The sequence below is a fragment of the Maridesulfovibrio sp. genome (assembly GCF_963677005.1).
GTDB lineage: Bacteria > Desulfobacterota > Desulfovibrionia > Desulfovibrionales > Desulfovibrionaceae > Maridesulfovibrio.
Genome location: NZ_OY781616.1, coordinates 1892844 through 2008186, shown reverse-complemented (window position 1 = coordinate 2008186; position 115343 = coordinate 1892844). Strand labels below are relative to the sequence as shown.

The 115343-nt window shown below is 50.8% G+C and carries 98 protein-coding genes (1 of these 98 only partly in view); 56 read left to right on the top strand and 42 right to left on the bottom strand.

Annotated elements, in window-relative coordinates:
- A protein-coding gene (gene zupT / locus ACKU4E_RS09070; RefSeq protein ID WP_320170751.1) for a zinc transporter ZupT crosses the window boundary here: on the top strand, positions 1–58 show its 3' portion. Its footprint begins 809 nt before the window's first position; the window shows 58 of its 867 coding nt (coding positions 810–867); its start codon lies beyond the left edge, outside the window; it ends in the stop codon at positions 56–58.
- A gap of 58 nt (positions 59–116) precedes the next feature.
- Positions 117–677 (top strand): flavin reductase family protein, encoded by a 561-nt coding sequence (locus tag ACKU4E_RS09065; protein WP_320170750.1) that lies wholly within the window; start codon positions 117–119, stop codon positions 675–677.
- Positions 678–860: 183 nt separating this feature from the next.
- Here the strand turns inward: ACKU4E_RS09065 and ACKU4E_RS09060 are convergent, their stop codons facing one another.
- On the bottom strand, positions 861–2666 hold the full coding sequence (locus ACKU4E_RS09060; RefSeq protein ID WP_320170749.1) for a hypothetical protein: 1806 nt from the start codon (positions 2664–2666) through the stop codon (positions 861–863).
- Between the two features lie 280 nt (positions 2667–2946).
- Between ACKU4E_RS09060 and ACKU4E_RS09055 the strand changes: the two genes are divergently transcribed.
- The 9 genes from ACKU4E_RS09055 to ACKU4E_RS09015 all read left to right on the top strand — a co-directional run bounded on the left by ACKU4E_RS09055 (position 2947) and on the right by ACKU4E_RS09015 (position 15619).
- Positions 2947–6045, top strand: coding sequence for a UvrD-helicase domain-containing protein (locus tag ACKU4E_RS09055; RefSeq protein WP_320170748.1), 3099 nt, complete (start codon positions 2947–2949; stop codon positions 6043–6045).
- A gap of 332 nt (positions 6046–6377) precedes the next feature.
- The gene (gene cbiR / locus ACKU4E_RS09050) at positions 6378–7127 is read left to right on the top strand and encodes a cobamide remodeling phosphodiesterase CbiR (protein WP_320170747.1); all 750 of its coding nucleotides are present in this window, start codon (positions 6378–6380) and stop codon (positions 7125–7127) included.
- A gap of 109 nt (positions 7128–7236) precedes the next feature.
- Positions 7237–7743 carry a bifunctional adenosylcobinamide kinase/adenosylcobinamide-phosphate guanylyltransferase gene (locus tag ACKU4E_RS09045; protein WP_320170746.1) on the top strand — a complete coding sequence of 169 codons (507 nt, stop codon included), beginning with the start codon at positions 7237–7239 and terminating at the stop codon, positions 7741–7743.
- Positions 7744–7745: 2 nt separating this feature from the next.
- Entirely contained in the window at positions 7746–8741 is a 996-nt protein-coding gene (locus tag ACKU4E_RS09040; protein ID WP_320170745.1) for a DHH family phosphoesterase, read from the top strand.
- A 285-nt stretch (positions 8742–9026) separates the two neighbouring features.
- Positions 9027–11666, top strand: a complete 2640-nt coding sequence (polA, locus tag ACKU4E_RS09035) for a DNA polymerase I (protein WP_320170744.1) — start codon at positions 9027–9029, stop codon at positions 11664–11666.
- Positions 11667–11851: 185 nt separating this feature from the next.
- Positions 11852–12163 (top strand): DUF1844 domain-containing protein, encoded by a 312-nt coding sequence (locus ACKU4E_RS09030; RefSeq protein ID WP_320170743.1) that lies wholly within the window; start codon positions 11852–11854, stop codon positions 12161–12163.
- A 177-nt stretch (positions 12164–12340) separates the two neighbouring features.
- Positions 12341–13393, top strand: coding sequence for an N-acetyl-gamma-glutamyl-phosphate reductase (gene argC, locus ACKU4E_RS09025; RefSeq protein WP_320170742.1), 1053 nt, complete (start codon positions 12341–12343; stop codon positions 13391–13393).
- Between the two features lie 97 nt (positions 13394–13490).
- Positions 13491–14759: an HDOD domain-containing protein gene (locus tag ACKU4E_RS09020; protein WP_320170741.1), complete on the top strand. Its 1269-nt coding sequence runs from the start codon at positions 13491–13493 to the stop codon at positions 14757–14759.
- 29 nt (positions 14760–14788) lie between these two features.
- Complete coding sequence (locus ACKU4E_RS09015; protein ID WP_320170740.1) at positions 14789–15619, top strand: protein-glutamate O-methyltransferase CheR; 831 nt, start codon at positions 14789–14791, stop codon at positions 15617–15619.
- Between the two features lie 110 nt (positions 15620–15729).
- Here the strand turns inward: ACKU4E_RS09015 and ACKU4E_RS09010 are convergent, their stop codons facing one another.
- From ACKU4E_RS09010 to ACKU4E_RS09000, 3 genes are all read right to left on the bottom strand, one after another.
- A complete protein-coding gene (locus ACKU4E_RS09010; protein ID WP_320170739.1) occupies positions 15730–16107 on the bottom strand; it encodes a response regulator in 378 nt (125 codons plus the stop codon).
- A 234-nt stretch (positions 16108–16341) separates the two neighbouring features.
- Entirely contained in the window at positions 16342–18396 is a 2055-nt protein-coding gene (locus ACKU4E_RS09005; protein WP_320170738.1) for a ribonucleoside triphosphate reductase, read from the bottom strand.
- Entirely contained in the window at positions 18344–19024 is a 681-nt protein-coding gene (locus tag ACKU4E_RS09000) for an anaerobic ribonucleoside-triphosphate reductase activating protein (RefSeq protein ID WP_320170737.1), read from the bottom strand. The genes ACKU4E_RS09005 and ACKU4E_RS09000 overlap by 53 nt, the downstream gene beginning before the upstream one ends.
- Positions 19025–19532: 508 nt before the next feature.
- Here ACKU4E_RS09000 and ACKU4E_RS08995 point away from each other — a divergent pair.
- Positions 19533–20066, top strand: coding sequence for a hypothetical protein (locus ACKU4E_RS08995; protein WP_320170736.1), 534 nt, complete (start codon positions 19533–19535; stop codon positions 20064–20066).
- On the opposite strand, the gene ACKU4E_RS08990 is transcribed toward ACKU4E_RS08995, so the two are convergent.
- The gene (locus ACKU4E_RS08990; RefSeq protein ID WP_320170735.1) at positions 20023–20328 is read right to left on the bottom strand and encodes a zinc-ribbon domain-containing protein; all 306 of its coding nucleotides are present in this window, start codon (positions 20326–20328) and stop codon (positions 20023–20025) included. The genes ACKU4E_RS08995 and ACKU4E_RS08990 overlap by 44 nt on opposite strands.
- Positions 20329–20570: 242 nt before the next feature.
- Here ACKU4E_RS08990 and ACKU4E_RS08985 point away from each other — a divergent pair, with 242 nt between their 5' ends.
- Entirely contained in the window at positions 20571–22148 is a 1578-nt protein-coding gene (locus ACKU4E_RS08985; protein WP_320170734.1) for a hypothetical protein, read from the top strand.
- A 110-nt stretch (positions 22149–22258) separates the two neighbouring features.
- On the opposite strand, the gene purU is transcribed toward ACKU4E_RS08985, so the two are convergent.
- The 3 genes from purU to ACKU4E_RS08970 all read right to left on the bottom strand — a co-directional run bounded on the left by purU (position 22259) and on the right by ACKU4E_RS08970 (position 25741).
- Positions 22259–23128 carry a formyltetrahydrofolate deformylase gene (gene purU / locus ACKU4E_RS08980; protein WP_320170733.1) on the bottom strand — a complete coding sequence of 290 codons (870 nt, stop codon included), beginning with the start codon at positions 23126–23128 and terminating at the stop codon, positions 22259–22261.
- 376 nt (positions 23129–23504) lie between these two features.
- Positions 23505–24530, bottom strand: a complete 1026-nt coding sequence (tdh, locus tag ACKU4E_RS08975) for an L-threonine 3-dehydrogenase (RefSeq protein WP_407944126.1) — start codon at positions 24528–24530, stop codon at positions 23505–23507.
- A gap of 20 nt (positions 24531–24550) precedes the next feature.
- A complete protein-coding gene (locus ACKU4E_RS08970; RefSeq protein ID WP_320170731.1) occupies positions 24551–25741 on the bottom strand; it encodes a glycine C-acetyltransferase in 1191 nt (396 codons plus the stop codon).
- 173 nt (positions 25742–25914) lie between these two features.
- Here ACKU4E_RS08970 and ACKU4E_RS08965 point away from each other — a divergent pair, with 173 nt between their 5' ends.
- The gene (locus ACKU4E_RS08965; protein WP_320170730.1) at positions 25915–26433 is read left to right on the top strand and encodes an Lrp/AsnC family transcriptional regulator; all 519 of its coding nucleotides are present in this window, start codon (positions 25915–25917) and stop codon (positions 26431–26433) included.
- Positions 26434–26509: 76 nt separating this feature from the next.
- Here the strand turns inward: ACKU4E_RS08965 and ACKU4E_RS08960 are convergent, their stop codons facing one another.
- Complete coding sequence (locus ACKU4E_RS08960; RefSeq protein WP_320170729.1) at positions 26510–27586, bottom strand: hypothetical protein; 1077 nt, start codon at positions 27584–27586, stop codon at positions 26510–26512.
- A 225-nt stretch (positions 27587–27811) separates the two neighbouring features.
- Here ACKU4E_RS08960 and ACKU4E_RS08955 point away from each other — a divergent pair, with 225 nt between their 5' ends.
- Together ACKU4E_RS08955 and ACKU4E_RS08950 are read left to right on the top strand one after the other, a co-directional pair.
- Positions 27812–30088 carry an ATP-binding protein gene (locus ACKU4E_RS08955; protein ID WP_320170728.1) on the top strand — a complete coding sequence of 759 codons (2277 nt, stop codon included), beginning with the start codon at positions 27812–27814 and terminating at the stop codon, positions 30086–30088.
- A 559-nt stretch (positions 30089–30647) separates the two neighbouring features.
- Complete coding sequence (locus ACKU4E_RS08950) at positions 30648–31301, top strand: GntR family transcriptional regulator (RefSeq protein ID WP_320170727.1); 654 nt, start codon at positions 30648–30650, stop codon at positions 31299–31301.
- Between the two features lie 37 nt (positions 31302–31338).
- Here ACKU4E_RS08950 and ACKU4E_RS08945 read toward each other — a convergent pair whose 3' ends face one another.
- Positions 31339–32004 (bottom strand): BON domain-containing protein, encoded by a 666-nt coding sequence (locus ACKU4E_RS08945; RefSeq protein ID WP_320170726.1) that lies wholly within the window; start codon positions 32002–32004, stop codon positions 31339–31341.
- A 72-nt stretch (positions 32005–32076) separates the two neighbouring features.
- The gene (locus ACKU4E_RS08940; RefSeq protein ID WP_320170725.1) at positions 32077–33555 is read right to left on the bottom strand and encodes a glycosyltransferase; all 1479 of its coding nucleotides are present in this window, start codon (positions 33553–33555) and stop codon (positions 32077–32079) included.
- Positions 33556–33660: 105 nt separating this feature from the next.
- On the opposite strand from ACKU4E_RS08940, the gene ACKU4E_RS08935 reads away from it, so the two are divergent.
- The 6 genes from ACKU4E_RS08935 to ACKU4E_RS08910 all read left to right on the top strand — a co-directional run bounded on the left by ACKU4E_RS08935 (position 33661) and on the right by ACKU4E_RS08910 (position 38782).
- Complete coding sequence (locus ACKU4E_RS08935) at positions 33661–34260, top strand: RlmE family RNA methyltransferase (RefSeq protein ID WP_320170724.1); 600 nt, start codon at positions 33661–33663, stop codon at positions 34258–34260.
- Positions 34261–34368: 108 nt separating this feature from the next.
- Positions 34369–35115, top strand: a complete 747-nt coding sequence (locus tag ACKU4E_RS08930) for a YebC/PmpR family DNA-binding transcriptional regulator (protein ID WP_320170723.1) — start codon at positions 34369–34371, stop codon at positions 35113–35115.
- Positions 35116–35622, top strand: a complete 507-nt coding sequence (gene ruvC, locus ACKU4E_RS08925; RefSeq protein ID WP_320170722.1) for a crossover junction endodeoxyribonuclease RuvC — start codon at positions 35116–35118, stop codon at positions 35620–35622.
- Positions 35619–36233: a Holliday junction branch migration protein RuvA gene (gene ruvA, locus ACKU4E_RS08920; RefSeq protein ID WP_320170721.1), complete on the top strand. Its 615-nt coding sequence runs from the start codon at positions 35619–35621 to the stop codon at positions 36231–36233. Before ruvC ends, ruvA begins: the two co-directional genes overlap by 4 nt.
- Before the next feature lie 17 nt (positions 36234–36250).
- The gene (gene ruvB, locus ACKU4E_RS08915; RefSeq protein ID WP_320172627.1) at positions 36251–37231 is read left to right on the top strand and encodes a Holliday junction branch migration DNA helicase RuvB; all 981 of its coding nucleotides are present in this window, start codon (positions 36251–36253) and stop codon (positions 37229–37231) included.
- An 84-nt stretch (positions 37232–37315) separates the two neighbouring features.
- A complete protein-coding gene (locus ACKU4E_RS08910) occupies positions 37316–38782 on the top strand; it encodes a sensor domain-containing diguanylate cyclase (protein WP_320170720.1) in 1467 nt (488 codons plus the stop codon).
- A 27-nt stretch (positions 38783–38809) separates the two neighbouring features.
- Here ACKU4E_RS08910 and ACKU4E_RS08905 read toward each other — a convergent pair whose 3' ends face one another.
- From ACKU4E_RS08905 to fdhD, 4 genes are all read right to left on the bottom strand, one after another.
- Positions 38810–39661: a transposase gene (locus tag ACKU4E_RS08905; protein ID WP_320170719.1), complete on the bottom strand. Its 852-nt coding sequence runs from the start codon at positions 39659–39661 to the stop codon at positions 38810–38812.
- A gap of 44 nt (positions 39662–39705) precedes the next feature.
- Entirely contained in the window at positions 39706–40698 is a 993-nt protein-coding gene (gene moaA / locus ACKU4E_RS08900; protein WP_320170718.1) for a GTP 3',8-cyclase MoaA, read from the bottom strand.
- Between the two features lies 1 nt (position 40699).
- Complete coding sequence (locus ACKU4E_RS08895; RefSeq protein WP_320170717.1) at positions 40700–41647, bottom strand: formate dehydrogenase accessory protein FdhE; 948 nt, start codon at positions 41645–41647, stop codon at positions 40700–40702.
- Positions 41648–42127: 480 nt separating this feature from the next.
- Positions 42128–42916 (bottom strand): formate dehydrogenase accessory sulfurtransferase FdhD, encoded by a 789-nt coding sequence (gene fdhD / locus ACKU4E_RS08890; protein WP_320170716.1) that lies wholly within the window; start codon positions 42914–42916, stop codon positions 42128–42130.
- A gap of 252 nt (positions 42917–43168) precedes the next feature.
- Here fdhD and ACKU4E_RS08885 point away from each other — a divergent pair, with 252 nt between their 5' ends.
- The 4 genes from ACKU4E_RS08885 (at position 43169) to ACKU4E_RS08870 (ending at position 48204) form a co-directional block, all read left to right on the top strand.
- Positions 43169–43999: a substrate-binding domain-containing protein gene (locus ACKU4E_RS08885; RefSeq protein WP_320170715.1), complete on the top strand. Its 831-nt coding sequence runs from the start codon at positions 43169–43171 to the stop codon at positions 43997–43999.
- A gap of 104 nt (positions 44000–44103) precedes the next feature.
- Positions 44104–44799: an ABC transporter permease gene (locus ACKU4E_RS08880; RefSeq protein ID WP_320170714.1), complete on the top strand. Its 696-nt coding sequence runs from the start codon at positions 44104–44106 to the stop codon at positions 44797–44799.
- Positions 44799–45452, top strand: coding sequence for an ABC transporter ATP-binding protein (locus ACKU4E_RS08875; RefSeq protein WP_320170713.1), 654 nt, complete (start codon positions 44799–44801; stop codon positions 45450–45452). Before ACKU4E_RS08880 ends, ACKU4E_RS08875 begins: the two co-directional genes overlap by 1 nt.
- Positions 45453–45738: 286 nt before the next feature.
- Positions 45739–48204: a glycogen/starch/alpha-glucan phosphorylase gene (locus ACKU4E_RS08870; protein ID WP_320170712.1), complete on the top strand. Its 2466-nt coding sequence runs from the start codon at positions 45739–45741 to the stop codon at positions 48202–48204.
- A gap of 86 nt (positions 48205–48290) precedes the next feature.
- Here ACKU4E_RS08870 and ACKU4E_RS08865 read toward each other — a convergent pair whose 3' ends face one another.
- The 7 genes from ACKU4E_RS08865 to rpmH form a co-directional block, all read right to left on the bottom strand.
- Complete coding sequence (locus tag ACKU4E_RS08865) at positions 48291–48545, bottom strand: hypothetical protein (RefSeq protein ID WP_320170711.1); 255 nt, start codon at positions 48543–48545, stop codon at positions 48291–48293.
- 2 nt (positions 48546–48547) lie between these two features.
- Positions 48548–49933 carry a tRNA uridine-5-carboxymethylaminomethyl(34) synthesis GTPase MnmE gene (gene mnmE / locus ACKU4E_RS08860; protein WP_320170710.1) on the bottom strand — a complete coding sequence of 462 codons (1386 nt, stop codon included), beginning with the start codon at positions 49931–49933 and terminating at the stop codon, positions 48548–48550.
- Between the two features lie 87 nt (positions 49934–50020).
- On the bottom strand, positions 50021–51505 hold the full coding sequence (jag, locus tag ACKU4E_RS08855; protein WP_320170709.1) for an RNA-binding cell elongation regulator Jag/EloR: 1485 nt from the start codon (positions 51503–51505) through the stop codon (positions 50021–50023).
- Between the two features lie 51 nt (positions 51506–51556).
- The gene (yidC, locus tag ACKU4E_RS08850; protein WP_320170708.1) at positions 51557–53176 is read right to left on the bottom strand and encodes a membrane protein insertase YidC; all 1620 of its coding nucleotides are present in this window, start codon (positions 53174–53176) and stop codon (positions 51557–51559) included.
- 29 nt (positions 53177–53205) lie between these two features.
- Positions 53206–53457, bottom strand: a complete 252-nt coding sequence (gene yidD, locus ACKU4E_RS08845; protein ID WP_320170707.1) for a membrane protein insertion efficiency factor YidD — start codon at positions 53455–53457, stop codon at positions 53206–53208.
- An 11-nt stretch (positions 53458–53468) separates the two neighbouring features.
- Positions 53469–53849, bottom strand: a complete 381-nt coding sequence (gene rnpA, locus ACKU4E_RS08840) for a ribonuclease P protein component (RefSeq protein ID WP_320172626.1) — start codon at positions 53847–53849, stop codon at positions 53469–53471.
- Entirely contained in the window at positions 53837–53971 is a 135-nt protein-coding gene (rpmH, locus tag ACKU4E_RS08835; protein ID WP_320170706.1) for a 50S ribosomal protein L34, read from the bottom strand. Before rpmH ends, rnpA begins: the two co-directional genes overlap by 13 nt.
- Before the next feature lie 372 nt (positions 53972–54343).
- Here rpmH and ACKU4E_RS08830 point away from each other — a divergent pair, with 372 nt between their 5' ends.
- Complete coding sequence (locus tag ACKU4E_RS08830) at positions 54344–54994, top strand: lactate utilization protein (RefSeq protein WP_320170705.1); 651 nt, start codon at positions 54344–54346, stop codon at positions 54992–54994.
- A gap of 88 nt (positions 54995–55082) precedes the next feature.
- Positions 55083–55829 carry a UPF0280 family protein gene (locus ACKU4E_RS08825; RefSeq protein WP_320170704.1) on the top strand — a complete coding sequence of 249 codons (747 nt, stop codon included), beginning with the start codon at positions 55083–55085 and terminating at the stop codon, positions 55827–55829.
- Position 55830: 1 nt separating this feature from the next.
- Here the strand turns inward: ACKU4E_RS08825 and ACKU4E_RS08820 are convergent, their stop codons facing one another.
- From ACKU4E_RS08820 to ACKU4E_RS08800, 5 genes are all read right to left on the bottom strand, one after another.
- Entirely contained in the window at positions 55831–56310 is a 480-nt protein-coding gene (locus tag ACKU4E_RS08820; protein ID WP_320170703.1) for a hypothetical protein, read from the bottom strand.
- 4 nt (positions 56311–56314) lie between these two features.
- Positions 56315–56641, bottom strand: a complete 327-nt coding sequence (locus tag ACKU4E_RS08815) for an MTH1187 family thiamine-binding protein (RefSeq protein ID WP_320170702.1) — start codon at positions 56639–56641, stop codon at positions 56315–56317.
- Between the two features lie 298 nt (positions 56642–56939).
- Positions 56940–57635: a TIGR04282 family arsenosugar biosynthesis glycosyltransferase gene (locus ACKU4E_RS08810; RefSeq protein ID WP_320170701.1), complete on the bottom strand. Its 696-nt coding sequence runs from the start codon at positions 57633–57635 to the stop codon at positions 56940–56942.
- 12 nt (positions 57636–57647) lie between these two features.
- On the bottom strand, positions 57648–58334 hold the full coding sequence (locus ACKU4E_RS08805) for a TIGR04283 family arsenosugar biosynthesis glycosyltransferase (protein ID WP_320170700.1): 687 nt from the start codon (positions 58332–58334) through the stop codon (positions 57648–57650).
- 94 nt (positions 58335–58428) lie between these two features.
- Positions 58429–58779, bottom strand: coding sequence for a TraR/DksA family transcriptional regulator (locus ACKU4E_RS08800; RefSeq protein WP_320170699.1), 351 nt, complete (start codon positions 58777–58779; stop codon positions 58429–58431).
- 288 nt (positions 58780–59067) lie between these two features.
- Here ACKU4E_RS08800 and ACKU4E_RS08795 point away from each other — a divergent pair, with 288 nt between their 5' ends.
- Positions 59068–59712 (top strand): class I SAM-dependent methyltransferase, encoded by a 645-nt coding sequence (locus ACKU4E_RS08795; protein WP_320170698.1) that lies wholly within the window; start codon positions 59068–59070, stop codon positions 59710–59712.
- A 59-nt stretch (positions 59713–59771) separates the two neighbouring features.
- Here the strand turns inward: ACKU4E_RS08795 and ACKU4E_RS08790 are convergent, their stop codons facing one another.
- Both ACKU4E_RS08790 and ACKU4E_RS08785 read right to left on the bottom strand, forming a co-directional pair.
- Entirely contained in the window at positions 59772–60584 is an 813-nt protein-coding gene (locus tag ACKU4E_RS08790; RefSeq protein WP_320170697.1) for an iron chelate uptake ABC transporter family permease subunit, read from the bottom strand.
- Positions 60577–61401, bottom strand: a complete 825-nt coding sequence (locus ACKU4E_RS08785; protein ID WP_320170696.1) for an ABC transporter ATP-binding protein — start codon at positions 61399–61401, stop codon at positions 60577–60579. The genes ACKU4E_RS08790 and ACKU4E_RS08785 overlap by 8 nt, the downstream gene beginning before the upstream one ends.
- A 404-nt stretch (positions 61402–61805) precedes the next feature.
- Here ACKU4E_RS08785 and ACKU4E_RS08780 point away from each other — a divergent pair, with 404 nt between their 5' ends.
- Both ACKU4E_RS08780 and ACKU4E_RS08775 read left to right on the top strand, forming a co-directional pair.
- Positions 61806–62384: a GDSL-type esterase/lipase family protein gene (locus ACKU4E_RS08780; protein WP_320170695.1), complete on the top strand. Its 579-nt coding sequence runs from the start codon at positions 61806–61808 to the stop codon at positions 62382–62384.
- A gap of 162 nt (positions 62385–62546) precedes the next feature.
- Entirely contained in the window at positions 62547–63575 is a 1029-nt protein-coding gene (locus ACKU4E_RS08775; protein ID WP_320170694.1) for a beta-eliminating lyase-related protein, read from the top strand.
- A gap of 299 nt (positions 63576–63874) precedes the next feature.
- Here ACKU4E_RS08775 and ACKU4E_RS08770 read toward each other — a convergent pair whose 3' ends face one another.
- On the bottom strand, positions 63875–65728 hold the full coding sequence (locus ACKU4E_RS08770; RefSeq protein WP_320170693.1) for a GNAT family N-acyltransferase: 1854 nt from the start codon (positions 65726–65728) through the stop codon (positions 63875–63877).
- 307 nt (positions 65729–66035) lie between these two features.
- A complete protein-coding gene (locus ACKU4E_RS08765; RefSeq protein ID WP_320170692.1) occupies positions 66036–66389 on the bottom strand; it encodes a hypothetical protein in 354 nt (117 codons plus the stop codon).
- Positions 66390–66517: 128 nt separating this feature from the next.
- Between ACKU4E_RS08765 and ACKU4E_RS08760 the strand changes: the two genes are divergently transcribed.
- Together ACKU4E_RS08760 and malQ are read left to right on the top strand one after the other, a co-directional pair.
- Positions 66518–68338, top strand: coding sequence for an alpha-amylase family glycosyl hydrolase (locus ACKU4E_RS08760; RefSeq protein WP_320170691.1), 1821 nt, complete (start codon positions 66518–66520; stop codon positions 68336–68338).
- A 110-nt stretch (positions 68339–68448) separates the two neighbouring features.
- Positions 68449–69960: a 4-alpha-glucanotransferase gene (malQ, locus tag ACKU4E_RS08755; RefSeq protein ID WP_320170690.1), complete on the top strand. Its 1512-nt coding sequence runs from the start codon at positions 68449–68451 to the stop codon at positions 69958–69960.
- Between the two features lie 38 nt (positions 69961–69998).
- On the opposite strand, the gene amt is transcribed toward malQ, so the two are convergent.
- The 3 genes from amt to ACKU4E_RS08740 form a co-directional block, all read right to left on the bottom strand.
- On the bottom strand, positions 69999–73373 hold the full coding sequence (amt, locus tag ACKU4E_RS08750) for an ammonium transporter (RefSeq protein ID WP_320170689.1): 3375 nt from the start codon (positions 73371–73373) through the stop codon (positions 69999–70001).
- 457 nt (positions 73374–73830) lie between these two features.
- Positions 73831–75009 (bottom strand): anaerobic sulfatase maturase, encoded by a 1179-nt coding sequence (locus ACKU4E_RS08745; RefSeq protein WP_320170688.1) that lies wholly within the window; start codon positions 75007–75009, stop codon positions 73831–73833.
- On the bottom strand, positions 75009–76775 hold the full coding sequence (locus ACKU4E_RS08740) for a sulfatase-like hydrolase/transferase (protein WP_320170687.1): 1767 nt from the start codon (positions 76773–76775) through the stop codon (positions 75009–75011). The genes ACKU4E_RS08745 and ACKU4E_RS08740 overlap by 1 nt, the downstream gene beginning before the upstream one ends.
- A gap of 341 nt (positions 76776–77116) precedes the next feature.
- Between ACKU4E_RS08740 and ACKU4E_RS08735 the strand changes: the two genes are divergently transcribed.
- From ACKU4E_RS08735 to ACKU4E_RS08715, 5 genes are all read left to right on the top strand, one after another.
- Entirely contained in the window at positions 77117–79219 is a 2103-nt protein-coding gene (locus ACKU4E_RS08735; RefSeq protein ID WP_320170686.1) for a PEGA domain-containing protein, read from the top strand.
- Positions 79216–79800 carry a hypothetical protein gene (locus tag ACKU4E_RS08730; RefSeq protein WP_320170685.1) on the top strand — a complete coding sequence of 195 codons (585 nt, stop codon included), beginning with the start codon at positions 79216–79218 and terminating at the stop codon, positions 79798–79800. Before ACKU4E_RS08735 ends, ACKU4E_RS08730 begins: the two co-directional genes overlap by 4 nt.
- A gap of 223 nt (positions 79801–80023) precedes the next feature.
- Positions 80024–81388: a hypothetical protein gene (locus ACKU4E_RS08725; RefSeq protein ID WP_320170684.1), complete on the top strand. Its 1365-nt coding sequence runs from the start codon at positions 80024–80026 to the stop codon at positions 81386–81388.
- A gap of 10 nt (positions 81389–81398) precedes the next feature.
- The gene (locus ACKU4E_RS08720) at positions 81399–82169 is read left to right on the top strand and encodes a PP2C family serine/threonine-protein phosphatase (RefSeq protein WP_320170683.1); all 771 of its coding nucleotides are present in this window, start codon (positions 81399–81401) and stop codon (positions 82167–82169) included.
- A 41-nt stretch (positions 82170–82210) separates the two neighbouring features.
- Positions 82211–83020 carry a hypothetical protein gene (locus tag ACKU4E_RS08715; RefSeq protein WP_320170682.1) on the top strand — a complete coding sequence of 270 codons (810 nt, stop codon included), beginning with the start codon at positions 82211–82213 and terminating at the stop codon, positions 83018–83020.
- Positions 83021–83093: 73 nt separating this feature from the next.
- Here ACKU4E_RS08715 and ACKU4E_RS08710 read toward each other — a convergent pair whose 3' ends face one another.
- Positions 83094–84848, bottom strand: a complete 1755-nt coding sequence (locus ACKU4E_RS08710; RefSeq protein WP_320170681.1) for an ABC transporter ATP-binding protein/permease — start codon at positions 84846–84848, stop codon at positions 83094–83096.
- A gap of 236 nt (positions 84849–85084) precedes the next feature.
- Between ACKU4E_RS08710 and ACKU4E_RS08705 the strand changes: the two genes are divergently transcribed.
- The 9 genes from ACKU4E_RS08705 to hydF all read left to right on the top strand — a co-directional run bounded on the left by ACKU4E_RS08705 (position 85085) and on the right by hydF (position 93468).
- Entirely contained in the window at positions 85085–85435 is a 351-nt protein-coding gene (locus ACKU4E_RS08705) for a DHCW motif cupin fold protein (RefSeq protein WP_320170680.1), read from the top strand.
- Positions 85436–85805: 370 nt separating this feature from the next.
- Positions 85806–86573 carry a TylF/MycF/NovP-related O-methyltransferase gene (locus tag ACKU4E_RS08700; protein WP_320170679.1) on the top strand — a complete coding sequence of 256 codons (768 nt, stop codon included), beginning with the start codon at positions 85806–85808 and terminating at the stop codon, positions 86571–86573.
- Between the two features lie 436 nt (positions 86574–87009).
- Complete coding sequence (locus tag ACKU4E_RS08695) at positions 87010–88245, top strand: [FeFe] hydrogenase, group A (RefSeq protein ID WP_320172625.1); 1236 nt, start codon at positions 87010–87012, stop codon at positions 88243–88245.
- 12 nt (positions 88246–88257) lie between these two features.
- The gene (locus ACKU4E_RS08690) at positions 88258–88596 is read left to right on the top strand and encodes an iron hydrogenase small subunit (protein ID WP_320170678.1); all 339 of its coding nucleotides are present in this window, start codon (positions 88258–88260) and stop codon (positions 88594–88596) included.
- Positions 88597–88816: 220 nt separating this feature from the next.
- Positions 88817–89059: a TM1266 family iron-only hydrogenase system putative regulator gene (locus tag ACKU4E_RS08685; protein WP_320170677.1), complete on the top strand. Its 243-nt coding sequence runs from the start codon at positions 88817–88819 to the stop codon at positions 89057–89059.
- 188 nt (positions 89060–89247) lie between these two features.
- Positions 89248–90681, top strand: a complete 1434-nt coding sequence (locus ACKU4E_RS08680) for an aspartate ammonia-lyase (RefSeq protein WP_320170676.1) — start codon at positions 89248–89250, stop codon at positions 90679–90681.
- Position 90682: 1 nt separating this feature from the next.
- Entirely contained in the window at positions 90683–91288 is a 606-nt protein-coding gene (locus tag ACKU4E_RS08675) for a hypothetical protein (protein WP_320170675.1), read from the top strand.
- A complete protein-coding gene (gene hydE / locus ACKU4E_RS08670) occupies positions 91269–92276 on the top strand; it encodes a [FeFe] hydrogenase H-cluster radical SAM maturase HydE (protein WP_320170674.1) in 1008 nt (335 codons plus the stop codon). The genes ACKU4E_RS08675 and hydE overlap by 20 nt, the downstream gene beginning before the upstream one ends.
- Positions 92266–93468, top strand: a complete 1203-nt coding sequence (hydF, locus tag ACKU4E_RS08665) for a [FeFe] hydrogenase H-cluster maturation GTPase HydF (RefSeq protein WP_320170673.1) — start codon at positions 92266–92268, stop codon at positions 93466–93468. The genes hydE and hydF overlap by 11 nt, the downstream gene beginning before the upstream one ends.
- 678 nt (positions 93469–94146) lie before the next feature.
- Here hydF and ACKU4E_RS08660 read toward each other — a convergent pair.
- From ACKU4E_RS08660 to ACKU4E_RS08630, 7 genes are read right to left on the bottom strand one after another with little or no spacing between them, the layout of a single operon-like run.
- Entirely contained in the window at positions 94147–95160 is a 1014-nt protein-coding gene (locus ACKU4E_RS08660) for a hypothetical protein (protein ID WP_320170672.1), read from the bottom strand.
- The gene (locus ACKU4E_RS08655) at positions 95157–97070 is read right to left on the bottom strand and encodes a TolC family protein (RefSeq protein ID WP_320170671.1); all 1914 of its coding nucleotides are present in this window, start codon (positions 97068–97070) and stop codon (positions 95157–95159) included. The genes ACKU4E_RS08660 and ACKU4E_RS08655 overlap by 4 nt, the downstream gene beginning before the upstream one ends.
- Positions 97067–98827 carry a TolC family protein gene (locus ACKU4E_RS08650; RefSeq protein WP_320170670.1) on the bottom strand — a complete coding sequence of 587 codons (1761 nt, stop codon included), beginning with the start codon at positions 98825–98827 and terminating at the stop codon, positions 97067–97069. The genes ACKU4E_RS08655 and ACKU4E_RS08650 overlap by 4 nt, the downstream gene beginning before the upstream one ends.
- Positions 98824–100704, bottom strand: a complete 1881-nt coding sequence (locus tag ACKU4E_RS08645) for a TolC family protein (protein ID WP_320170669.1) — start codon at positions 100702–100704, stop codon at positions 98824–98826. The genes ACKU4E_RS08650 and ACKU4E_RS08645 overlap by 4 nt, the downstream gene beginning before the upstream one ends.
- 4 nt (positions 100705–100708) lie before the next feature.
- The gene (locus tag ACKU4E_RS08640) at positions 100709–102082 is read right to left on the bottom strand and encodes an FHA domain-containing protein (protein ID WP_320170668.1); all 1374 of its coding nucleotides are present in this window, start codon (positions 102080–102082) and stop codon (positions 100709–100711) included.
- Positions 102079–105411: a peptidase domain-containing ABC transporter gene (locus tag ACKU4E_RS08635; protein WP_320170667.1), complete on the bottom strand. Its 3333-nt coding sequence runs from the start codon at positions 105409–105411 to the stop codon at positions 102079–102081. Before ACKU4E_RS08635 ends, ACKU4E_RS08640 begins: the two co-directional genes overlap by 4 nt.
- A complete protein-coding gene (locus tag ACKU4E_RS08630) occupies positions 105404–106774 on the bottom strand; it encodes an HlyD family efflux transporter periplasmic adaptor subunit (RefSeq protein WP_320170666.1) in 1371 nt (456 codons plus the stop codon). The genes ACKU4E_RS08635 and ACKU4E_RS08630 overlap by 8 nt, the downstream gene beginning before the upstream one ends.
- A 310-nt stretch (positions 106775–107084) precedes the next feature.
- On the opposite strand from ACKU4E_RS08630, the gene ACKU4E_RS08625 reads away from it, so the two are divergent.
- The 9 genes from ACKU4E_RS08625 (at position 107085) to ACKU4E_RS08585 (ending at position 115329) form a co-directional block, all read left to right on the top strand.
- Positions 107085–107309 (top strand): hypothetical protein, encoded by a 225-nt coding sequence (locus tag ACKU4E_RS08625; protein ID WP_320170665.1) that lies wholly within the window; start codon positions 107085–107087, stop codon positions 107307–107309.
- A gap of 25 nt (positions 107310–107334) precedes the next feature.
- Complete coding sequence (locus ACKU4E_RS08620) at positions 107335–107562, top strand: hypothetical protein (RefSeq protein ID WP_320170664.1); 228 nt, start codon at positions 107335–107337, stop codon at positions 107560–107562.
- 26 nt (positions 107563–107588) lie between these two features.
- A complete protein-coding gene (locus ACKU4E_RS08615) occupies positions 107589–107816 on the top strand; it encodes a hypothetical protein (protein ID WP_320170663.1) in 228 nt (75 codons plus the stop codon).
- A gap of 125 nt (positions 107817–107941) precedes the next feature.
- Positions 107942–108946 (top strand): ATP-grasp domain-containing protein, encoded by a 1005-nt coding sequence (locus ACKU4E_RS08610; protein ID WP_320170662.1) that lies wholly within the window; start codon positions 107942–107944, stop codon positions 108944–108946.
- Entirely contained in the window at positions 108921–109697 is a 777-nt protein-coding gene (locus ACKU4E_RS08605) for a protein phosphatase 2C domain-containing protein (RefSeq protein WP_320170661.1), read from the top strand. Before ACKU4E_RS08610 ends, ACKU4E_RS08605 begins: the two co-directional genes overlap by 26 nt.
- Positions 109698–109851: 154 nt before the next feature.
- On the top strand, positions 109852–111939 hold the full coding sequence (locus ACKU4E_RS08600) for a serine/threonine-protein kinase (RefSeq protein WP_320170660.1): 2088 nt from the start codon (positions 109852–109854) through the stop codon (positions 111937–111939).
- 456 nt (positions 111940–112395) lie between these two features.
- Positions 112396–113019, top strand: coding sequence for a DJ-1/PfpI family protein (locus tag ACKU4E_RS08595; RefSeq protein ID WP_320172624.1), 624 nt, complete (start codon positions 112396–112398; stop codon positions 113017–113019).
- A 102-nt stretch (positions 113020–113121) separates the two neighbouring features.
- Positions 113122–114141: a DJ-1/PfpI family protein gene (locus ACKU4E_RS08590; RefSeq protein WP_320170659.1), complete on the top strand. Its 1020-nt coding sequence runs from the start codon at positions 113122–113124 to the stop codon at positions 114139–114141.
- Positions 114142–114315: 174 nt separating this feature from the next.
- Positions 114316–115329 carry a 1,4-dihydroxy-2-naphthoate polyprenyltransferase gene (locus tag ACKU4E_RS08585; RefSeq protein ID WP_320170658.1) on the top strand — a complete coding sequence of 338 codons (1014 nt, stop codon included), beginning with the start codon at positions 114316–114318 and terminating at the stop codon, positions 115327–115329.
- Positions 115330–115343 lie beyond the last annotated feature (14 nt).

The following is a 115343-nucleotide window of genomic DNA, read 5'->3' as shown; positions in this document are numbered from 1 at the left end:
CTATGGTCTGGTCTCCGGGATGGCCCTTATGGCCGTGTCCCTGCTTCTTTTTTTGTAGCCGGTTAAAGAATATATTGCATACCGCACGAATCTGATCGTGTTAAACAGGAGTTGAAATGACAAAGAAAAATATCGGGGTGCAGGGTTTCACCATGCCCATGCCCCAGACCATTCTCGGATGCAGGCACGAGGGGCGGGATAATTTCATGGCCCTGGCCTGGGTTTCCCGGGTTAACTACAACCCCGCGCTGATGATGGTTTCCGTTGGAAAAAGGCATTTTTCCAATCCCGCTATCAAGGCCAGCGGAGAGTTCAGCGTGAACATTCCTTCCGTTGACATGGTTGAGATTACAGATTTCGTAGGACTGGTTTCCGGCAGCACCCTTGATAAATCGGAGTTGTTCGAAGTGGAACGCGGTGAGTTGGAGAATGCCCCGGTGATCAAATCCTGCCCGATGTCGATTGAGTGCAAAGTTTACGATTCCATGGAACTGCCCAACGATACGCTTTTTGTGGGTGAGGTCGTGGCGACATGGTGCAACGAGTCCATCCTGACCGACGGAGTGCCGGACATAAAGAAAGTGAATCCTTTCACCCTGACCATGCCAGACAACCTCTACTGGAGTGTCGGGGAATGTGTGGGCAGGGCCTGGCATGACGGCAAGAAGTTGAAATAGCTAAAAACAGGCCAAGTGACAGGATGAGTCGGGGTAACGGCTCATCCTATCACTTGGCTACGCAGAATTTTAAATCCCTATGAACGTCATAAGTTGACAGATTTAAACAAATAGGGATTCCAAAGGGCCGCGGGTCCTTTGGCCGCCGGCGGCGAAATCAGATTATTAAAAGCGCGAAGCGCATCATCTAATATAATGCCTGTAACAGGCCACGGCATTCATGGCGAAAAGCGATGTGGTCACCTCACTGCCGACTATTATGCGTGTCGGGTGACGGACCATGGTCCATTCGTATGCCTTGTAGGGATGCTTGAAGCAGCCCTCTCCTAGATGCTTGTGCAGAATTTCCAACCCCCGCTCAATGAGGCCGTCACCTTTGCGGGGGTAGCGCAGCAGACAGAGGGTCGCCACGGCAAGTGACGCGTCAAAGGGGTTGAGCGTAGAGCCGAGCATGTCGTATCGGCAGTAATCCATGGCTGCGTGCCTGATTTCTTCCACCTTGCCGTCCGGGTCGACAAGTTGCCTTTCTTCATCGGAAAGCGTGAGCCATGTATCATAAAGCCTTCCGGCATAGCTGACGTATATTTCCGGCAGATAGAATCGTACCGCGCTGTCCTGCCGGAAGTTTCCGCTGCTGAATGCATTGTGGTGGAAGGTCAGAAACCGTTTGACCGTTTCCAGATTTTCACCTTCCAGAGCTTTCCACTGCTTGCGGTTGGCCAGTATGCACTCCAGAATATCCATATTGTGACCGGGACAGATCTCATTGCCGAGGGTTTCCCGGACCACCCGGCCGTCATTCTTGACGAAAGGCTTGTCAAACCAGAGGGGAACAGCCCCGAAGTAATCCAGCGGGCGGGTCATGGTTATGGTCGGCGGATTGGTGTTGTTACCGCTGCCGACCTGATATTCGGTAATTATTTCCACCCACGGGAAATTCAGGATTTCCTCGGCCTGCTGCAGCAGTTCCCGGTCGCAATCCAGATTTCTATCCGCGACAAGATCCAGCCATTTGCGGGACATGGCCAGAGCCAGAAAAGTGGTGTCCACGTCCGGCACATAGTCGTCGAATCCGAGTTCCTTTTTGGCTTTCCAGTCCCGCGGCTTGAGATTGCAGAGCGGTTCTCCGTTTTCGTCCTTCGGCAGACAGGTGATGGCCGGATGCCTGATTCCCGATCCGGGGGCGGTCAGCCATTCCATGCTGGTTACGATGAGGAACCGCAGTATGGATTCCATCATATCCTTGAGCCTGTCCTGTTCTTTTTGCTCCAGTTCGTCCAGCACGTACAGGTTGAAAATCTGTTCCCAGAAAATATCGTCGTAAAAGGCCGTGCGATGCGTAATCCATGAAACACGCATGGAGAGAGGTTCGGCAATGCCTTTCCATGGCCGCCGGAAAAGTTTCAGCGCAATGGGATTGGCGTGCAGGAAGCAGCGCATCAGCCCGAAAAGCAGGTTGATATTCTGAAATTCGTATGAACCCAGCCCGGTCATGATGTTCAGGAAATTTTCGCCGTCGCAGACGGAGTCTCCGGGCATCAGCACCTGTGCGGAAACCGGAAAATACGGATCGTCCGGGTTTTTGTCCCAGACCCGGAAGATGTCCCTGAGCACGGCGTTCAGCACTTCATCCACTTCTTTTTTCCCGATCTGTGCAGGCCGGGTGTCGGCCGGACGGCGTATCCGCCACTGCGGGTCCTGGACCCGGTCGAGCAATTCGGCCAGGGGGGCGAATGTCTTTTCTATCCACTCCCGGTTCTGCCAGTTTTCATAATCGGCCTGCATGGCGGCGGACATCATGTCGCGGTACGGTCCTACTTTTTCCATGGGGATGGCCGGGTGCGAGCACCAGCGCAGCACAAAGTGCTTCAGAAACGGATTGCCGAACAGTTTTTTATAGAGCTTGCGCAGGCTTTCACCCGGCATGCCGGGCTTTTCTGTATTCAGAATGGGATCATTGCATATGTCGTAAACCGTAGCGAATTTCACTTGAACCCCGTGTATTGTTTTTGGCTGTGTGTCTTATTGCCCGTATTGCTGTGCTGAGTCTCCCGCATCAGTCTGCGGCTCACTTCTGTTGAAAAGTGTCTATCAAAGCGGGGGCTGCCTTGCAATCCGTTGTGTCCGGATGTACTGTCCCGTATACACGTTGAAAAGGATGACGACGTTACAGTACTGCTGTTGTAAAGTACAATTATGACAAATGGTTGTGCTTTTGAAATAGATCAGTTCCGCAGAACATGATCCAGATGGGAACGAACGGGAGACCATGGAAAGATTTATCGCCGACCTGCATATCCATTCCAGATTTTCACGCGCAACCAGCAAGGCCCTGAGCCCCAGACTGCTCGCCGCATGGGCGAGGGTGAAGGGGATTGACGTAATCGGGACCGGGGACTTCACCCATCCTGAATGGGTGGCCGAGATAGAAGACCAGCTTGTGGATGACGGATCGGGACTTTTTTCCCTCAAGGACCCGCAGGGGCTGGAAAAAGAGATCGGCTGGGCGGACGGCCCCTTTGCCGGACAGACCCGGTTCATGCTGCAGACGGAAATAAGCTCCATATATAAAAAGCTGGGCAAGACCCGCAAGGTGCACAACCTTGTCTTCATGCCCGATCTGGATTCGGTCAAAAAATTCAATGCCCGGCTCGATGCCATCGGCAATCTCAAATCGGACGGACGGCCCATTCTCGGGCTGGACAGCAGGGACCTGCTGGAAATAGTCCTCGAAACCCACGACAAGGCCTTTCTGGTTCCCGCCCATATCTGGACTCCATGGTTTTCGCTGTTCGGGGCGAAATCCGGCTTCGATTCCGTAGAGGAATGTTTCGGCGATCTCGGATCGGAAATTTTTGCCATGGAGACCGGTCTTTCCTCGGACCCGGAAATGAACTGGCTCATTTCCGCTCTGGACAGATTCCGCATGATTTCAAACTCCGATGCCCATTCCGGTGAGAATCTGGGACGGGAGGCCAACGTTTTCAGCGGTGATCTTTCCTATGAAGGTATCTACCGGGCTCTGCGTGGGGAGGGACTTGGCCACAAGTTCATGGGAACCATCGAATTTTTCCCGGAAGAGGGCAAGTACCACATGGACGGGCACCGCAAATGCGGCGTGGTGCTTGATCCCCGTGAATCGAAAATGCGCGGCGGGATATGCCCGGTCTGCGGCAAGCCGCTTACCCGTGGAGTCTATTCCCGGATCATGGAGCTCGCGGACCGCGATGATCCGCAGCAGCCCAAGGGACAGCCCGGATTCGCCTCGCTCGTTCCGCTCAAGGAGCTTATTTCTGAAGTGGTCGGAACAGGGCCCAAGAGCAAAAAAGTACTCGGAATCTACGCCCCGCTCATCAGGGATTTCGGTTCGGAATTTACCGTGCTGCAACAGGTTCCGGTGGAGGATATAAGGCGGCATAACGTGCATCTGGCCGAAGGCATCAGGCGCATGCGCGAAGGGCAGGTTATCCGCAATTCCGGTTTTGACGGCCAGTACGGCACAATTTCAGTTTTCTCTCCGCAGGAACGCGACGAAATAGTCAACGGCGTCAAGCTCGTGGTTGTGCGCAAGGAAAAGAGTGATCTGGATATGCGCAAACCGGGCATTGAGATCCTCAAGGAATCCGCTGTGGAAGAGGATTCCGGGGTTGTCCGGTTCAATGAGGCCCAGAAGGCCGCTGTGGAGGCCGGACCAGCTCCTGTGCTGGTCATTGCCGGACCGGGTACGGGCAAGACCCAGACCCTGATGGGCCGGATCAAATATCTGCTTGAAAGGGGCACAAGGGCCAGACGCCTCCTTGCGCTGACATTCACCCGCAAGGCGGCCGAAGAGATGAACGAGCGCATGCGCAACATGCTCGGCGATGAAGAGGTGCTGCCAAGGGCGGATACCCTGCACGCGCTGGCCTTTGAATACTGGCAGACCTCGTTTGATCAGGCTCCGGTGCTTCTGAATGAGGAGGGGGCCAAAAAAGTTTTTGCCCGGGCCAATCCGCAACTGAGCGGTGCAAAGCTGAAGAATGCCTGGGAATCCCTCAGTCTGGCTCGTGAAACCATGCAGCCTCCCGGAGAAGCGGAAGCTGTGATTCTGGCCGCATACTCCGCCCAGAAGGATCAGTTCAATCTGGTCGATTATACCGACCTGCTCGAATTCTGGCTGGAGGAGCTGAAGTCCGATCGGTACGTGCGCAGTTTCACTCATGTGCTGGTAGACGAGGTTCAGGACCTTTCTCCCTTGCAGATCGCCATAGTACACAGGCTGGCCGGAGAGGACGGCGAGGGGCTTTTCGCCATCGGTGACCCGGATCAGTCCATTTACGGATTCCGGGGCGCAGCCGGTGATGTGGCCCAGCGGTTCAGGGAGTTCTGGAGCGATCTGATCGAAGTTTCTCTTGAGGACAACTACCGTTCCGCGCAGGAAGTGCTGGACGCAGCCGCTTCCGTGCTTGAAAATCCCACTCTGCTTACGGCCAGAAGGAATTACGAAGCCGATATTCATCTTTTTTCAGCACCGGACAGCACCCGCGAGGCATCATGGATCAGCGATCGCGTGAAGCATCTTATCGGGGCCACGAGTCACAGCCTCGGCGATTCTTTCGGGCACGGCACGATGAGTCCCGGAGATATTGCCGTGCTGGTGCGCTTCAAGGCGCTGATCGGTCCTATCGAGTCAATGCTCAAGCGGCAGGGCATACCCTGCAGTGTCCCGGAAAATGAAAGTTTCTGGCATGACCCGCGTGTTGAGGCCCTGCTGGCCGCAGCCCGGCGTATGTTGGGCTTTGCCGAGGATGCCGATGAAGAGGTTCCGGAAGTGCCGGAGCGGATTATCGCACAGGGGCCTTTGGGCCTTTCCGCCTATCTGGACAACATGCCGCCATTCGACCAGCTTTTCTGGGAGAGCAGGGCGTTCAGGGAGATGTCCAAGGGATATAAGGAATACGGCGGATGGTCCGGCCTGCTGAACTGGATTCACATGCAGGACGATCTTGATCAGGTCCGCAAAAAGGCCGAAAAGGTGCGGATCATGTCCATGCATGCCGCGAAGGGCCTGGAATTCGATGCTGTTTTTCTGGCCGGTCTGGATGACGGGATTATGCCTTTTGCCGGAATAGATGTGCTGACCGGCAACGTCACAGGAGCAGCCGCAATGGCTGACGAAGGAGAGGAGCGCAGGCTGCTCTACGTGGGCATGACCAGAGCCAGAAAGAAATTATACCTTTCACACGCGGATAAAAGGCAGCTTTACGGACGAACCTTGCGTCTTCCCGTGTCTCGGTTTCTGAACAATCTTCCGGACTGTGTGAAAAGGTCGGCCATGGTCGCCCGCAAGGTCCAGAAGGAAAAGCGGATCAGCCTGCTGGACATGTGATCGGGGCGGTCTTTTCCGGGTTTCTATACCCTGTGAAAGGTGAATTAAAGTAGAAATACTCGATAAAGGATTTTTTCGTATACCATGGACATTCTTTTGGCGGTAATTACACTCAAACCTACTCCCCGAAGCCTGCAGAAGATGTGCAACGGGTTCAGATAGTGTTGAAAAAAATTTCTGACCCTTTTCATTTTAACTCTCTCCGCTGAAATTGTAATCGTTACTTCTTGTATAAGCAATAAACATGCCTTCTTCTGAAAGTCCCATGATCACAGTTTAAGTGACAAGTCGTTTTTTTTAATTATCGAAAAATCTGCTCCGAGGCGGAAATAATGTTCAAATTTTTGAATACCAACAGGCCGAAAATCGTTCTGGCAGCTCCTTCCTGGGTAATTCCGGGCACCGTGGCGGAGAATTGTTTCCACCTCGCAGGAAAAGTGGATGAAATAGCCCTTCTTTTCTTCGAGACCGAGGCGTGTCTTAAATATACCCGGAACGATTTGCCTACTGATCTTGCCGAAACCGGACTGTCCTTTCACATACATCACCCGCTGGACCTGCCGTGGTCCGCCGGCGGCGATGCGGTCGCCGGTATTGTGCTTGAACTTGCCTCGCTGGCCGCACACCTCAGTCCGCGTGCGCATGTGATACATCCGCCCGAAGATGGTCCTGAAGCGGAAAAAGCTTTGATGGATTTCGCTGGTGCAATCAGGGGGGCGGGTTTTGATCCTGGAATGTTTCTGTTTGAGAACATAAAAGAGAACAGCCTAAGTGACTATGTAGGGACTATCCGGGAATGCGGATTCGGAATATGTCTTGATCTCGGGCACATACTGTCATACGGACAACATTCTCTACTGGACGGACAGATCAAGGGAATTGTTCGTATGCTGCATCTCAATGCTCCCGGTCCCGGTGGAAAACATGCGCCTCTGGACAGCCTTTCCGATAGTGATATTCCTGTTCTGGATGTCATGTTCAGTCTGCTTGATGGAAACGGAACGGTTACAGTCGAGGTTTTTGAAGAAGTCGGATTTTCTAATTCGCTGAAATTCCTTGAAAAATATTTTGCTGATAAATAATCACGTACTCACCTTGTGAAATTTTTCTTGTGGTTGCGGATAGTGCGCAAAATAGAGTAGGTAAGGGAAAGTTTTCCCGATATTGTATTTTTGTATTTGAGGAGAAATCTTGATTACATTCATACTTGGGGGCAATAAGTCGGGAAAATCGGACTATGCCCTTGATCTTTTTGCCGGGTACACCGGGAAGAAATGTTTTATCGCCACAGGTAAGGCCAAAGATATGGCCTTCCGCCGGCAGATAACGCAGCATCGTAAGGAACGGGACCCTTCCATCCCAGTGCTGGAGGCGGGGGCGGATCTGTGTTCCGTTCTGAAAAGGGCAAAAAAGGATTATGACCATCTGCTGGTGGATAGTCTGGATTTCTGGATGTTTTCCTGTCTGCAGGATGCACAGGGTGAATGTCTTATCGGGGATGTTGTCCGGCTTTTGTCTGATTGGGACGGGCCGGATATTATTCTGGTGTCGTGTGAAGTGGGCCTTGGCCCCATACCCATGACCCGTGAGCTCCGCGGTTTCATAAGAAACCTGGGGTCACTCAACCGAAAAATGGCCGCATTAGCCGATGAGGCGTATCTCGTGGCCGCAGGTCTGCCCCTGACCTTGAAAAAATAATTATGGCTTATTTCAAACAGCTTGAAGACCGGATTCAGGATTTGCTTGCCCTGTGCAACAAAGATGAACGCTGGCTTGTAGTGGTTAATGCCGACCCGGATTCCCTGGCCTCGGCCATGGCATTCAAACGCATTGTAGGCCGCAGGGTGGCCGGTGTGGGGATTGCTCACATCAACGAGGTCAAGCGGCTGGACAACCTGGCCATGATCCACTACCTGCGCATTCCGGCGCAAAGGATGATCCCGACGTTGGTGGCGCAGTACGACAGGTACGCGATAATCGATTCCCAGCCGCATCATCATCCGGATTTTGATGACGTGAAATTTTCAGTGGTCATAGACCACCATCCACTCCCTCCGGAGCCGTATCCTTTCGCAGAATTTACAGATATCAGGCCTGATTACGGTGCCACCAGCACCATGCTGACCGAGTATCTCTACAACCTCAAGATTCGGCCTGCAAAGCTTCTGGCCACGGCCCTGCTTTACGGGATCAAGACCGATACCCAGAGTTTTGAGCGGCCTTTCATCGATGATGATGTCAAGGCCTTCCGCTATCTGACCAAGTACGGGGACATGAACCTGATCAAGCGGATCACCAAAAGTGAGATTCATCCCGACTGGCTGCGCTATTTCTCCCGTGCTTTCTATAACCTGCGCCGTATCGGACCGGGGCTCTATTCCCATCTCGGCAAGGTGGAAAACCCGGATACTCTGGTTATTCTCGCGGATTTTTTCATGCGCGTACACGGTGTTTCCTGGGATGTTGTCTCGGGAATCTACGAAGATACGCTGGTGATTATTTTCCGGGGTGACGGCCTGCGCAAGAACATGGGCAGGATGGCGGCCAAGTTGTTCAGCGAGATCGGTTCCGCCGGGGGACACAAGGCTGCAGCCCGAGCGGAAATCAAGCTCAATGCCCTGGAAGGTGCGGACCCCGAGTCATTTGTGGTCAAACAGCTTACCAAAGGCAAGAAAAAGACCGTCAAGCGCATCTGATCTCTACCCGCCAGCCTTTTTTCCACACACTCTTCACCGCAACAAAAGCACCGGCGCCTTGTCGGCGGAATTAAGCGCACACCGTTCATTTGATGGTGTGTGCTTTCGGGTGCACTGATTCAGCGCAGTTACCTGGGATGAATTGAAGGTGTGTTTAGGAAAAATTAACTTGATGTTTTGCGTAAATAAATTTATGCCGTTGATACATTCTTTGTCTTATACTATGTTGCTCATTGATCCATGGGGTTATTTGATTTCACCTGTTACGTGCAGCGAGAGTTTGAAATGTCATTTAAGGATAATTTGAATATTCAGGACGATCCGTTGTATCTTATTGACGGCTCGGCTTTTTTTTACCGCGGATTTCACGCCTACCCGGACCTGAAGCGCTCGGACGGATTTCCTACGAACGCACTGTATATCGTCCTGCGTGTTCTGCTTAAGGTTTTCAAGGAAGAAAAGCCCAAGTACCTGGTTTTCATGCTGGACGGTAAAGGTAAAAATTTTCGCCACGAACTCTATGATCAGTACAAGGCCCAGCGCCCGCCGATGCCGGATGACCTGAGGGTTCAGATAGAACCGCTCAAGGAGGCCATGGCAGTCTTGGGTGTTCCGATGGTTGTTTCCGAGGGAGAGGAAGCTGACGACTGCATTGCTTCTCTGGCCGCACGCTATAAGTCCGAAAGGCCAGTGGTCATCCTCGGGGCGGATAAGGACCTCAAGCAATGTCTGGATGATAACGTCTATATGTGGGACCCTGCCGGCAAAAAGGAAAAAATTACAACTCTGGCTGATTTCCGGGAGGATACCGGACTGGAACCGCATCAGTGGGCTGATTTTCAGGCCCTTGTCGGCGACTCTGCGGATAATATTCCGGGAGTTCCGGGCGTGGGCAAGGTCACTGCGACAAAGCTTTTGGCCCAGTATCCATCTCTTGAAGACATCAGGGACAACTACGACAAGCTTCAGCCCGCCATCAGGAAAAAGATGAAGGACGAGCTTGAAAATATTTTTATTTACCGCGAATTGACCCGGCTCAAGCTGGACAGTTGCGCCAGTCTTGATCTTGATAAGCTGAAGGTCAAGGCTGCGGACCCCGCAAAGGTTTCAACATATCTGCAGACCTACGAATTTCGGTCTCTGGTGCGGGATGTACAAAGTGCTTTTCCGGCAACGAGTTCCGGGCGTACTCCGGCAGCCAAAAGCAGGAAGGCGGACACAGGTCAGCTTTCATTGTTCGGCCCTCAAACGATTTCTCCGACCGAGAGTGAAAACCGTCTTGCTGTAAAAAAAGTCTTGGTAACAGAGTTGCCTGATTTTTCCGGTGGCGAGGTCGGACTTGTACGGGAAGGCGGAACGTATTTCATCGGGTTTGCCGGTGAAGAATGGATGTGCAAGGCCGAGGCTGCGGAGATTGTAGAAAGGCTCCAGCAGGCAAAAGTTATCGCCGTTGCCGAGGTGAAAGAGTTTTTCAGGGCAGACCGGGCCTGGCGGGAGATTCCTCTTTCGCGTTGGTTCGACTTGAGCCTTGCCGCCTACCTGCTTAATCCCGAAGACCGTAATTACGGTTGGGACCGGTTGCGCTCCATGCTTTTTGCCGGCGAGGAACTGCCCGATGCTGTGGATGATGTTCACCCGGATGCGCAGGGCATGGCTGCTCTTGCCCTGATGCATGTTCTGGGGCCGCGTATCCGGACCGCCGGGCTGGACGAGCTGGTCCGCTCTCTTGAAATTCCCCTTATTCCGGTGCTTGCCGATATGGAAGATGCCGGAATCACCATCGACCTTGAGTCGTTCGCAGAGTTTCTCAAGGAAGTGAGCGAGAGGGTGGACGAACTCACTTCCATTATTCACGAGCGGGCCGGTGAGTCATTCAACATACGTTCCAGCCAGCAGATGAGCACTGTGCTTTTTGACAGACTCGGACTCAAGCCCAGCGGCAAGACTCCCGGAGGAGCATTGTCCACGGCCAACTCCGTGCTTGAGAAACTTGTCGATCAGCATGAGATCATTTCCGATATTCTCGAATACCGCAAAATGGAGAAGCTCCGCTCCACGTACCTTGAACCTCTGCCTAAACTTGTGGGCAGTGACGGCCGCATCCATACCCATTTCAATCAGTTGGCTACGGCAACCGGCAGGCTGTCCAGCTCCGGGCCGAACCTGCAGAACATTCCGATTCGTGGCGATCAGGGCAAGCGTATGCGGGCCTGTTTCACTGCCGGACCGGGCATGCGCCTTGCCGCAGCGGACTATTCTCAGGTGGAATTGCGCGTGCTGGCCCATTTTTCCGCCGATCCGACTCTTGTGTCCGCCTTTGAACACGATGAGGATATTCATGCGCGAACCGCCGCGCTGCTTTTTGATAAGGAACCTTCCGATGTCACCGGTGATGAGCGCCGAAATGCAAAGACAATCAACTTCGGGCTTATTTACGGCATGGGACCGCAGAAGCTTTCGCGGGAACTGGGTATAAAGATCAACGAGGCCAAGGATTTTATCGCGCGTTATTTCGAGAAGCTCGGTGTTCTGAAGGATTTTTATGATTCCGTGGTCGAGCAGGGTCGGGAAAAGGGCTACGTTACGACCCTTTCCGGGCGCAGACGGCTTCTGCCGGAACTTGTCTCCACAAACCAGCAGGTTGTTTCACAGGCCCGCAGGCAGGCCATCAACACCGTTATTCAGGGCAGTGCCGCCGATATAATCAAGATGGCCATGATCAATGTTGCCGCAAATTCGGAAATAAGAGATCTGGGCGGTCGCCTGATCCTGCAGATTCATGACGAACTCCTTGTTGAAGGCCCGGAAACAAATATTGAGGGGATAGGACGGCTGCTGCAGGAAGAAATGCAGAGCGTTACCTCCTTGGTTGTGCCGCTGAAGGTTGATCTGGGACTGGGCAGAAACTGGGCTCAGGCGCACTGATCCGACACTCTCGCCCTTGTGTTTTTTTTGCGGTGCAGTTCAGGGTATTCTGCTCTTTTCAGTCATTTGGTTTTGCCTGTGGCCGAAGCTAATGCATGGTTGAGAAAATCATTGTCTCAAAGTGCTTGAATATTGTGTCCGATCTTTTTAGAATCCGGCAGATTACATGTTCAAGGAGTTTTGTTATGTCTGACGATAAAAAATGCGGATGCGGATGCGGGAATGAATACACCAAGGATATGCCGCTTCCGGAAATCAATTTTTCCACGTTCATTATGTCACTCAGTTCTTCCGCCATGGTGCATCTGGGGGAGATAGCCGATCCTTCAACCGGCAAAGTCGAATATTCGCCGATGCTTGCCAAGCATTCCATTGATGTTCTCGCCTTGCTGCAGGACAAGATAAAAAATGGTATGAGCGCGGATGAAGAAAAACTTCTGTGCGAACTTCTCTGCAATCTTCGTATGAAATATGTGCAGAAGGTCAAGAACCGATAGTTTTTCCAGATTCGGTTTTTCTTCGGTTCCGCAAGCACGGACCGAGTTATTGCTTGCAGCATTGTGATGCGCTTTAGACTGTTCAGGCAATCTGATAAAGTGCAACTGTTCATTCTTTGCAATGATGAATTTTATCTATAGCGTGTCTGCGCTTCATATTTTCAAGGATTATATAAAATGAGTACAATACCTGTAGGACTTGTCGGTGTTACCGGATATACCGGGATGGAACTTGCCAGAATACTGAGCAATCATCCGAGCATGAAGCTGGTGCGGGTTACATCGCGCGCCGAGGCCGGTAAGACATTGGCAGATATTTATCCGTTTCTTTACGGCATGGAGCTTGGTGCGCTTGAAATCACCGCTCCGGATGTCGATGATCTGGAAAAGAACTGCAGGTTGGTTTTTCTTGCCGTGCCGCATAAGACCGCTATGAATATCGGCGGAGAGCTTTATGACCGTGGCGTCAAGGTCGTCGATCTCAGTGCCGATTTCAGGATAAGGGATCGCGAGACCTATGAAGAATGGTACAAGGTTGACCATACTCGTGAGGATCTGCTCACAAAGGCTGTATACGGTCTGCCTGAATTTTATCGCGACAAGGTCAGGGAAGCCTCGCTTGTTGCCAACCCCGGATGCTATCCGACTTCTGCCATTGTGGGACTTACCCCGGCTCTTGCCGAAGGGCTGATTGAAACCGATGATATTGTCATTGATTCCAAATCCGGTGCCAGCGGTGCGGGTAGGGGGGCCAAGGTAGGTTCCCTGTTCTGCGAGGTTGCCGATTCCTTTCGTGCTTATGGTCTCACGACTCACCGCCATACTCCTGAGATTGAACAGGAACTTTCTGTTGCTGCCGGTAAGGATCTCACTGTCTCTTTCAATACCCACCTGCTGCCCATTGATCGCGGTATCCTCTCAACCATCTACACCAAAATGAAAAATGGTGTCACCGCAGAGGATGTCCGCAGCACTTATGAAAAAGCATACGCCGCTGAGCAGATGATCCGGGTGCTGCCCGAGGGCGTCCTCCCTGAAACCCGCTGGGTGCGCGGAACAATGTTCTGCGATGTCGGACTGGTTCCTGATCCCAGGACCGGACGGCTGATAATTCTTGCTGCCATCGACAACCTCTGCCGCGGGGCTTCCGGGCAGGCGGTTGCAAATGCCAACCTTATGCTCGGACTTGATGAAACAGAAGGTTTGCGTATGGCTCCCATGATGCCATGATTATTAATTTCCGCTGTGTTTGTATTGTCCGTTGAAAGCTCTTTGCTGCTGAGTTAAAGTATATTTGACTTAACAGGAAATAATACAGGACACGAACATGGCGGATTTTATGGTCAATGATTCCGATCTCTTTCTCGATTCTTTTTTTGTGGCTCGCCAGCCGGTTTTTAAAACCGATCTGGAGGTCTGGGGTTACGAGCTTCTTTTTCGCAATTCCGCGGTCAGCAGTGCTGCTGTCATAGGTGATCAGGATGCAGCCACTTCACAGGTCATAGCCGACGGTTTCGGGCTGATTCAGGAAGACCTCGGCAAGGGGCAGAGGCTGCTGGTCAATTTCCCGCGCAATATGATTCTGGAGGATGCTGCCGATCTGTTGCCGCCCGATGTCTGCGTGGTTGAAATACTTGAAAATGTAGATCCCGATAAGAAAGTTCTCGGAGCCCTTGGTCGGCTTAAGGAAAACGGATATGTGCTCGCGCTTGACGACTATGTCGGACAGGAAGGGTTTGAGCCTTTTATAGAACTGGCGGACATCGTGAAGGTTGAATGTCTGGGCAGGTCCAGGGAGGAACTGTCTGAACTTGCTGCGCGGCTCTACAAGTACAAAGTGACCTTGCTTGCTGAGAAAGTTGAAGACAGTAAAATGTTCGAGTTCTGCAAGGAACTCGGTTTTGAACTCTTTCAGGGCTTTTTTTTCAGCCGTCCGGAAATTGTGCCCGGCAAGAAGATTTCCACAAGCAACCTCAACAGAATGAGAATGCTCAAGGCGGTCAGCGGAGAAGACTTTAATGTTGACGACCTGAGCCGCGTCATCAATTCGGAAGTCTCAATCAGCTACCGACTGCTTCGGTTCATGAATTCGCCTACCTTCGGGCTGGATCAGACAATCAAATCAATAAAGCAGGCCATTGTCCTTATCGGACACAAGAAACTTGCAGGGTGGCTCAGGATCATCCTGATGTCGGATATGTGTGCCGGACCTGCTGGAAGTGAACTCGCCTTTTTATCAATTAAACGCGCCAAGTTTCTGGAACTTCTTGCCCGCGAGAAGTGCTGCTCCTGTCTTTCGCCGGAATCCATGTTCCTGTTGGGACTTTTTTCATTGCTTGATGTCCTCATGGGGAGGCCGATGCAAGAGTTGCTGAAGGAGTTGCCCATAGGGGATGAACTGGTTCAGGGATTGACCCGGAAGAATCCGGATGCCGCGCTCTGGCTGGATTTGGTAGATGCCTTTGAAAAAGCGGACTGGAACAGACTGGGCAAGCTGATTGAGGAAAATAAAATTTCGGCACTGGCTGTTGCCCGTAATCATATGGCGGCCATGCAGTGGGCCAATGAAGTTGTTCTTTTGAACAGGATGGAGTGATGCTGGGAATGAGCTAGCCGGGAGGGCGGGTGAAAATCGGAAGACAAGAATTCGATCTCTTGCGCGGACAGATCTACAGTCTGTGCGGATTGATAATTCCTGACGGCAAGGAGTATCTGATTGAACACCGCCTCCAGTCTCTTTTTCAGAGCAGCGGATGCGGTTCATGGCAGGATTTTTATAAATTGATGTGCTGCGGCGACAAAGCTTTTCTGGATGAAGTCATATCTGCCGTAAGCACAAACGAAACCAGTTTTTTTCGCGATACCCACCCGTTTAACTCAATCAGAAATAAAATTCTGCCGCCGCTGGTCAGGGCCCGGCGAAGCGGACGCAAGATACGCATCTGGTGCGCAGCATCCTCTACCGGGCAGGAGCCGTATTCCCTCGCCATGCTCATCCATGAGTTCTGCCGCTCCACTAACGGGCTTAAGCCGGATGCCGGTGATTTTTCAATTCTTGCCACGGATATTTCCAGCAGGGTCCTTGAAAAAGCAACTGCCGGAAGATTTTCGGAAATGGAGTTATCCAGAGGGCTGCCGGACCGTTTCAGGAAATATTTTAAGCAGCATCATCGTAGCTGGGTTCTGGATGATGAAATACGTACTCTTGTTTCTTTCAGAAAGTTCAATTTACTGGATTCATTTAAGACACTGGGTAAATTCGACTTTGTGATGTGCCGCAATGTACTGATATATTTTGATGATAAGACCAAGATAGATGTGGTGCACCGTATTCATTCACTCCTGCCGGAGCAGGGATACCTTATGCTCGGGGGCACGGAAACTCTGGCCGGGTACACGGACAGGTTTGTTGCCGAGCGGTCCGGGCCGGTTATCGTGTACAGAAAAAACGAGTAAATGTAGGTTTGGCGATCTAAGCGGCATCCCTGAACGCGGAATGCTCGTCCTGACACGCCAGGCAACATTTCCTTTGCTGGAAATCTCTCTGCTGCCCTGCTGTGTTTCGCCTAGAACTCGTACTTATCTCCGAAGAGTGTCCTGATTTTCTGGAGGAACAGGTCCATGTCGGCTACAGGTTTAAGCAGTACGTTGTCCGACGAAATACCAAAGTCCCTTACATCCGGCGGGACAGCATAGTCTACCGACCCTGTATGGATAATGAAGTCCATGTCCGGGTGCAGCTTTTTCAGGTGGATGATCAGATCGTTCCCATGCATTACCGGCAGACGCATATCTACAATTGCTATGTCGGCATGCTCAGTCTGCATAAGCTGCAGAGCTTCCTCGGCACTTCCCACCGAAATTACGTCCAGTCCTTCGTCTTCAAGGTAGTCAACAAGGTTTTCCCTGACCATCTGTTCATCATCAACAACTAAAATGCGCATAAGTTCTCCGTAGTTAACCGGGTCAGTGGAATCCTGCCGCCATTTGTATTTCTGCTTATATGACGGCGAGTCAGGTTACCGCTATCTACATACACCATAATGTAATGTAATTTTGATGGCAATAAAAAATGATTTTGTATGCGCGTGGAACCGGAGAGAGAGGGCCCGCGTGAAGTTCCGAAAAAAAGACCCGGCCTGAGACCGGGTCTTTATAAATTGCTTAGCAGTGCTGAACTATGAACAGCAGAAGGTGTTGTAGACTTGCCGGTCTTTGTATTCAGCCTTCTTGCCGTCGTTCCACTGTTTGACCGGGCGGTAGTATCCGACAATTCTGGTGTAGACTTCGGATTCGGCACCGCATTCCGGACACTCGTGATGTTCACCCCGGATGTATCCGTGTTCCTTGCAGATGGAGAATGTGGGGGTGATGGACAGATACGGAATTTTGGTATTCCTGAATGCCTTGATGATGAAGCTTTTCAGCGCATCAAGATCTGCTGTGGACTCGCCGAGGAAGGTATGGAAAACCGTACCTCCTGTATAAAGCGGCTGCAGTTTGTTCTGGTGGCTGAGAGCAAGAATGACATCATCGGACACGCCCACGGGCAGTGTGGTGGAGTTGGTGTAATAAGGAGTTCCGTTACCGGAAGTCTTAATATCCGCATAGAGGGATTTGTCTATTTTTGCCAGACGGTAACTGGTCCCTTCGGCCGGGGTAGCTTCCAGATTGTACAGGTTGCCTGTTTCCTCCTGAAATCTGGAGGTGAGGTCCCGCAGGTGATTGAGGACGCGGGTCATCAATCTTATTCCCGAGGGGGTGTCTATCCCCTTACCGAGGAGGTTCAAGCATGCTTCGTGTCCGCCCAGCAGGCCGATGGTGGAGAAGTGTCCCTTGTATCCGTTTTTAAGATACCGTCTGGACCATGGGAACATTCCGTTATCGAGGTTCGTCTGAATGAGTTTGCGTTTGAACTCAAGAGAATTTTTGGCCTGTTCTGCGTACTCTTCTATGAGGTCCAGAAAATCCTCTTCCCCCTGAGCCAGATATGCGAGCTTGGGCAGGTTGAGGGTGACAACTCCGATGGAGCCGGTCAGGTCTCCGGCCCCGAACAGACCTCCGACCTTGTTGCGCAGTTCGCGCAGGTCCATCTGCAGGCGGCAGCACATGGAGCGGACGTCTTCGGGACTAAGGTCGGAACTGATGAAATTCTGGAAGTAGGGAACACCGTACTTGGCGGTAAGTTCCAGCAGGCTTCTTCCAATCTCGGAATCCCAGGGAAAATCTTCCGTGACATTGTAGGTCGGTATGGGAAAGGAGAAGATGCGGTTGTGGTAGTCTCCATTGAGCATTACATCGATGAAGGACTTGTTGATCATCTCCATTTCGGCGGCATATTCGCCGTATGTGGAATCCTGAAGCTCCCCGCCGATTATGACTGCTTCACCGGCGATGTGTTTGGGCGGAACAAGGTCAAAGGAGAGGTTGGTGAACGGGCTCTGTCCACCCCATCTTGACGTGGTGTTCAGGTTGAAGACAAACTTCTGCATGGCCTGTCTTACTTCTTCATAGCTCAGGCCGTCGTGCCTTATGAAGGGAGCCAGATAGGTATCCACATTGTTGAAAGCCTGTGCCCCGGCCCATTCGTTCTGCAGGGTGCCCAGGAAATTGACCATCTGTCCCATCACTGCATCAAAGTGTTTGGCCGGTCCGGCGCAGGAGCGTCCTTCAAGGTTGAAGCCTTCGAGCAGCAGGTCCCTGAGGGACCACCCGGCACAATAGCCGGCAAGACCGTATGAAAGGTCGTGGATGTGGAAATATCCGTGTTCGTGCGCCTGCCGGATTTCGCCGGGATACTTTTCAAGCGCATAGCGTGCCTGAATGGTGCCGGAAAGGTGCAGCATGAGTCCCTGAAATGAGTGGGTCATGTTGGCGTTTTCGGCCACACGCCAGTCACTTTTTTCAAGGTACTCGTCAATGGTTTCCCTGATGTCGAGATAGGCGTCTTTCTGATTTCTGAGTCTGCGGCGGCTGTCCCTGTAGAGAATGAATTTTTTTGCTACGCTGTGCAGCCTGGAATCCATAAGCACTTCTTCAACCATATTCTGGACATGTTCCTGTTCCGGAATATCGATGCCGTCAAGTTTCTGTTCAACCTTTCTGGCCATCCGTTTGGCCATGAGGGGGTCTTTGATTCCGCTGGCGCTGAGTGCTTTGAAAATGGCCTGAGCGATACGGTCAGTCGACCATGTCTCCAACCGGCCGTCTCGCTTCATTATCTGGGTGGGCATGCTCTCTCCTTGGAGGAATGTAGTTCTGGATGGTCAGTTCAAATCCATCCGGAAGGTAACTTCTGGCCGTTGCCACATCTTCGTCCGTAAGAATGGGAACTTCGGTGAGACGAAAATAGAATGCTTGGGGGTTGGCCTCGGCCAGCGCGAATATTTTTTCCATATTTTCTCGCGCAGCTTCGGCGGTGACGGCACGCCCGCTCAAGGCGGGGTACTTTTCATACGGTCCTTTCACATCAATGGCGAATACATCCGCCAATCCCTGCTGGAGTATGTCCTCCACCACTTCCGGCAGCATCCCGTTGCTGTCCAGTTTGACAGGCAGCCCGGAAAGCCGTCTGATTTCGTAGAGGATTTCTCCAAGGCCGGGCACTGTAGTAGGCTCGCCACCGGTAATAGTGACCCCGTCAAGCCAACGTGCTCTATCCCTCAGGAAATTTGTCATATCTCTTCTGGATATAATGGGCAGTCGTTCCATGTTCCATGCCATGTCGAAATTATGGCAGGTGGGGCAGTTCAGATTGCAGCCGCCCAGAAAAAAAACGCAGCTTGTTCTGCCCGGCCAGTCGCACAGACTGAGGGGTTCAAGGCCGCGAAGATGATTCCATCCGGAAGAATTGTTATTCATATTATAGTCTTGCTTTGTACAGGCGCAGTGAGCGCTGTTCTGATTTTGAATTTGGGCGCTTAATAATCGCGCCGTGTGTAACTACGAGAAGAAAGATATCTCAGCATATGAGTTTTGTACAGGGGGGGAATTAAAAATTTGTTGTTACATGCCGGATTTAAGCTGTTAAAGATGATTATCGTAGATTACATGAGATTATAAAAAGTTTTCCACAGGTTCGTAACCTTAAAACAGGTCGAAAAAACAGGACTTTTTCTAAACAAAGTTTAGAAAAAAAATCTGTTTTCAATTTTGTGAAACGGTTTTTGACAAGCGATCGGGAGAGGTTTCGGCGAAGGTGATTTGCTAAAAAAGATTAATTCCACTAACACATGCAGCACTGGTTTGAAAAGTTTTTTCTCATGGTTTCCGGGCCGGATGATCAACCCGGAAGCTTGCCTGGGAGTCCGGGCTGGAGTATCCTGAAAAGGCGTTATGGAATACGTCAATCATGTTTTTGCGGGGTTTTATGCGGAAAATATTTTTATTCGGTCTGCTGGCTTTGTTCTGTTTTCTTTCCACCTCCGTCTATGCCAGAAGTATGGAGGAGGACCGGGCCATGTGTCTGACACTGAACGCTCTCGCCAGGTCGCAGTGCAAGGAACCGGCGGACTACAGCTACGAAGGTATACGGCAGGGAAATATTTATGTTTATAACGGTTTCTACGGGGCCAAGTATACGGATTTCTTTTGCAAGATAGAGCAGGGTGAAATCCGGATCATGTCCCGCAACAAACATTTCCGGCGCAGTATTAAATTCTATATTGATGAAAACGAGTGCGGAATAATCGAATATTCTCCGGCTTCGTGTAACGACAGGCGTGTAATAAAATGCTGTTTTCCCAAGTCGGAAAAGGAACTGAAACAGGACCGTGAAGCAGAGTTCTGGCAGCGTTCTATCCCCGATCTGTTGAAAGAGGACCAGAAGAAAGCTCTTAAGGCATTGCAGAACAGAACGGTCAAATCTTCCGAAACCAAGCAAGAAGGGCAACCGAAGGAGTAAGGGCATAGAGGGGCCAGTAGACCCTGTGGTAGGTGAAGAAAATAACGGCGCCCATAAGAAATATGGCGTAGACCCAGGCTTCCGCATGCTTGGAGAACATGGTGTTTTTTTCCAGCGAGATATGAAACATGTCCGATTTTCCGTTTCCTGAACCGGAAGCACCGTTGAGCATGTTTCTGTTCGACTGGAGTTTATGCCCGCAGGCCTGGCATACGTGCGAGTTGTCGCTGTTTTTCTGACCGCATTTGTTGCAGGTTATCATTGTTCTGTATTCGCGTGGTTAGGGTGTGCCCGTATCGTGCGGGCGAATTTTTCAGTGACCGTCAAAAAAAATAATAATCTGATGCCGATCTTGCAAAAAAAATACCATGGAGCTGGCTGCTTTGTCTGCCTTTTCGGTCCGGTTTGAAATTATAAACTTGGAACAAGGTAAACTTCTTGACTAATATGGCGAAGTTGAGACATTTTTAGGCAAATAAAAACTTCATCAGGAACGGAGTCTCCATGAGCGAAGCGTTGCAGGGAAACGCACAGGTCCCCGACAAAGAGAAACGCATAGATTTCTATCTGGGTATACTGGGAAGATTGAAAGAGCGTAGCACTTTGAGAGAGGTGCTGGAGCGTGAGGTTTTTCTTGAATTCATCAAGTATAACAACAGCCGCATAAATGAATTTCCCCTGCTGGATAAACAGCAGAGCGGGATAATCACTCTTCTTTGTCATCGTTCGCTTGATCTGCCTGCCCATGAATTCATCAAGAAGACGCTGAGTGAATTCATCCTGATGCTCGGCCGCTACAGCAAGCTCAAGGGCGGAAAGGACAAGGACGTTCTGGAGGGTATTCGATCCCGGATAATAAACGCCGAAACTCTGCTTATCAAGACCGTACAGGGCGTTGTGTACGCCACCTGCCTTATTTCAGATAATTTTGAAGAAGTAACCCTGCGTCATTTCGGTGAGCCTGCCCTTAAAAAATATAATGCACTGCTGGAACAGTTTGAGTTGGATCGCGAATTCTGGAGTTCCCTTATTGAGCAATTCATAACCGAGGAAGTGGCTTCTTCTCTGCAGGAAATTATTACCGAGGAGAAGTACTCCATATCAAGGGATAAGAGTTATCTCATCCTCAGATTTCCGTTTGATGCGGTGACCGGACGTTTTACCTCGGAGATTCCGGCCATAGACAAGACCAGGATTCAGGCCGCGTTTGAAAAGGTCGGTGCGGACGAGGAGTCGTCGAAGACACTGTCCATGACCTACAAAACTCTTACCGACGGGGGCTCGTTCATCCGTAGTGAGGGGATGAGCAATGATAATATTGAACGCATTTCTCGATTGGTGTGCATTGACCCGGCCACAACGAAATTCAGGGAAGACTATGAAAACGCCATGTCACAATTGCGGGAGGCCTCCTTTGATGACGGGACAGGGGAGAAGGAGGCTGAACTGGCCAGACAACTGCAGTTTACTCAGGATCAGATCAGCGCCTGTGCAATAGGGGCCAGCCTTACCCTTGATATCGTTGTCCGCGATTTTCTTCTGGGACTAAAGAATTACAGCAATCGTGATGAAAAGGTCGTCTCAGTCTTTCTGCGTCAGTTCGGGGTGGATGCTCTGGACAAGCTTTTTTTCTATCTTACGGAATCTAAATTCAATGCCTTGATCAAAAGCAAGATGCGCGGGGAGGAAAGCAAACTGCTGCTCAGGGTTCTGAAACGCAGAAGAGCCTCAATCAAAGATATAAAGGGGCTCAGTGAACTGGGCATGACCAGGATCAGAAGAGCCCGGCTGTGGAGCAAGGATTCCGGCGGTGGGGAGTGGCTTATCTTCAAGCACAACACCGTTAAGGAACTTGTTGCTGAAATGCGTCTGCTTGCCTTGGAGAAAGAGCTCGCCGCTGCAATCCTCAAACTGTTCGAAAAGGGCGATTTCAAGATTGATTATCTTGTTTTCATCAGTCTTCAGGCTGTGGCCAAGGCGACCAAGGATATCCGCGGAAAACTGAATGAACTGCTCATGCGTTTCGGAATAGGCGAGCAGACCGATGAGCAGCTCGCCAGAAAGCTTAAATCCGGCGCCTAGCAGCAGGAACCGGATTTACATGATGACCTTCGCGGAAAGCATTCTTTGTAATGATTTCCCGCGAGGCCTTATCAAAAGTGTCCGATCTGTCCGACCGGGCTGAATGTCTTTTAGATGAATACTACCGTTTTATTGCCGTCCACCAGAATGCGTTCAGAGAGATGCCATTTTACGGCCCTGCTCAAGACCTGACGCTCAATATCTCTTCCCAGAACTTTGAGTTCATCCACATCATGCCGGTGTGAGACCCGAATGACGTCCTGTTCGATTATCGGGCCCTGATCCAGTTCTTCGGTAACATAATGGGCGGTTGCTCCGATAAGCTTTACTCCGCGTTCTGCGGCCCTGCGGTACGGGTCTGCTCCCACGAATGCCGGGAGGAAGGAGTGGTGGATGTTGATTATCCTGTTCGGGTATGCCTCGATGAGCTTCGGTGTAAGAATCTGCATGTAGCGGGCGAGGATGATCAGGTCTGCGTTTCCTTCCAGAAGGTCTAGGATTTTCTGTTCCGATTCCTCTTTTTTGCCCTTCTCCACCGGAACATACCGGAAGGGTACTCCAAAGGATTCAACGGCCTCGCGCAGATCCGGGTGGTTGCTGATGACCATGGTGATTTCGGTAAACAGTTCATCACGTTTAACCCTCCACAGCAGGTCCATGAGGGCGTGGTCGAACTTGGAAACCAGAATGGCTGTTTTTTTTCTGATCCAGGCCGGATTCAGGCTCCATTCCATGTCGAATCTGCTGGCAACTTCAGCTGTGAATTCTTTTTTGAATTCGTCAAGGCACTGTTCTATTCCGTTCAGATGAAATTTCATTCTGAGGAAGAAGCGTCCTCCCACCGGGTCACTGGAGTGCTGGTCGGAATGTATGATGTTGGCATTCTTGGAAAACAGAAATCCGGAGACCGCTGCAACGATTCCGGGTCTGTCCTTACAGGTTACGGTAAGGTAAGCTGTGGATTCTCGTGATGATGTCATGCTTTTGCTCTGCTTATATAAAATTCTGTTTTGAAAAACGAAATTTCTTAGCAGGTAGAGGGCCGACAGGCAAGGGTGGTACTGCCGTTGATTTTTCTAAAAAACAGGCAGGCAAGGGTGAATGTTTGTGTTTTAAAGAGGGTTGTGGAGTGTATTTTATGTAAAAACTGGTTTTGTCGTTATGATTTTGCTGTTTGCTTATGCAGTAAAAAATAATCCGACCGAATCAACTCGGCAGAAAGCCCCTGAAACAAGGTTTGAGAACCATTCCCTGTTTCAGGGGCTTCAGCGTTTTTTGCATTTGTTCCGGAATGCATATTAACATTCTGGAATAATTATGTATATATGTTCCAGTTCAAGGATATATGTCCCGGCATCAGGTCCAGTCCAGAATGACCTTGCCGGACTGTCCGGAACGCATCACATCGAACCCGGCCTGAAAATCGTCTATCTTGAAGTGATGGGTGATGGCCGGTTCTATGTTCAGATTGGACTGCAGCATGGATGCCATCTTGTACCAGGTCTCGAACATTTCCCTTCCGTATATTCCTTTGAGCTTAAGCCCCTTGAAGACAACCATGTTCCAGTCGATGGCTGTTCCTTCCGGGAGAATTCCGAGCAGGGCGATGTGCCCGCCATTGTTCATCTTCTGCAGCATGTCGCTGAATGCCTGCGGGCTGCCGGACATTTCAAGCCCGATGTCGAACCCTTCGGTCATGTTCAGGTCCCGCACCACGTCATCCAGATTTTCTCTGGAAACGTTGACGGCTCTTGTTGCGCCCAGTTCAGACGCGATTTTCAGGCGATAGTCATTGATATCGGTAATGACCACGTGGCGTGCCCCGGCATGTCTTGCAATGGCTACGGCCATCATTCCAATGGGACCTGCGCCGGTAATGAGCACGTCTTCACCCACCATATCAAAGGAAAGGGCAGTATGGGTGGCGTTACCCAGCGGGTCGAGAATGGAGCCTACATCGTCCGAGATGGCGTCTGTGAGCTTGAATACGTTGGATGCGGGCACGCAGATATATTCGGCAAAACATCCGGGGCGGTTCACTCCTACGCCGAGAGTGTTGCGGCACAGATGCCTTTTACCTGCGCGGCAGTTGCGGCAGTAGCCGCAGGTGATGTGCCCTTCGGCGGAAACTCTGTCTCCCAGAGCGAGTCCCTGAACTTCTCCGCCCATGTTTTCAATGGTTCCCGAGAATTCGTGTCCAACAACCATAGGCACAGGAATGGTCTGCTGGGCCCATTTGTCCCAATTATATATATGTATATCAGTTCCGCAGATGGCGGTTTTTCTGATTTTGATGAGTACATCGTTGTGGCCGCACTGCGGAACGGGAACTTCCTCCATCCAGATGCCTTCTTCCGCTTTGCTTTTGAGCAGGGCTTTCATTTTTTTCATATCTAACGCCTTTATTTGATGATTTTGAGTTCCCGACCGACCTTGATGAAGGCGTCCACGGCCTTTTCGACCTGTTCGGGAGTGTGTCCGGCGGACATCTGGGTTCTGATTCTGGCAGCCCCTTTGGGCACTACCGGGAAACTGAAACCGATGACGTAGATTCCTTCCTTGAGCAGTCCGGCAGCCATTTTCTGGGCCAGTACCGCATCTCCCAGCATGACCGGTATTATGGGGTGATTTCCGGGGACCAGATTGAATCCTGCCTCGGTCATGCGTGACCTGAACAGTCTGCTGTTTTCCTGCAGTCTGGTGCGGAGTTCCGGTTTGCGGTCAATCATGTCCAGTACGGCAATGGATGTGGATGCTATTACCGGGGCCAGGGTGTTGGAAAAGAGGTATGGCCGTGATCTCTGGCGGAGCCACTCGACAATTTCCCTGCGCCCCGATGTATAGCCGCCGGAAGCGCCGCCCAGCGCCTTGCCCAGAGTTCCGGTTATTATATCCACGCGTCCGGAAACTCCGCAGTATTCCGGTGTGCCGCGTCCGTTTTCCCCGATGAAGCCGACTGCATGGGAATCATCCACCATGACCAGTGCGTCATATTTGTCGGCCAGGTCGCAGATGGAGGCCAGGTCGGCAATGATGCCGTCCATGGAAAATACACCGTCGGTAACGATGAGGCGGTAGCGGCAGTCCTTGGCCGCCTGAAGTTGTTTTTCCAGATCGACCATGTCGTTGTTGCGGTAGCGGAATCTTGCGGCCTTGCACAGCCTTACTCCGTCAATGATTGACGCATGGTTCAACGCATCACTTATTACCGCGTCCTCCGGGCCAAGGATTGTCTCGAAAAGGCCGCCGTTTGCATCAAAACAGGAACTGTAGAGAATTGTGTCTTCCGTTCCCAGAAATTTACTGATTTTGTTTTCCAGTTCCTTGTGTACATCCTGTGTCCCGCAGATAAAGCGCACGGATGAAAGGCCGAATCCATATTTATCCAGTGCCGATTTCCCGGCTTCGATAAGTTCCGGGTTATTGGCCAGTCCCAGGTAGTTGTTTGCGCAGAAGTTTAGAACTTCTCCACCGCCTGCGACAGATATTTGGGCCTGCTGCTGCGATGTGATGATTCTTTCATCTTTGTAAAGACCTGCGGATTTAAGCTCTTCGGTTTGCTCGGAAAGTGACTTCAAAAAATTATTTTGCATATACTTCTCTCCTGTTCAGAAACTGTGTTGTTACGTATTATTTAAAAAACTACATGCATATTATTGTCAAGCAAAAAAAATAGTCAATATATTTTGAAATAAGTAAAATATTCCAGAAAAAGTTGTTTTTTGGGTTAAAAGAGCTTGATTGACGGATTTGTTATTTTGCCACTATGTATATTGCGTTATCAGGTAAAATGACAAGTTGTTTTGAAAAAAGGAGATATAGAGTGAAAGACAGGCCTCTAGTTCTAGATGATGTTGATCGTAAAATTATTGAAGAATTACAATGTAATGGGCGGGAGTCATATAAAAATATCGCCCGTAAACTCGGAGTTTCGGACGGAACTGTTCGCTTGCGTACGGAGAGAATGATAAAGCACGATTATCTGCGTATTACCGCTTCTGTAAATCCTCTCTATTTTGAAAACAGCCTTATTGCCCTAGTCGGGATCAATCTCGATGAAAGAGCGAACAAAGACATCATGGAAAGAATATCCAGGGTAAGCGGGGTACAGTCCGTAATAAACGTTTCCGGGCGGTTCGACCTTCTGGTAGAAGTCTTTGTCCCGTCACGAAACGCTTTTCGGCAGTTTCTCGTGGATGACCTTTCCAATCTCGGAGGTATCAAGTCTACGGAAACGTTCATGTTTCTTGATGCTATAAACAAATGGGCCGAACACAGGGTCTGATGCTGCGCCAGCCTCGGGAAAATTGTTCCCGGCAGGAAACCGGAAATGTCATCATGTGCCGGGACTTTCTGCTGTTTTAGTACGGCAAAGTCTGAATAAGATCTCCACCGTACGGGGATATCTGCAGCTGACGGCTTGATGGCCCGGTGTCCCACTTGTGCGGAGTCATGTATTTGTCCAGTTTGATGTTCTGGGATTTCTGCTGCTTGACGTACCTGTCCATTTTTTCCCAGCGTTGGACCCACTGTTTGTACAGGCGGAAGGCTGACGCCATTTCCCCGTAATTGTCCTTTGTCTCGTCTTTGCGCCTGATGCCCAGAAAATCCATGACCTGCTTCATATTAAACCAGCGGTGCAGATCCGTTTGCGCCTGTTTCTGCCTGCTGCCCAGTTGATTGCCTTCTTCAAGCTGCTCTGCGGATTCTTTGGCATCTCTTGCTTTGAATATGTCTATGGTCTGTCGTAATTCTTTTAATTTGTCGGATCTGGTTTCAGTTTCGGTTTTACTGAATTGTTCCAGCGGGGTCAGTCCCAGTGACAGAAATATGTCATGGCCGCTGGTAAGTACGGTCATGTCAAATATGGATTGCAGATTAACATCCGCATACGGTTGATGGTAGAAAACCATTTCGCGTATGTCTTCGGGATTGAAACTTCTATGTGTGTATGCAAGACTTCCGTTACGGTACGCCTGCAGGACTGATTCCAGCGCTTCGGACGGTTGTATTTCTTCTGCCGTGAGCGTTTTTGCCCCTGCTCTTATTATTTCGAGCGATTTGCTGGAGACCTCTTCATCTTCTCTATGGCGGGGCTTGCGTGCCTTGGGGAGACTTTGGTTTCTTACCTTTTCTATAATCTCCTTAAGCTCAGGGGATGGAGGAATTTCATCAGCCTTCCATGGTGTTACTTCTTTCGATGACGGAATGTCCGCCAGTTTTGGCGGTTGTAGATCTTTTTCCCTGGCAGAGCCGGTAAAGGGCGTAGCCGGTTTGAATTTCATAATTGCCGCGTCACCTGTCTTTTCACTGTAGGAAGGTGTCTCCGAACCATGCGCCCTCCCGGTAATGAAGGCCATAAGCAGGAGTGTAATAAAGGTCATCGTGATGATGTGAAGCTTTTTTGAGCTTGCATAGCTTGGTTTCATGTTGTCCATAGCATAACCGGTTAAATATATATTGTCTTTCCGAAATTTCTGTTGAAAAGCAACGTTTTCTTTGTTTCAGTAAAAGCCAAGGATTGTGTTATTTCAAGCCAAAAGTAAAGGTAAGACCGGGACGGTTTGCCTGTGAATAGTTTAGCAATTCGTGAAAGTCTATGCTACAGTGTGTTCACTTTGAAAAGTGTTTTATTGACCAGCTGATATCATCCGGTGGAGTATATGCGCAGTTTTTTTCGAATTCGCAAAGGACAGGTCCTCCCGTACAGGCTCCTTGTTTATATCCTTATCTGCAGCTCGTTCTTTACCATTATCGGTACAAGTGTGCAGCTATACATGGAGTACAGGAGTGATGTGTCGGAAATCCGGAAAGGTATGGGGCAGATAGAGCAGAGCTACCTGAATACTATAGCTGCAAGCCTTTGGGATATAAATATTGACCATGTGAAAATCCAGCTTGAGGGAGCCCTGAAGCTTCCCGGTATGCGCTACCTTGAAGTTGTGGAGATGTCCTTCGGTGCGGTGGAGCCTGTTGCCACCGTAGGAACCATGCCGTCGAACAACAATATTATCGAGAGGGTTTTTCCACTTACCCACGTTGTCGACGGAAAGAGAATGGACGTAGGGCAACTGAAGGCTGTTGCCGGACTGGACAACGTATTCAACCGTTTGCGGATGAGGGTTTTTGTTGTACTGCTGACACAGGGGGTTAAGACATTCCTTGTGGCCATGTTCATTCTTGTTATTATTCACTACATGGTTACCCGGCATCTGCAGACCATGGCCGAGTACGCCCAGGAGATGGATATAACTAAGCTTGACCGCAGGCTTGTATTAAACAGGCGCAGAAAAAACAGGAAGCCTGACGAGATAGACCGGGTTGTGCAGGCCTTCAACGAGATGCGTTTGAACCTGATCAGGGATATTGCAGAGAGAAAGCGCGCGGAAGAGGCCCTGAAAGAATCCAATATGATTGTGGAAAAGAGTCCTGTGGTTCTTTTCAAGTGGCGGAACGAGGCCGGATGGCCTGTCGAGCTTGTTTCGCAGAATGTTTCCCAGTTAGGGCTGAGTGCAGACGACTTTCTTTCCGGTAGATTGAAATATATTGATGTTATTCATCCCGAGGACCTTGAGAGGGTTGAGGCAGAGGTCTCACATTATGTCGATTACGGCGTTGATCATTTTCTGCAGACCTATCGGATAATTGACCTGACAGGGCGTGTATACTGGCTTGAAGAAAGTAAGGTTATAGTCCGGGACAGCGATGGAACCGTGACTTCTTTTCTGGGAATAGCCTACGATGCCACCGAGCGGGTTGTGGCCGAAACAGAACTGGGCAGACTGCGCAATCTGCTGAAAAATACCATTGATTCCATGCCCACAGTTCTGGTCGGAGTTGATGAAAATATCCGTATAAATCAGTGGAACCGTTCCGCGGAAGAAGAGACAGGCAGAGCTTTTGAAGAGGTTAAGGGTGCCCCCCTGCTTGATTGTTTCCCGCAGCTTGCAGAGGAGATGGGCCTTATCGAAGAATCTCTTGATCGCCTTGAGGTATTGGAAAAAAATAAGATTCCGTTCAATTTTGATGGAGAAGTTCAATACAAGAATATTAAAATATATCCGCTGCTGGGCAGTGATGAAGGCCGGGGCGCAGTTATTCTTCTGGATGATGTGACAATGAAATCCAGACTTGAAGACATGATGATACAGACGGAGAAGATGATGTCTGTCGGCGGCCTGGCTGCCGGTATGGCACATGAGATCAACAACCCTCTGGGTGCGGTTCTTTCCGGTGTCCAGGGTACGGAGAGAAGGCTTTCCCCGTCACTTTCAAAGAATATGGAAGTTGCCTCCGAACTGGGGCTTGATCTGAATGTTGTCCACGAGTATCTGGATCGGCGCGGAATTCTTGGATACCTGCGTGGTATCAGCGATGCCGGACGCCGGGCTGCGCGCATTGTGCGTAACATGCTGGAATTCAGTCGCAAGAGCGAGTCGTCCAGGGCTGTTATGAACGTGAAGGGCATACTTGAAAAAGCCCTCAGCCTTGCGGGAAATGACTACGATCTGAAAAAGAAATACGATTTCAAGACCATTGATATCCGCCGTGATTACGAGCAGGGGTTGCCCCAGGTCAGCATTACGGAGACGGAGATTGAACAGGTCTTCCTGAACATATTCAAAAACGCGGCTCAGGCCATGGCCGATAAGGAATATGATGAGGAACGCCCGTGCATAACCCTGAGGACCCGCAGGGATGGTGCGTTTGTAATGATAGAAGTGGAAGACAACGGCCCGGGAATGCCCGAAGATATAAGGAAAAGGGTCTTTGAACCTTTCTATACCACCAAACGTGTAGGGCTTGGCACCGGGTTGGGATTGTCCGTTTCCTATTTTATCATTACCCGGAATCATGATGGTGAATTTCTGGTTGAATCCGAGCCCGGAAAGGGGTCTAAGTTCACAATCAGACTTCCTGCGGTCTCCGCACAAGGCTGATTTCGACGCAGTCTTTTTTGCCGCCATCCATTTACTTGTTGCCTGCTGTTTGTTTCAAATAAGACAGAAGTTGTTTTTTTGTTGCTCTTTGTTGGTCAAAGCAGATTTTATTCCCTAATGGCGTCTATTTAATCTCAATTCCCGCTTCATAATCGACTTGCTCTCCCTCATGTTGTTTGTGGTTATCATGTTTGAATTCATAAATTATGTTTCCAAGGTCTTCATCACAGAATTAGAGTGTAATAATTTAGTTCGTATGTTGTGCTGTCAGTAGTTGATAGCCGTGACAGTACAGTTGTACTGTACTTAATTGTTTGTATTTTGTTTGTAAAATTTGCATCTTACACTTTGTCGTTGTTTAGTGAATGGTTCAGTACTTTTGAAAGATAATAATAATAGTGTCGTTTTAAAGTGTGCAAAATTAATATATTATATATGCTGGTATGTCAGGGTTGATCTTGTTGCGAAAACTGTTAGTATTAACCTAATGATTAACTGCATTAATTGGGGGGGATGTACACTTGCGGCAATGCTTTGCCGTGCCTAAGGGGTAGAATGTATGAACAATAATGCTGGAATCAAGCGTCGAGTATTACGGGATGATGTCGTTGAACATATAGTTAACTGCATTCTGACCGGCAACCTTAAACCAGGAGCTAAAATAGTTGAAACCAGGATTTCCCGGGAACTTAATGTCAGTCAGGGAGCTGTTCGCGAAGCGATAAGGGATTTGACTGCAAAAGGGTTTGTCGAGGCTGAACCCTACAAGGGATCCAGGGTCAAGGTTTTTTCTGAAAAGGAGATGTACGATTATATAGCAGTGCGGCGTGAAATTGAGCCCATTGCTGTAGGTTGGGCACTCCAGAGAAACTCCATTGATGTAGCTGACCTATATAGTGTTGTAGAAATCATGAAATCCGGCGTGGCCAAACGAGATATTGATGTCATCCGAAAATCGGATATTGAATTTCATCGAAGAATTGTACGGTCCTCAGGTAATAACTCGCTTATCAGAGCATGGGAAATTCTTTCCAACGATTACTGGGTTTATACGTTGGCGGAAAGGAAAATCCATTTGAACAGCGGGCTGTCCGACTATGCTGAAAAACATGAATATATAGTGGCGGCGATTGAAACCGGAGACATTGATCTCACCAAGGAGCGGTTGCGGCAGCATTTTATATGCAAAAGCGATTGTGAAATGGCTTCCTGATGATAAACAGCCGGTAGCTTTCTGGGTTACCGGCTTTTTATTCCAAAGCTGCGGCGATGCGTCTTTCCTGATTTGAGTATCTGTTCTGATGTGTTGCGCGGATGAAGGACTTAACAGAGCGCACTCCCTTTATGCGTGCTGCGATCTGTTTAGCTGCCACTGCTTCGTTTATATTCCCGACCCGCCCCAGCAGGATGATGTTGCATCCGACTGACTTGACCGCAAAGTTGGTTCCCCATACTGAAGGATCGTCCAGCAGGGCGGCCTTGACTTCCATCTGCAGCATGTAGTCGGTTGCCGAATTGCACTCCGCATCACCTCGATCAGCAAACAGATATGTTGTAAGCGAGTTCGCTTTTCCGGAATTTTTTACTATTTTCCGGATGCGTTGAATATCCTGCTTTTCATCATACCTGCCGACTATATACACATGCCCGTTGTATGAGTATGTACTCAGGTCCATTATCTCCAGTCCTGCTTCCTCAAGAATGGCTGCCTGTATGGTTGTTTCAAGCATTTCGTCTTCAATGATGGTTTGAAAGCCGCGTTCGTCCGTTCCGATTGAATAGGCATTGATTGCGGTCCCGACAGAGGACGGTATCATCATCGGACCTGGAAGAGGCGGGATAAGCACTCCTGCTGAACATCCGCTCATAAAGCAGAGGGTCAGCAGGGTAAAAAGCATGTATAATTTGCTGCGCATATCCATACCATCCTTGAGTAGAGTTTACGGATGCGTTTAAGCAAAAGATGTGCCTAATTTCTATGTTATGATTTAGTGTATGAAATTCAGTATGTTGTTTAGGCGATGTTCGTACGTGTGCTTTTCCATGATCAGGCGGAGCCAAATTTTTGAAAGAGTTTTAGCCAGGCTGGGAAAGCTGAGGAACTTATCGCAGAGTGCCGGAATTTCATCCGGGGAGGAGAAAGTGCACTCTCCGGTGATTTCTGCTGGAAAGATCGAAAATCCCGGGGTGCGGTCGGAAATGAGTATGCCGCCAGCCGCCCAGACATCGAAATTGCGCTGGGTCAGACCGTAGGGCAGCAGCGGGCTGGTCATGTTCAGGTTCAGTCCGGCTCCGGCGTAGACCGAAGGCAGGACCGTATAGTAATCCACAGGTCCCCGCAGATCAGCCGTCGGTAAATGGTCTTTCCATCCGTCATCCCCGAAAAGGGTGAGTCTTTCCCCTGCCTGCCGCAGTGCTGTTGTCCGCCACAGCAGGCCGGACTGTTCAGCCCTGAAACCGGTCTTCCTGACTGCGCTGTCCGGCCAGAAATCCACCAGCCCGTCATGGGCGCACCACCATTCGAAATCCGGTTTTGTTCCGGTCTGTATCGCTGAGACGGCATCCGCAAGGTCCCGGTCACTGAAAGAGCAGCCTGAGAAAAATGTCTTTTTATCAGGGAAGCCGGAGCGGCCAACGAAAACAGTGCGTCCGGAAAGTCCGGGGTAGGGCTTTGCTCCGGGATTGAATATTGCCGGGTCCGTGGCAAGGGGCAGGTGTTCCACCCTGCACGCTCCGAGTTGTTTCAGGTGCGGGATAAACCAATGGTCCGTAACCATGAGCGGGACCTGCTTCCAGTACTCCGATCTTATTCCCGAGATGATGTGGAAAGGGTTGTCCACCATCCAGACAACAGTTTTTACCCCGGCTTCGCGGAGCATGAAATATGTTTCCCCGCTGGCGTCCAGGCCGTTGAAGTTGACCGAGATCACCAGTTCCGGAAGTTCTCGGTCCAGCATGGAGAGGAGATCATTGCGCATTGCATCCGGGGCGATAACCCTGTATCTGAATCCTGCGCTGTTTAGCGCTCTGGACAGTTCCGGCAGCAGCAGAGAATTTTCGGTGCCGGGGAGCCATGCGGTTTTGCTTCGTTTTCCGGCTGTTACGCCGGAGCGTTCCAGCACCAGTTTTGAAATTATCGGCCCCCAGAAGGAAGGGAACAGCTTTTTTCCGGGTGTGTATAGAAAGATGTGAAAGCCGTGCCCGGAACCCATTTCTTCAGGTGTTATTCTAGTAAAGGACTTGGGGAGATTATTTAATTCAATCTGTTTTTCAAAGTCCGGGCTTTCCACGTAGTAAATTCGTCCGGGTTCGGGCAGCAGTTCTGTTGCGCTTTCAGGGACTGGACCAAGACCGAGCAGCAGAGTTCTGCCTGTTCCCCCAAGGTCCTGGAAGTACTCCTTTCCTTCAGGTAGCGACTGGATTCTACCGGATTCGTTTTTTACACGTATTCTCTTGGGGCGCTGCATGATTGTCGGACTTGGCTTGACAGCCGTAATAAGTTAATTTCAGTATCCATAGCGCAGTCGGGCCGAAAAGTCTTTCTCCGGCCTGCTGCCAAACCATTTCGAGTTATGAAACAGTATAGAGATCACTACTTCAAAAGAGCCAAAAAGGATAATTATCCCGCCCGCTCTGTATATAAACTTCAGGAACTGGACAAGCGGTTCAAAATTCTGGGCCAGGGCTTGAACGTTATGGATCTGGGTGCCGCTCCCGGATCATGGACGCTTTTTGCCGCCAAGAAAGTAGGGGAAACAGGCCGGGTTCTGGGAGTGGACATACAGTCCACAGATACCGTGTTTCCTGAAAATGCCGTTTTTCTGCAGGCCGATGTGTTTGAAGATTCCCCGGAACTGCTGGCAGCCATGGATAAGCAGTTGCCTTATGATCTGATCATAAGCGACATGGCTCCGAAGACCACTGGGGTCAAATTCACCGATCAGGCCAATTCTCTTGAACTCTGCGAAAGGGCACGTGATATTGTCCCCAGCCGACTCCGCAGGGGCGGCAATTTCGTGGTCAAGATTTTCGAAGGCCCGGACGTGAAGGAATACACGGATTCCCTGCGCAAAATGTTTTCAAAGGTAAAGTCGTTCAAGCCGAAAAGCTCAAGGCAGGAAAGTAAGGAGATCTTTATTGTAGGACTTGGCTTTCTCGGCGGAGAAGGTTAAGAACATTCGTTCCCATCGGCTCTGTTCGCGGGAGCTTTATATTAAGGTTATATGAAATGAAGTCCCCGGAAGATGACGGGGAGATATGATTATTTTCAGGAGGAATAAATGGCCGGACACAGTAAATGGGCTAACATACAGCACAGGAAAGGAAGACAGGACGCCAAACGGGGCAAGATTTTCACCAAGATGGCAAAAGACATCATCATCGCCGCCAAAGGCGGCGGAGACCCCGCAATGAACGCCACACTGCGTCTCGCCGTTGCCAAGGCCAAGGCCGTGAACATGCCCAACGACAAGATTGATACCGCCATCAAAAAAGGAACCGGCGAACTGGCCGGCGGCGATATCAGCGAAGTCATGTACGAAGGTTATGGACCGGGCGGTGTGGCTGTGCTCATCGAAGGCGCAACCGACAACAAGAACCGCACCGTTGCCGAAGTAAGGCATATTCTCGGCAAGGGCGGCGGTTCCATGGGTGAAGCGGGCTGCGTTGCCTGGATGTTCGACAAAAAGGGCGTGATGTCCTTTGACTCCGAAAAATTCACCGAAGACCAGCTTCTTGAGATCGGCCTTGAGGCCGGAGCGGAAGACGTTATCGCCGAAGAAGGCTCCCTTGAGGTTCATTGCGCACCGGAAGATTTTTCGGCCGTGCAGAAGGCTTTTGAGGAAGCAGAGTGCGCAGCAGAGTCGTCCGAACTCTCTTTTGTACCTAAAAACCTTATTGAAGTGGACGTCCCCACCGCCAAGAAGCTCATGGCTCTCATGGAAAAACTGGAAGACAACGATGATGTGCAGAACGTGTACCTCAACGCCGATTTTCCCGATGAGCTTATGGCTGAACTGGAAGATTAAATGGGAGATTCCGGCATAGTAATCATAGGCATAGACCCCGGAACCCGCGTTACCGGTTATGGTATTGTTCGCGAAGTTTCAGGGCAGGTAGTCCTGATGGATGCCGGAACCATCCGTACAAATACAAAGAAGCCCATGTGTGCCCGGCTCGGGCAGATATATTCACGTATATCCGGGCTTATATCCGAGTATTCACCGGACGAGGCGGCAATCGAGAACGCTTTTGTCGCCTCCAACCCGGCTTCCGCCCTTAAGCTCGGGCAGGCCCGCGGGGCGGCAATGGCCGCCTGTGCAGTTTCCGGACTCGTTGTCTCCGGATACGAGCCCACCAAGGTGAAGCAGAATCTGGTGGGGACCGGGCGGGCCGACAAGTCGCAGGTCGCTTTCATGGTCGAGCGTATTCTGGGGGTGAAGAACACCGGATGGGCAAACGACACCACAGATGCTCTGGCCATTGCAGTCTGCCACCTCAATGAAAGAAGATTTGCAAGGATGGCCGGGAAATGATCGCCTACATTCACGGAAAACTGCTTGAAGCCACGGACAAATCCTGCATCATACTTACTCCCGGAGGGGTGGGGTATGAACTTTTTCTGACCATTTCCGCCCTTTCCACTCTTCCGGAATCCGGTTCTGACATGACTTTTTATGTCCACTCGGTCATTCGCGAGGATGCCTTTGATCTTTACGGTTTTCCCTGCTTTGATGATCGGGAAGTCTTCCGCACCCTCATTTCCATTGACCGCCTCGGTCCCAAGAAGGCCTTGTCCATTCTATCCCAGTTCAACCCGAAGGAACTGCAGGACATTGTTTTTCGCGAGGACGTCAAGACCCTGTCTGTCGTTCCCGGCATAGGCCCCAAGTCGGCCAGACAGATTCTGTGGTCGCTCAAGGACAAGATGGAAAATCTGAAATCGGCAACCATACGCAGTGGTGCATGCCCGGTGGACGGTGATCGCAGTGAATTTCTCGATGCCCTTTCCGGCCTGCGCAATCTGGGGTATGCCGATGACGAAGTGCGTGAATTCCTCAAGGATATTTTTGAGGAAGAACCGGATCTTGATGCCGGGGGAGCCATACGGGTTGCTCTTAAGAAAATTTCACAGGCTAAAATGTAATCAGGCAGTAAATGGACATGACTGACAACTCCGCATCCGACGATCACATCAGGCCGCAACGGCTGACCGATTTCATAGGTCAGGACGATCTGCGCAGCAATCTGGATGTTTTCATACAGGCTGCCAGAGGACGCGGTTCTGCCATGGATCACGCCCTTTTTTACGGCAATCCCGGTCTGGGCAAGACCACCCTGGCTCGGATTATAGCTTCGGAATTGGGAGTAAACCTAGTCTCTACCTCCGGTCCTGTTCTGGAACGCAGCGGAGACCTTGCCGCCATACTGACCAACCTTTCCCGGAACGACATACTTTTTATCGATGAAATACACAGGGTTCCGGCCGCAGTTGAGGAAGTCCTCTATCCGGCCATGGAAGACTTCAACATTGACCTGATCATCGGGCAGGGACCGGCGGCAAGAACCGTCAAGATCGACCTTGAGCCTTTCACGCTGGTGGGTGCCACCACCAGACTCGGCCTGCTTACCTCTCCTCTCAGGGACCGTTTCGGTTGTATTTTTCGTCTCGAATTCTATTCCCCCGAAGAACTGGCCCGTATTGTTATCCGGGCAGCCCGGATATTCAATCTGCAGGTGACTGAAGAGGGGGCGCTGATCATCGGCAGACGTTCCCGCGGAACTCCGAGAATCGCCAACCGCCTTTTGCGCCGGGTACGCGATTACGCCGTTGTCCACGGTGACGGGACTGTTTCCGCAGAACTTGCCGACATGGCCCTTGACCGGCTCGATGTCGACCCCCTCGGCCTGGACTACATGGACCGCAAGATTCTTTCCATTCTGATAGACCAGTTCGGCGGCGGTCCGGTGGGGGTAAAGACCATTGCCGTGGCCTGCTCCGAAGAAGTCCGTACCATTGAGGAAATCTACGAACCCTACCTGATTCAGTGCGGTTTCATGAAACGCACACCCCGCGGCAGGGTCGCCACGGCCAGAGCCTACCAGCACATGCAGAAACATACCGGTAGCGGGAGATTGTTTTAACGGGTATTCTCTGCGCATCGGCTATCTTTTACCTAATCGCCTGTTTGCGCCTTTTTTATGGCAACAGTATTCCGTGGAGGACAGATGTCAGTCAGGATTAAGCTGATCTTTTTTTTGACTCTGATTCTGGTGGGAGCTTTTATTTCCCTCAGCCTTTTCAACTACAATGTAACGCGCAAAAATGTCCGCAACGAGATAGTCAATTCCTCACTCCCTCTCACGCGTGATAACATCTATTCGGAAATTCAGGCAGGTTTGATGAGGCCCATTTTCGTTTCTTCTCTTATGGCCAATGACACCTTTCTCAAGGACTGGGCCGAAAACGGGGAGCACGGACTGGAAAAGATAGAACGTTACCTGACTGAAATTCAGAATAAATACGGATTCTTCAGTTCGTTTTTCGTCTCCGCGTCAACCGGTAGATATTACTATCCGGGCGGTGTTCTGAAAACAGTTTCCACGCAGGATGCCCACGATGTCTGGTATTACGATTTTGTCAAAAGCGGGGAAAAATATGCGCTTGATGTTGATTCCAATGAAGCCGCCAACAACATCCTGACCATTTTCATCAACCACAGACTGCTGGATGCGGATGGAAACCTGCTCGGAGTCACCGGAGTTGGCCTCAAGATGGATAACGTTTCTCAGCTTCTGGACAGATTTTCGAAAAAGTTCGGCAAGACCATCTTTCTGGTCGATACCAAGGGGCTTGTTCAGGCACATCATCAGGTTGAGATGATTGAAAAGGTAAACATAAGGGATATGCCCGGACTTGGCGAGATAGCCTCGCAGGTGCTCAATACTTCCGGTGACCCGAAGACATACGAATTCAAGGCCGGGGGAGATAAGTTATTTCTTACAGCGCGCTATATTCCGGAACTTGAATGGCTGCTTATTGTGGAGCAGAGCGAGAATGCCGCTTTGATCTCCGCAAAAAGCAACTTTGTCCGAACCCTGTTGATAGGTGCGGCAGCAACACTGCTTATAGTCCTCTTGAGCGTGCTGACTGTGAATCATTATCAGCTCAGGCTTGAACTGCAGGCTGAAACGGATGAACTTACCGGGCTGGCAAATCGGCGTGCCTTTGAAAAAAGAGTTGATTCGGCTTTTTCCGCATTTGCCAGAAACAGCAGACCCTTTGCCCTGATTCTTCTTGATCTGGACGGGTTCAAGCAGGTCAACGACATTTACGGTCATCTGGAAGGAGACGGTGTACTGAAGAAAATTGCCGAAATTGTTGCTCGTTCAGCCGGAGAATCTGATTTTTGCGCCCGCTGGGGGGGAGATGAATTTATCCTTCTGGCTGACGGAGATACGGACCGGGGAGTTGCGCTGGCGGAAAATATCCGTGAGGCAGTGGAACAGGCCGGAATCTGTAACGACTTGAACGGCGGTTCCAAAGGAAGGGATGTCTCGGTTACGGTAAGCAGCGGTGTTGCCGGTTATATGGTCGGAGATACATTGGATTCGCTCACCCGCAGGGCTGACCAGGCCATGTACGCATCCAAGAAGAGCGGTAAAAACAGGGTTGAACTTGGAAAACGCGAATAAAATCGTTTCGTTCCCAAGTGCTCTGCTTCAGTCCACGTCTGGAACTATTTTGCAGATATAGGTCACGAGCAGGTCGAAAAGATCCTTGTTTCGATTGTTGAACCTGAATTCAAGTTCCTTGAGGTAAAGCGGGAAGCGGTGCGGGGAGATTCCCTTGTAGCGCTTGAACCGTTCCCGCGCGAATTCCCAGAATTCACCATTTGAAGTCTCGATATAAGGGGTAACCCCCGGATATTTGCGGATGTAATCCAGAGGCAGTGTTTCATCTCCGCAAAGGATCAGGGCATCGTATTTCTGATACATGTCCGTGTGGATGATTGAGCCGTGCCGGACCAGTTTCAGATGAAAGTTGTGGTTGAAGTGGAATACTGATTCTGCGGTTATGTTCGGCATCAGATCGATGAAAACCCATCCGTTTTTTTCCATTATGCCGAATACCGGGATGGTTTCCGATGGAGTTCTGGCTGGGACACCGGTCAGTTTTTTACCTTTCAGGTGGGTGTGCAGCCCTGTTTCCGGCCCTAAAAGCTGTCTGGCGTCTATTGCCTGTGCGAGTATGGCGAAGCGCAGGGCCGTGATCGCCTTGTAGGTGGCGTTATATGAAAGTCCGAGTTCCTGTGAAATTGCGTGTGCGGTGTTGTCTCCGGCAAACATCAGGATCAGGCGTACCCATTCGCGGCACGAAAGCCCTCCGTTGTTTATCCATCTTCCGCTGAATTCCTGAAACGTGTATTTGCATGAAGAGCAGCGAAAACGATTGCCGCTAAGCCCGTACAGTTTATGTTCCCGGCAGCGGGGACAGAATAGTTTTCTGTCCCCGAAACATTTGTGAATAAGAAATTTCCGGGCTTCATCTTCCGATGAGGTTATCCGTTTCATCCGTTGCTCACTGTTCTCCATTGAGTGACCGGAATCCTTCTTTCTCAGCCGCCTATTGCGGACATCTGTGTTTCGCATACGCCCTCGCATCCCTTTCTTGATTCAAGCAGGTGATAGCCAAGCGGTTTGTCCCGCGTTGCCGCTGCAATGACTTTTCTGAGCATATCGTCACCAAGCTTCGGATTTCGCATTATTCCGCGCAGGTTGTATGTGTGGTCGGAAAAGAGGCAGGTGCGCAGGTGACCGTCGGAAGTTATGCGCAGTCTGTTGCAGGTTGCGCAGAAGTGGGAACTGACCGGGGATATGAGTCCGAGTCGTCCCTTCCCGCCTTCGATTGCATACATTCTGGCCGGGCCTCTGTTTTCCGAGGTCCGTTTGACCTGTATCAGGTTGGCGAATTTCGATGCCTGCCTGAGTATGTCATCCGCAGACCAGAATCTGCTGTCCGAGAGAGTTTCATCACCCATCGGCATGAACTCTATGAAGCGCAGGTCAAGGGGGTTGTTTCTGGCAAAATTGATGAAATCCCCAAGTTCCCGGTCATTGATGCCCTTCATTGCCACGGCGTTTATTTTGACCCTGATTCCGTGGGACAGGCATGCTTCGATGGTTGCAAGCACATCCTTCAGATGATCCCTTCCGGTGACTTCCTTAAATGTCTGGCGGTCAAGGGTATCAAGCGATATGTTCAGCCGCTTTACGCCCAGTCGTTTGAGGTCCGGCACCAGCGGTTCAATCATGGTGGCGTTGGTCGTTATGCGCAGGTCCATCTCCCCGTGACGGGCCATTATGTTGTCTATGAACCCCATGAAGCCTTTGCGGGCAAAAGGTTCGCCCCCGGTCAGACGCAGCTTGTTGATATTCATTCCGGCTGCAAGATCGATAAGCCGCAGCATCTCTTCATAGCGCAGAATATCGGGGTGCGGGATGTATTTGAAATCCTTGGTCACGCAGTACATGCAGCGCAGATTACACCTGTCGGTAACGCTTAAGCGCAGGTAGTTGACCCTGCGTCCCAGTTTATCCTGAAGTACCATCTTAGAACCCCCAGACCGAAAGGGTGCCTCTGTGGTAGCCCTCTTGAGCGGCCACGAAATCAAGAGGCAGTGACTCAAGATCGTCAAGGGCCGGGATGGAAATTTTGTCCAGTTCCCTGAAGTCGGCGGTTTTCATGTAGCTCTTGCAGCTTTCGCACACATCAACACGGTATCCGGGAGAATCCTCCACGGTAAAGAATTTCAGTTTTTCGGGATTGGATTCATCACAGTAGCCGCAGGCCAGTCTGCGCACACGGTATTCCGTATGGCAGAAGGAACAGTTGGCGTAACGGAACCCCTGCTTATGATGAAGAGTGTGCATAAAGGCCATGCTCCCGCAGACCGGACAGTGTGCATGAGGCCGTGCAGGCGGTACGTTTATTTCGAAATCAAGCTCGGCGTTGGGCTTTTCCTTTGGAGCGGAACTTTCATTGGCAGGCAGGTACTCGACAAGTTTGAGCGCTGCGGCCCTGATCGCCGGGGTCATGGCTGATTGGACCAGAAAGTTCAGTGTGCGCGGTGCTTCCGGAGTCTTCTGCGCCCAGGTCATGAAGAAATCTTCGTCAGATTCAAGGTAGGCCGTGAAAGCATCCTTGAGTTCAAGCTTCCCGGATTTGATATTGTCGCGGATCAGTGCGCAGGCCTCAAAGGATACTCCTTTGGACTCCAGCAGGATGTCGGTAAAGCGGTCGAATAGTTCACAGGCCTGTTTGTAATCATAAGGGAATTCATTTCTAGGCAGCAGCGGACGGCCCTGCAGATTCTCATTCGCCGGAGCAAGAGTATCCGGATCAGGGAGTTCCGGAGCTGATTTTTCCTGCGCTTCCAACTGGATTGCGGCAACTTTGGAAATAAGTTCAAGCAGATCGTTTGGCAGGAACGTCTTTTCCCTGAGGTCTGATATTTTCCTGTCGAGCCGCTTTCCGGCTGCCTCATAATCGTAACCCATATGTCTTCTCCTTGGAACTGCCCGGAATGGCGATATTTTTGGACGCGTTTGGCATTGCATTCCGGATAATATGCCGCTGGTATTTTCAGTGCATCAATTAGGTTGGTTTTTGCACTTAAACTTACGCATATGTCTTCTTGGCAGTTGCTGCATGCTAGTGTCAATTGCTGTCATTCTGACACAAAGCGGCTTGCGGAGGGCCACAGGTTGTTGAAAAAAATTTTTAATACCTGTATCACAATATGTTACAGAAATATGAAATATGTATCATTTTGACTCAGAGCAAACTCAATTAAAATACGGCCTGACTCTGTTGTCTTCAAAAAGTATTATAAAATAGCTGGTTATGCGTGATCGGCAGGAGTGTCAAAATATCCGTCCAATAAATTTGTCCAATAGGTATAAAATTTTATATTGGTTAATTTTGATAACAATTGTGCCCAAATGGGCATGATTTAGGCGCGGGGTCATTTATGCCTGTCACAGTCCGGAAATTCTTCCCTGGTCATTGTAAACCCAGAAGCCGGTATCGGAGATGTTTCCTATGAGGGTAATGCCTATTTTTCTGGCCAGATCAACTGAAAAGCTGGTGGCTACGGCTGTGGACGCAAGGACCGGCACACCTATGCGGACAGCCTTGAGCAGTATTTCAGAAGCCACCCGTCCTGTTGATACGATCATTTTTCCGTCGGTGGGTACGTTTTCCAGAAAACACTGACCGACGATCATGTCTATAGCGTTATGCCGCCCTATATCTTCCCGGAAATACAGCATTTCTTGAGGGGTGCACAGGGAAGAATTATGACATCCGCGCGTCTTTCCGTAGAGCGTGGAGCGGGCGTGCAACTCCTGGGCATGCCGGAGGATTTGCTCCGGTGTGACAGTCAGTTTGGACGTTATGGCGCGTTTTGATATTGTCGAGACATTGCGGCCGAAATTAGTCCCCTTACCGCAGCCGGAGGTAATGGAGTATTCAAGCACCCGGTCTTTCCAGGGATCATGGCTTACGGATACATCGGCAACAATGCGCTCCCTGCTTTCCGTGATTTTTATATCCGTAACCTGATCCAGTGAAGAGATGTAGGCATCTGATTTCAGAAAACCGATTGCCAGGTAATCAGGAAATTTTGCGGTTGTAAGGAGGGTTACCACCTCTCTTCCATTGAGATTTATGGTCAGGGGAATTTCCAGAATACTCCGGATTTCCTTATCCTTGAAGCCGTTCCCCGTATATTCTTTGACTGTGTATCCGTAGCTGTCTTTTATCATAGTCATATCCTCTGAAAATTTAGTATAAGGATAGACGCAAGCTGTGGTCTGCGCAAGCCGACCTTATCTCACCCGGATTCAGCACAGAGTCTGAATCAAGGGTCAGACCATACGTATTATTATGCTTTTGTTGACACGCTGGCCGCTATCTGTTTTATCTTTGTAGTAGATATGAAACCCTGCATACTGGGGATCATATATTTGGTGGATGTTTTTTTGGGATATTTATCAAACCATGTATTGGGAGGAATGATGAAAAAAATCAAATTGTTAGTTGTTTCTTTTGCTCTTCTTGCTCTTCTTGTTGCTCCAGGACTGGTCCGGGCTGAACAGGTGCTCATGATGGCTACCACCACCAGTACCGACAACACCGGCCTGCTTGATTACCTTGCCCCCAAGTTCAAGAAAGACACCGGCATTGAACTGCGCTGGACCGCGGTCGGTACCGGCAAGGCCCTTAAAATGGGTGAAAACTGCGATGTTGACGTGCTCATGGTACATGCTCCAGCAGCAGAACAGAAATACGTTGATTCCGGTGCTCTCAAGGATCGCCGTGAAGTCATGTACAACGACTTCATCATCATCGGACCGGAATCCGATCCTGCCGGTGTAAAAGGAATGGCTGTTATTCCGGCCATGAAGGGAATTGCCGCCAAGAAGGCTCCTTTCATCAGCCGTGGCGATAATTCCGGCACCAACAAGAAAGAGATTTCCCTCTGGAAAGTCGCCGGTATGGCTGTTCCCGACAAGGAAGAATGGTACATCCAGACCGGGCAGGGCATGATCAAAAGTATCGCTGTTGCTGAAGAACGTGGCGGTTATACCATGACTGACCGCGGGACCTACATCAAATACAGCGCTACCAAGAATGGTAATCCTGAACTTAAAGTTCTGGTGGAAGGCGACAAGACCCTGTTCAACCAGTACAGCGTACTGGCCGTCAATCCCGCAAAGTGCAAAAATGCCAAGTATGATCTGGCAACCAAGTTCTCCGAGTGGATGGCTACCCCCAAAACCCAGCAGGAAATCGCCGATTTCAAACTGCTTGGCAAAAAGCTCTTCACCCCCAACGCAAAGAAATAGTCTGTTTTCCCCGGAGACCCTGCGGTCTCCGGGGACCTGTAGCCGGCTGACCTGTACCGCCTTTCAAACTCTTTAACCGGCTGCCTGAACGCCAGGTAAAATGTATGGATTTTATTTTAAGCGGCCTCATGCATGCTTTTGCGCTTCTGTTCTCCGGTGATCCGGAAACCTATTCGGCCATAGGAACAACACTGAGCGTTTCAACTATTTCCATCCTGGCCAGTCTGGCAATAGGTGCTCCGCTTGGCTTCATGCTCGGATATCATGATTTTTACGGCAAGCGGACCATGCGCACGATGGTTGACAGCCTGCTGTCTTTTCCCACTGTAGTAATCGGGCTGCTTGTTTACGCTTTGCTTTCCCGCAAAGGTCCCATGGGTGAAATGGGACTTCTTTTCACCATTCCGGGGATTGCCATAGGCCAGACCCTGCTTGGACTTCCCGTGGTCGTGGCCATGATGGCTACCGCCGTTGAAAGTCTGGACCGGAGGCTCAAAAACACTCTTCTTACCTTGGGCGCAGCACACAATCAGGTTCTCCTTACCACTCTCTGGGAAGCACGATACAGTCTGCTCCTTGCCGCTGCCGCCGCTTACGGCCGCATTGTTTCCGAAATCGGAATATCCATGATGGTCGGGGGAAACATAAAATGGCATACCCGGACCATAACCACGGCCATAGCTCTTGAAACCGGCAAGGGAGAGTTTGCCATGGGCATAGCGCTTGGGCTTGTGTTGATGCTGATCGCATTTGCGGTCAATTTCATGATGGCCGGTATACGCAGGAGAGCAGGGCAGTGATGAATGACTTGTACCGGCTTTCCGGAATCAGGCAGCAGTATAACGACCGGACAGTGCTGGAACTGGAATCTTTTGTTGTCAAAGAGGGAAGCATCGTAGGACTTGCCGGTCATAACGGCTGCGGAAAAAGTACGCTGATGAGAATTCTGGCGTTTCTCGATACTCCGACCAGCGGTAATGTCTTTTATGACGGAGTAAAAGTAGAGGGTAATTACGCAGCGCTCAGGCGGGAAGTTACCATGCTTACCCAGGAGCCTTATCTGCTCAAGAGATCCGTATTCCGTAACGTGGCTTACGGTCTTGAACTGCGTGGAGCAGGTAAGTCTGAAATAGGAAAAGCGGTCGGCAGTTCCCTGCAGGCAGTCGGTCTCGATCCGGTGCGGTTCGGCAACCGGCAGTGGTTTGAACTATCCGGAGGGGAAGCCCAGAGAGTGGCTCTGGCCGCCCGTCTGGCCATTAATCCGCGCGTTCTGCTTCTGGACGAGCCCACGGCAAGTCTGGACCGTGAAAGCACGATGCTGATACATGACGCGGCTGTTTCCGCCAAGGAGAAGAACGGAACGACTCTTGTCATTGTCAGCCATGACCATTCATGGCTCAGAGATGTCTCGGACACCATATACAGGTTCGGGGGCGGACGTCTGAAAGATTGATGAATTCTGAAATATTTCGCATTGGAACGGCGGGCTTTTCGGCCTGCCGTTTTTTTATTTGATCTGGCTTTGGGGCGCACATCCTGCTATTGTCTCTTCAGCCTTTGTCGGTTCAAATACGGAATACGTGACTAGACTTCGGTTACCGATTTAAAACAGACGTAACGGCCGGATTTGGCAGTATAATCAGGGCGGCGGATAGACTGTATCCGGAGTAGTAATTGCCGGATGCCACACGGCAAATTGTTTAGAAAGCATGACGCAGGCAGATTCTCAAGGAGTAGGTATGAGCAGAAGTTCGTTTCAGATAAAAAAGAAGAATGATCGAGAAAGTCTGACCTCCGATATCAGAGATCATGTTGTCTATTCTCTGAGCAAGGAAATGTCCTGGGCCAATGAGCGGGATATGGGCAAGGCTCTTGCCCTTGCGCTCCGAGATCGTCTTGTTGAGCGTATGATGCTGACCCGTGACCGCTACAGGGATGCGGGTGCCAAGCGCATGTATTATTTTTCCATAGAGTACCTGCTTGGCCGCTGCCTCGGAAATTCTCTGTGCAACATGGAAATTCTCGACCTCTGTGAGGATATTTTCAAGGATATGGGATTCGACCTTGACGAGGTCCGCGCAAGCGAACGCGATCCCGCGCTCGGCAACGGGGGGCTGGGACGCCTTGCGGCCTGTTTTCTGGATTCCCTTGCTACACTCGATATGCCCGGATGCGGATACGGCATACACTACGAGTACGGGTTGTTCCGGCAGGCAATCCATAACGGGTACCAGAAGGAACTTGCCGATTACTGGATGATGGAAGGAATGCCCCTGCAGATTGCGAGGCCGGATCAGGCCGTGATCATTCCCCTTTACGGGCGGGTGGAAAATTCGGTCGGACCGGACGGGGAGTATCTGCCCATGTGGATGGATTGGGAGGATATTGTAGGCGTTCCCTACGATATCCCGATTGTCGGATACGGCGGAAAGACCGTTAACTATCTGCGCTTGTTCGCCGCCAAGGCCTCCAGAAATTTCGATATGGAGATATTCAACCACGGGGACTACATCCGTGCCGTACAGCGCAAGATTGAATCCGAGATGGTCTCCAAGGTGCTCTACCCCACGGAATCGGTCTCCTTCGGAAAGGAACTGCGACTTGTACAGGAGTATTTTCTGGTGGCCTGCGGTTTGAGGGATATCACCCGCAGATTTATGGTCCAGAACAGGAATTTTGACGAGTTTGCCGATTATGTTGCCATTCAGCTTAACGACACGCATCCGGCCCTGACCGTGGCCGAACTGATGCGCTTTCTGGTGGACGAAAAGCGCATTGAGTGGGATCGGGCCTGGGAAATTACGAAAGCGACCTGCGCCTACACAAACCATACCCTGCTGCCGGAGGCCCTTGAGCAATGGTCTGTATCCCTGCTGGAAAAGGTTCTGCCAAGGCATCTGCAGATCATTTACGAGATAAACAGCCGGTTTCTTGACCGGGTAAAGAATATTTATCCCGGCAATACGGATAAGTTGCGGCGTATGTCGCTTATCTGCGAAGAAGGAGACAAAAAGGTCCGCATGGCCAACCTTGCGGTCATCGGTTCACATTCGGTCAACGGAGTTTCCGAACTGCATTCCGAACTGGTCAAAACCAGACTGTTCCCGGATTTTTGCGAGCTTGATCCTGAAAAATTCAACAACAAGACCAACGGAGTCACCCCACGCCGCTGGCTCCTTAAGGCAAATCCGCAGCTGGCCGGTCTGCTGACCGATACCGTGGGCAAGGGATGGATTACCGACCTGTCGCAACTGAAAAAACTTGAAAATCATGCAGACAATGCCGATTTTCAGGCTCTTTTCATGGCTGCGAAGCGGGAGAATAAAATCAGCCTCGGCAACTACATACATTCGTCGTTAGGCATTCCCGCTTCCCCGGATTCAATTTTCGATATTCAGGCCAAGCGCATCCATGAATACAAGCGCCAACTCCTGAATGTGCTCCACATCATGCACATGTACCTGCAGATTGTGGACCATGGAATTGAGCCGCTTTGTCAGCGTACATTCATTTTCGCAGGTAAGGCCGCGCCCGGATACTGGGAGGCAAAGCAGATAATCAAGCTCATCCACAGTGTCGGCGAAGTGGTCAACAGTGATCCCAGAGTAAGGGGGCTCATACGGGTTGCTTTTCTTCCCGACTACCGTGTTTCACTGGCGGAAAAGATTATTCCGGCCTGTGATCTGAGCGAACAGATTTCCACTGCCGGGACCGAGGCGTCAGGAACCGGAAACATGAAGTTCGCCATGAACGGGGCCCTGACCATCGGCACCTTTGACGGCGCTAACATCGAGATGCTGGAAGAGGTAGGGGAGGATAATTTTTATCTGTTCGGATTACGCGAGGAACAGGTGGAGCAGTCGCTTTCAAGCGGATCGTACCGGCCGCATGATATCTACAGCAGTTCGAGCGAGATCAGGCAGGTGCTGGGCGCCCTGTTGGAGAATCGTTTTTCTCCCCGTGATCACGGGCTGTTCCGCTGGATTGTGGACAGGCTGCTGTGCGACAATGAAAAATATATGCACCTTGCAGATTTCATGTCCTATATCGAAGCGCAGGCAAGGGTGGACAGGGATTATGCCGATCCTTCACTCTGGGCGAGAAAAGCTATTTTGAACACCGCCCGGATGGGCAAATTCTCCACGGACCGGACCATGCTCGAATATGCCGCAGATATATGGGGCATCAAGCGGATTCCGTCTTAATTACAGAATATAATGTCCCCGGCAAGCCTGCCGGGGCATTAAAGCATTTTGCAAAATTACTCCGCAAAAGGTATTTAATACTTTACTCAATACTCCACGATGTTCAGCCTGTCTTCATCTTCGGGCCTGCGGCGGGTGAAGCGCAGTCTGTCACAGCCGAGGTCGTCGATTACTTCTATCTGCCAGTTGCCGCCGGTTCCGAATCCGTTGAGAATTTCTTCTCGTATACCAAGCCTGATCTGAAACTCGACAACCGGGTTTGAGCAGGTGTCCAGATGATTGACAATGATGGGCACAAGGCCGCAGGAGACCGCTTTGAGGTCTACAAATTTGCTTTCCATTTTTATTTCCCCACACAAAAATTATCGAAAATGGAGTTCAACACTTCCTGAGGAGTTATTTCTCCGGTGATTTCGGAAAGGGCGCTTGTGGCAGATTCCAGGCGCACGCCGAGCAGATCGTACGGAATCTGCATGTTTATATCTTCTACAAGGGCTTGAAGCTCAGCAAGTGCCTTCCTGAGGTTGGCGGCCTGGCGGGAGTTGGGGACCAGTTCATCCGGGTCCGGTTCTCCGGCGCCTTCCAGAATCCGCATACGGATCATGTCGGCCAGTTCGTCGATACCTTGTCCCTTTTTGGCAGAAATTTCAATTACATCGTACCCGGAGCTTTTCAGTACTTCAGCCGGAGCAGGGGATGCCTGTTCCAGATCACATTTATTTACTACAGCGATGCATTTGCCGCTTTCCGGAGAAAAGGCTCGGGACAGGTCTTCTGCGGAAAAAGGCTGTGATCCGTCAACAATAAGCAGTACAAGATCTGCCTGTTCTGCCAGGTCGCGGCCCATGTCCAGGCCTGCCTGCTCCACGGCATCATCGGTTTCACGCAGACCGGCTGTATCGGCAAGGCGTACTTGCAGACCGTCGAGGTTCAATGTTTCCTCAATGAAATCACGGGTTGTACCGGGGATGTCGGTTACAATGGCCCGGTTGCGGCCCAGCAGGGCATTCAGCAGGCTAGATTTCCCGGCGTTGACTTTTCCGGAGAGTACGGCCAGTGCTCCTTCCCTCCAGGCGCGAGTACGTTCCACTCCGGCCAGAAGTCTGGTGATTCTGGCTGCAGCTTCGCTTATTTCCTCTTTCATTTCATCAAGGGGAAGGCATTCCAGTTCATCTTCTGGAAAATCAACAGCCACGCAGAGCCGGGCACGCAGGGATTCAAGGTTCTTTCGAAGTTCTGCAATACGTTCACCCAGAACCCCGGAAAGTTTTACCTTGGCGAGTTGTGCCGCTCCCTTGGAGGGGGCATGAATCATTTCGGCCACTGCTTCAGCCTGAGTCAGGTCCATGCGACCATTGAGAAACGCCCGGAGAGTGAACTCGCCGGGGTTGGCCATTCTGGATCCGCGTGCAAGCACCTCATCCAGCACCGCACGCAAAATGGCCCTGCCGCCGTGGCAGTTGATCTCGATGGTGTCTTCTCCGGTGTAGGAGTTCGGTCCGGGCATGAATACGCACAGGACATCATCTATCTCAATACCGGAACTGTCGGCGATGCTGCCGTAGTGCATGGTGTAGGGCTTGAATCCGGAAAACTTTTTCCCCGACGGCCGGAAAATTTCGCAGGCAATGGAACGGGATATTTCCCCGCTGATGCGGATTATTCCCACTCCTCCGTCTCCAGGGGGAGTGGCAATGGCGGCTATTGTGCCAGTGGAAGTCAGCGCCATATGAGGGTCCTCTCAAAGTGAAGCACCCCGCAGACAAAGTCCACGGGGTGCTTTAAAGTCGTTATCAACCGCTCGTGAACAGACTTATTAACGGTTGTACTGTTCGCTGTTGAAACCGTCCGGACCGCCTTCTTTGACCTTGTCATTGCGACGGTTGTTCTGGCGGGGCTGCCGGTTTCCGAAATTATCGTCATACCGGTTTCCGAAGTTTTCATCACGACGGTATCCGTAACTGTCGTTACGTTGGCCACCGTAATTGTCGTTGCGGCGGTTTCCGTAATTGTCATTACGCTGTCCACCGTAATTATCGTTACGGCGGTTGCTGTAATTATCGTTGCGCTGGCCACCGTAGTTATCGTTGCGTCTTCCGCCGTAGTTATCGTTGCGGCGGTTTCCGTAATTATCGTTACGATCAAAACCGTCGTTGCGATCACGTCTCGGACGGTTGCGATCATTACGCTCGGGGCGCTCATTGCTGCGGGAATTGTAGCGGTCATTCTTCTGATAACCGTCATTGCGTCTACCGCTGCCGCTGCCGCCACGACTGCGTCTCGGAAGAATCAGCACCCTTTTCATGGGGCCTTCTCCCTTGCTGCGGGTATTCACGTACTTATCTTCCTGCAGAGCCATGTGAACCACCCTGCGGTGGTAGGAGCTCAGAGGCTTGGTGGACTGTACTCGACCGGTGTGCATGGCCTTGTCGGCAAGATGCCAGGCCAACTGGCGAAGCTTTTCATCCTGCCGTTCACGGTAGTCACCGGTATCGATCTGTACCCGCACGGAAGTCTGCAGCTTTTTGGAAACCATTCGGTTGCAAAGGTACTGCAGAGAGGACAAGGTCTGTCCTTCCCGTCCTATGATCAGACCGGAATTTTCCTCATCGTTGACCAGTACATTTACCCTGTCTTCCCCGACTTCTATTTCAAGATTCGGTTTGGCCTGTATGATCGGTTCGATCATCAGTTCAAGGGCCTCGCGTACTGCCGCGGCTATTTCTTCCGGGTCGCCTTCCATGATGCTGCGACGCTCGGTGTATTCTTCCTCGGAGTCATTTTCATCAACATCGCTATTGTTTTCGTGCTCAGCGGTGTTGCTTTCTTCTTCAGATATCGCGGGAACCTGAGCTTCTTCCTTTACAGCCAGTTCACTTTCCGGCTTTACGGCCAGTTCGGTTTCTTCTCTGACTGCAATATTATTTTCTGCATCGGAAGCTGTCGGTGTTTCTACTTCGGTTTTCTGTGCAGCAGGTTCCTCCTCAGGTGCGGCTGCGGGTTCCGTTACAGCTTCCCGAACCGGTTTTTCTGCTGCAGGAGCCTGCGGTCTCCGGTCATCATTTCTGCGAGAGCGGGACCTTCCTTTTCTTGAATCATCTTCGATCAGAGGTTTACTATCCCCTCCTCTGGGGCGGGCCTTGACTTTGGCATTCTTTTTTCCCACCAGCCCGAAGACACCGGTGGAACCGCCGCTGAGAATTTCAATTTCTAGTTTGTCGCGATTCAGATTGAAGTAATCACAAGCGGTGCTGATCGCCTCATCCAAATTTTTCCCCTGGAATTCCTTGAATTCACTCATTCTGTCTCCTGGTTGTTCTTCACTCCAATAACTCCGGTCAGCTGTCTTGCTTTAATTATTTACCTTGCGAGTCATCATCCACTGCTGGGCAATTGAGAGAATGTTGTTCACCATCCAGTACACAACCAGCCCCGCGGGGAAGTTGAGGAACATGAATGTGAACACAAGGGGCAGAAACATCATGATTTTCTGCTGGGTCGGATCTCCCGCCGAAGGGGTCATTTTCTGCTGCAGGAACATGGTCGCACCCATTACGATCGGAGTGATGTAAAGCGGGTCTTTGGCCGAAAGGTCGGCGAGCCATACTATATCGGTAAAAGGCAGGTAGTGGATGAAATCGGCGTGCCTGAGGGCAACCGTTCCCATCAAAGCTCTATACAGCCCGAAGAAAACCGGAATCTGCAGCAGCATGGGCAGGCATCCACCCGCCGGGTTGACATTGTATGTCTTGTACAGCTGCATGGTTTCCTTGTTCAGCGCTTCCCTGTCATCGCCATACTTTTCGCGGAGTTTGGCAATCATGGGCTGTAAACGCTTCATCTGCTCCATTGACTTGTAGCTTTTCTGTGACAGCGGCCAGAAGAGAATCTTGATGACCACGGTGAGAAGAATGATGGATATCCCGTAGTTGTGGGTGTACTGGTTGAACCATTTGAGGGCTATGACCAGCGGTTTGGCTATGATGTCGAACCAGCCGAAATCAACAGCCTTGGCAAGCTGGCCGGGAACCTTTTCCATCAGCTTGGCTTCCATGGGACCGAAGTAGTAGGAACATGCCAGTTTGCGTTCAATGCCTTTGTCGAACAGCACGTTCTGCTCTGCAGCAACACGGAATATATCGTCCTGCAGTTTGCCCTTCATGGTCACATCTCCGGGACCGGGAACAAGGGCGAGGATGAAATAGTTTGAATCAATTGCAGCCCAGTCTATTTCCCCGCTGGCGGTTACGCCTTTTTCGCGCAGGTCGTCACGGTCGTTTTCGTCCTTGAGTCCTTCAGGACCGAACCATGCGATTCTGGTGGGGTTGTAGCGGTCGTTTTCCGCTGTCAGGCTTTTGGTGGCGGTGGTAAAGGCCAGCCGTCCTGTTGCACTGGGATTGGATACGTTGATGATTCTCAGGTCTTCGTCGATGAGATAGTTGTCGGCATGGAAGGTGAGTCTGCGTTCGATTCTGAATCCTTCCACGTCTCCGCGGAAAACCAGGGTGCCGAGCTTTTCGCCGTCAAGTTTGAGGTCTTTACCTTCAAATCCCCAGACTCCGCCGGACCATGTGGGAATCCCGTTGAGGATGAGTCCCATGGGAGCTTTGTTCAAAGCATTCGTTCCGACCATATCCATGTCCGGAGAATCCTTGGCGATGGTCTGTTTGAATTTTTTAAGCTTGAAATTTTCGAGAAGTCCGCCCTGTGAATTGATCACTGCGGTATAAAGGGGAGTCTCAACAGTAAGCTTTGTTCCCTTGGCGGAAACAATAGCGGCAGTGGAAGCTGGGTCTGGGAGCTGGTCTGAAACAGGACCGGACACATCGGGCGCCACGGCCTGGCTCTGTTTAGCGGTTTGTTCCTGCTTTACGGGAGCAGGCTGCTGCGGCTTGGGAGGAAAAATAAATTGCCAGCCGAGAAGGACTACCATTGAAAGGGCCACTGCCAGAATAACGCGTTTATTGTCCATGTCTTTGTTTTCTCACTGTATTGGTCCCATTAAATCAGGCCGGGACTGCGCGGTGGTATTTTCTTTCGTGGGGCGGGTACCGGGTCGAAACCGCCCTTGCATAGCGGATTACAACGGATCAGACGCCACAAAGCCAACAGCCCTCCTTTTCGTACTCCATGAAGGGATATGGCCTCTATGGCGTACTGCGAGCAGGTGGGATGAAAGCGGCAGCACCCCGGAAAAAGCGGGGATATGAATTTCTGATAGAATCGTATGAAGTAAAGAAACAGAGTCCGCATTCCCTGGTTTCTCATAGACCTTCGCACTCGATCGCAAGTCCGTTAATCCTGTCGATCAGTGGAAGAAGTTCTTTTTCGGCTAGGGCGTAATTAATTCTCCTGCCGTCCAAATTGCGTTTGGGAATAAATATTACATCCGTACGCATTTTGAATTTTTCCTGATTGAGCCTGAAGAATTCACGAATCACTCTTTTAATCCGGTTCCTGACAACGGCTGGCCCCTTTTTTCTGCTCACGGTAAGGCCCAAACGTACCCCGCCGGGGCCGCTACCATGACACAGCACGAATAATATGAAATTTTTCGTGTAGAGTTTTTTCCCCTGCCCGTAGCAGAGGTCAAATTCAGGCTTTTTAAGGAGTCTGTGCTCCTTTGTCCAAGCTAAACGGCTAATCTTTTACGTCCTTTAGCACGACGTCTTGCAATAACTGCACGACCGTTTTTGGTGCGGGAGCGTACGAGAAATCCGTGGGTTCTTTTTCTTCTGGTTTTACTGGGCTGGTAAGTTCTTTTCATTTTCTATCTCTCCAAAATTTATAACGGTATTGCGCCGGTTCCAACTTCCGGCTACGAGGAACGGGAACATATATCCTCAACTCAGATTCTCGTCAAGAAATGTTTTCAGCGTGTTCCGGGAGCTAAGTGCTTTTAATCTAACTCTGAATGACATATGCTGTTGCGCAGTGAAAACAAATCCGCATACCCCGATGCGGCCGTACTGTCAAAGTCTATATCATACTTAAGTACGATGGAAGGGCCGCCTGACTTGTGTAACCATCCATATCACGCGACTATTTTTTTTTCATCGCTTTTTTTGTAAAAAAATATCAGGCGGTGAGTAATTTTTCAATACAGGCGGAGAGTTCCGCCCAGCAAAAGGAGATAAGAATGAATCCGGTACAATCGTTCTGGGATATCAAACTGGGAGAACTGAGGGAAGTTTTCGAAGACAGCGGTTATGTCACATATGTGGCCAAAAACCAGAAGGCCGCGGCTTCGATGGTTCTGGACAAGATCCTTCCGCAGCTCAAGCCTGCATCGGTAAGTTTCGGTGGCTCCACCACTGTTGTGGAATCCGGGATTTACGATCAGGTCAAGAAGCTTAAAAATGTCAAAGTGATCGATACATATGACACTACCCCTTCCATGGCGGAACGCATTGAACGACGCAGACAGTCCCTGCTTACCGATGTGCTGATAACAAGCGCCAACGCCTTTACCGAAGAGGGTGAACTCGTAAACCTGGACGGCACCGGAAACCGTGTGGCCGCCATGGCTTTCGGGCCCCGGAACGTAATTGTCGTTGTCGGCAGGAACAAACTCTGTGTCGACCTTGATGCCGCAGTAAGCCGCATCAAGGAATACGCTGCTCCGGTCAATGCCATGCGCCTCAAAAGGAAAACTCCCTGCGCAGTTACCGGCAAGTGTCAGGATTGCAATTCCAAGGATCGTATCTGCAACGTCTGGTCGATTACTGAAAAATCTTCGCCGAAAGGGCGCATCCATGTGGTCTTCATCAACGAAGACCTCGGTTTCTAAGTATTCAATCCGGGTGTACAGGGGATGGCCGATACGGGCTGTCCCCCGTTTTACCCGTTCGGATTATTTCATACAGGCGGACCTTTCCTTGAAAAAAACCATACATACCGATTCCAACCGCAATTACCGGGAGACCGTCACCACAGCTGGCTCAGAGGTTGCCTTTCAGGTGGTGGTGGAACAGACGGATCTTTTTATTGTGGCGGAAAAGGATCTTAGCCGTGAAGCACTTGATGCCGTGCACGAAGTTCGCGGAATTCTGAAAGGGCATATGGTCCTGAATCCCCAGTTCGGTCCCAGTCTGATCCCGGTTGATGTGCCTGAGGGCACCCATGATGTGATCCGGGCCATGGCCGCTGCGGCAGGTAAATGCGATGTCGGCCCGATGGCAGCTGTAGCCGGTGCTGTGGCTGGTTTTGTCGCCGATGCGCTGCTCCCTTATTCTCCCAATGTGATAGTGGAGAACGGGGGGGATATTTTTATGTACTCGACCAGACCTCGCAAAGTGGCTCTGCTGTCCGATCCCGGGACCGGGGCGAAAATAGGCCTTTCCATCGGAGCAGAAGATTCCCCTGTGGCCGTCTGTTCCTCCTCCGGAACCATAGGTCATTCCCTGAGCCTCGGCAGCGGCGATCTGGTCACCGTGATTTCAAAGGACCCCTGTTTGGCCGATGCCGCGGCAACCGCTCTGGCCAATCTGCTGGATTCGCCTGCCGATGTCCCGAAAGTTATTGAAAAAGCACGCAGCTTGCATTCTCAAGGGCTGGACGGAGTGTTTGTGCAATACGATTCGAAAATCGGCGCATGGGGCAACGTTGAACTGGTCACCCTTTAAATTATTCACTCACAGCACCTTCAATTGCCATGAAGGGCGGTCCGTTGTCGTCCTTGGATTTTGAAAGCGAAAGACGGTAGCCGAAGGAAACAAAGAGCGGCCCATCGTCAAGAGAGACGGGCTTCAGTTCGAAGTCGAAAGGAATCCCTTCACCTTCTTCAAGTTTTCCCGGCGAGAAGACCTGCAACCCCTGAGCCAGCACAACTCCGTCACAATCGCTCAGATAGCCTTGAATCCACAATTCGCCGATCCATTCAGCCCAGAGTGGAGCGCTGTTTTTTTTCACATAGGCCATTCCGCGTACCCCGAAACTGTCCTTGCGAGGTACTATTTCGTATTCGAAATTCATGAACTCCATTTCAAGAGTGCGCATTGTTTCGAGCTTCCACGGCTGGTTCTTCAGGTGTGAAACATCTATGTGAGCGCACCCGTTCAGAAATACTGCCATGAGCAGCAGGACAACCAGACTTATTTTATGCATCGGGCTAAGCCTCTTTAGGGTCGGAAATCTTGTTAAGCTTAAGTTTTTCTTCAACGGATTTAATTTTTCCATTCAGTCGGTCCTGCGCATTTTTTCTGCAGTCCGCCTTCATCATCATATATATCCGGTCACAGTCTTTTTCCAGTTCCCGATAACAGTCTCCCACAACCAGCATGACATCCTCCCAATCGCCTTCGATACATGAGCCCATGGGACCTAATTTGCACGACAGTCCGCTGTCACGGATTATTTTGACTATTCTTGCCACATACGGACTGACGCTTACCCCTTTGTCCATGGGGAACATGGTCAGTTCAACCAGTACGCTCATTTTACGGTCCTCCGTTCTTGTTGACACTGTTAGGGAACATTCACACAACTCATGCCCGGTCCGGCATGGGAAACGCTTTCGCCCTTTTTTCCTGCACGCAATTTTTATTCAGACGGCAAGCCATTGTAATGCAATGTGTTTGTTCCGCTACCGGAAACACACTCATAATACACAGCAGCAAGGGTATATGGAAGATGATCTTTTCAAAAAATCGATGATGAACCGGAAGACATTTTATCAGGAGCGTAAGTCCGTATCTGATGAGCGGGTGAATCGTACAACCAGAACATGGGCTGGATCAGCTTCGGATAGGTAAGGGCGTCCCGTTGAATCTGCCTGCTGCAATCAGCTCTCGTACTGTGTCCATGGTCCGGGGACACCGTCTGTCAGCGGAATTATCCGCGGCAAGCGCGGCCAGATCAGCCAGTGTGTCCACGTCTGAAAGTTCCGGTAGGACAGCAGGCTCCATGCCTTCACCGCTCAGTCGTGCGACAGTTTCCGCAAAGACCTCCGGGGTGCTCCACAGCATGTCGATGAAGACGCTTTCCTTGAAACTGCCGCGCTGAAATCCGATGAGGTAGTAGCCTCCGTCACAGGCCGGACCGATACAGGCCGGACTTGTTTTCAGACGCTCAAATCCGTCAGATACCGTCTGCGGGGCGAGCCCCGGAAGATCACTGCCGGTGAGGATGCAATGAAGGAGTCCTTCTGCGAACCCGGTTTCGAATGCGTTTTTCATCCTTTCACCAAGATCACATCCCTGCTGCCGGAAGTAGCTGCCTTCGCCAAGCCAGTTTCGGTATTGTTCGACAGGGCGATATGGATCGCAGAAGATAAGAGTGTTCATGCCGTGCTGTCTGAAGTTGCTCAGCATGTCTTCAGTGAAGGACTTGTACAGGCGGGCGGCGTGTTCGTAACCGATCTCCCGGCCGAGTCTTGTCTTGACCCTGCCCGGTTCCGGGTATTTGACGAAAAAAAGAAGGGCGTTCCTCAAGTCCGGAGCCCCTTATCGGTATAGTTTTGCGAGACGTGAAGGGCTGACTCCGCACAGGTGCAGAATCCGCAGCACGGTGTTGCGCACGGCACAGCGCAACGGACCGCAGTTATATCGCCTTGAGGAGGTCTTTATTTCCGCCTTGAGAATGACGATTTCCCGGCGCTGTTTTTTTATGCGCCGGAAGAATTCCACATCCTCCATTAAGGGGATATCAGGGTAGCCTCCAAGGGCTTCGAATGTGTCCTTCCTGATGAAAACAGCCTGATCCCCGTATGGAACTCTTTCAATGCGGGTCCGCAGGTCGGCCACGAAGGCGATGAATCGCAGGACCGGGGTGTCTCGGTCGAAAGTCAGCTTGAAGGCTCCGGCCGATGCTGCAGGAGCACCCAGAGCTTCTTCAATCAGTCTGTCCGCTCCTGCCGGGAGCAGCGTGTCTGCGTGAAGGAACAGAAGGACGCCTCCCGAAGCAGCACGTGCCCCGGCATTCATCTGGCGGGCGCGTCCGGGATCGGATACCATGGTTGTAACTGTATCGTCGGATATCTCCCGGATTGTAGTACCTTCCGGGTTACCATCCACCACGATTATCTCGGAGTCACAACCGCAGGCCTGCCGTACGTTTTCAATACAGCGCCCGATGCGTTCCTGTTCATTGAAGACAGGAATTATGACCGATAATTTTGATGTGTAAGCCATGCCCGCTCAATACCCTTTTTGCCGCAGGGAATAAAGAGCCGGTCCGGACTTATCATCAAATATAAAAAAACCGCCTGTTGCGGAGGCGGTTGAATCAGCCTACTCGGCCGAGCTGTTCTTCTTCAAGCCGGGACTGGCAGCTTACGCAGAAGCGGGTTGTCGGATTGGCCTTGATGCGGGCCAGACCTATTTCTTCGCCGCAGTCTTTGCAGATTCCGAAGTCCCAACTCTCAACCCTGCTCAGGGTGTCTTCCATTTCGCTGATCAGTTGGCTTTCGCGGACCTGCAGGGCCAGGTTTATCTTCTGTTCGCTAACGCGTGAGGCGTATTCGTTGTCATCCGCACAGTTTTCAACTGCGGTGTCGCGGGAGCAGGTGCGTTCCAGAAGTTCGGCGAGTTTCTGTTCAAGATGTTTTTTGATGATTGCTTTGTGAGCTGAATTCATGACTAACCTCCAAATACATGTTGAAAGCAGTTATTGAAATTTTGACTATGTGGCTTATACGCATCCTCGTCCGCATATTGATCCCGGTCTTGTGACGATCACGATACGTTTTGGTGTCCTGTGCCCCTGCGGAATCTGTAAAAGATGTTTTTGGCATTAAAAATCAACTTGTTGTGATGCTGCTGATGGAGTGCAGATATATTCCGTTTTCTTCGTCATCGTTTTTGATTGTGTTGTCGATTTGGGGTAGTACACCTGCCAACCCGTTTAATTATGGAGGTTCATGAAGTGGATTCGGATAAAATAAATTGTCTTGAATACTGGGAAGGCAAGGGGGCGGAAAAGAATTTCACCACGCCTTTCAAGCTGGATATTTTCAGTAAATATGTTTCACCGGAAGCTGCCGTTCTGGATGTAGGGTGCGGTTATGGAAGGATAATTAACGAATTGCGCCGGACAGGCTACGCAGATGTGCATGGAGTGGAGCCTTCAGCCGGTCTCAGGGCAAGGGCGGAAGAACTCAGCTGCTCTGCTTTTGTTTCGTCGCTGGAGAACGGCGTTATTCCATTTGAAGATAACCGTTTTGACGCAGTGCTGCTGATAGCCGTGCTGACCTGCATTCCCACGGACGGAGAGCAGAGTGCTCTTGTGGATGAAATCCGCAGGGTCCTTAAGCCGGGCGGAATTTTATACATCAACGATTTTATGCTCAACTCGGATCAGCGCAATCTTGACCGCTACGCAAAGTATGAACCGAAGCACGGCTGCTACGGTGTTTTTGAATTGGAGGGAGGAGGAGTGCTGCGCCATTTTTCCGAAGAGAGGATTGTCAGCCTGCTTGATTCCTTCACAACCGTGGAATTCGAAAAGGTGGTTTATACCACGATGAACGGCAACACATCCAATGGATTTTACTACATAGGACGCAGGTAGGCGCGAAGTTCAGTGCGGACTGTCATGCCCGGAGTGTTTCCGGCCCCTGACATGACAGCTTACCGCGTATGCAGTCTGAATTTTGGAAGAATCATGGACAGGACGAATCCGGCCACGCTCACGGCGATTATCGTTGCCCCGGAAGACAGGTTGAGCTGATAGGACAGCAGCAACCCGCTGACGCAGAAAACCATGCTCAGCAACGAAGAAAGCAGCATCATGGTGTGCAGTGATGATGTCCTGCTTTCCGCAATCTGCGGAGGAATTGTGAGCAGGGCTATGACCAGTATGAGTCCTACAACCCGGATAACCATGACCACGCTCAGGGCAATAAGTGCCAGCATGATGAAATAGAGCGCGGTGACCGGAACACCTCTGGCCCGTGCGAATTCTTCATCAAAGGACATGGCCCAGAATCCCTTGTAGCAGACGAAAACAACACTCAGGACAATTGCAGCCAGCCATCCCATCAGCACAAGGTCTGATTTTGGTGTGGCCAGAATTCCGCCGAAAAGATAGCTCATGAGGTCCACATTGTAGCCGGGGGTGATGTCCAGCAGGATTATGCCCAGAGCCATGCCAGCGGCCCACATGACCCCGATGAAAGTGTCGGCCCTTTCCTTTACGCGCATGGTGACCACGGCCATGAGCAGGGCGGAGCATACCGCGAATGCCGCCGTGACCGGAAGCATGGGCAGTCCGAGGAAGAAAGCCAGTCCCACTCCTCCGTAAGAGGCGTGGGCTATCCCTCCCGAAAGCAGAACAACCCGGTTGACCACCACCAGAGCGCCGATCACCCCGCAGATTATCGAGGCCAGCACTCCGGCAAGAAGTGCGTTGCGCATGAATTCAAAACCAAGGGCCTCAACCATTCCATCCCCCTCCGTTTTCGTCTTCGCGGTCATTGTGAAATTCCACAACCCGGTGAGGAAAATCTCCGTGCGCGAACAGTTCGATGGGGCAGGAACCGTCCGCTGTTTCCCCGTATGCCTCGTTAAGCAGTTCGCGGGTGATCTTCGGCTGGTCGTGCAGGTGCACCTTGCGGTTAACGCAGGCAACGGATTTTACTCCCTGTCCGAGCACCGAAATGTCGTGGCTGACCATTACAACGGTCATTTCGCGGTTCAGTTCCCGCAGCAGGCAGTACAGTCCGCTTTTTCCGGCCTGGTCCACGCTTGCGGTAGGTTCGTCAAGGAGCAGCAGCTGCGGTTCGTCAACAATGGCTCTGGCTATGAATACTCTCTGCTTCTGTCCTCCGGAGAGATCGGAAACCTTTCTTTCTATGTGTTTAAGCATGCCGACTCTTTCCAGTGCCGTTTCCACGGCCCGCGAGGCCCGGCGGTCGAATGAGAGCCCGAAAATGCCGCCGAGACCGGGGGAAACCTTGCCCATGAGGACCGCATCTCGGACGGTGATGGGAAAACTCCGGGATACAGTAGTGTACTGGGGCATATAGCCGACCTTTTCCCCGTGCCTGCCGGGCGGGAGCCCGAGAATATCTATCTCCCCGCACTGCGGCTTGAGAAGCCCCAGCAGCAGTTTGATAAGAGTGGTCTTGCCGCCGCCGTTAGGTCCGATGACCGCAACGTAGTCACCCCTGTAAATATCGAAGTTCAAATCCGTCAGCACTGGGTGCGGCCCGTAACCGAAGTTTACGTTACGGAAACTTATGACTTTCTCGGAACTCATTGGTGCAGAACCTCCGCCGTGAAAACTAACGTGGCTGTTTTATTTCTTCGCCGAAAGGCTTTTAATAGGCTGAATTTGAAGCGCTTCGCGCTTATGATAAATGATTTCGCCGCTGGCGGCCAAAGGGGATAATCCCCTTTGGAATCCCTGATAGTTTAAGTTGGCTGCATTGAACGTATCCATATCAGTAGAAAATTTTGCGGGACTAAGGCAATAACCGTGAAAACTAAAAGCATGCGATATCCATATTTGCTCTGATAATCAACATGATAATCATTTGCAGAAAACTGTTTTTTGAATGGAATTGGCCCTTAACTCCGGTAAGAGTCCGGTGTATAACCTGTGCGTACTTCGCACACATCGTGCGGACAGTTATGCTATATCAACTTTAGAGGAAATTGAAAATGCAGCTTTTTTTTATGGGTGATTCCATCACGCTCGGTGTGAACGATTCCGAGTGGCTCGGCTGGACAGGCCGGGTTTGCAGGCGTCTCGACCCCACGGGGAAGGACGTGACCGCATATAACCTCGGCGTGAGAGCCTCTACCACGCAGCATATAAAGGAACGGTGGCAGGCTGAAATATATGCTCGGGTCATCAGGGGCATGGAAAGCATTGCCGTATTCAGCTTCGGCGCCGCAGACATCGCCAACGGCCTGACTCCGGAGCAGAGCCTTGAAAACGCCAGGGCAATCCTTCATATGGCCGCCGGGGAGCGGAGGGTGCTGTTCATCTGCCCGCCGCCGATGGCGGACAAAGACCGCGACCGCGTCAGCGTGGAGCTTGCTGCCGGATTCGGTTCCCTGTGCAGGGAGCTTGACATCCCGTATCTGGATATTAATACATCACTGCGGCAGAACGGAGCCTATCTTGAGGATATCGGCAGCGGCGACGGAGTGCATCCGGGAAAAGCCGGCTACGAGATTATGGCCGACCTTGTCTATGAATTCATGAATCCGTTCGTGCAGCAGTTTATTTGTTGATTACTTTCTTTTTCAAACCAGGCGACCTGTCGGGAAATTCCATATTTAAACGGATGAGCGGTGTGCAAACACTCCTTTCAAATGTTTGGATATGAGCTTTATTCTTGGCAGAGCGCAGCCTGTCCCGTGTCCGGGGCAGGCTTTTTTCATGGAGACTATTTAATGCGCTCATTTGCAAGCGACAATTATTCGGGAGTGCATCCGGAAGTGATGGATGCCATAATGCAGGCCAATAAGGATCACATGTCCTCGTACGGTGCGGACCCCGTATCCGCCGAAGCCGTGGAACTTTTCCGGGAACATTTCGGCAAGGATGCGAAAGTATTTTTTCTCGGCACCGGAACGGCCACCAATACCCTGATACTCAAGCACCTGACCCGAAGCTGGAACAGCATTATCTGTTCCGAATGTGCCCATATCACCGTTGACGAATGCGGCTCGTGTGAAGCCGTCGCCGGACTCAAGCTGGTGCATGCCGAGACCCTGAACGGTAAGATTCAGGTGGATGCGCTGGAACCTCTTTTCGCGCAGGTCGGCGATGTGCACCGCTCCCAGCCCGCGGTAATTTCCATCACCCAGAACACCGAGCTGGGCACGCTTTATTCCGTGGAGGAAATCAGGGCGCTGTGCGATTTCGCGCACGGCAGGGGACTTGTCGTTCATATGGACGGAGCGCGCATAGCCAATGCTGCCGCTGCTCTGGGAGTCTCATTGCGGGAAATGACCGTCGATTGCGGAGTGGACGTGCTCTCCTTCGGCGGAACCAAGAACGGGTGCATGTGCGCTGAAGCCGCCGTGTTCATCAATTCCGATCTTGGAAAGGATTTCGAATATGTCCGCAAGCAGGGCATGCAGCTTGTTTCGAAGATGCGTTATGTCGGTGCCCAGTTCAAGGCGCTGTTCACCGATGATCTCTGGAAACGCAATGCCGAACATTCCAATTCCATGGCCGCAAAACTTGCCGAACTGGCCGGCAGGATTGACGGGGTAAGAATTACCCGCCCTGTAGAGGCCAATGGCGTTTTCGCTATCATACCGGAAAGCGTTACAGCGGCCATGCAGTCGGCATTCCCGTTTTACGTGTGGGACCACACCACCGGAGAAGTGCGCTGGATGACGTCCTGGTCGACAACCGACAAGGATATAGAAGATTTCTGCGCTGAACTTTCCCGATTGATGGGGGAAGCATAAGCTTCTTAGTTGAGGAGCTTATCTTGATGCGCTACGCGCTTTTGATGATTTGATTCGCCTCTGGCAGCCAAAGGCCCATTAGCCCTTAGGCGAGAAGCTCGCTTCGAGTCTTAGGGATATGGAGAGCAGAGATGGATAATCCCCTTTGGAATCCCTAATTGTTTAATATAACATGTTTTTAAACGATGCTGTCGTTAAAAATTGTAGGCTGTTCTTGTCACAGCTATGCAGATTTTCAAAATATATGACGGTAGGGAAGACTTAGTAATTTAACCGCCCCATAAGCAGGGGCGGTTAAATCAGACGGCTACTTTTTCATTTTCTTCACTGCTGATAATTGGCTGAGGGGCGGCTTTACTGTGATATTCCAGAAAGGCGGCGGCTTCTTCCTTGCCCATGAATTTGTTCAGGCTCCGGCGCGATGTCTTGAGCAGGTCTACCACTATCAGCCCGTCCAGTGTGCTTCCGAATGCCGGGTCGACGTTGAATCCGGCCAGTTCCCCTCCGAGTTTCAGGTAATGGCGCAGCAGTACCGGAATGCTCTTGTCTCCTTCAATGTCCTGCACAATGTTTTCCAGTTCCGTAGGGGTGGAGAACGCCGATTCAGGCAGTGTCTTTTTCCAGTATTTCAGCTTTTTCAGCTTAAGCGGTTTGACCGGCGAGATCAGCCCGGCAAGGTCCTTGCGCCCGGTGGAAGCCATAAGCGATTCGGCAATGAATTCTCTGGACAGTTTCTTGTAATCGTTTGAAATGCTCACACATCCGAAGAGATAGCGATATTTGGGGTTCCTGCTCAGATAGGCGGCGATGCCTTTCCACAGCATCATGAGCGAGAAATAGTTGCGCTGGTATCTGGGGCGGATAAATGATCTGCCCAGTTCAAGGGCCGGGGTGACGGTCTCGAAAAAATCCGGCTTGAATCTGAAGAACGAGTGGCTGTACACACCGTTGAGCCCGAAAGCTTTTATGCAATCGTCTGTGCGTGCAAAACGGTAGGCCCCGGCTATCTCGTCCTCTTTTCTGTTCCAGAGCACAAGGTGGACGAAGGTGTTGTCGAAGCGGTCCACGTCCGCGGCTCTCCCGGTTCCTTCGCCTGCAAGCCGGAATGTCTTTTCGCGCAGTCTTCCTATTTCATGGAGGATGAAGGGGCATTTGGCGGAGTGCACTTCGTAGACAAGAAATTCGCTGTTTTCGGCAAGGATCGCTTCCGAACCCAGGCTTTTTATTTCTGCGGCAAGCCTGCTTTTCTCAACCTGTTCGCATAACGGCTTTTCCTTTTTTCTGAATACGGGAGCAGGAGCTTTTTTCTTTTTGAATCTGGAACGCAGGGCATAGGTGCGGAAGCGCAGGTATTCGATAAGGTCCCTGTTCTCTTCAAAATCCATAAGCCTGTCGTTTGAAATTGTGTTGCCCACGGCGAATTCCACCTGTCCGCTGGTTTTGTTCAGGTTTTCGCGCGGGAGGAGTACCGTGCGCAGGCGCGGGTGGAGCATCCCCATGGCCTGAAACAGGGCGCTGTTCCGGCCGTTGAAAAATACCGGAGTAGCGCAGGCTCCTGTTTTCTTGATAATGCCCGCAACCGTTGGACTCCAGGCCGGGTCCTCAACTTTTCGGTCCCTGATTTTGAGGCTGGCCACTTCTCCGGCCGGGAACACGGCCAGCATGCCGCCGTCCCTGACCCATTTGACTGCCTTTTTGAGTCCGGAGATGTTTCCTCTATGGGAATCCTTGCGTCCGAACGGGTCCACGGAGATGAGTTGTTCGTGCATCTCTGGTATCAGGCCGAGCATGAAGTTTGCCATAATTTTGACATCAGGCCGGACCATCTTGAGCATGCGGAGCAGGAAAATGCCTTCCACCACGCCGAAGGGATGATTGGCCACCACAACAGAAGGGCCGCTTCTTGGAATGGCCCTGATCTGCTGCTCATCAATTTCGGTGTTCACTCCCAGCAGTTTGAGAGCCTTGCTGACAAAATCGGTCTGACCGTCCCAGCAGCTTTCATCCTGCGCAATGTTGTAGAGCGAGTTCAGTCTGGGCAGGCACAGCAGGCTGGACAGAGGCTTTTGAAGGACGGAGAACAGGGCTCCCCTGAAAGGATCTTCAAAAGGCGAGCTTAGACGAAAAAGTTCCGGACATCTTTCATTGACCATTGGACACTCCATGCTTTGGAATTTTTAATTATCAACCATATCCATTCTCCTTTTTCGGTGTGTTACTCCGCAGTGACATGTGGTTTACATTTCGCTGATTCCCGGACTGCTGCGAGGAAAAGCCCTGGCATGTACATGATCAGAACGCCAGAGTCGGTCTTTCCCTTAAAGGGCACAGTTCTGCTGATTTGCAGTAGATAAAATATATACGTTAAATTTAATAGATATTTCTATATATAATATCATAAAAAAGGGAGGATAAACCTCCCTATGCTTATAATCTGCTTGCAAAAACTTTTAAAAATAACTACTGAATAGTTCCAAGATCGGTTTTCATATGCCAGTGTTCACTGGGGATGGGGATGCAGAAGCTGCGTGAGGCAATGTCGGCGCAAAGGATAAGCCCCATGGAATCCTCGTCCCAGAATACCCGGTCAATGAAAAAGGCAACGGCTTGTGATTCTGTCAGTTTTTCTGGACGGCTGCCGGGCATATAGCGGTTCATCACGGCCGCTGCTGCCAGCTTCAGAGTACGCACTGCATTCGAGGATATAGCCACATCCTGGAAATCCAGTTCGTGGATAACAGCACTTTCGCCGCCCATGACCTGAGCGATCTTGACCCGTTCCTCAGTTTCTCGGGAATCGTGATAGGTTTTCATGCTCTGCCTCCTGATACTGTTTTTCGAGATGTAAGTACTGAGACACATGCAAAAGGCGAACCTACTTTTGTAATCAGTATACATTATCGTTTCAGGAAAAACAAAATATTCTTTCAAAGAGTGGTCATATGGATAAGTCTTACTTCGGCGCCAGGTTTCACAGAAACGGAGAATGCTCTTTCAAAATTTTTGCACCCCATATTCAACATGCCAGTATTTCATTAAAAAACAGTGCCGGGATAAGCAGGGACATGGACCCGGTGGGGCTGGGTTTTCATGAAATAACCCTTTCCGGAATAATGCCCGGCACCATGTATTCATTTACGCTGGACGGGGAGAACGGCATCCCGGACCCGGCATCTTTGTGGCAGCCCAAGGGACTCAGGGATTCCTCGGTGGTCATCGACCACCATTGTTTTGACTGGATGGGAGACAACTTTGCCGGTCTGCCTATGGGCGAAATGATTATTTATGAAGTGCATGTGGGAACATTCAGCCCGGAACACAGTTTCCAAGGTGTGATCGGCCGGCTGGATTACCTGCGGGACCTAGGCGTAAATACTTTGCAGCTTCTGCCGGTTGCCGGTTTTGCCGGTAACATGGCCTGGGGCTATGCAACGGAATTTCCATATTCCCCGCACAGTCCTTACGGTTCTCCTGACGAGTTCAAGAAGCTTGTAAGGGAATGTCACCTCAGGGAAATGGCCGTTCTAATAGATGTGCCTTGCGCGTCGCTGATGCCGGTAAAAGAATTGTCCGTTTTCAATCCCCTGCTTTTCAGCGACAGATATTGCCTGCGCCACGGGAAGGCGGTCAATTTCGATGGCCGGTTCAGTGGAGGGGTGCGGGAGATGGTTATCCAGTGCGCCTTGTCCTGGCTTCGTGATTACCGTGTGGACGGTCTGCGCATAAGTGACGCCCATCTTATTTTTGACCAGAGCCCGGTACATTTTCTGGAGGAACTGTCCGTAAGGGTCAGCAAGTTTTCCCGTGCCGGCGGCAGACATTGCGTGGTCATTACCGGGGACAAGCGAAATGCGGCACGTCCCGTTCTCCCTCATGACAAGGGAGGATACAATCTGGACGCATTATATAATGATAATTTCTGCAACGCCCTGCAATGCAGACTGACCGGCAGCAGTGACGGACTGCTGGAGGACTATGCCGATCCTCGCCGAATGGTTTCGGCTTTGCAGTACGGCTTTGCTTATCGCGGGGAACTTTCTCCGCATTTCATGCGGCTTCAGGGACAGCACCATTCGGAATTGAACGGCAGCAAGTTCGTGGTTTATTCGCAGGGGCATGATCGGGATTCCGGTCCGGCCGACAAATGCCGCATTATCGAAAAGGCCGGGTTCGAAGCCGCCAAGCTTGCCGCAGGAGCGACCATACTTTCTCCATATGTTCCCATGATTTTTATGGGCGAGGAGTACGGCGAACCGGCTCCTTTCCTGTATTTTAATGATACCTGCAGCGGATTGCCTTCCGAAGGCGGGGAGGAGGCAGTTTCGGATGCCGGATCATCTTTTTCCGCCTGTCGTCTGGACTGGCAGAATATGGAGACGGAGCGCGGTAAGGCCATGCTGTCTCTGTATCACAGCCTGCTGAAAGTCCGCCGCGAACATCCTACCATCCACGAACCCTGCCGCAGCAGAAGTCAGGTTCAGGAGATAAATCCGGGACTGGTGCTGGTCTTAAGAAACAGTGTTACAGGAAGTCGCAGGTATGCGGCGGTGCTGCTCAATTTCAACCATGATGAAACTTCCTGCAGACCGGCCGGGTTCCTCCCGGAAGGCATATGGAATACTGAAATATACAGTGCTTCGCCCGCCTATGGTGGAACCGCTGATCCATTGCCGGTGCTGCTCCCGGCTGAGGAGAGTATAATGATGGCTCCGCAGTCGTTCGCGTTGTTTCTTTGTACCCCGGTTGATTCCGGGCGGCCATAATTTGACCTGATTGAAATTAATCCCGCTTTACTTATTCTTCCTTGCTCTGCAATATGGGCTGAGTACCGGACCTTCCGGTCGTTCAGCGTACGTAGAGCAAGGAGTTTTTTATGAAACGGTCAAGCGGAATACTGTTGCATTTCACCTCACTTCCATCCCGGTTCGGAGTCGGTGACCTGGGGCCGGCAGCCTACGCCTTTGCCGATTTTCTGGCCGAGTCCGGGCAGCGTTTCTGGCAGGTTCTGCCTATTACTCCGACCGGACCGGAACTGTGCAACTCGCCTTATTCGGGATGTTCCGCTTTTGCGGCTAATCCGTTGCTCATAAGTCCCGAGCTTATGGTCGATTACGGCCTGCTGGAGTATGAGGAGGTCCTTGCCTGTACTGTCCCTGATCGCGACCACGCCGATTTCGATACAGCCTCAGCCATAAAGAGTGATCTGCTGCGCAAGGCTTTTTCCCGTAAGGGCGAGGCTCTGCTTTCCGATCCGCTTTTCAACCAGTTTCTCTGGGACAACATGCACTGGCTGAATGATTTTGCGCTGTTTTCGGCCTTGAAGAATCATTTCAACAACGCGAGCTGGACTGAATGGCCGGAGGATATCCGCGACAGACACCCGGAAGGGTTGCGCCACTGGGGTGAAAAGCTGTTTCGCGAGATATTGTTCGCAAAATTCTGCCAGTGGATATTTTTCCGCCAGTGGGGGCAGTTGCGGGATCATCTGGGGGAGATAGGTGTCGAGCTTATCGGCGATGTGCCTATTTACGTGACCCATGACAGTTCCGATGTCTGGGCCAACCGGCATATTTTCAAGCTGGATGATCAGGGAGAACCGTATTGCGTTGCCGGTGTTCCACCGGATTACTTCAGCAAGACCGGGCAGCTGTGGGGAAATCCCGTCTATGACTGGGATGTTCTAAAAGATGAAAACTTCGGCTGGTGGGTCAGCCGGATGAAACATAATCTGGGACTTTACCACTGGGTGCGTCTGGATCATTTTCGCGGTTTTTCCGCATACTGGGAAGTTCCTGCCGAGGCCGAGACCGCTATGGACGGCTACTGGGTTCCCGCACCGGGACATGCGTTTTTCGAAAAGTTGTCCTGTGAAGAAGGATGCCTGCGTATAATAGCCGAGGACCTTGGGCATATTACCCCGGACGTCATCTATCTGAAGGACCGTTTTCAGCTTCCGGGTATGAACCTGCTTCAATTTTCTTTTGGTAGCGATATCGGCTACTGCGGGGATGCCCTGCATAATCACAGACGCAATTCGGTTGTTTATACCGGCACGCACGACAACAATACAAACCGGGGGTGGTTCAGCGAAGACGCTGACGAGGTCAGCCGCAAGCATCTGCTGGCTTATCTGGGGCGGGACTGGCTGGACGAGTCCAAGGTTTCCTGGGAACTTATCCGGCTGCTTATGTCAAGCGTAGGATGTTTGTGCGTTATACAGGTTCAGGACCTGCTTGGGCTTGGCAGCAGTGCGCGTATGAATATTCCCGGAAAAGCCGACGGCAACTGGGGATGGAAACTGCTTCCCGGCCAGCTTACACCGCTCATCAGCGAAAAACTCGGTGAAATGACCGAGCTTTTCGGGCGGACGAGCAAGATTGATTAATTTGCGGAATCAGGCTTCCGGCTGGCGGGCCATCATGCCTATTCCTGACCCTTATCCGGGAAATGTTTCCTGATGAACTTTTCAACGTTCTCAGCCTCAACCGGGCGTGAAAACATAAAACCCTGGACCCGGTCGCAGGACATGTTCTGGAGCATTTCAAGCTGCGTTGAATCTTCAACACCTTCAGCAACAACTTCAAGCCCGAGACTTTTGGCCATACTGATGATTGTCCGGACTATTTCCCGGTTTGATTTGTCATGGGGGTCACCGGAAATAAAAGACCGGTCTATCTTGAGACCGTTTATGGGGAACCGTTGCAGATAACTCAGCGAGGAGTAGCCGGTTCCGAAATCGTCAATCACCAGTTGAACTCCGAGCTCGCGCAATGCGGAAAGCTTCACCATGGTTTCAGCCGGGTTCTGCATCAGGCAGCTCTCGGTAAGTTCCAGTTTAAGATTTTTCGGCGAAAGCCCGGTCTGCTCCAGCGAACTCTTGACGAACTGGGTAAAGTTCGGCTGTGCGAACTGTTTGAAAGACAGGTTCACGTTGACGGTCAGGTCCGTGATACCCGTAGTATCCAGCCACTGCTTCATACGCATGCAGGCTTCTCTCAGGATCCATTGCCCCAGAGGAACTATCAGGCCGGTTTCTTCCGCCATGGGAATTATGACCAGAGGAGAGACCATGCCTCTGGTCGGGCTGTTCCAGCGCAGCAGGGCTTCGAATCCGCTTAATCCGCCTGTGAATGTGTTCATTATCGGCTGGTAATAAAGGGTGAGCTGTTCTTCCTGAATAGCCTCACGCAGATCGTTTTCAAGTTCAACTTCGGCTACCAGCCGTGAATGCATGCGCTGGTTGAAGACCTTGAATCTGGCCCTGCCCAGTTCCTTGGCCCGGTACATCGCTATATCCGCGTCTCTCATGAGGGAGTCCGCGTCCTGATAATCCTCAACTTTCAGCACTATGCCTATGCTGGCACTGGACGTAACCTTGGTGTCGGCCAGAGAAAGCGGAATCTGCAGAGAATTCTGGATTCGTTTGGCAATCCTGATGACTTCCTGATAGGAACCGTACTCTTCCACAACTATACCGAATTCGTCGCCGCCCAGACGGGCTACAGTATCCACTTCGCGTATGCAGGAACTCAATCTGTCGGCAATAGCGATGAGGAATTCGTCTCCGGCGTGGTGTCCGAGAGTATCGTTGATCCATTTGAACCGGTCCAGATCAAGCATCATGGCCGCAAATTTATATTTTTTATTCCGCTTTGAGCGTTTAAGTGCTCTGGAAAGCCGTTCGGAAAAAAGGACCCTGTTCGGCAGTCCGGTCAGGGAGTCGTGAAAGGCCTGATGCGACAGCTGGTCTTCAAAGGCCTTACGCTGAGTGATATCCGTATATATATAGTAGATACCGCGCAGATCGCATTCAACATAGATGGGATAACCTATGAGAGATATGGGTATGAGCCGCCCGTCCTTGTGCCGTCTGACAGTCTCCTTGTCCACGACACGCCCGGTCATGAGGGTTTCGTTGAATTGTCTTGCCTCGGCCTGGAGATTTTCCGGCACCACAACACTGCGGTTGAAGGCTCCTATGACCTCATCTCTGGAAAAACCGAACAGGCTTTCAAAGCCCTTGTTCACATCCTTTATCACTCCCAGAGTATCCACCTGCACAATCGCCTGCGGAGAGCTTTCAAATAATTGCTGGAAGTAGGCCTGCTGGGTGCGTATTTCCAGTTCCGCTTCCTTGCGCTCGGTAATGTCTCTGATGATGGCCGTATAAAAAGGCATTCCCTTGGCCGGGGTTATGACTGCCTCGATAGGAAAACTATCTCCTCCGGTACTGCTGCCGTTCAGTTCCACGGAACTGGAGCAGAAAAGGGATTCCGTGTCTTTCTCGCCGGGATCGACAAGATCGGTAAACTGGAAAGAGTCAAGGGAGCCTGATCCGGGAAGGGCAAACATCTCTCTGGCTCGAGGATTGGCTTGAAGCAGGGCCATTGTGTCGCGTGAAAAGGTCAGGATGCCGTCCGTGGCGGTGTTGATTATCGCTTCGGTTTTGGAAACGCTTTCTTCCAGCGCCGACATTACCTGATTGTAGCATTTTGCAATGCTGCCGACCTCAGTGAAAGGTTCAACCGGAACCCTCAGAGACAGGTCTTTGGTTTCCGCCTGCCGTTCCATGGCTTCAAACAGGTCCAGCAGGTCTGTTCTGGCCCCGTGTTCGGAGATGTTCAGGCCGTCTTCCTCTTCTTCCACCGGTACTCGCAAGGGGAAAATCCTATTTATGCCCTTGAGCAGGAAGAACGGGAAAAGAAAGGCTATTGCAAATGCTGCGGCCACGCCCGTAAGCTGAATTATGAACTGGTCCGTCATGGACAGCCCGGTGCCGATCAGTTCCGGCTTTCCGAATAATGCCACGGCAAGTGTTCCCCAGATGCCGCAACACAGGTGGACCGGCACAGCGCCGACCGCATCGTCAATCCTGAGTTTTTCCAGTAGTTTTTCGGCCCAGATGCAGATAGGTCCGGCCACTGCCCCTATTATGACGGCATCCAGTCCTGAGACCACATGGCAGTTTGCAGTGATGGCCACGAGCCCACCAAGCGAGCCGTTTATGAGATCTGTAATTTTCGGCATTTTGCACTGGAACCACCCCAGCATGAGGCAGGTGACTGCCCCGGATGATCCGGCCAGAACAGTGTTCGCAATGATCATGGAGACGGATTTGTCCAGAGTCAGGGTGGAGCCGCCGTTGAATCCGAACCAGCCGAACCACAGCAGCAGTGTTCCGAGCACAGACATCGGAAGGTTTGATGGGTTCATTTCCCTTACGGTTCCGTCCGGAGCAAAACGTCCTTTGCGGGGACCTATTACTATGAGGGCGGCAAGGGCAACCCATCCGCCAACGGAGTGGACTACGGTCGAGCCTGCGAAATCAATAAAACCGCGGGCCCCAAGCCACCCCTGCAGTTCGCCGGTTTCCAAGCCGTTCCATGCCCAGTTGCCGAAAAGAGGGTAGACAATGGTGGATAGAATTTCGGCGACGATAAGGTATGCGGCAAACGACATACGCTCGGCAATGGCGCCGGAAAAAATAGTAGTGGCCGTGCCGCAGAACATGATCTGGAAAACGAAAAACGAAGTCATGTAAGGCGTTGTGAGGACTGATGTGAAAAAGGAATCAGTGCCGAAGAGTCCGCAGTATTCCGTACCGAACATGATGCCGTAGCCGAGGAACCAGAAACTGCAGGTGGAAAAAACGAAATCGGCCAGGTTTTTGGCAGCAACGTTGATTGAGTTTTTTGATCGGGTCAGTCCTGATTCAAGGCACATAAACCCTGGCTGCATAAGAAAAACAAGGGCGGAGCAGATCAAAATCCACAGCACGTCAATTAGCGGTTTATCCATAGTCAGTTCCTTTCTCGAATTACGATATGGCTTGGCGTTTTCCCAAACTGAATCTCGCGCGCACGGGGTTCGGCTTTGTCAGTAATGAGTTGGATACATTTTTGGTATAAAAACAATCAAAACTAATGTCACTAAAAAAAGATATTTACAAAAATGACATAATTCTTTCAAAAGAATTGAGTCTTTTCTGTTGTTCAGAGCTATGTCGGTGAAATTTGTAACAGAATCTGAGTGCGCGGTTAATACTGCGTTTGCTTTATGTGTTATTTACATCTTGTTATAGCGGTTGTGGCTGCTTAGCAGTATGTTGCGTGGGTAAATGGTGGTGTTATGCAGCATGTTTGTGTTGTTCAGAATTGTTTTACTATTCAGTTATGTTTTTGTTTTGTTCTTTTACTTTTGTGAATCCGGAGACAACAATCTGTTTGTCCTTCCGGACTTTGTTTCGTCCATCAGTCTACTCTGGAACATGCTGCTGTTCTGCCCTAAATAAATACATTATTTCCTCGGCCGGTCTTCCCTGTCTTACGATACAGGCCATTTGTTTCATAGTAGGGGCACTGTGTTCAAAGAATTGTTTATATCCGGCGCAAAGATAATTCTTTGTACCGTCAGTTGTCCGCAGAAAGCGGTTCTTCGGGCATTCTCCCTTGCATGCGAAAAGTACCGCACAGGTGCGGCACTCTGTAGGGAGATTTCGGGATTTCCCGAGTACAAATGAATTCTGTTCCTTTGATTCCAGCATGTCCCGGAGCGAGTGAAACATGATGTTGCCGCGCTTATATTCTGGGGAAACAAAGTGATCGCAGGCGAAGACTTCCCCGGTATGTTCAAGCAGCCCGGTTTTCGGGCAGTTTTCGGCGTAATAGCATACCGGAGCAGGGCCCCCCAGATAGTTGCCAAGAGTTGCGTCAAACAGCTGAACAAACACTTTACCTACATCCCGGCTGATCCATTCGTCGTAAACCGCAGTATAAAACTCTCCGAACCGGCCTGATTCCACGCTCCACGGCGTAACTCCGGATTCGGATTCCGTGTCCTGCCTGACCACGGGTACGAACTGCAGAAAACCCTGACTTTGTTCGCGGAGAAAACGGTAGGTCGCAAGCGGATGGTCGGCGTTGCGGCTGTTGATTGTGGCAAGGATATTGTAATCCACACCGTGTTTGCGCAGCATGTCCAGACCGTTCATGACCTTTTTGAAAGAACCGTTTCCCTGCCGGTCAACCCGGTAGGCATTGTGAAGTTTTTCGGGACCGTCAAGGCTGATTCCGGCCAGAAATCTGTTCCGGGCCAGAAATTCCCCCCATTCGTCATCAAGCAGGGTGCCGTTGGACTGGATCACATTGGCAAATGGACGCTGACCCGCGTATTTCTGCTGAAGGCGCACGGCCTCCCGATAGAAGGGGATTCCGGCCAGCAGCGGTTCTCCCCCCTGCCAGACGAATTCCACAGGTCCTGTGCCGGGTGAACCGAACATCTGCCGTACATAGGTTTCAAGCACCTGTTCGGACATGGTTCCGCAAGTTTTCCCTCCGGAGCCTGTGAACAGCGATTCCTTTTCAAGGTAATAGCAGTAGGTGCAGCGCATATTGCAGCGCGGGCCAACCGGTTTGGCTATGATGGAGTAGGACATCAGTGACGCAGGTCCGTTACTACCCAGTCGTGATAGTCCTCAAGTTCCCGTCCGACATCCTTGCCCACTTCCTGTTTGATAAGTTCGTTCATCAGCCTGTTCATGCGCATGATCAGGGATTTGTTTTTTTCAGGGGTCATCGCGAGATTGTGCATTTCATGCGGATCGTTTCTCAGGTCGAACAGTTCCAGATCATTCAGGCGTTTCAGCTCTTCCCATGTTTCCGGTGTGTTGTGCTGTAATGGGGCGAAGTAACGGGCGAATTTGTATCTTCCGTCAAAGACTATGCGGATGTTTCCCCGCTTGGAAAGATCGGGGCGGATGTTCTTTTCCCTGACCCAGTCTTCACCCTTGTCAAATGCTTCCACTGTTTTTTTGATGAAATCCCCGTCCACGGTCAGGATCATGTCAAAGCAATGCAGTGCTCCGGGGCGGATACTGTCAATCCCGGCTCCTGTAGGATTCCTGAGAACCGGGCTCATGTCCTTTCCCGGAAGGGTCTGAGTGATTTTCTGTATTTTTGCGGATTCCGCCCCGGTCAGGTTCATGAGTGTCGGAGCCAGGTCCAGATGGGATGAAATCGCTCTGGTCGACTTCCCGCCGGAAATTTCCGGATGCATAATGATCATGGGAACGTGGATGTTCTCCTCGTATGAAAACGGACCTTTGCCGCGCAGGTTGTGGTTTCCGCCCATTTCGCCGTGATCCGCGGTAAAGACTATCACCGTGTTTTTCCGCATGCCCTGCCGTTCCAGTTCATCAAGAACTGTCCCGATCTGCATGTCCGCATCTTTTAAGCAGTTCAGATAGTAATCCCGGTATCTGGTCCAGTGAGCGTCGGTATCGGGAATGGCTCCCACCATGTAATCCCAGCCCATGTGGTATTCATAGTGAGCTCGCGGACGGCCTTTTTCCGTAATGGGCTGATACAGGTTTTCCGGCAGGGGAAAGTCCTGATGCTTTTTCATGTACACGGTGTTTTCTGGTGCCCTGTTGATCGGGTCCAGCAGTTTTCCGGTCTGCTGCTTGTCTTTTCCGTCCGGGTCCGTGTCAAAGTACATTATATCGTGCGGATTGATCAGATTTACGGCCAGAAAGAACGGTTTACCTTCTTCGTTGAGTGGCGCTCCCTTTGCACGCAGCCAGTTCACGGCGTCCCCGGCAAAGCCTGTGTCGTGGGTGTATCCTCCCAGAGTCTTTCCGTAGTGGTCGCCGGTGGGATTGAAATCGGAAAAACCGTAGGGCTCCATGGCATCGGTCATCAGCTTATCATCCTTGTCGGCTTCCGGAGTGAGGGCCTCGCTTAGGTGCACCTTGCCTTTGTAGGCGGTGTAGTAGCCCAGTTCGCGCATCATGTGTCCGATGGTCGGTATTTCCGTGGACATGTCCGGCTGCCAGGGGAGATTGGTATTGTCGAACATGCCGGTGTGCTGGATGTGCTGGCCTGTGTAGATGACAGAACGCGAGGATGTGCACATGTTTGAGCAATTGTAATGATTATTGAAGCTGACACCTTCACGCTTTATTTTTTCTCTGGAGGAAAGTTCCGCGCTTTCGGGGATTTTTTTGAAATACCGCTCCTGATCAGTGACGATCAGGACAACATTGTATCCCTTCCCGGCAATCCTGTCCGGAGTTTCCGTTGGTGCTCCTTCCCTGGATTTTGCTGCGAATACATTGCCGGATGTTGCGTGAAGGGTAGAGGCCACAAGCCCCAATCCGGCCATTTTCATGAAATTACGTCTGGATGAATCTGATTTTTTCACGGCCTTACCTTCTGCGGCTATGGTGTGGATCAAAAATACCTTTTCTTATCCGATAGCAGAAATGGGCGGTAAAATAAACGGCGGATGTATTTGCGGTAGGTGTATTGTGCAGAGCGTAGGGCCTATACTGATTTTTCTCCCCTTCATATTTCTGTGTTTTTAAATTAAAGCTATTTATTTAAATGCGTTAAGAATAATTATTGCGTTTAAATGTTTCTTTTTTTAAGAGCGTAGGGTCTATATTCGTTTTTCTCCCCTTCCTATTCACGTAAAAATTATGTATTCCATTCGACTGGGAATAACGCATAGACTTTATGCCGTGTTATATGAAGGGGATATCAATGTCTTTTAAATGCTGGAATTGTCATACCGAATTGCCCGAAGGCACTAAGGAGTGTCCTAACTGTCACACTTCACTTGAAGGACATATTTTTGACGGGATGCATACCGTTGGCCCGGAAGGAAACGCTGCACAGCAGATTGTTCCGGGGGTTACTGTCGCCGGGCGCTACAGGGTTCTGCGAGAAATAGGTCGCGGCGGGATGGGAATAGTTTATCTTGCGCATGACCGGACCATGGACCATGACGTGGCCTTGAAGGTTATTCCGCAGTCTCTGGCCATGGACCCGCAGGCAATTCATGACCTTAAAAAGGAAACGGCAATTGCCCTGCGGCTGACCCATGAAAATCTGGTACGTCTGCATAATCTTGAGACGTGGGAGGGGCAGGCTTTCGTCACCATGGAGTATGTGGATGGAGGAAGTCTGACGCAGCATAAACTCGATAAGGGCGGGAGGATTCCCATTAGCGAGTTTATTCCCCTGTTTACCCAGATAGCAAAAGGTCTTGATTATTCCCACCACATCAATCCGCCGGTTGTACATCGTGATCTCAAGCCGCTTAATATTCTTCTCACCCATGATGGTCGGCCCAAGATTGCCGACTTCGGTCTGGCACGGGTCATGCGCGATTCAGCATCCCGCGTCTCGGGACGTGAATCTGCCGGAACGCTGGCTTATATGGCTCCGGAACAGATTCGCGGCAAGGGCATCGGGCCGTGGACGGACATCTATGCCTTGTCCGCTGTTGCTTATGAAATGCTTTCCGGCGAGCCTCCGTTTGCTACCGGAGATCTGCGCTGGCAGATATTGAACGAGGATCCTGAGCCGATAGAAGACCTGCCTGATAATGTGAACAGGGCATTGCTCACCGGTCTTTCCAAAGACAAGGATGGACGGCCGAAAACTGCAATCGAACTTATAAATATGATTGCAGGAGAACCAGCCAGACCTAAAGCAGCCTCCGTATCTGCCTCGGCAGTAAAACCTGCCCCGGAACCTGCACCACAGCCTCAAATAAAGACTCCGGTTTATACAGAACCTGCCCCCAAATCCGGGGGAATCAAGTCGGCTGTATTTTTTATATTGGGATTGATCGTGCTCGCCGCTGCAGGGTGGGGTGCCTGGATGTTCCTTGGAAATTCGGAACCTATGCTGACAGTCGTTTCTGTTCCTGCCGGAGCGGATGTCTTTGTTGACTCCGGACGTGTGGGCAAAACTCCTGTTACAATTAACGAGGTGCCCACCGGAACCCGTAAGATCAGGGTTGTCCGGGACAGGTATGAACCGTTCGAGGAAAATGTATATGTTGATAGGGGCAAAACAAAGAACATGAATGTCAGTCTGGTGCCCTTGTTCGGTGATCTGGAAGTCACATCAGAGCCGGCCGGGGCTACCGTTCTGATCAACGGTGAGTCGGTCGGCAATACTCCATTGAGCCTGCCTGAATTTGAATACGGTGACTACAGACTGAAACTGGTTTTGGATAGATATCTGCCGGTTACCAGAGAATTTACCCTTCCCAAGGGTGGGAAGATCAATATTTCCGAGAGCCTGGTTTCGGAGTTCGGTAATATTGAAATCGCAAGTGAGCCTGCCGGTGCGTCTGTCTTTCTTGACGGAAAAAAGATTGGTGTAACTCCTTATACCGCAAGTGATGTAAAGCGCGGCAAGCACTCGATTAAACTGTCATTGTCCAGGCACGGAGGGTATTCCGAGACTGTAGATGTTCCAAGTGGAGGCAGCATCAAAGTTTTCGGTAAGCTAAGTGTCAATGTAGGCGGGCTGGTTGTTACCAGCACACCCTCCGGAGCTTCTGTTTATTTAAACGGGAAAAAGGTGGGTAAGACCCCTTACAAGAGTGGCGATATTGCAAACGGGTCATACAAAGTTAAGTTAATGCTTAATAAGTATAATGATTTAACCAAAACCGTTTCTGTGCCCAGAGGGGATGTCTATCGTTTGAAAGTAAAACTCAAACAGAAGGAGGTTTCTTCAAAAGTAGAAAAAGAATGGGAAAGGGCCATTCAGAGTCATTACTCAACTCCCTCTCGTGCTCAAGATAAGCAAAGAGAGGCCATACAAAAAGCATGGAGTACCAAATGAAAAAAATAATAATACTTCCTCTTGTTCTGCTGTTGATTTCAATTTTCAGTATTGACGCAATGGCGAAAGAAGTCCCTCTGGTTTTTATGGAAAAATCTGATGAAGCTATCGAGCTGGCTATCGCCAAGTATATGAGGAAAACAAAGGATTGGAATGTTAATATAAAATATTTGAGTTCCAATCCCGAGGATGCATATCTTACTGCAAAATTCGGTGTAAAACGTGGAAACAATAAGGAAAGTCTTCTTCTCATAGTAGACACCACCGTTGCTTCAAGAACGAAAGCTACCGGCGAGCCGAATCTTGTACGAATCAAGGTCGTAATTCTTCCTTCCAATGGTGGCGGAAGGGTTAAAAATACAAATTCCGCACTCAGGTGGATCAACAAATGGGGACAGGGCAAGTGGGCTCCGGGCAAGGTTATTGTAGACAAGGACGGGGACCTTCAGTGCGAAGATTTTATCCTGGTTGATAAAAATGCACCGGTACACCTTGGGCAGGTCGTCCGCCATATAGACTTTCTGCTCGACTCCTTTGCTGACTTTATGATTGACGCAAGAGCCGACGGAATCGTCCAGTAGAGTTTTATTCCGGTCAGAACCGGATATGCTGAGCGGCAACCTTTTGTTTGCCCGAAACAGCTGTTATTTCCCTCGGCTCATATTGAACCGGGGGAATTTTTCTTTTAAAGCGTAGGTTTATTTATGTTCAAACACCCCTTTCGGTTTATCAGTAATTTGGTTAAGAAATTTGTGTTAGACATAAAGTTAAATAATTCCGCCAACTGAAGCATAAGAACGTATTATGAAAACAACCAGAATTCTATCGATCACAATTTTATTGGGTCTTTGTGCATCAATGGCTTTTGCCGAACAGATTCCCGGTAAAAATGTTTTGCAGCGTATGTCCGAAGGGCTTGTCGTTCAACTCAAGGATGATTTGATTGCAAAAAATATCAGGCTGCCGTTGAAGGGCGTTCTTGTGGGTGGTTTTCTTCCGCAGGGAGCGGATAGCTCGGAGCATCTTTCTGAAGCCCAGCAGGCGCAAAGTCAGACTGTGCATGATGAGGTTGAAAAGGTTTTCAGCGATACCAGGATTTTTATGGTTCGGGATTCCGACTGGCGGCGTTTTGAAGAAGTCATAATGGATGACACCGAGAATATTTCCGTTGACGAGGAAGACAAGATCGACCTCGGCGGAGCCCTGAAGGCGCAGTGGATTGTTCAGGGTGACTATTTCTGGGAGGAAGGGAAATTCTATATAGATATCAAGCTCCTCAAGGCGGACACCAAGCAGCTGGTCGGACGGGCCAGGATAGATAATTCATACGTGCGGCTGTATAAAAATGAAATCGCGGGTGGCGGTGCCGGTGTAGTGCTTTTGCTTGGTGGAATTGTATATCTTATGCTGCGCTCCCGTAAGTGCAGGTATCTTACACAGGCGGAAACGGAAGCGGCTGTGCGCGAAGCAATTCTCCGCCGTGACCCGTTTGCCCTGAGGGAACTGCTGGATAATTCCCCCGCACCTGTTTCCGGTGAACTCAGGGAGCAGGCTGGCGAATTGTTTGTTGCCATCAAAGGACTGACCCTTGAAGGGGCTTCTGCCGGAAGAGTGGTGATTGTACCCGGACCGGTGCAGGGATTAGGGCGGGTGGACAGTGCAGGGACGTGGAATTTCTCATTTCGTGATCCGCATATTTCACGCGGACCGCATGCCTGGTTCAAATTCGATTCCGGACGTTATTTTGCCGTAGCCAACGGCGAGGCACACCTTGCGGTAAACGATGAAGACGTTTCCAGCAAATGTTTGGAAAACGGGGATGTCGTCATGCTTCCCAACTCCAATCACCTTGAGTTCGTAAGTGGAGAAAATGGTGATGCCGCCAGGCTTACGGGAGTGGAAGGGGTAGAGAACGGAGCCGTTTTCATCATGGTTGATGTTTCGGTCTCGCTTGGTGGAGAGAATCAATTGATTGCCATTCCGGGGTTGGAAAGAATGGTCGGTGCCATTTCGTTTGATGAAGGGCTGGCCTTTCTCACGCAGGACGATTCCGGTGAAATAGGAATCGCGGGCGCAGAACCGGGGAATAAAGCGGTCCTCAAGGATAATGACGTACTCGTGATAGGTAATGCGCGGTTGACCGTAAAAACCATAGCGGAAAGGAAATGAGACCGTGTCCATGGAAATGAAAGTCGACAGCAGCGGCAGGACCCATACCGGCAAGGTTCGTCCCCATAACGAGGACAGTTTTCTGGTACAACCGGACCTTGGACTTTTCGTGGTGTGTGACGGACTTGGCGGGCACAGCAAAGGGGAAGTGGCCAGCGAAACAGCGGTCGGAATCATTGCGCAACGTATCCGTATGGGCGAATCTCTGGAAAATGCCGTTCTAGCCGCACATGAGGCCGTGCGTGCGCTCCCTGTCTCGGAGGAAGAAGGTCCAAGGCCGGGGTCTACCGTGGCAGTCCTGCAGCTTTGCGGCGAAGCCTGGACTGTCTGCTGGGTAGGGGATTCCCGTGTCTGGCTGATCGGTCCGAAAGGTATCAGACAGCTTACCGTGGATCATACTGCCGCTCAGCAATTGGTCAACTGGGGTGAAATTACTCCGGAAGAAGCAGCTACCCATCCACATCGCAGCCGCTTGACGCAGGCTCTCGGTCTTGGTGAAGCCCCCCCCGAAGTCGGCAGGACCCAGGGCAAGATTTCCGGTGATACATATTTTCTGCTGGCCAGTGACGGCATGACCCATTGGGATAAACCTCAGGAACTGGAAAAGGTTGTACGCAGTTCAGGGGATTGTGATGCGATAACTGACCGGCTCTTATCGGACAGTCTGGAACAGGCCGGACATGATAATATTACCGTGGTCTGCGTGAGAGCGCAGGGAGAGCCGGAGTCCCTGCTCGATAAGGCTCGGGGGGTTGTTGATTTTATCCGGAGCAGGGTTTAGCCATAGGCAGGGCAGGCGATGTTTTTAGATTAGGAGGGGCTTTGAATAAAATTTATCCGTTGCTGTTTCTGCTGTGCATGTTGTTTATTTTGCCTGCTCGGACTCATGCGGCCAACCTTGGGAATGTGCGGGTTCTTATAGTCCCGGTCGGCCCTGTCCCCGGTGCGGGGCCTAAGAGAGCAGCGCTGGACAGCCTTATGCAGTTGTATCGGGACAGAATAAGTGCCGAGGGGTTTCGGGTTACCATCCCGCAGAGTATTGAGCAACGCCGAGAGGATATAGCCCTGAGCATTGACGATGAGCAGAAAATGCATCTCAAATTCGCCAAGGCTCTGGGGGCTGACTGCATGGTTCAACTGCACCTGCGCCAGACTTCAACTCCTGTAAACAACAAGGGGTGCGTTCTTAAACAGCTGCTGGAGGTCTCGGTGATTGACCGGGTAAGCGGTGAAGTGCTGGGGCAGAAGAAGGCCAAGGGTAAAAGAATGGCCATGAATGACCCGCGAAGACAATCGGAAACTTGTGCTTACCTTGCCAGGATTCTCGGGAAGAACTGCATGGGGCTGATTGATATCATGAAAAGCAGATACGGGTCCGATACCAGGGTCCATGTTCTGTTTTTCCATCATTTGTCTCCGGATGCTCAGCTAGCAGTGGAAGATATTTTCAACGACCAGGGATGGGACTACAACATAACTGAACAGGTCGGCGAAAACATGCGGGTGGAAGTCCGGCAGACTCTGCCTACTTCAAAAATCAGGTATACCATCATAAAGGCCGCTCGCACAAAAAGTGTAATGCTCAGGCCGGAAGAGCAGGTCGGAACCCGGGTTACTTTTTCAGGCGAATAGGGCCCCCCTCGGTAACTGGTTACCAGCGGGGAGCCCCTTGATTTTTCGGAATTGTCTTGTGTGTGCCTCAGTCTCAGGCCGGAACCAGTTCCCACTCTGCTTTGCCGGTGAGTTTCAGGCGCAGATCGTGCAGTTCCAGAAGGGTGCTGCGGTGGCCTATGCTGATCACCGCCATGTCCGGACATTCCTTAAATATTCTTGAATACATTCTGTTTTCCAGTTCTTCATCAAGTGAAGCGGTGGCTTCATCCATGAAAAGATACTCAGGTTTGTTCAGGAGGATGCGCACAAAGGCCACTCGCTGCTGTTCTCCCAGGCTCAGGACCTGTCCCCAGTTTCCGTAGGTGTCCAGTTCTCCGGTCAGGTGTTCAAGGTTGGAGAATTTCATCAGTTCTTCTATCCGGGTATCTCCTTCTTCCGGTGATCCGGGGTAGTACATGGCCTGGCGGAGTGTGCCCAGCGGCAGGTACGGTTTCTGGGACAAAAACATGACTTTGTCTCTGGCGGGCATGTCTATTTCGCCCTGTCCGAAGGGCCATATTCCGGCAAGCGTTCTGAGCAGGGTGCTTTTTCCGCATCCCGATGGTCCTGTTATGATAAGCCTTTTTCCGCGAGTCAGTTCAAGGTTGAGATCGGATAGCAGGGTGCGGCCGTCCGGAAGGGACACTTCCAGAGAACTTACCCTGAAGTCGCTGTCAGTGCTGCCTATTCTGATTTTTTCTTCATTTTTATGTCTTTCGACCATCTCCATCTGTTCGGTAAATCCGGTAAGTCGTCTTACAACAGCGATCCATTCGGCTATGCCCACGTAGGAGTTGACTATATAAGACAGGGCATCGTGAACCTGTCCGAAGGCCGATGCAATCTGCATCAGTCCGCCGAGCTGAATCACTCCGGCAAAATAGCGGGGAGCAGCCACCAGAATGGGAAAGATCACCGCAGCCTGATTATAGCTGCTGGTCAGCCAGGTCAGTTTTTTCTGCCTGCGCATTATTTTCCAATAGTTCTCGACAACAAGTTTGAATCGATGCAGGAAGTGTCCGCCCTCCTGCTTTTCTCCACCGTAGACGGCAATGCTCTCGCTGTTTTCACGCAGTCTGACCAGACTGAATCTGAAGTCGGCTTCCAGACGCTGCTGGTCGAAGTTGAGTCTGGTCAGGGGACCACCGACCTTCATGGTCAGCCACGTTCCCAGAATGGAGTATAAAAGTGCAGCCCAGACCATGTATCCGGGAATATGAAAGCCGAACCCGTTGAATGAAAAATCGAGGGGACCGGAAATGCCCCACAGGATAATTACAAAGGAAACCAGTGTTACTACAGCCCGCATTATGCCCAGCCCGAGACTGAGGGTAAGCTCTACCAGCATGTTGATGTCTTCGCTTATGCGCTGGTCGGGGTTGTCTGTTTCGGGAGAAAGAAGCGTAAGCCGGTAGTAGTTTTTTTCTCGGAGCCAGCGGGAGAGATAATTGTCGGTCACCCATTTACGCCATTTGATCTGGAGCATCTGGTTCAGGTAGAGCGCATAGACAGCCAGCAGGATGAATATGCCGGCAAGGATGCTGAATTCTATGATATATTTAAAAAAAGCATCAACATCTTTTGCTTCGAGTGCATTGTAAAAACTTCTGTACCAGGAGTTGAGGCGAACATTTATATAGACTATGCCGAGGTTCATGGTCACAATTACGGCCAGTAACCCCCAGGCCTTCCATTTTTCTTCGGACCTCCAATAGGGTGAAATCAATTTATAAAATCCCTTGAAAAAAGAAATCTGTTTCTGCATCTTGTTTCCGTTGCGGTTCAGTTGTTCCGATTGGTAAGCCATTTTATTATTTCCATTCAGGTCCCGAAAAGGACTGAAACTCTATTGTTCCCGCTGAGTATCAAAGAGACACCTATTTCGGCAAGCGCCATGCCTGTTTCTACGTGGCCGAGATGCCGGTCAGTCCAACTTCATGTTTTTACTTCCGGTACAGTTGTTTGAGGTGTGACGTAAATATTTTTTGGGTTTTCTGTGTTTTGTCTTTGATTTTATAAAAATATAACTGAAATGGAGTTTTTATGGACGATTTGAATATACCTTTCCAGACAATTGACTGGAGCAAGGTGGAAAAAACGGAGCATAAAGGTGAAAGCGGTGTTGCATATTGGCAGACATTGCAGTTTCACGGCCTGCGGATACGTATTGTAGAGTATTCTGCCGGATATGTAGCAGATCACTGGTGTCAGAAAGGCCACATTGTTCATTGTCTTGAAGGTAAAGTCACAAATGAACAGGAAGACGGGACAAGTTCCGTGCTGACTCCGGGAATGTCATACGTTGTCTCTGATGATCTGAGTTCTCACCGGTCCGTTACAAAGGACGGGGTAAAACTGCTTATTGTCGATGGAGACTTCCTGAAGTTGAAATAGTCGATAGTTGCTTTAACTTTAAGCAGAAAAGGACCCGGAAGTAGTATTACGGGTCCTTTTCTGTCTGGTTGAAAATTATGCCTTAACAGGAGATTCAAACTGTCTGTCAAAATATTCGGGCATCATTATTCTCCCCCTGATGGTAAGATTTTCAGTTCAACAAAATGAAACTTCATGACTTGTGAATTGCATATTGCAAAAACAATAAGGTAAAAGCAATGTATATAATAATATACCTTGAGATATCTTAAGAAATGGAATAAAGGTCACAAAAAGGTAATTTAGCATAATAATATGTTGATATTGTGATGATTAGTGGTGGTGATGTTTTGATCTTCCTCGCGCTAATTTATTCTGTTTTTGATTCCCATTGCAATTACAACCAGATAAAGCCGGACATCCTGTGACACAAAATTTGGCAGATATAGTAAGTTTGTTGAATAAAAACGGATACGTGGTACGCAAAAAAACGGTCTCTGCCGACAATTCACACCAGACCATCATGCCCGTTGCAACCTATTGCCCATGGGCTCTGGATAGTAAATTTATTGAAATTTATGAAAATATAAGGTCCTTGACATGTGTTGATGTCTATAGGCTGCACTCTTTGTGGAATTTAACTGCTCAGGTTCGAAATCTTCAAGGGGCCATATTGGAAGTTGGTGTCTGGAAAGGCGGCAGCGGGATTCTGATGGCAACCCGGGCGGAACAGACTGGTCAGGATGCGGCTGTTTACCTGTGCGATACTTTTACAGGGATAGTTAAGACTTCGGACCGTGACAATCATCATCTGGACGGCGACTTTAACGATACAAGTGCAGCACAGGTGAAGGCCGATGTGCTTTCAAGGGGATTGGACCGTGTTGCTGTGCTCAAAGGCGTATTTCCGGAAGAGACAGCCGCTCTGGTCGGTGTGCCGCTGAAGCTTGCTCATATTGATGTAGATGTCTATGAGTCTGCAAGATCGACGTTTGCCTGGATCTGGCCGAGAATGGTCAGTGGTGGAGTTATTGTTTTCGATGACTACGGCTTTGCGTCATGCCGTGGGATTACCAGGTTTGTGAATGAGATTTCCGGCAGAAATGACGCAACCTTCATATACAACCTCACAGGGCAGGCTATTTTAATTAAACGGTAAAAACGTGCCCCTATCCGCAGTATTCTGATTTTATCCATCTGTCCCGCTTGTGGACTTCATTACTCTTTTTTTCAGGGGCCCTTGGAGCCCTTCCGCTTCAAGCCGAACTTCGTAGTTATACAGTTCATTATTTTACGCCTCATATATCCGGTACGTCTGTCCTGCCCGGCACAGCACAAACAGACAATCGCCTGTTTTTACAATGAAATAATCTTTGATGCGATCAATTGACATGAATAATAGAAGTGTATTAGTAATTCTTTAGTGTTACGTTTTTTTATTGAGTGTTTGGTGTATTCGACGTTTTGTTTAACAATGTTAACAAAGGAGGCTACGCATGTCAGGATGCGCGCCAAAGTCCCCGCCGGCCGGAGCTGCCGCCGTCCAGCCGGCTGCAAATGAGAATTCCAAACTAATTGAAGGTGTTGAGTACAGCATGTACGCTCCGCCTGCAGGTGTAGATCCGGATTCCATACGGTTTGTACGGGTTGATGAATCCAAATGTCAGGCATGCGGGGCATGTGAAGAACATTGTGTCAGCGGAGCTATCCAGTCCATCAACGAGGACGGCATACATCAGATAGTTGATCCCGGTGTCTGCATGAACTGCGGACAGTGTCTTGTCAACTGTCCTTACGGTGCCATTTATGAAGGTGTCTCCTTTGTGGACGAATTGGCCGAAAAGCTCAAGGATCCCAATACTATTGTTGTTTCCATGCCTGCTCCGGCAGTCCGCTACGGACTCGGTGAGTGTTTCGGTTATCAGACCGGAACGTACGTAGGCGGAAAGATGCATGCAGCCCTGCGTAAACTCGGATTCGACTACATATGGGACAACGAGTTCACCGCTGACTTAACCATCATGGAAGAAGGCACTGAACTTATCGGCAGGATCAAGAGTCAGGGAACGAAGGACGCCAAGCCTTTGCCCCAGTTCACTTCCTGCTGTCCCGGCTGGATCAGGTTTGCGGAAACCTTCTATCCCGACCTTATTCCGAACCTTTCGACCTGCAAGTCTCCCATCGGCATGCTTGCCCCTCTGGTCAAGACCTATGGAGCAGAGTCGACGGATACTCCGGCCAAGAAGATATACAGCGTGTCTATCATGCCCTGCATCGCCAAGAAATACGAGGGCGTGCGCACTGAAATGAACGACAGCGGTTTTGACAGGGACATTGATGCCACCATCAATACCCGTGAACTGGCTTACATGATCAAGAAGGCCGGCATTGACTTCAACAGCCTGCCTGACGAACAACCTGATCCGGTACTTGGTGAATCCACCGGTGCTGCTACCATTTTCGGGAACAGCGGCGGCGTAATGGAAGCAGCCCTCAGGCTCGCTTACGAAGTCCTTTCCGGAACAAAACTGGAGAATCCTTCAATCAAGGTTGTACGTGCTCACGAAGGCATCAAGACTGCCGATATCGAAATACCCAACTTCGGTGTGGCGAAAGTTGCTGTAGCCAGCGGTCTGGGCAATGCTGCCAAACTTTGTGATGAAGTCAGGGCAGGAAAATCCCCCTATCATTTCATTGAAATCATGACCTGTCCCGGCGGTTGCGTAAACGGCGGCGGGCAGCCTCTTGATCCTGAAATAAGGGCCTCTCTGTTCCGTTCGACTGTCGCTCAGATCAACAAACGTTTCAGAGCGCGTAAAATCAAGGCATAAGGAGAAACTGACATGAAATTAAGCAGACGCAGTTTCATCAAGGCCGCAGGTGCAGTGGCCGGATATGCGGTCCTGGGCGTGAATGTTGCCAAGGAAGCCGTAGCGGATATTATGGATTTCATAGCGCTCCGCCAGCAATCCGTTTATGCCGCCGATGCAGACAAGAGCATCTACAAATACAGAAAGTCTCAGGATAACCCGATGATTATAAAAATTTATAATCCAAAGAACGGTTTCCTGCATGACGGTCCCTGCGGACATGAATCCCATCATCTCCTGCATACCCATTACTACGACCGCAGCAGCAATGCCAAGGCCGCTAAAGAAAAGGGAATCAAACTGAATCTCTAAGATATGACGTAGCAGCGTCTACCTGCGGCAAGGATGAATATCTGACCCAAGGGCCGGCGTTTGTTTGGTGGCTGTTCCGTTTCATACGGTCCGGTCAATGAATTTCTTACCGGCAAATTACCGGGGAAAAGGGCGTGGCCTGACTTCCCGCAGGGATTTACCCGGCAAGCTCCGGAAGCTTTAGTTGCTTCTCTCCTTCGACCGCAGCGGAGCGTTTTTAATGGATAAGCGTTTGGGAATTATCGGAATAACCATCAAAGACAGATATAAATCGGCACCCAAGGTCAACCGGACACTGAGTGAACACGGAGATATCATTGTAGGCCGTATGGGGCTTCCTTTCCGCGACAAGGGCGTGAATGTCATCGGGCTGATCATCGAGGCAACCACGGACGAAGTTGGAGCGTTGACCGGGCAACTGGGCATGCTTCAAGGCGTAAAAGTCAAATCGCTTCTTGTATAGGGAAGGGGGCTGTCATGAACAGGAATACACTTTTTGCAGCCGGTCCTGAGCCATTTATAATTGAAGAACTTCTCCGCAAAGATATCGAAAATTTTCCGGATCAGAAACGTTGTAAGCTGTTGACCGATCGCCTTGTCCGTATGAATAATGGCGAGCGGTCCCTGTAACTGAGAAGACCCGGAGGAAACATGTCTGAATCCGAAAGAGCGCCTTTCCGTGTGGAAAGGGATGCTCTGGGCGAAATGGAAATCCCTGCTGAAGCCTATTATGGAATCCATACCCGCCGTGCAATGCTTAATTTCCCTCTTTCGGGGCTTCGCATGCACGATCGGTTTATCCGCGCCTTCGGGCAGGTGAAGGAAGCCTGCACCGTTGTCAACATGGAGCTTGGATATCTGGATGCTGGAATCGGCAGGGTTCTGATTTCCGCCTGCAGGGATGTTTCATCCGGTAATTTGAACGACAGTATCACGGTTGATCCGTTTCAGGGCGGGGCCGGTACATCGGCCAACATGAATATCAATGAAGTAATCGCCAACAGAACCATTGAGATGCTTGGCGGCACTCTCGGCGATTACGGTATGGTGCATCCCGTGAATCACGTGAACATGCACCAGTCGACCAACGACGTTTTTCCCACTGCTTTGAAGGTGGCGGCCCTTGCGTTGCTGACCGATCTTGAGAACGAGGTCTCCCTGCTGCAGGAGGAATTGCAGAAGAAGGAAGGCGAATTCGCGCATGTTGTAAAAGTGGGCCGGACTCAGCTCATGGATGCCGTGCCCATGACCATGGGAATGAGCTTCGGAGCTTTCGCCGATGCCGTTGCCCGTGACCGCTGGCGTATTTTCAAGTGCAGGGAAAGAATCAAGAAGGTCAATCTCGGCGGAACGGCCATCGGAACAGGGTTGGGAGCCCCTCGTGACTACATTCTGCGGGTGGCATCGGAACTTCGGAATATTACCGGACTGCCTGTTTCCAGAGCGGAAAACCTTATTGATGCCACTCAGAATGCCGATTCGCTGGTGGAAGTTTCCGGCATGCTCAAGGCTTACGCCGCAAATCTGCTGAAGATCTCCAACGATCTGCGACTTCTTGGCAGCGGACCGGAAACCGGACTCGGAGAACTTGGCCTTCCACCGCGACAGTGCGGATCGTCCATCATGGCCGGGAAAATCAATCCGGTTATGGCCGAGGCCGTGGCTCAGATCGCATTGCAGGTCATGGGCAATGATCAGACCGTCACCTTTGCCGCTTCCATGGGCCAGTTGGAACTCAATCAGTTCATGCCCCTGCTTGCGCATAACCTGCTTAATTCCCTGAGCCTGCTGGTGAATGTAACCGGTAGTTTTGTGCGTAATTGCGTGCAGGGTATTGTCGTCAATGAAAGCCGGTGCCGCGAGCATGTGGAATCCAGCTATGCGCTGGCAACGGTTCTGGTGCCTTTTCTGGGTTACGGCGCGGTGGAAAAGGTGCTTGAGGATTGCCGCAGGTCCGGGCGTTCCCTGCGTGATGAGATTGTTTTTCAGGGTATCGTCGGTGCGGATGAGGCCGATGACCTTTTATCCCCGCAGAGGCTTTGTAAACAGGGGTTCACCCCGGATGAGATGAAAAGGTTCAAGTAGCATGAAATTTGTTTGCGGGGTAGGGGAGCTGGGGTTGCCCGGGATGTTTTCAGCGGCCAGACGGAGGATCGTCCTCCATGCGGCCGTATACGGTCCGTTTGCGGAATCGCAACCTCATCTTGAGGGGCTTGAAAAGACCTTGTCCCGAAGCTCGTTTTGCGGAATGGATATAATCACTCTCCAGCCCGGAAGCGGGGAAGCATGGACCGGACCTTTCATGCACGCTCTGCGGTTCGGCATCACAAGTCAGTCCGTTGCAGAAGAACTTGATCGGTCAACGGCTTTTCTGCAGGAAATGTCGAGACGTTATCCTGAAAAGGTGAATATTTATTATGCCCGTACCCTTCCCTGTCTGCCGGTTGTAATAGTTGACGATGTGATCTGTTTCGGGCAGTACGCTCATTCCTGTGTACAAGCTCCCCACGGAATATGGGGAAGTATGGAAGCGGATGTGGAAAAGCTTTTTCAATGGGCGGAAAGCGGGCGTGTGCCGGAACAGGCCTCAGCACGGGAAACCGCCGCCTTTAGACTTGTCTGTGAATGTGCGCAGGCCATGAAATGCGGCCATGCCGCGGAAGGAGCTCCGGATGGCTGTGCTCGGTCGTGATGAAGCCCTGTTTTACCTGAATGGAGGTAATGACGAGGAATTGTACTCGCTTGCCGATTCCGTCTGTAAGGATTCGTTCGGCGGCGAGGTTTATCTGAGGGCCATCGTGGAATTTTCCAACGTCTGCAACAAGAAGTGCGCATATTGCGGATTGAGAGCACCGAATTCCAAAATCAGCCGCTACCGGATGGATGAGGATTCAATCGTCGAGGCGGCCGAAATGGCGGCAAATGCCGGAGCCCGGACAATCGTCCTGCAGTCGGGTGATGATTTCAGTTATTCCAGCCTGCAGATTGAAAATATTATCCGTAGGATCAAGGACTCCCATGACGTGGCCGTAACTCTTTCCCTTGGCGACCGCAGCATGGGCGAATATGAATACTGGTTCGACTGCGGGGCGGACCGTTGTCTCCTTAAGCTGGAAACAACCGACCATGGAATTTATGAAAAGATCCGCTGCGGTGAAAAATTTGAGAACCGTTTGAAACTGCTCCGGTCACTGCAGGAGATCGGCTATGAAGTCGGGTCGGGTATTATTGTCGGGCTGCCCGGTTGTGGGACGGATCAACTTGCGGATGATCTGTTTTTCCTGACCGGACTGGGGCTGGATATGATTGCGGCTGGTCCTTTCGTTCCTCATCCGGATACGCCTTTCTCCCATGCGGGGCAGGGCGATCCTGATTTGTCCTTCAGGTTTACGGCGCTGGCCAGACTCTTGAATCCTCTGACCAACATCCCGGCAACATCGGCCCTTGATTCGCTTGATTGTGCGGGAAGGGCAAAGGGGCTCAAGCGGGGCTGCAATGTAATTATGCCTTCGGTCACGCCTGCCGCCAGACGCGGAGACTACAATATTTATCCCGGAAAAAACATGGTTTCCGTGGACGCTACGGACTCCATCTTTCATGCTGCCGAACTGATCCGCTCGCTTGGATTGGTTCCTTCAAATTCCAAAGGTTCATCAAGGAGAAAGACAGATGTCCGATAAGGCTCCAAGGGGTGTCCGCCTGGTCATAACCCTGGTAGGCAAAAGAAATGCCGGTAAATCCTCATTGATAAACGCGATTGCCGGGCAGGACGTGGCCATTGTCTCGGATTTTCCGGGCACCACGACAGACCCTGTTGCCAAGCCGTACGAACTGCTACCGCTCGGACCGGTAACCTTTTACGATACCGCCGGTCTGGATGATTCCGGAGAGGTGGGCGAGCTTCGTGTAAAGGCCACCAACAAGGTCCTGATGCGAACCGACATCGCCCTTGTGGTGGTGGATGAGGCCGGTCTTACCTCGTATGAACTGGATCTGATTGATAAGGTCCGTGAGTTGCAGATTCCGTTTATGGTCGTGTTCAACAAGAACGACCTCCGTGAACCGACCGAGGCGGATATGGATTATTGCCGCAAGCGCGGTATCCCGTTTTACAGAACTTCGGCACTGGAATCGGTTTCTGTCAATGAACTCAAGGAAGCCATAATTAATCTTGCTCCGGAAGAAATGAAACGCACCCCTGTTCTGGCCGGTGATCTTTTCGGCGAAGGAGACTGGGTGGTCTGCGTTGTGCCGATCGATCTTGCCGCGCCCAAGGGGAGGCTGATTCTTCCGCAGGTGCAGGTACTGCGCGAGGTCCTCGATTGTGACGCCGTTGCGGTCGCTGTAAAGGAACGCGAGATAGAAGAAACGCTGTCTTCGATGAAGCGCAAGCCTGCGTTGGTGATAACCGATTCACAGGTTGTGCTGAGCGTTGCCGGAGATGTGCCCGAAGACATTCCTCTGACCACCTTCTCGACTCTTTTTGCCCGTTTCAAAGGCGACCTGCCCAGCCTCGTTGAAGGTGCCGGAGTTATAGATACCCTGCAGGACGGTGATACCGTTTTGATGGGCGAGGCCTGTTCTCACCACCCTGTTGCGGATGATATCGGCAAGGTGAAGATTCCCCGCTGGATTCGCCAGTATACCGGCAAGGATATAAATTTCGTAATGTATTCCGGGCATGACTTTCCCGAAGACATCGACCGCTTCAAACTGGTTATTCATTGCGGAGCCTGCATGCTCAACCGCAGTGAAATGCTGCGGCGGATCAAGGAATGTAAGCGCAGCGGAGTTCCGGTGACTAATTACGGAGTGGCGATATCCAAGGTTCAAGGGGTCTTGGACCGGGTGATAGCACCTTTTGGTCTGTAGCTGTTTTTCAAATTCGGAAGTGTCGGCCATGGTTCATCCTTTGTTGGTGGGCCATGGCTTTTTTGTTTTCTTTTTGGCGTAGTTGATTTCTGGGAGCTGCGGTTCCCCAGGCCTGATAGCAGGGATCGGCTGCTATCAGGCCCGTTTCGATCCTGTCCGTAAAGATCGGAACCGTCATGGGATTGAAAAACAGTTTGCCTTGAGGATGGAGGTAGTTCTTCCTATGGTGATTAAGAAGTAGGTAAGTGCCGGCAAATTATTGAGCACCTGCCTTTCAAGGTTCAGTTTTTCTGGAGGCGAATGTATATTCGAATGGTGTTACTAGTCAATAAAAAATATTACCATAGCATCATGTATTTGTGTTTTTTATGCACAAAATTGTCATCAGTCTGCGTTGATTGAAGCAAATGGTCGTGCAGCATGGGAGGAACAAGGGGAGGAAGTATTGTAAAATCTCAAGGAGTGCCAACTTTGGATTTTCCGTTTATTAGGGAGTATCATTCTGGTGTTGATTGCAGGCAGTAAAATCGAGAGGATATGTTAACAGCATAATTAGATTTTTTAAATAAAAGGAGTTCAGTCGATGTGATTGGCTTGTTCTCTGTCTCTTATATTTAATAAAATTTACGATATTTAGTTAATTTCAGGTGTGGGTTGACCAGAGGGGGGTGGGCCGGATTATTTTCCGTATTTACAGTTTTCAAAATCGAATAGAATTCTGAGCATACGCCGAAGGAAGATGGCCGGTCTCTTGGCGGAACTGTCTTCGTTCTTCTGTGCTGCCGGAGTGCCGACCAGTCCAGCTACCAGGTTGTTCGTCAGGGTATCAGCATAGATTTCCGGTAACCAGTCGTAGATCGGGTCGGTATCAATGTCGTATATCCATAAGTGTTTGCCCTGCGGAACAAAGAGAACCTGAAACCATGGCGCGCCGAGGGTTTCTGCCAGTCTGGACAATTCTTTTTCAAACGGGGAACTGTCGAATGTGCTCAGCTGTTCAAGCCGTTCCGGAACTGCGGCGGAAGGCGGGGCGGAGCGCAGGGTCAGCAGCGGATTGCCATTGAATATCCATGACCGGACAACAGGGCCTTTGATTGCACTGGCTAAAATCGGAGGCGGCAAGTCAGGATGAATGATCGCTGTGCGTTGTTTTTCCAGGCATAGCTGCCATGCCGCTTTGCCGTTTTGTGGGCGCCAGATAACGATTTCATGCTTTTCGCAGAATTTTTCGGCTTCCTGCGGGACGTTGGTTACCAGCATCTCTGGCACGGAGAACCCGTCACGGCTCAGGTTCTGCAGGAGATGATGCTTTGCAAACATGGCCTGCAAGGCTTCAACCGGGGTGATCATTCTGACACCATGCCGTTCCAGCCGAGTGAACAGGCTGTGGAGAAAACTGTATTTCTGCTGCTGCGCAGGGTAATCGGCCTGCCAGACACTCCAGTCCCTCTCCCCGCCGTGATTCGGTACTACCGGAGATTGAAACGAGAATCCGTGTACGTAGGCATAGTTCAGCTCTGTTAATTCGATATCGTTCCAGCGGGCTCCTGTTTCATAGAGACAAACCCGTTCTTCCGGGGGCAGTCCCATATCGAAGAAAAAAGCATCAACACCTGTTTCTGCAAGTTTCTGTATTAAGCTTTCGACCTGAGGAATCCCTTTTGAGGCAAAGATACCGATGCTGAGTGTCATTGCGCGGACTCCTGAGTCTGGTTGTGACGTGAGAAATGTGGGAGGATGTTGTAATGCCTCATGACCGCCAGACGATGACGGTCCATTTTTCGGCTCAAGGCTCTGTCCGCACTTGTAGCCGCCAGGTCTCCGATGGCGGCAGAAAGTCCTGTTAAAGCTGTCCGGTGATCAATTCTGGCCAGAATCAGCGAAAGTTGGGCTTCGGACAAACGCTGCAGCGCGAGCAGCACTTCAAATTCACTTGCTTCGCCGTACTGCTGTCTGGCTTTCACCTTGTCAAAGGCCAGGGCCGCAAATCGTTCCGATTCCCTGGCGGCCTCAATTCTGGATATTGATGTGTTGACCCTTGTCGTTGTGTTTCTCACTTCTCTGATTACGCTGTTTTTGGTTATTCGCTGTGAGAGTGCGGCCTGTTTTGTCCCCAGTCGAGCCTGTTCGAACCGGGCATCAAGATAGCGGTTCAGTATGGGATACTGGTACTCAATGGACGTGAAAAGGGATTCATCATCAGGATTATTCATGTTGGTAAGTGATTTGAGCGGATTTTTATATCCGTATACCGAACCGTCCTGTGAGGAACTGTAGCTTCCGTAAAATTTTAAATCCGGACGAAGCTGGTTTGCTTTGCCTGTTTGGTTTATCTCGGCGATTTCAATTCCGATCGCGCCGGCTTTTAGTTCGGGGCGTTCAACCAGAGCCCTGGCAAGTGCTTCTTTCATGTCTGGGTATTCGGTGCTTTCGAGCTGTTCGAGATATTTATACGGAACATACAGTCTGCGGGATTGTTTCGCCGGTTTGTCTTCAAGAAGCGAGGCAAGTGTATACGAAGCATCAAGCAGGGCCGTGGCCGCACTTGTTTCCAGCACCTTGCTCAGGGTCAGGGCCGATTCGACCTGCAGGCGGTCATAGTTGGTGGCTTCCCTGTTTTTGAATCGCCTGTTTACGGATTCCAACTGGTATTCGAGGAGTTTTCTTCTCCGGATCATCACACCGAGATTTTCGAATCTCCGAACAACGTTCCAATAAGCAAGGTCGGCCTGATAGAGTATGTTATTTATGGCAGTACTGGTGGTGAACCGGCTTTGCTCACTGGATTTTATTTTCTGCTTTACCGAGAGAGCATCCGGTGAGTCCGGGCCGAAATCCATGGTGAAAGGAAGGGGGGTTGTCAGGTCGGCCACAAAGGTGGACGCCCAGGGTCTGTCATAGGAGTGTCCGTGCGAATCGTAGTAAACTTTTTCGTCATGCATGGTCAGGCCGAGGTCAAGCTCCGGCCCCCAGGGGAGTTTTTGTGATATGCCCAGATTGTAGTCGAAGGCAGTTGTCGGTCCGTTTTCCTGATCTTCGGACGCATATACGGTTTCTATGCTTCTGACTCCCTCCTCCTGCCGTTTCCAGCCGATCTGGTTTACCTGAGCTCCGGTGTTATTGGGGTCAGTCGGGATATCTGTTGTCGGCGGAGGGCTGAAATCTTTGGTCTGCAGGTAGATTTCCTTGGTGCGTTCATAGGTATCCGAACGGGAGTAACTGAATCTCAGGCTCAGAACCGGATCGAAAACCGCTTCGGCCTCCTGAATGGCCGCTTCCGCTATTGCCGAATTTTTGATGCTGATTTGAATGGAAAGGTTTTTTTTCAGCGCTCTGAGATAAACTTCGCGGGGAGAAATGAACAGGATTTCTTCATTGCTGATCCGGACGGGAATGTCGGATGAATTTCCTGCGGTCAATTCGTTTAGAACAGACTGTATCCGGTCCGTTTCCTTTTGGGTCGGGGAATTGCTCAACCTTTCAGCCAGAGTTTTTACCGGAGCCTGATCCCCTGATGGTCGCGCAGTGTTGTCTGCTCCTGCCTGAATCGAAAACAACAGGAGTATGGCAGTAAGGAGAGTTGTCACGGCGATCCTTCTCATGAGCCGTCTCCTATTCGGTGTGAAGCACGTATTCCATATCGTTTCTGATATGATCCCGAGGCTGCCATGAATCGGGCTGCCGCTTTGTAACAGTCTATGTAGGCTTCTATGTGGGAAATCTCGGCGGAAAGCAGGTTGGCACTTTTGCTGACTATCTCATATTCCACAACTTCCCTGTCGGCCTGCATGGAAATTGCTTTTTCATATGCCTCACGGGCCAGATCGATTCCTTTAGCGGTAATTTTTATCCTTTTTCTGGCTCCTTTCAGAAGAGCCAGGGCGTCATATGCTTCCCGGCGCAGGCTGTTCTGCAGCTGTTTAGCCGTAGCCCGTTCCTGCTCCGCATCAAGGATGGCCTGCTCATGGCTGCTTATGGCGTCACGGTTGAAGAGCGGATACGTGTACTCCAGACTGTATACCTGACGTATTAAATCCGGTTCCGAAAAGACATCTTTAAGAGAACTGCCCGGATTTGAATAGCCGTAGTAGGATTCCTGCTGGGTCAGGGTCAGAGTCTGACCTGCCCGTATGTCTGGACGGGTCTGGAGTTCATAATGATTTTCCGAAAGTTCAGCCAGCGCCACCGAGGCAAGCTGGCGTTCATAGTGCGGGTTTCCGGAAACATTGTCGGGCTCGTTTTCCCCGGGAACACCAGTGAGCGGCATATCCGAAAGAGCGTAGTATCCGGCGGGAAAGAACACTGCTTTGTCTCCGGAATCCGTAAGTTCGGCCAGTTGATTGGATGCGGTCCTGTATGAAGCCGCTCCCTGTTCTATGCCGTCTATTGAAGCGGAATAGGCAGATTGGACCAGAGCGAGGTCGTACTCCGTACAAAGCCTCTCATCGTAAAGACGTCTGGTCTTTTCCAGAAGTTTTTTCAGATTCAACCTGTGCCTGTCCCGGGCCAGAAGTTTCTGCATTGCCGCGACAATATCCCAGTAGGCCAGTTCGCCTGCAAGCAGTGCGTCGTTTACCGTGGCCCTGATGGAATAATCGGCGGCCTCTTGGAGAATTGTCGCCTGTTTAACTTCTGTGTCCCTGGTGGAGTACGGACCGAAATTTTTTGTATAGGGCAGAGGCAGGGACAGGCTCTGTCTGAATTCCGAGCTCCATGGATAGTCGTAAACACCCCAGTTCCCATCATCGTTCTGCCAGTAATTATCTTTGCGCCGTACCCCGAGACGTATACTCATGGTCGGCCCCCAGACTATGTTCGATTTTATTCCGAACGCATAATTCTGGGTTTCTTCATACTTCCACGGCAGAGCTTCCGAAGCCTTGACGGTTCGCAGGTATTCTCCGGCGACCCGCTCCTGGTCGAAACGAAGATACAAGATGGGCGAGTCTTCTTCATAAAGGACGTAGATGGGGTTGTCATCGGGCAGATAGGGATTGGCGACGGTGTTTTTGAGATACTTGTAATCCTTGACCTCGCGGGAGTAGGTCTGGTCCTTTGAGTAGGACGCTAAAGCCAGAAGTGTCGGGTCGAACAGAGATTCCGCTTCGCGTAATGCCTGAGCTGCCGACAGCCTGTCCATCTCTGAGCTTTTAATGGAAAGGTTGTTTTCCAGAACTATGCGGGTGGTTTCAAGGGGTGTGACCTTTCGTATCTGCTGCGAATCCGGTGCAGTTTTAGCCAGCAGGTTCCTAAGCTTGTCCCAGTCAGCCTGTTCCCTGCCCGCGTATGGGAATTCCTCTGCATGCGCCGATACCGCCAGGAAGATCATGATGAAGGAAATGATTAAACTTCGGGTCATGGTTGTTCCTCCTCTTCAGCTTCCAATATTCTGTTCAGGTTTTCCAGAGCCCTGCTTGTAATCCATTCCGGCGGCAGTATTTTTCCTGTAGCCCATTGGAAGTCAATTCCGGCTTTCTGGTTGTTCACGGTGGAAGATATCAGTTGCAGTTCCGTGGAGGTATATTCAGTGAATTTCCGCAGAAGTTCAAACTCGGATATTCCGTCTCCATCGTCTCTCATTTCCATTGCTTTCGCGTAGGTCAGTTGCCGCAGGTGCAGGCTTTGTCTGGCATAGCCTATATTTCTGGCAGTTGCTTTGATGTCGGTGGCGGCTTTGCTTATTTCCCGGATGATTTCGTCTTTTTGGGAGTCATACCGGAGCTGGCTTTTCGCTTTTTCCTGCCGGGCCTGAGTATACGCTGATTTTGCAGCTCTGTCGCCGACCGGAAAATTGTAAACGAATCCCACATAGACCGATGAGGAATCGGGGTTGATTAAATTCAGTACGGAGTCTGTCCAGGAACTGTATCCCCAATAAGTCGGATCCTGACTCAGGGAGGTGGAAAGAAATACCGAGATGTCAGGCAAAAGATTCTTCCGGTAGTATGTCTGCATGACCTTATCGGATTTCAGATTTATTTTTGCCATCTTCAGGTCGGGACGGGAATTGAATGCCCGGTTCATTTCTTCTTCCATGTCCGCCCCCATGTCGCTGATTGCGGTCGACCCCTTACCGAAACCCAGCGGAAAGACCACTGCCGAAGGGTCCATGTCCAGCAGTTCAATCATTTGGTTGGAAAGCAGCTTGTAGTTGCTCCAGGCTTCTTCCTCCGCGTTCAGCCAGCGTTGTAATTCTGTTCCGACCTGTGCCATGGCATAGGAGGTCCTCTCGCCGCTGGCCATGAGACGCTTTGTGTGCCGGGCAAGTTTTTCGAGATTCTTGCGGGCCTTGATCGTTACTACCAGACGGCTCAAACTTCCGGCCAGATCCCACCATGTTCTGAGGGCCAGAGCGAGTTGGTCCGACGCTTCGGTTTCAAGAGCGCATTGTTTGCCGATGGCATCAAGGTCGCTGACCCGTCTTAGAACCGCATTGTGATTTCCATCCTCTCCGAAGTCCTTGCAGAAGGGTAAGGGACTGCTCAGGCTGAGGTAGATGGACGATGTCCAGGGATTGTCTCCGTATGGGTATCCCTCTACTCCTTCATCGTAGGCGTAGAGAGTTGAGTATTTGCCGAGTGACGGATATTTATTGGAGCTCCAGCGGGATTGGAGTCCGGCCTGAATGGACTGTCCCCATGGAAATGTCCTGCTGAGGTTCAGACTTGCTGTTCCTACGTCGGGCGAGTGGTCACCGTGCTTGTCGTAGCTCGCGTACTCCTCTTCAATCGTAAATGCGTAATGCTCATCACATTGCACCGGGTTTATCAGAACCCCGTTTATGTAAACGCATACCGGGTTGTCGTCTTCCGTCGGATCTTCTTCATCCGACTCTCCGGTGAGTCTTCTTTCTCTGCCGATGTCCTCGGAACGCGCGTAATAGTCCTGATGCCGGTAGTTGAGCGCCAGATTAATTATTGTATCGAAAACCGCGTCCCGCTTGGTTCTCTCCAGATTCGCCTTGCGTCTTTCCATCCCTGTTATTTTGACTCCCAGGTTTTGTGAAAGAACCAATTGTTGAAGTCTTTCCAGGGAGATAGCTTCCATTCTGGTTGCTGATTTCAGCTGTGCCCGAGAACGGAGAAGGGTCTCGGCAGCGATTTTTTCATATTCGCTGAAGGTTGATTCCAGATGTGCCGGGAACGGGTCTGCCGCAAGTGCAGCCGGAATTGCGGCAAGGGCGGAAAACAATAGTGCAAGACATAAGAGAAGCGCCGTATTCAATCCCGCAAGCATGACCCTATCCGTTTTCAGGCTTTTTGCTGAAAGCCATGTGATACCACCTGTTGACAAGGAGAACGCAATTTTCGTCCGTATCGTTGGCCATGCCTCTGGTCAGACGGAAACGGACTTTCAGCTGCATGTTGTTTTCCTTGAGCAGCTTTGCAAAACGAATCTTGAGTTTTTTGGCTGAGGCAATTTTTCCGCGCAGTGAGTCCGGTAGCGGAGTATTCGCGTAAGCTGAAGGATCGGGAAATTTTTTTTGAAAAATTTTGTATCTGGCAATTGTTTCCAGCAGATCCGCCAGACTCATGAACCGCTGGAGTGCCCGCTTAGTCTCTGGGGAAAGTTCCTTTGCTGCGAAATTCTGTGCTGATTCGTGAACAATGTCTATCAGCCTGAGCGCGGCTTCGGGGTTGTTTTCGTTTATAAGCCTGCGTGTTTCGCGTTCGAGTTTGAGGAAGTGAACCTCCACCAGTAACGGTTTGAGCCGGGCAAGGTCCGGGCGGAGTTTGATATCATTGCTCAGATTTTCTGAAATCCGCTTAAGTTCAGTCAGTTGCTCGCTGTTTTGTGCGAGGTTGAAACGGCGAGTCCAGAACTCATACTGCTCTACGAAGTCATCGATTTCCTGCTCATGCGTCTGGATAAAATTATTATCTTCAGCCGCCTTATGTGCTTCGATTCCCCACCATGCAAGCAGGCCGGCAACTATGATTGCTGCGATGACAGCAAACGGCATCCTGCTTCGTTTTCGTTCAGGGGGATCAGCCTGCTCCACCGTTTCCGCTTTGATTTGACGGTGGCGGGGCGGAAGAGGAGCCGGTTCGTCAGGCTTCTCGTGATCCGGATTTATGGCGTCAAGCATGGCTTCGCTGGCTCTTGAGTCTCCATAAAGCATTGTCTTGTCGGCTATGCTTTCCTCGCCGTCAGCCTGCTCATTGTGCGGTATGGCCTCGGTGGCGCTGCTCTTGATCACCTTCGGTTTAGGTTTTGTCTCTGCAGATTTCCGCGTGTCCTTTGAGGGAGAGGTCCGGGGATCGGTTTGACTGGAGGCGGCGGAGATCTGATCGGCAGGTTCCGGTTCGTCTGTGACCTCGAATCTGAACATCAAGGAACCGAAAGCAACCGTGTCGCCGTTTCCAAGTCTGGCTTCAGTCGTGCGTTCTCCGTTAATCCATACACCGTTGGTGCTTCCCGTGTCCTTTATGATCAGCCCTTCGTCAGTGGAGGTAATGAGGGCATGATTTCTTGAAATACTGCTGTGGCTTATTACCGATGTGTTCTGCGGCCCCCTGCCGATGGACGTTTCGGTTTTGTCCAGATTGATCACAAGGTTTTTCTGGGCTTCGGGCAGCCGGGAATCATCAAGACAGGTCAGGCGGGCGGTCATGCTGCACCCTCTTCGTTTTCTCCTGCGGCTTCATCAAGGGGGGGCAGGTTGAACTGTTTGCGGGCCAACGCATAATACTTGCCTTCGAGTCCGTTTTCCCGGATATATTCCGGGTCTATCAACTGCTGATGTTTCCCCTGTTCCGCGACCATGCCGTCAATAATATAACAGATGCGGTCGGCGTCCACGATGGTCGAAAGGCGATGGGCGATGGTTATGGATGTACGTCCTTTCAGAATCTCACGCATGTTGGACTGGATGATCTTTTCAGAGTCATTGTCCAGAGCACTGGTGGCCTCGTCGAAGATCAGTATCTTGGGCTGACGGTACAGCGCGCGGGCAATGCAGACGCGTTGTCTCTGGCCTCCGGAAATGCCCATGCCCTTTTCGCCGATGGCGGTCTGATATCCTTGGGGCCAGCGGAGTATTTCCGCCTCTATGCCAGCCTGGCGTGCTGCGCGTTTGACTGCCGCCAGGTCCGGTTCAGGATCGCCCAGGGCTATGTTTTCGGCCACGGTCCCGGCAATGAGGAAGCTGTCCTGCAGCACCACGCCGATATGGTTGCGCAGGGATGAAAAATCCAGATTGGCGAGATCCTTGCCGTCAATCAGGCATTGCCCGTTCTTGGGCAGATTGAAGCCCAGAATCATTTTGGCGATTGTGGATTTCCCGCAACCGGAAGGCCCGACCAGTGCTATGTGTTCACCCGGATCTATTTCAAGGGAAAATTTCCTCATGACCAGATTTTCCTTGTCTCCGGCCATGTAGCTGAAATCCACATCCCTGAATTCTATTTTGCCGGAGCATTGTGTCAGAACCGCGGGCATGGCATCCGGGGAGGTTATGGTGGGGCGCTCCGGTTCGATGTCCAGAATTTCGCTGACCCTTTCAACCGATATGCGGACATCCTGCATCTGGTTCCACAGCTGAACCATCTGCTGAACCGGTCCCATGACCAGTCCAACCAGCATGTTGAATCCCATGAGTTCACCGATGGATAACTGCCCCGCAATGACCTGATTGGCCCCGTACCAGAGGATTGTAATGCTTGAAGCCAGACGCAGCAGGCTGTGCAGACTGCTGGAAGTAAGCACCAGATTGGCCTGTTTGAATGTGTTGTTGACGTTTTCTACAAAGGAGTTTTCCCAGCGAACGCGAGCCATGTATTCATTGGCTGTTGCCTTGATTGTCTCGATGCCGTTGAGTGCTTCTATGAGATATGCCTGGGACTGGGCGTTGGTATGGAAAATCTTTTGGGCAAGGGCCTTGATGCGCGGTGTGAAGTACAGGATGAGAAGAACATATCCCGGAATGAACGCCAGGACGATCATGGTCAGCGGCAGGGAGTATGCGAACATCATCAGGAAATATATTCCAAGCATCAGCGTGTTGAGGATAACGGTGATGGTCGATCCTGTGAGAATGGCTCTGATTTTGGCGTTTTCTCCGAATCTGGCCATTATTTCACCTTTGTTTCTGGTCAGAAAAAAGGACATGGGCAGGGAGAGTATGTGGCGGTAGAATTCGCTCATCAGCCGCATGTCTATACGGGCTGTTGTGTGCGCCAGAAGCAGACGCTGCACAACCGTGGTCAGAGTTGTGAATACGGTAACCAGAGCCATGCCTCCGAGCATCATGTTCAGCAGGCTGACATCCTTGTGTACAACGACCGTGTCGACGATGGTCTGCACGAACAGGGGAGAGGCCAGTCCCAGAAGGTTGATTGTCAGGGCGGCCAGAAATGCTTCGAAAAAAAATTTCTTATAGGGCAGCAGATAGCGGACAAAATGGAGCACCGGCAGCTTCGGCGGTTCCATGTGGGTGAATTTTTCCGTAGGGGTCAGGGCAATGAACAGACCTCGGTCTTCATCCGTCTGCGTTCCGGGTACGCTGGCGGAAGTCCAGCCGGTGATAAATTCGTCCATAGGGAGGATCTTGCGGCCTTCCAGCGGATCGGCCAGGTGAACTTTGGCCGAGGTCAGGCCTGATGCCTTCAGGGGAACATTCGGCCTGTCTTCGGGGGAAACCTTGATGGAGGTCAGCGGGGACAGCAATGCGGACTTAATGGCGGCAACAGAGTCTGCAAGGTTCAGTCTGCCGGAAGTCACCTTGTGTACCACTGCGTAGTGTCCGCCTTCCCAGCCGATAATGCCCGGCAATCGGACCCGCTCCAGCTCCCTGCGGTTGAGCGCGTAGGCTTTGGCACTGTATCCGAGGTTTTCCGCTCCGGTAATAATGGGCAGGGGGGATGTGTCGGCGGTAGATACGTTGGCAAGTTCCTTGATCTGTCCGAGCTTGAAATTTTTTCCGTAATATCTGGTGATCATGGTCAGACAGGCCGCTCCGCACTCTGACTGATCTCCCTGGCGCATCAGGGGGAATTCTTCATCGTTTTCCCGGTCCTGTTCTTCAAGCTGTTTGTACTCGTCCTCGGTGATTCCCCTGGCCAGCCTGATGCGCATGTCGGTGTTGACAGCCCGGCTTCTGGCATCAAGCTCGGACTCGGCGATCTGCCGCAGATCCCTGGCTCTGGTGATCAGTTGCTCGTGCAGGGACGGGTTGAGAGCCATAAGTTTCAGTACTTCCGGCTGCCTGATAACAATTACGGTTACATCCGTTACCGCCCTTGCCGTATAGAAATGGCAGTCGTTGTTGCCGGCTTCACTCAGCGCTGCAGTTTCACCCAGCAGTTCGAAACGGGCACAGCGGTCAAGAGTAATTTCTTCGCCGTCTTCCTGCCGGATTATGTCTACGGTACCCTGCTCGATGGAATAAAGGCGTGGGTCATTATCGTTTTGTGAAAATACGGCTGAACCCTTGGGAATTTTTTTTACCCCCAGATTGTTCAGTATCAGGGCGAACCTGGCCGGTGGACAGGTTGAGGAGCCTATCAGCGACTTCAGACGGTGGCTCAGTTCAATCTGGCCGATGTTTTTTCTGAACAGAGCGGCGGCCTCAGCGTGCTCTGCGGCGAATTTTTTGGCAGATTCAGCAGGAAGCACGATAGCCTTGACCTGATCCTGCCCGGCCACAAGCTCATATTCCCAGACTGTTTCATGCAGCAGGCATGTTTCGCCGAAGGTGGAGCCGGGGCCGAAGTCGCCGAGAGCCGTGCGGCGGCCTTCAACGGTCTGCTTCAGCCGGACCTGACCGGAGTAAATGTGCAATACGCCGGCCGTGTACTCATTCTGCCTAACCAGACGTTCACCGGGCATGTATTCTTTTAAGACGAACATCCGGGCCAGTTCCGCCTTGTCCTTTGCGGAAAGGGTCGCGAACATTACGTGGGATTCCAGAATGTCTCGTATAGCGTCGTGTTTATCAGCCATCCTGGTCCTCATCATTCGTGAAAAATTTGGAAAGCGGAGTGAACAGGATTTCTATCCAGCGTTTTTCACCGGTCTTGATTTCCGCAATTCCCTCCAGGCCGATTGCCAGAGGGTGACGTACTTTGCTGCCATCTTTCTGTGCCCACTCCCTGTCCAGGGCGATAAGTATTTCATATGTCGAGGTCCCGCCTTCGGTCTTGTCGGGTTGTTTGTCAATTTCATAGATAACTCCTTCGAGTATCCCGTATTCCTGAAACGGATAGGCCCAGAACTTCAGTTTGGCCTTTTGTCCGATGCGGATGGCCCCGATATCCTTGTTCTGGACCATGGCGTGTCCTTCCAGAACTGCGGTGTCCCTGACCAGCGTTATCAGCGGCTGCCCCGGTGAAATTATTTCTCCCTTGTTGACATTTACATCTGTGACCAGACCGTCGACCATGCTTTTGTAAACGGTAATGTTGTCTTCGTAGCTCACTCCCCCAACCAGTTGCTGGCTGGCTTTTTTCTTGTGCTTGAGCGAGGCTATGTAATCGTCAAGAAGTATTAGCTCACGTTCCTGCCGTTCCTGCAGCTGCTGAATGTTTTCCCTGATTTTTTCCAGACTGTGCGCATCGTTGAGAGTCTTCAGTTCCACCCTGGCGGTGCGCAGCGAAACAGCGAGCTGCGCAACTGATCCCTGGGCATCGGATACCGCCTTTTGCCTGCGGTCCTTGGTCTGCTCCGCCTCTTCGTATTGGGTTATGGTGATGTCGCGGTCTTCATATCGTTTTCTGGCGCGTTCCCACCTGTTTCTGGCGGTGGTAAATTCTTTCTGGCGCAGATCCAGTTCCTTGCGCGCAGTCCGCAAACGTTCGTTCAACTGGTCTATCCGGCCCTGAATAGTAATTGCCTTAGTGCTTCGCCCATGACTGGCATCGGTAAGTTCAAGTCTGAACTGGGCCAGTTTGTATTCGTATTCGTCAGCAACTCTTTCGCGCTCTCTTGCTGCTTCAGCTATACGGGATTCGAAAGTTTCCATTTCGGTATTCATTATTGCGCGGGTCTTTTCCTGAACTTCGATCAGCACTTCGTTAAAGTTCACGTGCGAGTTGGGACTTACTGCCACACGGGCGACCTGTCCTCCAGTTATGGCTTCGATTATAGTTACTTTTTTGCCGAGAGTAAGCGGGGCCGTGACGATAGTGTCCTTCTTTGCCCAGAAGGAATAGGCGATGGAAACTATGATGATGAGGCTGATGGCGTATATCGGTCCGCGGAGGACAAAACCGGGAACGGTGTACAGGAGTCGTGCCGCTTTAATGGGGTGCCTGATTCCTGTTTGGGGCCCGCGGGAACGAGCTGGCTTTGTTTTCTGGGTTTCCATGGGGAGCATGGTTTCCTGACTGATGTTCGTGGTACGATTTATTATTTTTTTATATCAATACATTAATCGTATCAAATAGGCAATGTATAGGTAGAAAAAGTGGGCTGAAAACGCAGAACAGCCTAAGAAATATTGTCATTGTTACGGTTGGTGAACTTTGTTCTTTAACATATTGTTTTCCGGTGTGTTTTTCTGTTGTGGTAACTTTTATTTCAAAAGACAAAATGTCTGTACATAAAGTGACTAAGTGTGTTACGAGGATGTAGTGTATAAGGTGTAAAATTATAATGCTGTAATGGGAGATTTTGTTGTGGCAGATAATTTTTCAGAAACATTTGCGGGTGGGATGTCATTGAAGTCCGGTGGAGATGTTGTGCAAATGCAGGGCGTCGGTAGTTATATGGGCGACATGACTGACAATTCGAATGAAGGATGGGGAGCCGACGGCGATCAGAAAAGCCATGGAAACCAGACCGGTACAGGCGGAGATGCAACTGATAATGTGGACATCGGTTCCATTAACATCAGTTCGTAAAAAAATAAATCAATGGAGGTATGTTATGGGTGATACTACTTATGATGGAACTGGTTTAGGCGGCGTAATGGGAAAATCCGGTGGAGATGTTGTGCAACTGCAGGGCGTAGGTGGTTACATGGGCGACATGACGGATAATTCGAATGAAGGATGGGGAGCCGATGGCGATCAGGCAAGCAGTGGAAGCCAGTCCGGAACAGGCGGAGATGCAACGGATAATGTGGACATCGGTTCCATCAACATCAGTTCTTAATAAGTTCAAATCAATGGAGAAACGTTATGGGTGACAGCAATTATGATGTAACAGCTGCAGCGGGCGGGATGGCGAAGTCCGGTGGAGATATTCTGCAAGGGCAGTGCATCGGTAGCTATATGGGCTCGCAAGCCGATAATTCCAACGAGGGATGGGGAACCTCCGGTGATCAGGCCGATAGCGGTTCTCAGTCTGGTATAGGCGGCGATGTAACTGACAATGTGGATATCGGTTCTATTAATATAAGTTCCTGATCATGGGTAAGTGCGGGGTGGCTACGGCGTTTATTACATTTCTTGGAGATGTCGGCAGCCTTTTTAATGTGAACGGGCTGCTCGTTTTTCTACGGGGATGAATTGCTCAAAGCCAAGCAGGTATGATGCAGCCGAAAGTCGCCCTTTTTTCAGGAAAGCATTGCCGTCAGGTAGATGAAATAAGTCGTTTTGTTCGTGAAGAGGGTGCTGATCCCGTTGTGTGCCGCTCCGGTCTGGGAGGGGAAAACGGAGAAGAGGTCTCACTCTCGTCTTCTCGCATGTCCTGGGGCGGGGTCGATTTTTCCGAAATAAAGGCCCTGCATATTCGTTGCATTTCCCAAAACACTTCTTTTTCCATGCCGCCGGTTACCAATGCTGTCCAGTATGAAGAGTTTCGTACATCTTTCATGCGGGAACAGTTTTTTCAGGGAGCTGCTTTCGGTTTTTTCGAAGAGTTTGCCAGACGAGGAGGGCTCGTGGTGAATTCCCCTTTCGGCGCTTATGTGGATCACGACACCAAGGCTCAACTCTGTTCCAAACTCCGCGAGAACGGCTTCGACGCTCCCCGCAGTATCATGACCAACAGTCCGGACGAGGCAGCACGATTCATCTCGCTGGTCGGAGAGGCCGTGTGCAAACCTTCCATCGGCGTGGGGTCCACCCGTGCCGTATTGCCGGATGATATCAGGGAGTCTTCGGATCTGCCCCTTTGTCCTGTGCTTTTTCAGGAATATGTGCGCGGGAAGACCTTGCGGGTGCATGTGGTCGGAGACTCCATGGTGCTGGCCCTTGAAATAATAGCCCCGGATGTTGACAGCCGGACCTCTACCAAAGGATTTGAACGTTTCATAATGCCGCCGGAAGAAAAGGAACGCATAGTTCAAGCGACCCGTTTTCTGGGGCTCCATTACGCGGCCTGGGACGTGATGGCGTCCGCTGACGGCCGCTATGTCTACTTGGATTGCAATCCCGGTCCTTATGTAATGTGGATCGGTAAGGAAAACAGGGCGTTGGTTTTCCGTCAATTGGCCCGCTATCTGGTCGGGTATGCCCGGACCGGAAGCGTAGAGGAAGCCTCAGCCCTGGTTAAAGCTGGAGGTGTGCATGATGCACGCGTATTGCGTTGCTGATAAAGGCATTATGCGTGACCACAATGAAGATGCCGTGATTGTGGATGAAGCAGCAGGGCTTTTTGCCGTGGCTGACGGTATGGGCGGACACGGCATGGGTGACGTGGCCAGTTCCCTTTGCCTTAAGGTTCTGGAAAGAGAACTGGCCGATGTTATGGAGTCGGAGGAGAACCCCGTTGCCGAACTGGCTGATGATGACGCGACCCTCTGTGAAACTCCGGAACCGATGGTCGAGGCGGTTCGCAGGGCGGTGGAATGCGCCAACGCTGAAATTTTTACCTTGAACAAAGCCAGGGGAATGTCACGAGGACGGGGCATGGGAGCAACTCTTGCCGGATTCAAGATGTTTGATGACCACTCACGATCGGTTGTTTTTCATGTAGGTGACAGCCGGGTTTACAGGTATCGCGGAGGGTGTCTGGTGCGTCTTACCCGTGACCATTCCGTGTTCGAGGAGTGGAAACGCGAAGGCGGTCATGGAAAGGCTCCGTTCAAGAATTACATACTTCGGGCCGTGGGCCCCAATCCTTCCGTCAACCCGGAAATAAGCATTCAGGCCGTGCTGCCCGGAGATGTGTGGCTGGCATGTTCTGACGGCCTGACCGGTATGGTTTCTGACGAAGAGATTGAAGGGGTCATAAGAAACGTACGGCGGGAAAGCCTGCCGGAAGCTGCCGACGCTCTTGTTGAACTTGCCAAGCGAGGCGGAGGTCGGGATAATATCGGAATCGTCATCGCGGCTAGTCTCTGATGAGTTACTTTTTCATTTAAGAAAATATACTGCCGCAAGTTGCCTGCCGTTTTATACGAATTACGGTGCAGCAATTCAGCTTCTTTCCCCGTTTTCGGTCTGCCGGCAACCTTGAGGGTTCGGTAGGAATACGGGCTATAAAAGGATGCGTTTGATGGATAATTCCTGCCCTAATGAGGGGAGATCGCTTGGAGGCTATCGGTTGGGTCCGATCCTCGGCAGAGGTGCTATGGGCGTGGTTTACAAAGGGTTTGCCCCTTCATCTGGTATGGAGGTCGCCGTCAAAACGCTTCGCCCTGATCTTTTGGCCTCCGGAGAGAGGGACCGTGTGCTTGAGCGTTTTCTGCATGAAGCAGCCATCTCCAAAAGCCTCAGACACGAGAATATAATTCATGTTCTGGATTCCGGTCAGGACGGAGTTGATGTTTTCATGGCCATGGAGCTGGTTCTGGGCCGGGAACTCAAGGAGGCACTCGATTCGGGAAAACCCATGGATCTTGACCGGATTGAAATTCTGTTCTCCAAGGTCCTGGCAGCCCTCTCCTATTCCCATGAAAAGGGAATTATCCACAGGGATATCAAACCATCAAATATTCTGCTGGTGGACTCCGGTAATGTAAAAGTCATGGATTTCGGTATTGCACGTGTGGAATCCTCGGAAATGACGCAGGCCGGAGCCATGCTCGGCACTCCGTCCTACATGTCCCCGGAGCAGGTTATCGGTGAATGTGTGGACCGCAGGACCGACATCTATTCCGCCGGAGTAGTCCTTTATCAGTTGCTTACGGGAAAAAAGCCGTTTCAGGGTTCTCTGACTCAGATCATGCAGCAGGTCTTGAGTACGGTCCCGGCCGCGCCGTCTTCCGTCAATATCCGTGTATCCCGTGCTTTTGATTCTATCATTGCCCGGTCCATGGCCAAGGAACGGGACGGGCGTTTCCTGAGTGCAAAGGAGTTCTCCGATGCCCTTGCGGATGCCTTTGCCTGTGCACGGGAAGAAGACCTGAACGATGTAACTGTTTTTGTGGATATGGATGCGACCGTGCTGGATGACGGGACAATGCTTGCCTCCATGCCGGCCCCGGAAGCTCTTTCGGACTTGGGAACACGAATGAAGGAACTGTTGCAGAAAGGTCTGGATAAAGAATTTTCCGATTGTCTTGTGAGTGAGTGCAGAAAACTTGCGGACGACTACGTCAATACCGTTCTCGCTGCGTCCGGGGGAAGCATGCCTCCGGCCGATCCCAGATTATCCGCTGTCCTTGAGCGGGACTGTTCCGTTTTCGGAGACTGCGTGCTTCCTCGGGTCAAGGAGTTGATTCTGGAAGGGGCTCCCTTGCCCGGAAAATCGCTGTGCCTTAATGATCGCTCAGACTGGATGGGGTGCATTGACATTTTTACCGCACTGTCAAAGACGTTGGAAGATCTCGGCAGACCGGGAGTTGGAGAAGCACTGGCCCGTGTTGTTCGGGCGGAGTTGCTCGGCGCATGTATGATGTATGCCGGACATATCAACACATATCTTTTTTCTCCGGACCATTTGGAAATCACGCGTATCGCCGCTGACTTCATGCGCTTGGATATACTTCAATGGGGAGTCGAGGAGCTCGGCGGAGAAATGGAAGTGCGGCAGATTTCAAATCAGGTCCAGATGTTTTCCGGGCAGGTTTTAAAGCGGGTTGCTGCCGCCATTCGTGAGTTTACGCATGGTGGCGATATGATGTCCCGTTTTGATGTGGCTAATTTCATGTGCCAGATTGATGAGTTGATTGTTGTGGCTGAACGGACTTTGGACGCTGACGGTGCGTGCGGTTATCAGCTGAGCATGGGGCGGGAAATCGTTATCGATTTTATCGCTGCGGCGGAAGGACTTGTTGAAATTTATGCTGCTGAGCTCCTTGGGGAGGTCTCCGCCCCGGATGCCAAGCTCTCTGCTTTTACTGCCAAGCTGAAACAGCTTGCCCGTTTGTTTCTTTTTGCCACTCATCTGGATGATGAAGAATGCCGGACGCAGGTGCTGCATCTGGCCGGTGCTGTGCGGCAAAGCGTTGAAGCACTTGTTCCGGTTGTTGAATCAGTTCTTGCGGATGCTGTTGATGAACAGGCAAGTCTGCACCAGAACCAACTTACAGCCATTTGGGAAACTGCAGAATCTCTGGGTTGGAGTGAATTGAATGCTCGTTTACTGATTTATATGCGCAATGAGATTCTTACCGATCAAAACAAGCCCAACCAGCGGTAATTAATACACTGCATTTTAAATTTCATAAAAAAGTAATGGCCGATCTCGCAAGGGGTCGGCTTTTCGTGTGGCCTGCTGCAATTAGGAAATTAGCAGAGCATCCTGCCTCTATGGCAATTTTTAGCACCGGGCAGTTGTTTCAACTTCAAAGATTTACTCCCTCAATTATCGCTTGGCATAAATCGCTTGTTTTTTGTCATTGCTGCCAAAGGGTGTCCTCCCTACATTGTACTCAAGAAATTAGATGTTCATGTCTTCAGGAATGCCTGCTTTGGCTCACCCCGGATTTTATCGGGAAAGATGAAACGGAAAGAGCACTGTTTGGCTGAAAGCGGAAGAAAAGCACTGAGGACAAATGGTGTTGCTGCTCCTGTGACCCTTCATATTTGGAATTTCTGTACTACCGGTATGGATTCCCGTTGCAGGGCAACAGAGCAACTAAAACGGCAATCCCTTATCTGCAAAGGAGAAAACAATGAAAAAAAAGTAACATGCGGAATATTCATTTATGAGCAGGTCGCGGAACTTGATTTTGTGGGCCCAATGGAAGTTTTTACGGCGTCACATATCATCTCTCCTGAGTCCTGCAGTGTTGTGACCATTGGAAAGACGACAGATCCTATCACCGGAAGCGGAGGGCTGAAGGTAACCCCCCAGTACAGTTTTGAAAGTGCGCCGGATCTGGACGTTCTGGTTTTGCCCGGAACCGGCAATGTTTATGAATATGCAATCAAAGACAGCAATACGGTTGAGTGGGTACGGGAGCAGTATGATAAAGTTGAATACATGACTTCAGTCTGCACCGGGGCTTTAATCCTGCAGAAGGCCGGTCTGCTCAAAGGGCGAAAGGCTACCACGCATTGGATGCTTGCTGATTTTCTTAAAAACGATCCAGACATTACGGAGCTGTTGGATATGCGCTACGTCCGGGATGGAAAAATCGTTACTTCCGCAGGGGTTTCTGCCGGTATCGACATGACCTTGTGGCTGATAGGGCAGATTCACACGCCTGACCATTCCCGTCAGATTCAGAAAATTCTCCAGTACAATCCTGCTCCGCCTTATACGTCTGAAGTCTAGGATCAGCTGACAGCCAGTCCTGCACCGTGTTCAGTGCAAGCAGGTTAATTCTTATTGCTTTGAACACGGTGTCAGGTTTGAAATTCTGTTGGCGTAAAAAGCGTGTTTTTAATTATTGCAGCCAAATACGTTCTTTTCTATTTTGTCTCCATGAAGAAGCAGATGGAATTTTTTTTCTATCAAGGCATACTCGCGCTTGATGTTACCGGACCGCTTGATGTTTTTCATGCGGCCGACCTGTTGCTGGCTCGTGGCGGGAGATCGGGGGAGGGGTATGAGTTGATTTTTTCCGCTACCGAACCCGGCCCCGTGTCGACCTCATCCGGCTTGCGGTTTTGTGCTGACACAACCCCCGGAAAGCACGTGATTGATACGCTTTTGGTCCCGGGGGGACCGGAGGCAGAAAAGGCTGCGACTGATCCGGCCAATATTTTGTCTATTCGTAGTGCCTCACAGAAAGCAGTGCGAACAGTATCTGTTTGCAGCGGAGCGTTTTTATTGGCCGCGGCAGGGCTTCTGGACGGTCGGCGAGCTACCACACATTGGGCTGAGACCGACAGATTTGCCGAGCTTTACCCGGATATCCGTTTAGAACCTGATGCCATTTATGTTCAGGACGGCAACGTATCCACCAGTGCCGGGGTAACTGCGGGAATTGATCTTGCCCTTGCCCTGGTCGAAAACGACTATGGGTCTTCATTGGCTATCGAAGTTGCTCGACTTTTACTGCTCTACCGCAAGCGTCCGGGAAACCAGAGTCAGTTCAGCACAACACTGGCTCTGCAGGCGAAGGTTGGAAAACGGTTCAAGCCTCTTCTTGATTGGCTTGAAAACAATCTGGATAAAAAATTTACAGTGGACCAGCTGGCGGAAAAGGCCAATATGAGTCCACGATCCTTTGCTCGCATCTTCCCTTCGGAAACAGGAATGAGTCCGGGCCGTTTTGTTGAGCAGCTGCGGATCGATCGCGCACGGGAACTGCTTGAATCTGGAGCGCAGGAACTTGAATGGGTAGCGGACAAATCCGGTTTCGGTCGTGAGGAACGTTTACGACGGGCCTTCCAGCGAAGACTTGGACTCAGCCCTGCGCAATATCGGGCCCATTTTATGAAAGGGGCATAGTTGCTCAAGGGCCTCCCTTCAGTCTCTTCGGCTTACCGGTTCTCCACCAGTAAAGAGTTGGCCTAGAATAAATGTGAATTACAAATTGTCCGTTAAATGGCATGATTAATTGTATAATAGTTAAAGATTCTTGACTTTATGAATTTCAGGTTGAACACAATACACGAGTTTCTTATGGAATCTTCAATTAGCGCGCTGTTTGTTTTATGGATGACTGTGCTGTGCGATGATGCGTGCTTTGTTTTCCCATCAGGATTGGTCAAGGCGCGCGTGTTACCAATAAGCCTTTATAATCAACGAAATGTTATGAAAATTAAATTGAAATCATGGTTTCTGGCTATCCGACCGAAAACACTTTCGGCAGCCATATGCCCGGTTCTGGTCGGAACCTCTCTGGCTGTGCAGGACGATACCTTCAAGTTTATCCCGGCATTTCTGTGCCTTCTGTTTGCCCTGTTGATCCAGATCGGTACCAATTTCGCAAATGACTATTATGACTTTATAAAAGGTGCTGATACGGAGGAACGCCAGGGACCAAAGCGGGTCACCGCTTCCGGGTTGATCTCGCTTAAAAAAATGAAAATCATGACAGCCGCGGTCTTTTTACTGGCTTTCGTGGTTGGATTTGGTCTTGTCCCTTATGGCGGCTGGAAGCTGCTGGTCGTGGGTATCATTTCCATTGCGCTGGGCTACGGTTATACCGCCGGTCCCTTTCCTCTGGCCTACCTGGGGCTGGGCGAAATTTTCGTAATGATATTCTTTGGGTGGGTGGCAGTCGGTTTTACCTACATGGTACAGGCCGGAGGCTTTAATTTCACCGTACTTTTGGCGGGAACGGCAGTAGGCGCTTTGAGCACAAATTTGCTTGTAGTGAATAATCTCCGTGATGTGGATACGGACACGAAAGCCGATAAGCGCACTCTTGCTGTTCGTTTCGGAAGAAAGTTTACTGCAAATGAATACCGAACATGGTTTGCGCTCGCAGTAGTCTGCACCATTGTTATGGCAATGATTTTGAAATCATTTTTGTTGCTTCTCCCCTTGGTTGTTGTGCCGTTCGGTATGAAACTTTGCGTAAAAATAGGGAATCCGCAGACCGGGCCGGTTTATATCGCCATGCTGGGCCAGACCTCTTTAATTATGGTTTTGTATTGTATTCTGATGAGTTTAAGTCTGATTTTAATCTGATAGATATAAGTTTT

Bases quoted from the DNA above. Each gene is read 5' to 3' on its own strand.
- ACKU4E_RS09065 (WP_320170750.1), top strand. From the start codon at position 117: ATGACAAAGAAAAATATCGGGGTGCAGGGTTTCACCATGCCCATGCCC.
- ACKU4E_RS09055 (WP_320170748.1), top strand. From the start codon at position 2,947: ATGGAAAGATTTATCGCCGACCTGCATATCCATTCCAGATTTTCACGC.
- cbiR (WP_320170747.1), top strand. From the start codon at position 6,378: ATGTTCAAATTTTTGAATACCAACAGGCCGAAAATCGTTCTGGCAGCT.
- ACKU4E_RS09040 (WP_320170745.1), top strand. From the start codon at position 7,746: ATGGCTTATTTCAAACAGCTTGAAGACCGGATTCAGGATTTGCTTGCC.
- polA (WP_320170744.1), top strand. From the start codon at position 9,027: ATGTCATTTAAGGATAATTTGAATATTCAGGACGATCCGTTGTATCTT.
- ACKU4E_RS09030 (WP_320170743.1), top strand. From the start codon at position 11,852: ATGTCTGACGATAAAAAATGCGGATGCGGATGCGGGAATGAATACACC.
- argC (WP_320170742.1), top strand. From the start codon at position 12,341: ATGAGTACAATACCTGTAGGACTTGTCGGTGTTACCGGATATACCGGG.
- ACKU4E_RS09020 (WP_320170741.1), top strand. From the start codon at position 13,491: ATGGCGGATTTTATGGTCAATGATTCCGATCTCTTTCTCGATTCTTTT.
- ACKU4E_RS09010 (WP_320170739.1), bottom strand. From the start codon at position 16,107: ATGCGCATTTTAGTTGTTGATGATGAACAGATGGTCAGGGAAAACCTT.
- ACKU4E_RS09005 (WP_320170738.1), bottom strand. From the start codon at position 18,396: ATGCCCACCCAGATAATGAAGCGAGACGGCCGGTTGGAGACATGGTCG.
- ACKU4E_RS09000 (WP_320170737.1), bottom strand. From the start codon at position 19,024: ATGAATAACAATTCTTCCGGATGGAATCATCTTCGCGGCCTTGAACCC.
- ACKU4E_RS08995 (WP_320170736.1), top strand. From the start codon at position 19,533: ATGCGGAAAATATTTTTATTCGGTCTGCTGGCTTTGTTCTGTTTTCTT.
- ACKU4E_RS08990 (WP_320170735.1), bottom strand. From the start codon at position 20,328: ATGATAACCTGCAACAAATGCGGTCAGAAAAACAGCGACAACTCGCAC.
- ACKU4E_RS08985 (WP_320170734.1), top strand. From the start codon at position 20,571: ATGAGCGAAGCGTTGCAGGGAAACGCACAGGTCCCCGACAAAGAGAAA.
- purU (WP_320170733.1), bottom strand. From the start codon at position 23,128: ATGACATCATCACGAGAATCCACAGCTTACCTTACCGTAACCTGTAAG.
- tdh (WP_407944126.1), bottom strand. From the start codon at position 24,530: ATGAAAGCCCTGCTCAAAAGCAAAGCGGAAGAAGGCATCTGGATGGAG.
- ACKU4E_RS08970 (WP_320170731.1), bottom strand. From the start codon at position 25,741: ATGCAAAATAATTTTTTGAAGTCACTTTCCGAGCAAACCGAAGAGCTT.
- ACKU4E_RS08965 (WP_320170730.1), top strand. From the start codon at position 25,915: ATGTATATTGCGTTATCAGGTAAAATGACAAGTTGTTTTGAAAAAAGG.
- ACKU4E_RS08960 (WP_320170729.1), bottom strand. From the start codon at position 27,586: ATGGACAACATGAAACCAAGCTATGCAAGCTCAAAAAAGCTTCACATC.
- ACKU4E_RS08955 (WP_320170728.1), top strand. From the start codon at position 27,812: ATGCGCAGTTTTTTTCGAATTCGCAAAGGACAGGTCCTCCCGTACAGG.
- ACKU4E_RS08950 (WP_320170727.1), top strand. From the start codon at position 30,648: ATGAACAATAATGCTGGAATCAAGCGTCGAGTATTACGGGATGATGTC.
- ACKU4E_RS08945 (WP_320170726.1), bottom strand. From the start codon at position 32,004: ATGCGCAGCAAATTATACATGCTTTTTACCCTGCTGACCCTCTGCTTT.
- ACKU4E_RS08940 (WP_320170725.1), bottom strand. From the start codon at position 33,555: ATGCAGCGCCCCAAGAGAATACGTGTAAAAAACGAATCCGGTAGAATC.
- ACKU4E_RS08935 (WP_320170724.1), top strand. From the start codon at position 33,661: ATGAAACAGTATAGAGATCACTACTTCAAAAGAGCCAAAAAGGATAAT.
- ACKU4E_RS08930 (WP_320170723.1), top strand. From the start codon at position 34,369: ATGGCCGGACACAGTAAATGGGCTAACATACAGCACAGGAAAGGAAGA.
- ruvC (WP_320170722.1), top strand. From the start codon at position 35,116: ATGGGAGATTCCGGCATAGTAATCATAGGCATAGACCCCGGAACCCGC.
- ruvA (WP_320170721.1), top strand. From the start codon at position 35,619: ATGATCGCCTACATTCACGGAAAACTGCTTGAAGCCACGGACAAATCC.
- ruvB (WP_320172627.1), top strand. From the start codon at position 36,251: ATGACTGACAACTCCGCATCCGACGATCACATCAGGCCGCAACGGCTG.
- ACKU4E_RS08910 (WP_320170720.1), top strand. From the start codon at position 37,316: ATGTCAGTCAGGATTAAGCTGATCTTTTTTTTGACTCTGATTCTGGTG.
- ACKU4E_RS08905 (WP_320170719.1), bottom strand. From the start codon at position 39,661: ATGAAACGGATAACCTCATCGGAAGATGAAGCCCGGAAATTTCTTATT.
- moaA (WP_320170718.1), bottom strand. From the start codon at position 40,698: ATGGTACTTCAGGATAAACTGGGACGCAGGGTCAACTACCTGCGCTTA.
- ACKU4E_RS08895 (WP_320170717.1), bottom strand. From the start codon at position 41,647: ATGGGTTACGATTATGAGGCAGCCGGAAAGCGGCTCGACAGGAAAATA.
- fdhD (WP_320170716.1), bottom strand. From the start codon at position 42,916: ATGATAAAAGACAGCTACGGATACACAGTCAAAGAATATACGGGGAAC.
- ACKU4E_RS08885 (WP_320170715.1), top strand. From the start codon at position 43,169: ATGAAAAAAATCAAATTGTTAGTTGTTTCTTTTGCTCTTCTTGCTCTT.
- ACKU4E_RS08880 (WP_320170714.1), top strand. From the start codon at position 44,104: ATGGATTTTATTTTAAGCGGCCTCATGCATGCTTTTGCGCTTCTGTTC.
- ACKU4E_RS08875 (WP_320170713.1), top strand. From the start codon at position 44,799: ATGAATGACTTGTACCGGCTTTCCGGAATCAGGCAGCAGTATAACGAC.
- ACKU4E_RS08870 (WP_320170712.1), top strand. From the start codon at position 45,739: ATGAGCAGAAGTTCGTTTCAGATAAAAAAGAAGAATGATCGAGAAAGT.
- ACKU4E_RS08865 (WP_320170711.1), bottom strand. From the start codon at position 48,545: ATGGAAAGCAAATTTGTAGACCTCAAAGCGGTCTCCTGCGGCCTTGTG.
- mnmE (WP_320170710.1), bottom strand. From the start codon at position 49,933: ATGGCGCTGACTTCCACTGGCACAATAGCCGCCATTGCCACTCCCCCT.
- jag (WP_320170709.1), bottom strand. From the start codon at position 51,505: ATGAGTGAATTCAAGGAATTCCAGGGGAAAAATTTGGATGAGGCGATC.
- yidC (WP_320170708.1), bottom strand. From the start codon at position 53,176: ATGGACAATAAACGCGTTATTCTGGCAGTGGCCCTTTCAATGGTAGTC.
- yidD (WP_320170707.1), bottom strand. From the start codon at position 53,457: ATGCGGACTCTGTTTCTTTACTTCATACGATTCTATCAGAAATTCATA.
- rpmH (WP_320170706.1), bottom strand. From the start codon at position 53,971: ATGAAAAGAACTTACCAGCCCAGTAAAACCAGAAGAAAAAGAACCCAC.
- ACKU4E_RS08830 (WP_320170705.1), top strand. From the start codon at position 54,344: ATGAATCCGGTACAATCGTTCTGGGATATCAAACTGGGAGAACTGAGG.
- ACKU4E_RS08820 (WP_320170703.1), bottom strand. From the start codon at position 56,310: ATGCATAAAATAAGTCTGGTTGTCCTGCTGCTCATGGCAGTATTTCTG.
- ACKU4E_RS08815 (WP_320170702.1), bottom strand. From the start codon at position 56,641: ATGAGCGTACTGGTTGAACTGACCATGTTCCCCATGGACAAAGGGGTA.
- ACKU4E_RS08805 (WP_320170700.1), bottom strand. From the start codon at position 58,334: ATGGCTTACACATCAAAATTATCGGTCATAATTCCTGTCTTCAATGAA.
- ACKU4E_RS08800 (WP_320170699.1), bottom strand. From the start codon at position 58,779: ATGAATTCAGCTCACAAAGCAATCATCAAAAAACATCTTGAACAGAAA.
- ACKU4E_RS08790 (WP_320170697.1), bottom strand. From the start codon at position 60,584: ATGGTTGAGGCCCTTGGTTTTGAATTCATGCGCAACGCACTTCTTGCC.
- ACKU4E_RS08785 (WP_320170696.1), bottom strand. From the start codon at position 61,401: ATGAGTTCCGAGAAAGTCATAAGTTTCCGTAACGTAAACTTCGGTTAC.
- ACKU4E_RS08780 (WP_320170695.1), top strand. From the start codon at position 61,806: ATGCAGCTTTTTTTTATGGGTGATTCCATCACGCTCGGTGTGAACGAT.
- ACKU4E_RS08775 (WP_320170694.1), top strand. From the start codon at position 62,547: ATGCGCTCATTTGCAAGCGACAATTATTCGGGAGTGCATCCGGAAGTG.
- ACKU4E_RS08770 (WP_320170693.1), bottom strand. From the start codon at position 65,728: ATGGTCAATGAAAGATGTCCGGAACTTTTTCGTCTAAGCTCGCCTTTT.
- ACKU4E_RS08765 (WP_320170692.1), bottom strand. From the start codon at position 66,389: ATGAAAACCTATCACGATTCCCGAGAAACTGAGGAACGGGTCAAGATC.
- ACKU4E_RS08760 (WP_320170691.1), top strand. From the start codon at position 66,518: ATGGATAAGTCTTACTTCGGCGCCAGGTTTCACAGAAACGGAGAATGC.
- malQ (WP_320170690.1), top strand. From the start codon at position 68,449: ATGAAACGGTCAAGCGGAATACTGTTGCATTTCACCTCACTTCCATCC.
- amt (WP_320170689.1), bottom strand. From the start codon at position 73,373: ATGGATAAACCGCTAATTGACGTGCTGTGGATTTTGATCTGCTCCGCC.
- ACKU4E_RS08745 (WP_320170688.1), bottom strand. From the start codon at position 75,009: ATGTCCTACTCCATCATAGCCAAACCGGTTGGCCCGCGCTGCAATATG.
- ACKU4E_RS08735 (WP_320170686.1), top strand. From the start codon at position 77,117: ATGTCTTTTAAATGCTGGAATTGTCATACCGAATTGCCCGAAGGCACT.
- ACKU4E_RS08730 (WP_320170685.1), top strand. From the start codon at position 79,216: ATGAAAAAAATAATAATACTTCCTCTTGTTCTGCTGTTGATTTCAATT.
- ACKU4E_RS08725 (WP_320170684.1), top strand. From the start codon at position 80,024: ATGAAAACAACCAGAATTCTATCGATCACAATTTTATTGGGTCTTTGT.
- ACKU4E_RS08720 (WP_320170683.1), top strand. From the start codon at position 81,399: ATGGAAATGAAAGTCGACAGCAGCGGCAGGACCCATACCGGCAAGGTT.
- ACKU4E_RS08710 (WP_320170681.1), bottom strand. From the start codon at position 84,848: ATGGCTTACCAATCGGAACAACTGAACCGCAACGGAAACAAGATGCAG.
- ACKU4E_RS08705 (WP_320170680.1), top strand. From the start codon at position 85,085: ATGGACGATTTGAATATACCTTTCCAGACAATTGACTGGAGCAAGGTG.
- ACKU4E_RS08695 (WP_320172625.1), top strand. From the start codon at position 87,010: ATGTACGCTCCGCCTGCAGGTGTAGATCCGGATTCCATACGGTTTGTA.
- ACKU4E_RS08690 (WP_320170678.1), top strand. From the start codon at position 88,258: ATGAAATTAAGCAGACGCAGTTTCATCAAGGCCGCAGGTGCAGTGGCC.
- ACKU4E_RS08685 (WP_320170677.1), top strand. From the start codon at position 88,817: ATGGATAAGCGTTTGGGAATTATCGGAATAACCATCAAAGACAGATAT.
- ACKU4E_RS08680 (WP_320170676.1), top strand. From the start codon at position 89,248: ATGTCTGAATCCGAAAGAGCGCCTTTCCGTGTGGAAAGGGATGCTCTG.
- ACKU4E_RS08675 (WP_320170675.1), top strand. From the start codon at position 90,683: ATGAAATTTGTTTGCGGGGTAGGGGAGCTGGGGTTGCCCGGGATGTTT.
- hydE (WP_320170674.1), top strand. From the start codon at position 91,269: ATGGCTGTGCTCGGTCGTGATGAAGCCCTGTTTTACCTGAATGGAGGT.
- hydF (WP_320170673.1), top strand. From the start codon at position 92,266: ATGTCCGATAAGGCTCCAAGGGGTGTCCGCCTGGTCATAACCCTGGTA.
- ACKU4E_RS08660 (WP_320170672.1), bottom strand. From the start codon at position 95,160: ATGACACTCAGCATCGGTATCTTTGCCTCAAAAGGGATTCCTCAGGTC.
- ACKU4E_RS08655 (WP_320170671.1), bottom strand. From the start codon at position 97,070: ATGAGAAGGATCGCCGTGACAACTCTCCTTACTGCCATACTCCTGTTG.
- ACKU4E_RS08650 (WP_320170670.1), bottom strand. From the start codon at position 98,827: ATGACCCGAAGTTTAATCATTTCCTTCATCATGATCTTCCTGGCGGTA.
- ACKU4E_RS08645 (WP_320170669.1), bottom strand. From the start codon at position 100,704: ATGCTTGCGGGATTGAATACGGCGCTTCTCTTATGTCTTGCACTATTG.
- ACKU4E_RS08640 (WP_320170668.1), bottom strand. From the start codon at position 102,082: ATGACCGCCCGCCTGACCTGTCTTGATGATTCCCGGCTGCCCGAAGCC.
- ACKU4E_RS08635 (WP_320170667.1), bottom strand. From the start codon at position 105,411: ATGGCTGATAAACACGACGCTATACGAGACATTCTGGAATCCCACGTA.
- ACKU4E_RS08630 (WP_320170666.1), bottom strand. From the start codon at position 106,774: ATGGAAACCCAGAAAACAAAGCCAGCTCGTTCCCGCGGGCCCCAAACA.
- ACKU4E_RS08620 (WP_320170664.1), top strand. From the start codon at position 107,335: ATGGGTGATACTACTTATGATGGAACTGGTTTAGGCGGCGTAATGGGA.
- ACKU4E_RS08615 (WP_320170663.1), top strand. From the start codon at position 107,589: ATGGGTGACAGCAATTATGATGTAACAGCTGCAGCGGGCGGGATGGCG.
- ACKU4E_RS08610 (WP_320170662.1), top strand. From the start codon at position 107,942: ATGCAGCCGAAAGTCGCCCTTTTTTCAGGAAAGCATTGCCGTCAGGTA.
- ACKU4E_RS08605 (WP_320170661.1), top strand. From the start codon at position 108,921: ATGATGCACGCGTATTGCGTTGCTGATAAAGGCATTATGCGTGACCAC.
- ACKU4E_RS08600 (WP_320170660.1), top strand. From the start codon at position 109,852: ATGGATAATTCCTGCCCTAATGAGGGGAGATCGCTTGGAGGCTATCGG.
- ACKU4E_RS08585 (WP_320170658.1), top strand. From the start codon at position 114,316: ATGGAATCTTCAATTAGCGCGCTGTTTGTTTTATGGATGACTGTGCTG.